112 protein-coding genes, 1 tRNA gene and 2 other annotated features (2 of these 115 running past the window's edge) are annotated in these 115,343 nt (G+C 39.0%); of the genes, 24 read left to right on the forward strand and 89 right to left on the reverse strand.

Annotated elements, in window-relative coordinates; translation table 11 throughout:
- The 19 genes from P5G49_RS06595 to P5G49_RS06690 all read right to left on the reverse strand — a co-directional run.
- A protein-coding gene (locus P5G49_RS06595) for a valine--tRNA ligase (protein WP_301242697.1) crosses the window boundary here: on the reverse strand, nt 1-2,489 show its 5' portion. 157 nt of this gene lie to the left of the window's left edge; the window shows 2,489 of its 2,646 coding nt (coding positions 1-2,489); it begins with the start codon at nt 2,487-2,489; its stop codon lies beyond the left edge, outside the window.
- Nucleotides 2,490-2,561: 72 nt separating this feature from the next.
- Nucleotides 2,562-2,781 (reverse strand) — a binding site (T-box leader).
- A gap of 235 nt (nt 2,782-3,016) precedes the next feature.
- Nucleotides 3,017-3,757, reverse strand: a complete 741-nt coding sequence (locus tag P5G49_RS06605) for a hypothetical protein (protein WP_301242699.1) — start codon at nt 3,755-3,757, stop codon at nt 3,017-3,019.
- A gap of 254 nt (nt 3,758-4,011) precedes the next feature.
- Nucleotides 4,012-5,304: a glutamate-1-semialdehyde 2,1-aminomutase gene (hemL, locus tag P5G49_RS06610; protein WP_301242700.1), complete on the reverse strand. Its 1,293-nt coding sequence runs from the start codon at nt 5,302-5,304 to the stop codon at nt 4,012-4,014.
- Complete coding sequence (hemB, locus tag P5G49_RS06615) at nt 5,305-6,285, reverse strand: porphobilinogen synthase (RefSeq protein WP_301242701.1); 981 nt, start codon at nt 6,283-6,285, stop codon at nt 5,305-5,307.
- A complete protein-coding gene (locus tag P5G49_RS06620; RefSeq protein ID WP_301242702.1) occupies nt 6,282-7,043 on the reverse strand; it encodes a uroporphyrinogen-III synthase in 762 nt (253 codons plus the stop codon). Before P5G49_RS06620 ends, hemB begins: the two co-directional genes overlap by 4 nt.
- Nucleotides 7,036-7,965 (reverse strand): hydroxymethylbilane synthase, encoded by a 930-nt coding sequence (hemC, locus tag P5G49_RS06625; protein ID WP_301242703.1) that lies wholly within the window; start codon nt 7,963-7,965, stop codon nt 7,036-7,038. The genes P5G49_RS06620 and hemC overlap by 8 nt, the downstream gene beginning before the upstream one ends.
- A gap of 36 nt (nt 7,966-8,001) precedes the next feature.
- A complete protein-coding gene (locus tag P5G49_RS06630) occupies nt 8,002-8,832 on the reverse strand; it encodes a cytochrome C assembly family protein (protein WP_301242704.1) in 831 nt (276 codons plus the stop codon).
- 3 nt (nt 8,833-8,835) lie between these two features.
- Nucleotides 8,836-10,188, reverse strand: a complete 1,353-nt coding sequence (gene hemA, locus P5G49_RS06635) for a glutamyl-tRNA reductase (RefSeq protein ID WP_301242705.1) — start codon at nt 10,186-10,188, stop codon at nt 8,836-8,838.
- A 161-nt stretch (nt 10,189-10,349) separates the two neighbouring features.
- The gene (gene yihA, locus P5G49_RS06640) at nt 10,350-10,931 is read right to left on the reverse strand and encodes a ribosome biogenesis GTP-binding protein YihA/YsxC (protein WP_301242706.1); all 582 of its coding nucleotides are present in this window, start codon (nt 10,929-10,931) and stop codon (nt 10,350-10,352) included.
- On the reverse strand, nt 10,928-13,252 hold the full coding sequence (gene lon, locus P5G49_RS06645; protein ID WP_301242707.1) for an endopeptidase La: 2,325 nt from the start codon (nt 13,250-13,252) through the stop codon (nt 10,928-10,930). The genes yihA and lon overlap by 4 nt, the downstream gene beginning before the upstream one ends.
- A 120-nt stretch (nt 13,253-13,372) precedes the next feature.
- Complete coding sequence (clpX, locus tag P5G49_RS06650) at nt 13,373-14,641, reverse strand: ATP-dependent protease ATP-binding subunit ClpX (protein ID WP_301242708.1); 1,269 nt, start codon at nt 14,639-14,641, stop codon at nt 13,373-13,375.
- A gap of 146 nt (nt 14,642-14,787) precedes the next feature.
- Nucleotides 14,788-16,074 carry a trigger factor gene (gene tig / locus P5G49_RS06655; RefSeq protein WP_301242709.1) on the reverse strand — a complete coding sequence of 429 codons (1,287 nt, stop codon included), beginning with the start codon at nt 16,072-16,074 and terminating at the stop codon, nt 14,788-14,790.
- 109 nt (nt 16,075-16,183) lie between these two features.
- On the reverse strand, nt 16,184-17,170 hold the full coding sequence (locus P5G49_RS06660; protein ID WP_301242710.1) for a tetratricopeptide repeat protein: 987 nt from the start codon (nt 17,168-17,170) through the stop codon (nt 16,184-16,186).
- Between the two features lie 436 nt (nt 17,171-17,606).
- Complete coding sequence (locus P5G49_RS06665) at nt 17,607-18,413, reverse strand: CheR family methyltransferase (protein ID WP_435877196.1); 807 nt, start codon at nt 18,411-18,413, stop codon at nt 17,607-17,609.
- Between the two features lie 19 nt (nt 18,414-18,432).
- Nucleotides 18,433-21,660: a response regulator gene (locus tag P5G49_RS06670; protein ID WP_301242712.1), complete on the reverse strand. Its 3,228-nt coding sequence runs from the start codon at nt 21,658-21,660 to the stop codon at nt 18,433-18,435.
- A 46-nt stretch (nt 21,661-21,706) separates the two neighbouring features.
- Complete coding sequence (locus P5G49_RS06675; RefSeq protein WP_301242713.1) at nt 21,707-24,187, reverse strand: EAL domain-containing protein; 2,481 nt, start codon at nt 24,185-24,187, stop codon at nt 21,707-21,709.
- A gap of 717 nt (nt 24,188-24,904) precedes the next feature.
- Entirely contained in the window at nt 24,905-30,202 is a 5,298-nt protein-coding gene (locus P5G49_RS06680; RefSeq protein ID WP_301242714.1) for a DEAD/DEAH box helicase, read from the reverse strand.
- Nucleotides 30,203-30,205: 3 nt separating this feature from the next.
- A complete protein-coding gene (locus P5G49_RS06685) occupies nt 30,206-31,126 on the reverse strand; it encodes a hypothetical protein (protein ID WP_301242715.1) in 921 nt (306 codons plus the stop codon).
- Entirely contained in the window at nt 31,123-32,646 is a 1,524-nt protein-coding gene (locus tag P5G49_RS06690) for a hypothetical protein (RefSeq protein WP_301242716.1), read from the reverse strand. The genes P5G49_RS06685 and P5G49_RS06690 overlap by 4 nt, the downstream gene beginning before the upstream one ends.
- 527 nt (nt 32,647-33,173) lie before the next feature.
- On the opposite strand from P5G49_RS06690, the gene P5G49_RS06695 reads away from it, so the two are divergent.
- From P5G49_RS06695 to P5G49_RS06715, 5 genes are all read left to right on the forward strand, one after another.
- Complete coding sequence (locus P5G49_RS06695; protein WP_301242717.1) at nt 33,174-34,463, forward strand: tyrosine-type recombinase/integrase; 1,290 nt, start codon at nt 33,174-33,176, stop codon at nt 34,461-34,463.
- Nucleotides 34,464-34,477: 14 nt separating this feature from the next.
- The gene (locus P5G49_RS06700; protein WP_301242718.1) at nt 34,478-35,581 is read left to right on the forward strand and encodes a tyrosine-type recombinase/integrase; all 1,104 of its coding nucleotides are present in this window, start codon (nt 34,478-34,480) and stop codon (nt 35,579-35,581) included.
- 1 nt (nt 35,582) lies between these two features.
- A complete protein-coding gene (locus tag P5G49_RS06705; RefSeq protein WP_301242719.1) occupies nt 35,583-36,551 on the forward strand; it encodes a tyrosine-type recombinase/integrase in 969 nt (322 codons plus the stop codon).
- 51 nt (nt 36,552-36,602) lie between these two features.
- The gene (locus tag P5G49_RS06710; protein WP_301242720.1) at nt 36,603-36,812 is read left to right on the forward strand and encodes a hypothetical protein; all 210 of its coding nucleotides are present in this window, start codon (nt 36,603-36,605) and stop codon (nt 36,810-36,812) included.
- Between the two features lie 84 nt (nt 36,813-36,896).
- Nucleotides 36,897-37,418, forward strand: coding sequence for a tyrosine-type recombinase/integrase (locus P5G49_RS06715; protein ID WP_301242721.1), 522 nt, complete (start codon nt 36,897-36,899; stop codon nt 37,416-37,418).
- A gap of 843 nt (nt 37,419-38,261) precedes the next feature.
- On the opposite strand, the gene P5G49_RS06720 is transcribed toward P5G49_RS06715, so the two are convergent.
- From P5G49_RS06720 to P5G49_RS06730, 3 genes are all read right to left on the reverse strand, one after another.
- Nucleotides 38,262-38,513 (reverse strand): hypothetical protein, encoded by a 252-nt coding sequence (locus P5G49_RS06720; protein ID WP_301242722.1) that lies wholly within the window; start codon nt 38,511-38,513, stop codon nt 38,262-38,264.
- A gap of 19 nt (nt 38,514-38,532) precedes the next feature.
- On the reverse strand, nt 38,533-38,961 hold the full coding sequence (locus P5G49_RS06725; RefSeq protein ID WP_301242723.1) for a hypothetical protein: 429 nt from the start codon (nt 38,959-38,961) through the stop codon (nt 38,533-38,535).
- A gap of 158 nt (nt 38,962-39,119) precedes the next feature.
- Nucleotides 39,120-42,200 (reverse strand): anti-phage protein, encoded by a 3,081-nt coding sequence (locus P5G49_RS06730; RefSeq protein ID WP_301242724.1) that lies wholly within the window; start codon nt 42,198-42,200, stop codon nt 39,120-39,122.
- A gap of 1,040 nt (nt 42,201-43,240) precedes the next feature.
- On the opposite strand from P5G49_RS06730, the gene P5G49_RS06735 reads away from it, so the two are divergent.
- The 5 genes from P5G49_RS06735 to P5G49_RS06755 all read left to right on the forward strand — a co-directional run bounded on the left by P5G49_RS06735 (nt 43,241) and on the right by P5G49_RS06755 (nt 46,372).
- Entirely contained in the window at nt 43,241-43,405 is a 165-nt protein-coding gene (locus P5G49_RS06735) for a hypothetical protein (protein WP_301242725.1), read from the forward strand.
- A 60-nt stretch (nt 43,406-43,465) separates the two neighbouring features.
- A complete protein-coding gene (locus P5G49_RS06740) occupies nt 43,466-43,789 on the forward strand; it encodes a DUF771 domain-containing protein (RefSeq protein WP_301242726.1) in 324 nt (107 codons plus the stop codon).
- Between the two features lie 88 nt (nt 43,790-43,877).
- A complete protein-coding gene (locus tag P5G49_RS06745) occupies nt 43,878-44,993 on the forward strand; it encodes a site-specific integrase (RefSeq protein ID WP_301242727.1) in 1,116 nt (371 codons plus the stop codon).
- A 229-nt stretch (nt 44,994-45,222) separates the two neighbouring features.
- Nucleotides 45,223-45,498: a helix-turn-helix domain-containing protein gene (locus P5G49_RS06750; RefSeq protein ID WP_363322168.1), complete on the forward strand. Its 276-nt coding sequence runs from the start codon at nt 45,223-45,225 to the stop codon at nt 45,496-45,498.
- Complete coding sequence (locus P5G49_RS06755; protein WP_301242729.1) at nt 45,491-46,372, forward strand: BglI family type II restriction endonuclease; 882 nt, start codon at nt 45,491-45,493, stop codon at nt 46,370-46,372. Before P5G49_RS06750 ends, P5G49_RS06755 begins: the two co-directional genes overlap by 8 nt.
- A 27-nt stretch (nt 46,373-46,399) precedes the next feature.
- Here P5G49_RS06755 and P5G49_RS06760 read toward each other — a convergent pair whose 3' ends face one another.
- The 13 genes from P5G49_RS06760 to P5G49_RS06820 form a co-directional block, all read right to left on the reverse strand.
- Entirely contained in the window at nt 46,400-47,368 is a 969-nt protein-coding gene (locus tag P5G49_RS06760; RefSeq protein ID WP_301242730.1) for a DNA-methyltransferase, read from the reverse strand.
- A gap of 399 nt (nt 47,369-47,767) precedes the next feature.
- Nucleotides 47,768-48,037 carry a hypothetical protein gene (locus P5G49_RS06765; RefSeq protein ID WP_301242731.1) on the reverse strand — a complete coding sequence of 90 codons (270 nt, stop codon included), beginning with the start codon at nt 48,035-48,037 and terminating at the stop codon, nt 47,768-47,770.
- A gap of 1,462 nt (nt 48,038-49,499) precedes the next feature.
- Nucleotides 49,500-49,573, reverse strand: a tRNA-Arg gene (locus P5G49_RS06770).
- 70 nt (nt 49,574-49,643) lie between these two features.
- On the reverse strand, nt 49,644-50,150 hold the full coding sequence (locus P5G49_RS06775) for a metallophosphoesterase (RefSeq protein ID WP_301242732.1): 507 nt from the start codon (nt 50,148-50,150) through the stop codon (nt 49,644-49,646).
- Nucleotides 50,147-50,761: an XTP/dITP diphosphatase gene (locus P5G49_RS06780; RefSeq protein WP_301242733.1), complete on the reverse strand. Its 615-nt coding sequence runs from the start codon at nt 50,759-50,761 to the stop codon at nt 50,147-50,149. Before P5G49_RS06780 ends, P5G49_RS06775 begins: the two co-directional genes overlap by 4 nt.
- Nucleotides 50,762-50,765: 4 nt before the next feature.
- The gene (rph, locus tag P5G49_RS06785) at nt 50,766-51,518 is read right to left on the reverse strand and encodes a ribonuclease PH (protein WP_301242734.1); all 753 of its coding nucleotides are present in this window, start codon (nt 51,516-51,518) and stop codon (nt 50,766-50,768) included.
- A 79-nt stretch (nt 51,519-51,597) separates the two neighbouring features.
- Nucleotides 51,598-52,419, reverse strand: a complete 822-nt coding sequence (gene racE, locus P5G49_RS06790; RefSeq protein ID WP_301242735.1) for a glutamate racemase — start codon at nt 52,417-52,419, stop codon at nt 51,598-51,600.
- The gene (locus P5G49_RS06795) at nt 52,416-52,823 is read right to left on the reverse strand and encodes a MarR family winged helix-turn-helix transcriptional regulator (RefSeq protein WP_301242849.1); all 408 of its coding nucleotides are present in this window, start codon (nt 52,821-52,823) and stop codon (nt 52,416-52,418) included. The genes racE and P5G49_RS06795 overlap by 4 nt, the downstream gene beginning before the upstream one ends.
- Nucleotides 52,824-53,054: 231 nt before the next feature.
- Complete coding sequence (locus tag P5G49_RS06800) at nt 53,055-53,267, reverse strand: helix-turn-helix domain-containing protein (RefSeq protein WP_251627222.1); 213 nt, start codon at nt 53,265-53,267, stop codon at nt 53,055-53,057.
- A gap of 88 nt (nt 53,268-53,355) precedes the next feature.
- On the reverse strand, nt 53,356-53,799 hold the full coding sequence (locus tag P5G49_RS06805) for an acyl-CoA thioesterase (protein ID WP_301242736.1): 444 nt from the start codon (nt 53,797-53,799) through the stop codon (nt 53,356-53,358).
- A 188-nt stretch (nt 53,800-53,987) separates the two neighbouring features.
- A complete protein-coding gene (sdhB, locus tag P5G49_RS06810) occupies nt 53,988-54,785 on the reverse strand; it encodes a succinate dehydrogenase iron-sulfur subunit (protein WP_301242737.1) in 798 nt (265 codons plus the stop codon).
- A 5-nt stretch (nt 54,786-54,790) separates the two neighbouring features.
- Nucleotides 54,791-56,545, reverse strand: a complete 1,755-nt coding sequence (gene sdhA, locus P5G49_RS06815; RefSeq protein ID WP_301242738.1) for a succinate dehydrogenase flavoprotein subunit — start codon at nt 56,543-56,545, stop codon at nt 54,791-54,793.
- Between the two features lie 58 nt (nt 56,546-56,603).
- Entirely contained in the window at nt 56,604-57,215 is a 612-nt protein-coding gene (locus tag P5G49_RS06820; protein ID WP_301242739.1) for a succinate dehydrogenase cytochrome b558 subunit, read from the reverse strand.
- Nucleotides 57,216-57,427: 212 nt separating this feature from the next.
- Here P5G49_RS06820 and P5G49_RS06825 point away from each other — a divergent pair, with 212 nt between their 5' ends.
- Complete coding sequence (locus tag P5G49_RS06825) at nt 57,428-57,844, forward strand: YslB family protein (RefSeq protein WP_301242740.1); 417 nt, start codon at nt 57,428-57,430, stop codon at nt 57,842-57,844.
- A gap of 36 nt (nt 57,845-57,880) precedes the next feature.
- On the opposite strand, the gene uvrC is transcribed toward P5G49_RS06825, so the two are convergent.
- Both uvrC and trxA read right to left on the reverse strand, forming a co-directional pair.
- Entirely contained in the window at nt 57,881-59,659 is a 1,779-nt protein-coding gene (uvrC, locus tag P5G49_RS06830) for an excinuclease ABC subunit UvrC (protein WP_301242741.1), read from the reverse strand.
- A 58-nt stretch (nt 59,660-59,717) separates the two neighbouring features.
- On the reverse strand, nt 59,718-60,032 hold the full coding sequence (gene trxA, locus P5G49_RS06835; RefSeq protein ID WP_301242742.1) for a thioredoxin: 315 nt from the start codon (nt 60,030-60,032) through the stop codon (nt 59,718-59,720).
- 485 nt (nt 60,033-60,517) lie between these two features.
- Between trxA and P5G49_RS06840 the strand changes: the two genes are divergently transcribed.
- Entirely contained in the window at nt 60,518-60,700 is a 183-nt protein-coding gene (locus P5G49_RS06840) for a hypothetical protein (RefSeq protein WP_301242743.1), read from the forward strand.
- 31 nt (nt 60,701-60,731) lie between these two features.
- On the opposite strand, the gene P5G49_RS06845 is transcribed toward P5G49_RS06840, so the two are convergent.
- From P5G49_RS06845 to zapA, 24 genes are all read right to left on the reverse strand, one after another.
- The gene (locus tag P5G49_RS06845; protein WP_301242744.1) at nt 60,732-61,142 is read right to left on the reverse strand and encodes a hypothetical protein; all 411 of its coding nucleotides are present in this window, start codon (nt 61,140-61,142) and stop codon (nt 60,732-60,734) included.
- Nucleotides 61,143-61,282: 140 nt separating this feature from the next.
- Nucleotides 61,283-61,720 (reverse strand): hypothetical protein, encoded by a 438-nt coding sequence (locus P5G49_RS06850; RefSeq protein ID WP_301242745.1) that lies wholly within the window; start codon nt 61,718-61,720, stop codon nt 61,283-61,285.
- Between the two features lie 214 nt (nt 61,721-61,934).
- A complete protein-coding gene (locus P5G49_RS06855; protein ID WP_301242746.1) occupies nt 61,935-62,126 on the reverse strand; it encodes a hypothetical protein in 192 nt (63 codons plus the stop codon).
- 797 nt (nt 62,127-62,923) lie between these two features.
- Entirely contained in the window at nt 62,924-63,463 is a 540-nt protein-coding gene (locus P5G49_RS06860; protein ID WP_301242747.1) for a GNAT family N-acetyltransferase, read from the reverse strand.
- Between the two features lie 768 nt (nt 63,464-64,231).
- Nucleotides 64,232-64,462, reverse strand: a complete 231-nt coding sequence (locus P5G49_RS06865) for a hypothetical protein (protein WP_301242748.1) — start codon at nt 64,460-64,462, stop codon at nt 64,232-64,234.
- A gap of 129 nt (nt 64,463-64,591) precedes the next feature.
- Nucleotides 64,592-64,873, reverse strand: coding sequence for a hypothetical protein (locus tag P5G49_RS06870; protein ID WP_301242749.1), 282 nt, complete (start codon nt 64,871-64,873; stop codon nt 64,592-64,594).
- 313 nt (nt 64,874-65,186) lie between these two features.
- Nucleotides 65,187-65,375, reverse strand: a complete 189-nt coding sequence (locus tag P5G49_RS06875; protein ID WP_301242750.1) for a hypothetical protein — start codon at nt 65,373-65,375, stop codon at nt 65,187-65,189.
- Between the two features lie 79 nt (nt 65,376-65,454).
- Nucleotides 65,455-65,874, reverse strand: a complete 420-nt coding sequence (locus P5G49_RS06880) for a hypothetical protein (protein ID WP_301242751.1) — start codon at nt 65,872-65,874, stop codon at nt 65,455-65,457.
- A gap of 307 nt (nt 65,875-66,181) precedes the next feature.
- Nucleotides 66,182-66,934 carry a hypothetical protein gene (locus P5G49_RS06885; protein WP_301242752.1) on the reverse strand — a complete coding sequence of 251 codons (753 nt, stop codon included), beginning with the start codon at nt 66,932-66,934 and terminating at the stop codon, nt 66,182-66,184.
- The gene (locus P5G49_RS06890) at nt 66,924-67,424 is read right to left on the reverse strand and encodes an RNA polymerase sigma factor (protein WP_301242753.1); all 501 of its coding nucleotides are present in this window, start codon (nt 67,422-67,424) and stop codon (nt 66,924-66,926) included. The genes P5G49_RS06885 and P5G49_RS06890 overlap by 11 nt, the downstream gene beginning before the upstream one ends.
- Before the next feature lie 241 nt (nt 67,425-67,665).
- A complete protein-coding gene (locus P5G49_RS06895; RefSeq protein WP_301242754.1) occupies nt 67,666-68,961 on the reverse strand; it encodes a S41 family peptidase in 1,296 nt (431 codons plus the stop codon).
- A 28-nt stretch (nt 68,962-68,989) separates the two neighbouring features.
- A complete protein-coding gene (locus P5G49_RS06900) occupies nt 68,990-69,271 on the reverse strand; it encodes a hypothetical protein (protein WP_301242755.1) in 282 nt (93 codons plus the stop codon).
- Nucleotides 69,272-69,313: 42 nt separating this feature from the next.
- The gene (locus P5G49_RS06905; protein WP_301242756.1) at nt 69,314-69,724 is read right to left on the reverse strand and encodes a hypothetical protein; all 411 of its coding nucleotides are present in this window, start codon (nt 69,722-69,724) and stop codon (nt 69,314-69,316) included.
- A 74-nt stretch (nt 69,725-69,798) separates the two neighbouring features.
- Complete coding sequence (locus P5G49_RS06910) at nt 69,799-70,830, reverse strand: hypothetical protein (protein ID WP_301242757.1); 1,032 nt, start codon at nt 70,828-70,830, stop codon at nt 69,799-69,801.
- A gap of 938 nt (nt 70,831-71,768) precedes the next feature.
- The gene (locus P5G49_RS06915; protein WP_301242758.1) at nt 71,769-72,746 is read right to left on the reverse strand and encodes an electron transfer flavoprotein subunit alpha/FixB family protein; all 978 of its coding nucleotides are present in this window, start codon (nt 72,744-72,746) and stop codon (nt 71,769-71,771) included.
- A gap of 33 nt (nt 72,747-72,779) precedes the next feature.
- Complete coding sequence (locus tag P5G49_RS06920) at nt 72,780-73,553, reverse strand: electron transfer flavoprotein subunit beta/FixA family protein (RefSeq protein WP_301242759.1); 774 nt, start codon at nt 73,551-73,553, stop codon at nt 72,780-72,782.
- Nucleotides 73,554-73,575: 22 nt separating this feature from the next.
- Complete coding sequence (locus tag P5G49_RS06925; RefSeq protein WP_301242760.1) at nt 73,576-74,349, reverse strand: enoyl-CoA hydratase; 774 nt, start codon at nt 74,347-74,349, stop codon at nt 73,576-73,578.
- Nucleotides 74,350-74,398: 49 nt separating this feature from the next.
- Nucleotides 74,399-74,980 carry a fatty acid metabolism transcriptional regulator FadR gene (fadR, locus tag P5G49_RS06930; RefSeq protein WP_301242761.1) on the reverse strand — a complete coding sequence of 194 codons (582 nt, stop codon included), beginning with the start codon at nt 74,978-74,980 and terminating at the stop codon, nt 74,399-74,401.
- Between the two features lie 91 nt (nt 74,981-75,071).
- Nucleotides 75,072-76,769: an AMP-binding protein gene (locus P5G49_RS06935; protein WP_301242762.1), complete on the reverse strand. Its 1,698-nt coding sequence runs from the start codon at nt 76,767-76,769 to the stop codon at nt 75,072-75,074.
- A gap of 227 nt (nt 76,770-76,996) precedes the next feature.
- Entirely contained in the window at nt 76,997-77,410 is a 414-nt protein-coding gene (locus tag P5G49_RS06940) for a DUF350 domain-containing protein (protein ID WP_301242763.1), read from the reverse strand.
- Between the two features lie 82 nt (nt 77,411-77,492).
- Nucleotides 77,493-79,847 (reverse strand): endonuclease MutS2, encoded by a 2,355-nt coding sequence (locus tag P5G49_RS06945; protein ID WP_301242764.1) that lies wholly within the window; start codon nt 79,845-79,847, stop codon nt 77,493-77,495.
- 16 nt (nt 79,848-79,863) lie between these two features.
- Nucleotides 79,864-81,570, reverse strand: a complete 1,707-nt coding sequence (gene polX, locus P5G49_RS06950; RefSeq protein ID WP_301242765.1) for a DNA polymerase/3'-5' exonuclease PolX — start codon at nt 81,568-81,570, stop codon at nt 79,864-79,866.
- 75 nt (nt 81,571-81,645) lie between these two features.
- Complete coding sequence (locus tag P5G49_RS06955; protein ID WP_301242766.1) at nt 81,646-82,185, reverse strand: CvpA family protein; 540 nt, start codon at nt 82,183-82,185, stop codon at nt 81,646-81,648.
- Nucleotides 82,186-82,194: 9 nt separating this feature from the next.
- A complete protein-coding gene (gene zapA / locus P5G49_RS06960; RefSeq protein WP_301242767.1) occupies nt 82,195-82,455 on the reverse strand; it encodes a cell division protein ZapA in 261 nt (86 codons plus the stop codon).
- A 311-nt stretch (nt 82,456-82,766) separates the two neighbouring features.
- On the opposite strand from zapA, the gene rnhC reads away from it, so the two are divergent.
- A complete protein-coding gene (gene rnhC / locus P5G49_RS06965) occupies nt 82,767-83,702 on the forward strand; it encodes a ribonuclease HIII (protein WP_301242768.1) in 936 nt (311 codons plus the stop codon).
- A 224-nt stretch (nt 83,703-83,926) separates the two neighbouring features.
- On the opposite strand, the gene P5G49_RS06970 is transcribed toward rnhC, so the two are convergent.
- The 9 genes from P5G49_RS06970 to P5G49_RS07010 form a co-directional block, all read right to left on the reverse strand.
- Nucleotides 83,927-84,274 (reverse strand): phenylalanine--tRNA ligase subunit beta-related protein, encoded by a 348-nt coding sequence (locus P5G49_RS06970; RefSeq protein WP_435877194.1) that lies wholly within the window; start codon nt 84,272-84,274, stop codon nt 83,927-83,929.
- Nucleotides 84,243-84,881 (reverse strand): hypothetical protein, encoded by a 639-nt coding sequence (locus P5G49_RS06975; RefSeq protein ID WP_301242769.1) that lies wholly within the window; start codon nt 84,879-84,881, stop codon nt 84,243-84,245. Before P5G49_RS06975 ends, P5G49_RS06970 begins: the two co-directional genes overlap by 32 nt.
- A 37-nt stretch (nt 84,882-84,918) precedes the next feature.
- Nucleotides 84,919-85,455 (reverse strand): hypothetical protein, encoded by a 537-nt coding sequence (locus P5G49_RS06980; RefSeq protein WP_301242770.1) that lies wholly within the window; start codon nt 85,453-85,455, stop codon nt 84,919-84,921.
- Between the two features lie 210 nt (nt 85,456-85,665).
- Nucleotides 85,666-86,118 carry a hypothetical protein gene (locus tag P5G49_RS06985; protein WP_301242771.1) on the reverse strand — a complete coding sequence of 151 codons (453 nt, stop codon included), beginning with the start codon at nt 86,116-86,118 and terminating at the stop codon, nt 85,666-85,668.
- On the reverse strand, nt 86,118-86,312 hold the full coding sequence (locus P5G49_RS06990; protein ID WP_301242772.1) for a hypothetical protein: 195 nt from the start codon (nt 86,310-86,312) through the stop codon (nt 86,118-86,120). The genes P5G49_RS06985 and P5G49_RS06990 overlap by 1 nt, the downstream gene beginning before the upstream one ends.
- Before the next feature lie 55 nt (nt 86,313-86,367).
- A complete protein-coding gene (locus P5G49_RS06995) occupies nt 86,368-86,787 on the reverse strand; it encodes a hypothetical protein (RefSeq protein WP_301242773.1) in 420 nt (139 codons plus the stop codon).
- A 337-nt stretch (nt 86,788-87,124) separates the two neighbouring features.
- Nucleotides 87,125-89,536 (reverse strand): phenylalanine--tRNA ligase subunit beta, encoded by a 2,412-nt coding sequence (pheT, locus tag P5G49_RS07000; protein ID WP_301242774.1) that lies wholly within the window; start codon nt 89,534-89,536, stop codon nt 87,125-87,127.
- Between the two features lie 12 nt (nt 89,537-89,548).
- On the reverse strand, nt 89,549-90,586 hold the full coding sequence (gene pheS, locus P5G49_RS07005; protein WP_301242775.1) for a phenylalanine--tRNA ligase subunit alpha: 1,038 nt from the start codon (nt 90,584-90,586) through the stop codon (nt 89,549-89,551).
- Between the two features lie 50 nt (nt 90,587-90,636).
- Nucleotides 90,637-90,868: a binding site (T-box leader), on the reverse strand.
- 56 nt (nt 90,869-90,924) lie between these two features.
- Nucleotides 90,925-91,689, reverse strand: a complete 765-nt coding sequence (locus P5G49_RS07010; RefSeq protein ID WP_301242776.1) for a TrmH family RNA methyltransferase — start codon at nt 91,687-91,689, stop codon at nt 90,925-90,927.
- A 92-nt stretch (nt 91,690-91,781) separates the two neighbouring features.
- Between P5G49_RS07010 and sspI the strand changes: the two genes are divergently transcribed.
- Nucleotides 91,782-91,994 (forward strand): small acid-soluble spore protein SspI, encoded by a 213-nt coding sequence (gene sspI / locus P5G49_RS07015; protein WP_301242777.1) that lies wholly within the window; start codon nt 91,782-91,784, stop codon nt 91,992-91,994.
- Between the two features lie 157 nt (nt 91,995-92,151).
- Here sspI and argF read toward each other — a convergent pair whose 3' ends face one another.
- The 3 genes from argF to P5G49_RS07030 all read right to left on the reverse strand — a co-directional run bounded on the left by argF (nt 92,152) and on the right by P5G49_RS07030 (nt 95,454).
- Nucleotides 92,152-93,117, reverse strand: a complete 966-nt coding sequence (argF, locus tag P5G49_RS07020) for an ornithine carbamoyltransferase (RefSeq protein WP_301242850.1) — start codon at nt 93,115-93,117, stop codon at nt 92,152-92,154.
- 183 nt (nt 93,118-93,300) lie between these two features.
- On the reverse strand, nt 93,301-94,389 hold the full coding sequence (locus tag P5G49_RS07025; protein WP_301242778.1) for a M42 family metallopeptidase: 1,089 nt from the start codon (nt 94,387-94,389) through the stop codon (nt 93,301-93,303).
- An 81-nt stretch (nt 94,390-94,470) separates the two neighbouring features.
- Nucleotides 94,471-95,454, reverse strand: a complete 984-nt coding sequence (locus tag P5G49_RS07030; RefSeq protein ID WP_301242779.1) for a diaminopimelate dehydrogenase — start codon at nt 95,452-95,454, stop codon at nt 94,471-94,473.
- 157 nt (nt 95,455-95,611) lie between these two features.
- Between P5G49_RS07030 and P5G49_RS07035 the strand changes: the two genes are divergently transcribed.
- A complete protein-coding gene (locus tag P5G49_RS07035; RefSeq protein ID WP_301242780.1) occupies nt 95,612-96,775 on the forward strand; it encodes an MFS transporter in 1,164 nt (387 codons plus the stop codon).
- A 51-nt stretch (nt 96,776-96,826) separates the two neighbouring features.
- On the opposite strand, the gene recQ is transcribed toward P5G49_RS07035, so the two are convergent.
- The 11 genes from recQ to P5G49_RS07090 all read right to left on the reverse strand — a co-directional run bounded on the left by recQ (nt 96,827) and on the right by P5G49_RS07090 (nt 104,317).
- Complete coding sequence (gene recQ, locus P5G49_RS07040; protein WP_301242781.1) at nt 96,827-98,605, reverse strand: DNA helicase RecQ; 1,779 nt, start codon at nt 98,603-98,605, stop codon at nt 96,827-96,829.
- A 290-nt stretch (nt 98,606-98,895) separates the two neighbouring features.
- Nucleotides 98,896-99,270, reverse strand: coding sequence for a hypothetical protein (locus tag P5G49_RS07045; protein WP_301242782.1), 375 nt, complete (start codon nt 99,268-99,270; stop codon nt 98,896-98,898).
- Nucleotides 99,271-99,391: 121 nt separating this feature from the next.
- Nucleotides 99,392-99,871, reverse strand: coding sequence for a hypothetical protein (locus P5G49_RS07050; protein WP_301242783.1), 480 nt, complete (start codon nt 99,869-99,871; stop codon nt 99,392-99,394).
- 167 nt (nt 99,872-100,038) lie between these two features.
- Nucleotides 100,039-100,662 (reverse strand): kinase, encoded by a 624-nt coding sequence (locus P5G49_RS07055; RefSeq protein WP_301242784.1) that lies wholly within the window; start codon nt 100,660-100,662, stop codon nt 100,039-100,041.
- A 290-nt stretch (nt 100,663-100,952) separates the two neighbouring features.
- A complete protein-coding gene (locus P5G49_RS07060; RefSeq protein WP_301242785.1) occupies nt 100,953-101,144 on the reverse strand; it encodes a DUF6366 family protein in 192 nt (63 codons plus the stop codon).
- Nucleotides 101,145-101,241: 97 nt separating this feature from the next.
- Nucleotides 101,242-101,775 carry a hypothetical protein gene (locus P5G49_RS07065; protein WP_301242786.1) on the reverse strand — a complete coding sequence of 178 codons (534 nt, stop codon included), beginning with the start codon at nt 101,773-101,775 and terminating at the stop codon, nt 101,242-101,244.
- A gap of 380 nt (nt 101,776-102,155) precedes the next feature.
- Nucleotides 102,156-102,653, reverse strand: coding sequence for a helicase (locus tag P5G49_RS07070; protein WP_301242851.1), 498 nt, complete (start codon nt 102,651-102,653; stop codon nt 102,156-102,158).
- 53 nt (nt 102,654-102,706) lie between these two features.
- A complete protein-coding gene (locus tag P5G49_RS07075; protein ID WP_301242787.1) occupies nt 102,707-102,913 on the reverse strand; it encodes an NUDIX hydrolase in 207 nt (68 codons plus the stop codon).
- A gap of 29 nt (nt 102,914-102,942) precedes the next feature.
- Nucleotides 102,943-103,230, reverse strand: coding sequence for a hypothetical protein (locus P5G49_RS07080; RefSeq protein ID WP_301242788.1), 288 nt, complete (start codon nt 103,228-103,230; stop codon nt 102,943-102,945).
- Nucleotides 103,231-103,281: 51 nt separating this feature from the next.
- Nucleotides 103,282-103,581, reverse strand: coding sequence for a hypothetical protein (locus P5G49_RS07085; RefSeq protein WP_301242852.1), 300 nt, complete (start codon nt 103,579-103,581; stop codon nt 103,282-103,284).
- Nucleotides 103,582-103,969: 388 nt separating this feature from the next.
- Entirely contained in the window at nt 103,970-104,317 is a 348-nt protein-coding gene (locus P5G49_RS07090; RefSeq protein WP_301242789.1) for a YciI family protein, read from the reverse strand.
- 144 nt (nt 104,318-104,461) lie between these two features.
- Here P5G49_RS07090 and P5G49_RS07095 point away from each other — a divergent pair, with 144 nt between their 5' ends.
- Nucleotides 104,462-104,881 (forward strand): hypothetical protein, encoded by a 420-nt coding sequence (locus tag P5G49_RS07095; RefSeq protein ID WP_301242790.1) that lies wholly within the window; start codon nt 104,462-104,464, stop codon nt 104,879-104,881.
- Between the two features lie 64 nt (nt 104,882-104,945).
- On the opposite strand, the gene P5G49_RS07100 is transcribed toward P5G49_RS07095, so the two are convergent.
- The 3 genes from P5G49_RS07100 to pssA form a co-directional block, all read right to left on the reverse strand.
- Nucleotides 104,946-106,151, reverse strand: coding sequence for a DUF2812 domain-containing protein (locus P5G49_RS07100; protein WP_301242791.1), 1,206 nt, complete (start codon nt 106,149-106,151; stop codon nt 104,946-104,948).
- Nucleotides 106,144-106,467 (reverse strand): PadR family transcriptional regulator, encoded by a 324-nt coding sequence (locus P5G49_RS07105; RefSeq protein ID WP_301242792.1) that lies wholly within the window; start codon nt 106,465-106,467, stop codon nt 106,144-106,146. The genes P5G49_RS07100 and P5G49_RS07105 overlap by 8 nt, the downstream gene beginning before the upstream one ends.
- A gap of 176 nt (nt 106,468-106,643) precedes the next feature.
- Nucleotides 106,644-107,177, reverse strand: coding sequence for a CDP-diacylglycerol--serine O-phosphatidyltransferase (gene pssA, locus P5G49_RS07110; RefSeq protein ID WP_301242793.1), 534 nt, complete (start codon nt 107,175-107,177; stop codon nt 106,644-106,646).
- A gap of 55 nt (nt 107,178-107,232) precedes the next feature.
- Here pssA and P5G49_RS07115 point away from each other — a divergent pair, with 55 nt between their 5' ends.
- The 4 genes from P5G49_RS07115 (at nt 107,233) to P5G49_RS07130 (ending at nt 110,740) form a co-directional block, all read left to right on the forward strand.
- The gene (locus P5G49_RS07115; protein ID WP_301242794.1) at nt 107,233-108,024 is read left to right on the forward strand and encodes a phosphatidylserine decarboxylase; all 792 of its coding nucleotides are present in this window, start codon (nt 107,233-107,235) and stop codon (nt 108,022-108,024) included.
- Nucleotides 108,025-108,063: 39 nt separating this feature from the next.
- Nucleotides 108,064-108,552 carry a DedA family protein gene (locus tag P5G49_RS07120; RefSeq protein WP_301242795.1) on the forward strand — a complete coding sequence of 163 codons (489 nt, stop codon included), beginning with the start codon at nt 108,064-108,066 and terminating at the stop codon, nt 108,550-108,552.
- Nucleotides 108,553-108,763: 211 nt separating this feature from the next.
- Nucleotides 108,764-110,254, forward strand: a complete 1,491-nt coding sequence (locus P5G49_RS07125; protein WP_301242796.1) for a catalase — start codon at nt 108,764-108,766, stop codon at nt 110,252-110,254.
- Nucleotides 110,255-110,401: 147 nt separating this feature from the next.
- On the forward strand, nt 110,402-110,740 hold the full coding sequence (locus tag P5G49_RS07130; RefSeq protein ID WP_301242797.1) for a DUF5658 family protein: 339 nt from the start codon (nt 110,402-110,404) through the stop codon (nt 110,738-110,740).
- Here P5G49_RS07130 and P5G49_RS07135 read toward each other — a convergent pair.
- On the reverse strand, nt 110,733-111,551 hold the full coding sequence (locus P5G49_RS07135; protein WP_363322162.1) for a DUF368 domain-containing protein: 819 nt from the start codon (nt 111,549-111,551) through the stop codon (nt 110,733-110,735). The two genes, P5G49_RS07130 and P5G49_RS07135, sit on opposite strands and share 8 nt — an antisense overlap.
- A 181-nt stretch (nt 111,552-111,732) precedes the next feature.
- On the opposite strand from P5G49_RS07135, the gene P5G49_RS07140 reads away from it, so the two are divergent.
- The 3 genes from P5G49_RS07140 to P5G49_RS07150 are packed head-to-tail and all read left to right on the forward strand — an operon-like array spanning nt 111,733 to nt 112,883.
- Nucleotides 111,733-111,933 (forward strand): helix-turn-helix transcriptional regulator, encoded by a 201-nt coding sequence (locus P5G49_RS07140; protein ID WP_301242798.1) that lies wholly within the window; start codon nt 111,733-111,735, stop codon nt 111,931-111,933.
- A 3-nt stretch (nt 111,934-111,936) separates the two neighbouring features.
- Complete coding sequence (locus tag P5G49_RS07145; RefSeq protein WP_301242799.1) at nt 111,937-112,419, forward strand: hypothetical protein; 483 nt, start codon at nt 111,937-111,939, stop codon at nt 112,417-112,419.
- Between the two features lie 14 nt (nt 112,420-112,433).
- On the forward strand, nt 112,434-112,883 hold the full coding sequence (locus P5G49_RS07150; protein WP_301242800.1) for a hypothetical protein: 450 nt from the start codon (nt 112,434-112,436) through the stop codon (nt 112,881-112,883).
- Between the two features lie 34 nt (nt 112,884-112,917).
- Here P5G49_RS07150 and trhO read toward each other — a convergent pair whose 3' ends face one another.
- Nucleotides 112,918-113,895, reverse strand: coding sequence for an oxygen-dependent tRNA uridine(34) hydroxylase TrhO (gene trhO, locus P5G49_RS07155; protein WP_301242801.1), 978 nt, complete (start codon nt 113,893-113,895; stop codon nt 112,918-112,920).
- A gap of 348 nt (nt 113,896-114,243) precedes the next feature.
- Between trhO and P5G49_RS07160 the strand changes: the two genes are divergently transcribed.
- A protein-coding gene (locus tag P5G49_RS07160; protein WP_301242802.1) for a polysaccharide deacetylase family protein crosses the window boundary here: on the forward strand, nt 114,244-115,343 show its 5' portion. The gene runs 412 nt beyond the window's last position; the window shows 1,100 of its 1,512 coding nt (coding positions 1-1,100); the start codon lies at nt 114,244-114,246; its stop codon lies off the right edge, out of view.

The following is a 115,343-nucleotide window of genomic DNA, read 5'->3' on the forward strand; positions in this document are numbered from 1 at the left end:
TCCCACTTCGCCAATTCCTTCTTCAAACGCTCAACCTCTTCATCGATATTCAACAAGCCTTCAAGCGGCAAGAACAATTCTGCACCAGTGATGACAGCTGACATTGATTTGCCTGGGGTCGAAATACCAACTCCAATTTCAAGAGTTTCCGGGTTACAGAAACGCTCAATATAGTTGCGGTTTGACTCTAAAACGGAAACTGTCGCTTCATCTTTCGCAGCGATGTATAAAGGAACCTTTTTGCTCATTGGCGTGTTCACTTCTGCACGGATGTTACGTACCGCGTGAATTAGGTCAACAAGTAGCTTCATATCAGATGCCTTAGCGGAATCCGTTAATGTCGCGTCCGCAACCGGCCAAGCTGCCACTGTGATCGACTCCCCTTCATGAGGAAGGTTCTGCCAGATTTCCTCTGTGATAAACGGCATTAATGGATGTAATAAACGCATTGTATTGTCTAAGACATAGGCAAGAACCGATCTTGTCGTTTTCTTTGCCGCTTCGTCATCCCCGTACAACGGTAGCTTCGCCATTTCAATGTACCAGTCACAGAAATCATCCCAAATGAAGTTGTATAATGCACGGCCAACCTCACCGAACTCGTACTTCTCGGAGAGCTTTGTCACTTGTTCGATCGTTTCATTCAAGCGAGTTAAAATCCATGCATCAGCTACGGATTTCTCACCAGTTAGATCGATTTCATCATACGTCATGCCATCCATATTCATTAACGCAAATCGGGAAGCATTCCAGATTTTATTCGCGAAGTTCCAAACTGCTTCAACTTTTTCTGTCGAATAGCGAAGATCTTGACCAGGAGAAGAACCTGTAGCCAAGAAGTAGCGCAAAGCATCCGCACCGTATTTATCAATTACTTCCATTGGATCGATACCGTTGCCGAGCGACTTCGACATCTTGCGGCCGTCTTCAGCACGAACGAGACCATGGATTAATACGTCTTTGAACGGACGCTGATCCGTAAATTCAAGAGCTTGGAAAATCATTCGAGAAACCCAGAAGAAGATGATGTCATATCCTGTAACAAGAGCATCCGTCGGGTAATAACGTTTGAATTCTTCGTTGTCAAGATCCGGCCAGCCCATTGTTGAAAACGGCCATAATGCAGATGAGAACCATGTATCGAGAACATCGTTATCCTGTTTCCAGTTTTCTATATCCTCTGGCGCTTCATGTCCAACGTGAATTTCACCCGTTTCATTATGATACCAGGCAGGTATGCGATGTCCCCACCAAAGCTGACGGGAAATGCACCAGTCATGGATATTTTCCATCCAGTTCAAATATGTCTTTTCAAAGCGTTCAGGGACGAAGTTGACCTTCCCTTCACTTTGCTGAAGTTTAATCGCTTCTTCGGCTAACGGTGCCATTTTTACAAACCACTGCGTTGATAAATACGGCTCAACAACAGCCCCGCTACGTTCAGAGTGACCAACCGAATGTAAATGATCTTCGATTTTGAAAAGAACGCCCATATCCTGCAAGTCTTTAACGATTGCTTTCCGGCATTCGAAACGATCCATTCCTTCATACTCGCCTGCAAGTTTATTCATGCTGCCATCTTCATTCATAACGAGGACACGTGGCAGATCATGACGGTTTCCGATTTCAAAATCATTTGGATCGTGGGCAGGTGTAATCTTAACCGCACCGCTTCCGAAATCCATATCGACATAATCATCTGCGATAATTGGAATTTCACGGTTAGTAATTGGTAATTTAACTGTTTTGCCGATCAAATGCTTATAGCGGTCGTCTTCCGGATGTACTGCAACCGCAGTATCCCCCAACATCGTTTCAGGACGTGTTGTCGCAATTTCGATGCTGTCCGTTCCGTCGGCAAGTGGATAGCGCATATGATAGAATGCACCCTGAACATCTTTATGGATAACCTCTATATCCGATAATGCAGTTTTCGTCGCTGGATCCCAGTTAATAATATATTCGCCACGGTAGATAAGCTTTTTCTCATAAAGTTTTACGAATACCTCGCGAACCGCCTTGGATAATCCTTCATCCAATGTGAAACGCTCTCTGGAATAATCAAGCGCGAGTCCTAACTTAGCCCATTGTGCACGGATATGGCCAGCATATTCATCTTTCCATTTCCATGTTTCCTCAACGAATTTTTCACGGCCCAAATCATATCGGGACTTTCCTTCTTCCCGAAGTTTTTCCTCAACCCTTGCTTGTGTTGCAATTCCCGCATGGTCCATTCCTGGCAGCCATAGTGCATCATAGCCCTGCATCCTCTTCATACGGATTAGGATATCCTGCAACGTTGTATCCCACGCGTGCCCAAGGTGGAGCTTTCCAGTAACATTCGGTGGTGGAATAACAATCGTATAGGGTTCTTTCCCACTCTTCGGTTGAGCTTCAAAATAGCTTCCTTTCAGCCACCATTCGTAACGACCCGCTTCAATCGATTGCGGTTCATATTTCGTAGGCATTGATAGGTTTTCTGTTGACATATGAACTCCTCCTTTTTTGCTTGCAAAACCTGTTTTTGAATAAAAGCAGAAAACAAAAAAACTCCGTTCGCCAAAAAGGACGAAGGAGTTATTCGTGGTACCACCTTTATTCGCATATACAAATTGCGTATATGCCTCAATAACAAATAACGGTTTCAAACCGGCTTCCGCTACTAGATTTCACGGAAACTGCTCCCGGGTGACTTTCTGCAACTCATTTATAGGCCCTCTCAGCAATGGCGCCCTCTCTTGGATAAATGAAATTACGTACTCTCCCGTTCAATGCATCATTATATAGTTATGAACATTGTATGCTACTCAAGGAGATTTCGTCAAGTATATTACGAAAGGAAGGTAGTATGAGAAAAGGATATAACCCATATTTATTGCCGCCATGGTTACGAAAAACCAGGTTTTACTGCAAGCACATCATCATCCCAATCACTGTTTTTCAGCTGATCAGACTTTTAATCGTCCCTACGACAGGTGATTTCCTTCTATTTTGCTTGCTTTGCGGAATAGCTTTCCTACTCTACAAAAACATCATTTGAGCGAAAATTTGTTGTCGACCATCCATCCGGCAACTCCGCAATGTATGACAGTATATCATCATGGCCATTCCATGAGCTGCTGTCATATGTTGCAGTCACTTCTTGGACTTGCTTCGCAGCGGTTTGTTTTGAGACTGTTGTTTCTTGTCGGGATTCGTCAGCTATCTGAGCTTTTTCCAGTGCAGCCTGTGTGGTTGTTGCCGTTGCTGTTGCTGTTGTTTTTTCTGTTGCTGTTGCTGCTTCTTTTTTCTCTTCAACAACAACCTTGTCTGCCTGTTGACTTACAGGTTTTTGGGTTTCAGTATTTTCAATCACAGACTGCTGAGGCGTATGCGTGCAATTAACTTCCCAAGCTACGGTCAATGCACCTTGTTCATCAAAGTGCGCTTTGACATTGGATGCTTCAACATGCAATGGATGCTCTACTTCAGGGGGCAAATCGATATAGAGTGGAACCGCATATTCGAAATAGCCCACTTGACCGTCCATTTCCACATCATCAACATAAACCACTTCCTGAGGAATCATTTCAGCCCGCTCACCTTCTGCAAATTCGACCTTGGCAGCTATATGATAGATGCCCGATAGCCGCACTGCATCTTCTGAACGTTTCTCTGTAAACCCTGCTTTCACTTTTACAAGGCGCGCAGAACTTGGCACCCCCACGTCCGTAGGGAAATAGAATACCTCTTTCATATCCCATTGTAATTTTGTCATCCCTTATTCCCTCCCTCAATTCTCTTGGCATTATATGCAACAAGCCTAAAAGGTAGAAGAAAGAAAACAAAAGCGCAGGGCGCCTGCATAGAGGCGACAGGCATAAGGTGAAGATGCGGCGTGGCGCTTTTTGCCACATAGCGGCTTCGCCTTATGACCCGAGCCTCTGGCGCCCGGAGTCTAGACGAAAACATAGTTTCCTAAATAAAAAACCATCCATTGTCGGCTTAATGACAATGGATGGTTTAATAAATTTATCGCGCAAGTTGGGCGAAGACTTTGTGGAATGCTTCCACTGTACGTGCAATATGTTCCTCCGTATGCGCAGCAGAAAGGAACATACCCTCGAATTGTGAAGGTGGAAGGAAGATTCCCTCTTCTGCCATTAATCGGAAATATTCTGCGAACAATTGAAGATCTGAAGACTTTGCTATATCATAGTTGATCACTTTTTCATTCGTGAAGAAGAAACCGATCATCGATCCAGCACGGTTAACAGTGTGAGGGATATTGTATTTCTCCGCCGCCTCACGGAATCCAGCCTCCAACTGATCACCTAACTTCTTGAAATGATCATATGAAGCAGGTGTCAGCTTTTTCAATGTTGAGATACCGGCAGTCATCGCCATTGGATTCCCAGATAGCGTTCCTGCCTGATAAACAGTTCCCGCAGGTGCAATGTGTTCCATAATTTCACGCTTTCCACCATAAGCACCTACCGGTAGTCCGCCCCCGATGACTTTACCAAGACAAGTCAAATCCGGTGTGACTCCAAAATAACCTTGAGCACACTTATAATCCACACGGAAACCGGTCATCACTTCGTCAAAGATGAGCAATGTACCGTTTTTCTCCGTCAATTCACGCAAGCCCTCAAGGAACTTAGGCTCTGGCGGAACAACACCCATATTGCCGGCAACAGGTTCAACGATTACACCCGCAAGGTCATCACCGAATTGTTCAAAAGCGACTTTCACGCTCTCCAAATCGTTATAAGGCACTGTAATCGTGTTTTTTGCAATACCTTCAGGAACACCTGGACTATCAGGCAAACCAAGCGTAGCAACCCCTGAGCCCGCTTTAATGAGCAATGAATCGCCGTGTCCGTGGTAGCATCCTTCGAACTTCAAAATCTTGTTTCGTCCTGTATAGCCACGAGCCAAACGCAATGCGCTCATTGTTGCTTCAGTACCTGAAGAAACCATCCTGACAACCTCGATGGACGGTACACGGTCAATGACGATTTTCGCCAATTCATTTTCTAACAGTGTAGGTGCCCCAAAGCTTGTACCTGTTTCAGCTACGTTTTTAATTGCTTCAACAACATCCGGATCGGCATGTCCCAAAATCAGCGGTCCCCACGACAGTACATAGTCAATATAATCATTTCCATCAATATCTGTAATGATCGGACCCTTCCCGCTCTTCATGAAAATCGGATCCATATTGACCGATTTAAATGCCCTGACAGGAGAGTTCACACCTCCTGGCATTAAATTGACAGCTTCCGCAAATGCTTGCTTCGATTTCTCATAATTTCTTCCCATTCATTTTCCCTCCAGCCAACGCGCAGCATCTTTTGCATGGTATGTCATGATGAGGTCTGCACCAGCGCGTTTCATACTTGTCAAAGTTTCCAAAACGATTTCCCTTTCATTGATCCAGCCATTTTGTGCGGCGGCCTTAACCATTGAATATTCACCGCTTACGTTATAGGCAACAACAGGAAGTAGCACATTGTTTTTCACATCACGCATAATGTCGAGATACGAGAGTGCCGGTTTGACGATCAGGAAATCCGCACCTTCCATTACATCTGACTCCGCTTCACGAAGGGCTTCCATACGGTTAGCCGGATCCATCTGGTACGTCTTCCGATCTCCGAACTGTGGTGCTGATTCTGCCGCATCCCGGAATGGACCGTAGTAGGCAGACGCATATTTCACCGCGTAAGACATGATCGGTATATCTTCAAAACCTGCTTTATCCAACGCTTGGCGGATTGCAATAACGAAGCCATCCATCATATTCGAAGGCGCAATGATATCCGCACCAGCTTCTGCTTGGCTTACAGCTGTTTTTGCAAGTAGATCCAGTGAAGGATCGTTTAACACTTTCTCTCCATGGACAACACCGCAATGTCCATGATCTGTATATTCACATAGACATGTGTCTGCAATGACAATAAGTTCAGGATGCTTTTCTTTTATCAATCTTGTCGCCTGCTGAACAATCCCTTGTTCTGCATACGCTCCAGTTCCTGTTGCGTCTTTCTCAGCAGGAATACCGAAAAGGAGAACCGATGGGATTCCGAGTGCAACAACCTCATCCACCTCATCTATTAATCGATCAAGCGACAACTGATGAATGCCTGGCATCGAACTGATTTCATTTTTCACATTCTCCCCTTCGATCACAAAAATGGGATAAATGAAATCTTCCTTCTTCAGAATAGTTTCCCTTACCATCGAACGTAAAGCAGTAGAATTACGCAAACGACGATTACGTCGGAATTGTAATTGAGTCATCGGAATTCATCCTTTCTATTAGACAACGTTTCAACGAGTTCCTTAAGTGTATAAATTTCAGGCTTAACATCCACAGTAGCCCCTGCTTCAAGCAGTGCCCTTTCGGTGACGTGCCCGATTGCACCAATCGTATAACCACTCCAACCAACTGAAGGTACAGCATCTTCGCTAAAAACACGAACAGCGGAAGGACTTGCGAACAGAACGCTGCAATCCCTCCTACTTTTTAATAAATCAACTAGGGAGTTGATTGAATCACGTTTTGCCCCGGTTTCGTACACCGTCCATTCGACTACTTGAAAGGGCAATTCTTCACGAATTATACTGCCTGCAAGTGAGCCTTTCAGGAAAAGCACATTCAATTCCCCGTCAGTTGGCTTGAATTGCTTCACAAATACATCCGCACTGAATACGGTAGGGATGAATTCAACAGTAAAACCGATTTTCTCAAGCGCTGCCGCAGTACGAGTGCCGACTGCTGCAATCTTACACGGAATTTCATTAACAGATATAGCAAAGCGTTCCATTTTCGACTGGAAAGCTTTTACTGCATTTTGACTTGTAAATATTAGCCAATCAAAGTCAGAACACGTTTTCATTCTCTTTTCATCGGTCGGCTCCTCAACTTCATTCACTTGGATAAGCGGAATTGAAACAGGAACGCCTCCATATTGCCTGACAAGGTCGAAAACCTCAAGTGATTTGAGCGTTCCGGTGAATATAACCGTTTCCCCATGAAGCGGGCCATATTCAGGCATCCATTTCCGCCTTCACTTTCTCAATCACTTCAGAAGCGCCTTCTGCCCGCAATACAGATGCCACTTCTTTTCCTACCGCAATCGCATCTTTCCCGCGTACCGTCTTTTTAAACACTTGTTTGGCATCAGGAGAAGCAATGAATCCCGTAAATTCAATTTCGTCGCCAATAGATTGTGCAAACCCGGCAATCGGAACTTGGCATGAACCATCCATTTCGGAAAGGAACGTCCGCTCCGCATCAACTTCCTTCCATGTCTGAGCGTCTGATACTTTTGCAAGTTCAGCCAATAGTTCTTCATCATCGCTTCTGCATTCAATAGAAAGCGCCCCTTGACCAACTGCAGGGATACAGTCTTCGATTGACATATATTCAGTAACGACATCTTCGCTCCAGCCCATTCGCTTCAATCCTGCCGCGGCTAAAAGAATTGCATCATATTCTCCATCTTGCATTTTTTTCAGTCTTGTGTCGATATTACCGCGGATCCACTTGATTTCAAGATCAGGACGCAATAGAAGTAGCTGAGAGCTTCTGCGCAAACTTGATGTACCTACTACAGCACCGACTGGCAGATCCATGAATTTGACATGATCCTTTGATATGAAGGCATCACGGGCATCAACGCGAGCCGGAATACAGCCAATTGTCAATCCGTCTGGAAGAACTGCTGGCATATCCTTCATACTATGAACAGCAAAGTCGATCTCCTTATCGAAAAGGGCTTGCTGGATTTCTTTAACGAACAATCCTTTGCCTCCCACCTTAGAAAGCATGACATCGAGGATTTGGTCCCCTTTTGTAACAATCTCTTTCACTTCAAACTCAAATGGTGCGCCAGCTGCTTTCAATTGGTCGATAAACCAATTCGTCTGCGTCAGTGCAAGTTTACTTCGTCGTGAACCTACGATGATTTTCCTCAATACAATCTTCCTTCCACTGTTAAGTATTCTTTACGTTCAAATCCAAAAATGGAATTGGGATAATCTACTTCCAAGAAAAAAATTAATGATAACAAAAATAAAAGCGAAGACGTTCGCCCACGCAAAATCATTCGCTGTCAGTTTCCCTCTTCTTTGCAAAAACAACACTAAACTATAAAGAATAATAATAAGGAATGACCCGATGATTTTCATATCGGATAACAACCAATCATCCAATACTACAATCGCCCACTGTATTCCTAAGATAAGACTTATAAGCAGTACGGGTATTCCTATATAGATCGATACTTTCATTCCAGTCAAAGTTTGCTGAAGTGAAGGTAAACGACCGAACTGTTTTGTCCATTTCTTTTCCTTAAGTATTTTATAGACAAGCAAATATAGGATAGCAAACACAAGAGACATCGCAAACGCTGCATATGAGAGAATTGCAAATGTTATATGGATGAAAAGCAACTCCGAGATTAATGAGTCACCAACCGGTGATTGTTCAATCTGCATAGGTGCAAATGTATAAATCGACATAAAAATAAAGCCAATGACATTCAAAAAGAAGACTGCAAAACCGACTTTAGAAAATACTTGGAGAATCATCGACAGTGAGATGAGTAGCCAAGCATAGAAATAAATCCCTTCGTAAAGAGAAAGGATTGGAAATTGTTTTGTTTCTAATACCCTAATAATAAGGAAGCCGGTTTGCATGATATAGACAATGGATAAAATCCAAAATCCGCCACGATGGGCAAATCTATTCGTATTTAAGTAATCGATAAAGTAAAATACGAGACTGACCGCATACAGGATTATGATGATTTCGTGAAACATTGTCATAGTCATTTCAGCCATCTTTTAAAATGATAAATCAGGCTGGGCAGTCTTTTTTGCAATCTTTTTAGACTGTAACTGTTCTCTCACCGCGTCTGATTCTTTCTCCTCATCAGCAGCAAGGCCAAAGATTTGTTTGAACAAGGCCAATTTTTCTGGGGCATTGTCGTCCATTGCCAGTTCCTTCGCTTGAAGGATTGGTTCTTTTAGTAATTGATTGATGATTGACTTGGTATGTTTGTTCAGTACTTTCTTTTCACGTTCTGTTAGATTAGGTATTTTGTTTTCGATACTCACCATAGTTTCGGATTGGATGCGGTTTGCTTTTTCCCGTAATTGAGTAATAAGCGGAACTACGCCAAGAGTTGCTATCCATTCCTTAAAGGAAACGATTTCCCCTTCAATCATCAAACCGATTTCTTCAGCTGCACGCTTGCGTTCGGCAAGGTTTGCTTCAACGATTCCTTGCAGATCATCGATATCGTACAGGAATACGTTCGGTAAATCACCGATCCGCGGATCTAAGTCTCGTGGCACTGCAATGTCTACCATGAAAAGCGGCTTTCCTTTGCGAAGTTTTTCTACGTACTGCATCAATTCAAAATCGATGACAAAATCAGTTGCCCCGGTGGAACTGATTAAAATATCAGCTTCCAATAAGGTACATTGCAATTCCTTCATTGATTTGGCAATACCACCGAATTGTTCTGCCATTTCTTCCGCTTTAGACAAAGTCCGATTTATGACTGTGACTTTCCCTGCACCGCTTCCATGAAGATTCTTAATCGCTAATTCGCCCATCTTACCTGCTCCAAGGATTGCGATATGTTTGTCATTCAGCGAACCGAATATTTTTTTCCCAAGTTCGACTGCAGCGTAGGAAACAGAGACTGCGTTATCGGCGATCGCTGTTTCGGAATGAGCGCGCTTCGCAAGCGTAACCGCCTGTTTGAATAATTCATTGAAGACAGTTCCCGTCGTACCGATTTCTTGAGCTTTTAAGAAACTATCCCGGACTTGTCCTAAGATCTGTGTTTCACCAAGAACCATTGAATCGATTCCTGCTGTCACTCTCATCAAGTGTTCTATTGCCGCATCATTTTCGTATATAAGTAAGTGAGGAGATAGTTCCTCTATATCCATATTGAACCAATTGGCCAAAAACCGTTTAACATAATAGCGTCCCGTGTGAAGTTGGTCGGCTACTGCATAAATCTCGGTTCGATTACACGTAGATATAATCGTGTTCTCCAATATGCTTTTTTCCTTTTGAAGGGCTTGCATCGCTTTAGGCAATTCCGCCTCGACAAAAGATAATTTTTCCCTTATTTCAACAGGGGCTGTTCGGTAGTTTACACCGACCACGATAGTATTCATAAGGTGTCCACACCTCTCCCGTTCATTTTTACATAATCAATTATAACATAATCCATTATTTTAATCGGTCAATAATGTGACTAAACATTGAAGAATCAACAGCTACAACACGGCTTCATAGTGAAAAAATCCGGATGAAGGGTACGTCATCCGGATTTGTATTACATTCTTTTTTCTATTTCACGCCAAGCTTCGTCCATCCCGATCCCTTTTTCAGATGAGAATACAATTAAAGGATCACCGGCACGCATAAACAATTCATCTTTGATGATTTTCTTATGCTTTTCCCATTTCCCCTTCGGTATTTTATCCGCTTTTGTCGCAATGATAATTACAGGGATGTCATAATGGCCTAAAAAGTCGTACATGAGGCAATCGTCTTTACTTGGTGGATGACGAAGATCTACGATTTGCACAACAGCACGCAACTGTTCCCTACCTGTCAAATAGCGCTCAATCATACCACCCCATGCTTCGCGTTCAGACTTCGATACCTTAGCATAGCCATAGCCGGGTACGTCAACGAAAAATAACTTTTCCTCGATTTTATAAAAATTCAAGGTCTGTGTCTTTCCGGGTTTGGAAGAAGTTCTCGCTAAACTTTTCCGACCAATCATTTTATTGATAAACGATGACTTTCCTACATTGGATCGTCCCGCTAAAGCAAATTCCGGAAATCCGTCATCAGGATATTGTTCTGGTTTTACAGCACTCATAATCATTTCAACTTGGTTAACTTTCATTCGGATGCCTCCTCTAATGCAATTGCTAATACTTCTTCAGCATCCGAAACAAGCTTGAATGTCAGCTCACTACGTACACTTTCAGGTATATCTTCAATATCACGTTCATTTGCTTCCGGCAAAATAATCGTTGTCAAACCTGCCCTATGAGCGCTCAACGATTTCTCCTTCACTCCGCCAATCGGCAACACCCTGCCGCGAAGTGTGATTTCACCGGTCATACCAACTTCCCGACGGATCGGTCGCCTCGTCAAAGACGAAACTAAAGCTGTTGCAATCGTCACACCTGCTGAAGGTCCGTCTTTTGGAACCGCTCCTTCTGGTACATGGATGTGAATATCGCTTTTTTCATGGAAGTCAGAGTCGATATTGAACTCCGCCGCTTTTGATCGAACATAGGAAAGTGCCGTTTGGGCGGATTCTTTCATGACATCACCTAATTTTCCAGTCAATATCAATTTCCCTTTACCTGGAGATAGCGACACTTCTATTTGCAACGTGTCCCCGCCGACAGTCGTGTAAGCAAGCCCAGTCGCAACACCGATTTGATTTTTCTTTTCAGCTTGCCCGTAACTATGTTTTCTCTTACCTAAAAGGGTTTCGAGGGTTTTCGCACTAACCGTCACACTTTTCTTTTCTCCCATTACGATTTGCTTTGCAGCTCTTCGGCATATCCGGGCAATTTCACGTTCCAACCCGCGGACTCCAGCCTCTCGTGTATAATAACGGACAATATTCATTATCGCCTCGTCATTAATGCGCACTTGAGACTTTGTTAAACCATGTTCTTTTAACTGTTTTGGAATCAGATGGTTTTTAGCAATTGCACGTTTTTCAATTTCCGTATAACCCGGAATTGATATTACTTCCATCCGATCTCTTAACGGGCCAGGTATTGAACCTAAATCATTTGATGTGGCGATGAATAGCACATTCGATAAATCATATGGCTCTTCAATATAATGATCGCTGAAAGTCGAATTCTGTTCAGGATCCAAGACCTCAAGCATTGCCGCGGACGGGTCTCCCCTGAAGTCATTTGACATTTTGTCAATTTCATCAAGCAAAAAGACCGGATTTATCTTACCTGCCTTTTTCATACCTTGTATGATACGACCAGGCATTGCCCCCACGTACGTACGACGATGCCCTCTTATTTCCGATTCATCCCTCACACCACCGAGTGAGATTCTAACAAAATTCCTGCCTAATGATTCCGCGATCGAACGAGCAAGAGAAGTCTTTCCTACACCTGGGGGACCGTCGAGACAAAGGATTGGACCACGCAATGAGTTGGTCATTTGACGGACGGCCAAATACTCCAAAATCCGTTCTTTAACTGATTCCAATCCTTCATGGTCACGGTTTAAAATCATTTCAGAGCGTTTAATGTCCAATTGATCTTCAGAAGCTTTAGACCACGGCAAAGAGATCAGCCAATCGATGTAATTCCGGATTACACCGCTTTCAGCGGATGCCGAGTGGACTTTTTCATAACGATCAAGTTCTCTAAGTGCCGCTTCCTTTACATGGTCAGGCATTCCGACATCTTCAATTTTTTGGGTTAACTCGACAACCTCGATGCTTTTTCCGTCTTTGTCTCCAAGTTCCTTTTGAATTGCTTTCATCTGTTCGCGCAGATAGAATTCTTTTTGGGTCCGTTCCATCGCTTCTTTTACACGGCTATTGATTTTCTTTTCCAATTCAAGGATTTCCTGTTCATTATGCAGCTTGTTTATAAGGAATTCCAGTCTCTCTTTAACATCAATAATTTCAAGAATTTCCTGTTTCGCGGAAACCTTCAATGGTAAATGTGAAGCAATCATATCCGCAAGCCTTCCGGGTTCTTCGATGGTAGAAATTGAGTCGAACGTTTCCTGTGAAATCTTCGCTGAGTAATTTGCAAAGTTCTTAAAATACGGAATTAATGTACGCATGAGAGCAATACTTTCAGCATCAACTTCCGTATCTTCCGGAATCCTTTCTATATCAACGACTGGATATAAATCAGCTTCCTCATAATTCGTCCATTTTGCACGCTCAATACCTTCGATAAACAACCGGTATGTTCCATTATTCAGTTCAGTCAATGATTTGACGTGAGCCAATAGACCAATTTTATATAGGTCATCCGCGTCCGGGCTTTCAACGCTTGTATCTTTTTGTGAAGCAAGCATGATTAAATTACCATTTGCAATTGCATGCTCCACTGCAAATACGGAGCGCTCTCTCCCGACGTCAATATGTAAAACCATCGTCGGGTAAACCAACATCCCGCGCAAAGGCAACAAAGGCACATTTAGCTTTTTTCTTTTTGGCATGCGGAAGTCACCTCCATAAGATATGTATATCCAATTTAGCCAGTCATATAAGGTGGAAAAAGCCGACAACCGAAGAGCGAAAAGATCGCATCGCCGGAGTCAGCTTTATTCCTCCAAATATCATGCCGTATTTTTCTCTTGATCGAGATCGAATTGCGTACCATCTTCTCGATATAGAATCGGGCTTGACTTCTTTAGGACGGATTCTTTCGTAATGATACATTGTGTAACTTCATCAAGCGACGGAAGTTCATACATGATATCCAACATGATGTTTTCAATGATTGAACGCAAACCCCGAGCACCTGTTTTCCGTACAATCGCTTCTTTTGCAATTTCAAGAAGTGCATCGTCTTCAAACTTAAGTTCAACCCCATCAAGTTCAACCATTTTTTGATATTGCTTTACAATCGCATTCTTTGGAACTGTAAGGATTTGGTAAAGCATCTGCTCATCTAACTGTTCAAGTGTAGCAATTACAGGTAAACGGCCGATGAATTCGGGAATAAGGCCAAAACGCTGTAAATCTTCAGGAATCAGCTTCGATAGCAAAGAAGTTTCTTCCGCGGAAGCTTCTTCAGTGTTCGTGCCAAATCCAATCACTTTTTGTCCAGTACGACGTTTGATGATTTCTTCCATACCATCAAATGCTCCACCAACGATAAACAAGATATTCGTCGTGTCGATTTGAAGGAATTCCTGATGCGGATGCTTACGCCCTCCTTGAGGTGGAACACTTGCAACCGTACCTTCAAGAATTTTCAATAGTGCCTGTTGAACTCCCTCACCTGAGACATCACGAGTGATGGATGCATTTTCAGACTTTCGCGCAACCTTATCAATTTCATCGATATAAATAATACCTTTTTCAGCCCGCTCAATATCAAAATCTGCAGCTTGAATAAGTTTCAACAGAATATTTTCAACATCCTCGCCGACATATCCGGCTTCAGTAAGTGAAGTTGCATCCGCAATTGCAAATGGTACATCCAATATACGTGCCAATGTTTGTGCCAACAAAGTTTTACCGCTACCAGTTGGACCAATCAAAACGATATTCGATTTGGCGATCTCAACATCATCAACCTTGCTATTCGTATTGATGCGTTTGTAGTGGTTATATACAGCAACGGCCAATGATTTTTTTGCCCGATCCTGACCAATAATATATTCATCTAAAATGCCTTGGATTTCACGTGGTTTCGGAACGTCTTTCAGCTCGAAATGTTCATCAAGGCCAACTTCCTCCTCAACGATTTCCGCGCATAGTTCGACGCATTCATCACAAATATAGACACCCTGACCTGCAACTAATTTCCTTACTTGGTCTTGGGTTTTACCACAAAAAGAACAGCTTAGATTATCTTTTTCGTCATTAAATTTGAACATCAAGCTCACCCCTATTCAAGTGACAATCTTACAAGATTCCCCCGTTTTAAGCAACTAATTCGAACTTACCATTATTACCAAAAGGGATAATTCTTCCTATGAAAAACAAGGTACGGAAAACCGCACCTTGTCTTATTCATCTACAATTATTCAGCGATTTTAGCGTTTTCCACTAAGAATTCAACTGCTTTATTGAATCTCAAATCATTTTCAAGAACTTTAGTTCCGCCTAAAGTTTGTTTAATTTGGTCAATTTCCATATTAAACTGATCAGCCATTTTTTGAAGCTCAGCGTTGATTTCCTCTTCGGTCACTTCAAGGTTTTCAGCCTTTCCGATTGCTTCAAGAGTCAATGAAACACGAACACGGTTTAGTGCATCGTCTCTCATTTGGCTACGTAAAGCTGCTTCGTCTTGACCTGAGAATTGGAAGTAAAGTTCAAGGTTCATGCCTTGCATTTGAAGGCGTTGGCCGAACTCATCCATCATACGATCGACTTCTGAATCGATCATTACTTCTGGAATATCGATTTCAGCGTTTCTTGCAGCGGCTTCGACAAGATCGTCACGCAATGCTGTTTCGGATGCACGTTTCTTCTCTTCAGCAGACTGGTCTTTCATTTTCGTACGAAGAGCTTCAAGGCTTTCAACTTCCTCGTCGATTTCTTTTGCAAGCTCATCATCAAGTGCAGGGATTTCTTTTGATTTGATTTCATGAATTTTCACTTTGAATACAGCCGGCTTACCAGCTAATTCAGCAGCGTGATATTCTTCTGGGAAAGAAACTTCAACGTCTTTTTCTTCACCTTGTTTCAAACCAACAAGTTGCTCCTCGAATCCAGGGATGAATGAACCAGAACCGATTTCAAGGTCATATCCTTCTGCTTTTCCGCCTTCGAACGCTTCGCCATCAACGAACCCTTCAAAGTCAAGGTTAACTGTGTCGCCGTTTTCTACAGCGCCGTCTTCTTTAACGACCATTTCAGCGAATTTTTGTTGACGATCTTTTAATTGCTCTTCAATTTCTTCGTCAGTAACTTCTGTTTCTTGACGTTTCACTTCAAGACCTTTATATTCACCAAGTTTAACTTCTGGCTTCAATGTAACATGTGCTTTGAAGATAAGCGTTTTGCCTTTTTCCATTTCATCGATTTCGATTTCAGGTTGTGCAATCGGCTCTACACCAGATTCGTCAAGTGCGTTTGTATATGCTTCAGGAAGGATGATGTCAAGTGCATCATTGTAAAGTGCTTCAACACCGTACATTCTCTCGAACATTTTACGTGGCATTTTCCCTTTACGGAATCCTGGTGCTTGAACTGTTTTTACAACTTTCTTGAATGCTTCATCAATTGCTGCGTCCACTTTTTCAGCAGGAACTTCAACAGTTAAAGTACCTTTATTACCTTCTTCTTTTTCCCATTTAACAGACATTTAAAAAACCTCCGAATCATTATGACCAATATATTTTCGTTATTGAATACGCCATTTTCAACCCTTACAGTATATCATAGTCTTTCGATCTTTCAACAGATTTAATACGTTATCTGTCTGTCTGCTCATCGATTTTTTTTATCAATGAATTCAATTCCGTATCTAACATCGGTTCCCCTTGAAACATGCTTTCTATGTATTGAGTATAAGCTGTCGCAACTTCCGCTGTTGAATACCCATCCCAGTTAAACGGATAGGCGATTATACTGTATCGCTTAGCCGCATCGAGCGCCATTTGCATTCGTGATGGATCCTTCTCGGCTATTTCACAAATGAGATTGACAACCTCTTTGTAACGATCATGGTATCCAGGAGGGTCCATATCATAAGGGATGACTGTTTTAGTGTTACCGAATTTCGTGATGGTCACTTCCTGTTTATATCCGGATTCAAAAAGAAGGACAAGAATATACGTAATGACAATCGGATGTAAGCCTTCCTTTTCAACAATATCGTGAAAAAGTTCCATTACTGATTTATCCGATTTTCTGTATGCCAATGCTGCAATCATTTCTTGTTGCTCAGTAATTGATTTGTCTAAGAATTCTTCTACAGTGAAGATTTCATTTGCGACTTTTGGTTCGTCATGTTCACTAACGTATCTATGGGAAAGTCTTTTGTTTAGGTCCCGCAGATAGTTGAACTTCTTCTCCATTTCAGGTGGAACAATTTCTTCATCAAGAAGTGCTTCAATCGTCATTTCAACTTCTTCATAGTGTTGTAATTGAATGCTGATTGCCAAGTACAATTCCATAGCGTCAAGGTATTCGGTGGTGCCGCTATAAAGTAATTTGCTGGCTATTTCCTTTGCTTCTTCGAAATTCTTTGTTTCATATAAAGCTACTGCATATGGTGCCAAGAATCGGGGGTTATCGGGATCGAAACGATACACTTGTTCAAAAGCTTCCACAGCTTCAGGGTAGTTGGTGTCTTCTACGGCATCCAATCCTTTTTCGATAAGCGATTCCAGGGCACCAGGGAACATGACGACGTTTTCCTTTTTCAATAGCCTTCCATATCTATTTCTTTTTCTCACGGGTCTCACCTTCTTTCGTCCCTCCAATATATCATATAGCTTTTTCTAACTGGGAATTAAATATTCGTTAGGCAAACGTAATTTTCAATTTCATATTAATGAATTTCTTTTTCATTAGATTTCCCTTATGAGTGAGATATAAACTGTAAAGGGAAAAGAAAGTGGAAACCATCTTGGGTGGGTCTAAAGTAATAAAACGACGATAACGCCTGGGATTTGACCGATAACTTCCCGAAAGTGACCGATAACTTGTGCAGAATGACCGATAATTCGCTAAAAGTGACCGATAACTCTCTGGAATTGACTGATATCTTGCTAACGGTTAACTTTCCATATAAAAACCGCTCCCGTCACCCTTGACTGAAGCGGTTTCATTTATATGGCGGTTGAATAACTTAAGGATCAACGCTATATCTGGCATCCCTTTGTATTGCCGCTAGTGTTTTTGGTATATTTTTTGAGCACTACTAATTGCCTGATAGTATTCTTTACTCATTATTGATTCTTTGTCACCTAGACATAGGAAACCGAAAGGGGTTAGGCTTTCGTGGAAAAGTTGGTATACCTTTTCCTTCAACGTCTTGTTAAAGTAAATCATTACATTACGGCAAAGAATTAAATGAAACTCGTTGAATGATTGATCTGTTACTAAATTATGTTCGGCGAAAATTATATTTTTGCTCAAAGATGAGTCAAATTTCGCCACATTACCACTAACAGAATAGTACTCCGAAAAAGCGTGTGCTCCACCTGCTTTTAAATAGTTGTTAGTATACTTTTTCATAACTTCTAAAGGATATTGACCTCTTCTTGCAATTCCAAGGGCCTTCTCATTGATATCTGTTGCATAGATTTTCGCCTTGTCGTACAGGCCTTCTTCTTGTAATAAAATAGCCATTGAGTAGACTTCCTCACCCGTCGCACAGCCAGCATGCCATATTCTTAGGGAAGGATATGTGCGCAGATGTGGGATTATTTTCTCCCTTATCGCCAAGAAGAACGATGGGTCTCGGAACATTTCAGTTACATTGATCGAAAAATCCAGCAAGAGTCTTTTTAAGCATTCCGAATCCCGTAGAGTCTTTTCCATCAAGCCTAAAATACTGTTTAACCTTTCTTCATAGACACGATGCCATATTCGGCGCCTAATTGAATTATAAGCATAGTCCCGAAAGTCGTAGCCATACCATTCGTAAATACCTTGAAGGAACAGTTGGATTTCCAACTGTTCTAATTCATCCATCTCTGTTTGAAGTTCATTATTATTCACGTGTTGTAATCCCCTTCTCTTTAAACAGCCAAACTTTTAGAAGGGACATGAGTTGTTTTGAATCCACAGGCTTCATAATATAATCAGAAGCACCTACTTTTAATATCTTTTCACGGTCCTCTTTCATTGCTTTTGCAGTCAAAGAAATAATTGGCACATCGTGAAACTTAGGATTTCTCCGTAATTCATGGATTGTTTGATAGCCATCCATCTCAGGCATCATGATATCCATAATAATAATGTCAACAGAAGGATCTTCCTTCAATAAATTTAAACATTCAATTCCATTTTCCGCAAAACGGATATCCATACCGTAATGCTCTAACGTGCTGGAAATTGCAAAAACATTACGCACATCGTCATCTACAAGAAGAACTTTTTTCCCCTCGAGTCCTGTCATATCAATGTGATCTTTCTCCACATATCCCTCATTCTTGACAAGTATGCTTGTTTCATTTAAATACAAGCTCAATTCTTCCTTCAGCCGCTGTGGTGAATGCTCGTCCTTTATGATGATGGCATGAGCATGCTGATTTAAAAGAAGCTCTTCTTTCGACGATAAATCCTTTCCTGTATACACAAATATCTTGAGAGATTTATCTATTCCGAGAATATCCTCGATTAATTTAAATCCTGAGATGTCCGTTAAACCTAAATCTACTATTACACAGTCAAACTGCCTTCTTTTTAATTCGACTAAGGCTTCCGCGCCAGTTGATACAGCCTTCAAGATGAAATCCATATCACTGATGAGTTCCATCAAGCTATTTCGTTGATTTAAATCATCGTCTACAATTAATAATTTTTTAATTTGATCATCAACCAATGGAGCAGGAAGAATTTCTGTTTCCACTTTTTCGTTACTTATCTGAACATCTTCTCTTTCAATATGCACTTCTCTCGGACTATCAAATGATTCTTCATCCTTATAGTTTCCTACTTGGAATGAGAATGTGCTGCCTTTCCCCTCCAGGCTATATAGAAAAATTTTCCCGTTCAGCAAATTTGCTATTTCTTTGCTGATTGATAATCCGAGACCAGTCCCCCCAAACCTTCTACTTGTAGTGCCGTCAACTTGTTGGAATGCCTCGAAGATTAAGGCTTGATTCTCTTCGGCGATTCCTATTCCTGTATCTGAGACAGAAAAAACAACGGATGGCTGAGTTGAAGAATAGTCAACCCCAACAGAAAGTCTAACTTCACCTGAATTCGTAAATTTAAATGCATTCGAAAGAAGGTTTTTTAGTACTTGATTGATCTTCACTTCATCGGAATAGATGAATTCTGGCAGGCCGTCTTGAAGTTCTATTTTAAAACCAAGGTTCTTGTCACTCGCCATAATCCGGAAATTACTTTCTATATACTCAGCTATGTCTTTTATAAACACCTTACTCAAGTTGAGGTTCATTTTTCCTGACTCGATTTTAGATAAATCCAATATATCATTGATCAGCGACAAAAGTTCTTTCCCTGAAGCATGTATCGTTTTTGCAAACTTCACTTGCTTTGGTGATAGTGTCTCTTCTTTATTTTCAGAGAGTAAATTAGATAAAATCAGCAAGCTATTTAACGGTGTGCGTAATTCATGGGATATATTTGCCAAAAACTCCGACTTGTATTTTGAGCTAAGGTTCAGCTGCCTCGCTTGCTCTTCGAGTTCAACCCTAACCTTTTCTAATTCAACATTTTTCATTTCAAATTTTTGGTTTTGTTTTTCAAGGAGGTGCGCTTTTTCTTCGAGTTCCACGTTAGTTTGCTCAAGTTCCTCTTGCTGCAATTGTAATTTTTCTTCAGATTGTCGAAGTGTTGTAGTTTGTTGTTCTAACTCTTCATTCGTTGCTTTTAACTCATCCTGTTGAGTCTGCAACTCTTCCGATTGAGCTTGGATTTCCTCCATTAAGATCTGTGTTTCTTCCAATAGTTTCGCCTGCTTGATTCTTCCAATTACGCTCTCCAAAATCATACCTAAATCATTGATGAGTTCCTCAAGCAATGTCTTTTCTTTTTCAATGATCGGCTCGAACGAAGCTATCTCAACGACACCATTAACCTCGCCTTCGAATAGGATTGGCAAGAGATACAATGTTAAAGGGGCCGCTTCTCCAAGACCTGATTTTACGGTTATATAGTCAGAAGGAACTTTCGACAAGGTGATTGGTTTCTTTTCCAAAGCACATTGTCCGATCAACCCTTCACCAGAACGGAAAGTGGTTGTCATATGTTTACGCTCCCTGAAAGCATACGAAGCACGTAGTTTAAAGATTGCTTCTATCTCTTCCACTTCATCTTCAACTACATAAAAAACAGCATGACTTCCACCGATAAGAGGAACAATCTTAGACAAAAACGTATCTGTTAGTGATTCTACAGTTCTTGCTCCGCTCATACTCATTGTAATTTCGGCTATATTGGAATTTATCCAAGACAGATCTTGTTGTCTCATCATCTGTTCTTCAAGCGAGGAAGTCATCTGGTTGAAGGAATCGGCTACTTCATCGAATTCATCTCTACCCTTCACATCAACTTTTGTAGTCAAGTCTAAACGGCCGTTCGCAATACCACCCATTACGTTTGCCATCTTGTTTAATCTAGTTGAGAAGGACCAAATACTTCTGAATAGCAAAACGATGATACCAATTGTTATTACAATTGACACTATGGATTCCACAAGAACAATCTTAGTAAAACCTTGTTTCTCAGTCTCAAGGGAGGCATACATATTCGTTTCGAGTGCAAGAGTCAAATCTGAGATTAAGTCTTGGAATTCTTTTTGAATCACTGCCGAGTTTTCCTTCATTAAAACAAATGCGTCATTCCTCTTTCCCGTAACTATAAATTCGATTAACCGGGCCTTGTAGAGGTTAAATACAGAATACTGATTGTTTATCTCGCCAATAATCCGGATAGGTTCATCAGTTGATGCAAGAGCTCTAAGCCGAGCAATATTCTCGGAGACCTGTTCACTATGTTCTTCTAACATTGAAATCTCTCTTTGAATCAGATCTTCATCTTCGTATATAAAAAGGTTTCGCAGACTTATAGCTTCATCCTTTATATCCCGTTGAATCGATGTGGCTAATACGGATAAGTTGTAATTAGTTTCCAACGTATTACTGATATCATTATATTTGGCCATTTGAAACCTTCCAAAACCGATCAGAATAAGTAGGAGAATCAAAAGCGGGCTTAACGCCAGCAACAATTTGGTTCTTATCTTCAATTCATATCGTCCCTTCTGACAATCGACTTTCTATTTTGGAAAGTCATTAAATGCCAATAACTCTATCTGGTTTGGTAACACAATGTTGGTACACCATCGCCATTGCCTGCGCTCGATCCGTTACACTCATTTTTCTAAAAATGCGAGAGATGTGATTTTTCACTGTATGTTCACTAATATATAGGTATTGAGATATTTCTTTATTGTTTAATCCAGCCAATAGTAAGTCAAATACTTCGAATTCCCTTGCTGTAATTGAATACTCCTTCTTAATTAGTTCTAATGCCACTGGAATGGGATTGTCCAATTGTTCATGATTGACTTCTTTGTATTCCTGCTGTAGCTTGACGTCGAAAACCATCCCGTTGCCTTGTAACATCATTTCTTCAAATCGTTGTTGCGGAACAGGCTTGCAAAATAGATATCCTTGGACCTCATCGCATCCATGCAGACCCAAAAACTCAAGCTGTTGCTTAGTTTCTACTCCTTCAGCTATTACTGATAATCTCAAGGATTTTGCCAACGAGATAACTGCAGTAGTAATGGACCTGTTTTCACTCGACTTATCCATTATTCCTTGAACAAATGATCTGTCGATTTTGAGTATATTAATGGGTAATCGGCTTAGATACTGAAGTGAAGAGTAGCCTGTCCCAAAGTCATCAATGCTGATCATAATGCCAATTTCTCTTAATCTATGTAATGCATTTATGACGAAATCTTCATTTTCCAATAAAGCCGATTCGGTTAACTCTATCTCTAGTAAGTGTGCAGCTACACCGGTCTCCTCTAAAATCCTCTCTATATTAGATAAAAAATCCTTTTGCATAAATTGCCGTGCGGAAAAGTTTATTGCTATCCTTACTAAATTGTAATCATTTTCTTGCCAACGCTTCACTTGTTGGCAGACAGTCCTTAGCACCCAGTCCCCAATTTTTACAATCAGACCGGTTTGTTCTGCGATTGGTATAAACTCGTTTGGTGACACAGATCCCCAGCTTGGATGATGCCAACGGAGCAAGACTTCTGCACTTTCCACTTTCCCAGTGACAACATTGACTCGAGGTTGGTAAACGAGTTCAAACTCATTTCTCTCGATTGCTTTTCTCAAGTCATTTTGCATAATAAAAGATCGGTAGGATTGCATATTCATTCCTGTATGGAATACTTGATATTTATTTTTTCCCTGCTCCTTTGCCTGAAACAAAGCAACATCTGCCCTTTTAATTAGTTCATTATAATCCTCCCCGTCATATGGGAAGATGCATAGTCCAATACTTGCTGTAATATACAACTCATAATCATTAACCAACAACGGTTGTTGAAGGGCTGCTAAAATATGATCTGCAATTTCCAAAGCGCTTTCCCTATCAGTGTTTGGCAAGATGACGTTAAATTCATCCCCGCCAACTCTCGCTAAGAAATCTTGGTCTCTAACACAACTGCCAAGTCTAACCGAAACCTCTTGAAGAACACGATCCCCAATAGAGTGACCAAGTGAATCATTTATGTATTTAAAACGATCCATATCCAAGAACATAACCCCTACTGGTTGATTGGACTCTCTTGCATTCTTCAAATGATTAATTAATGTCTCATTAAAGGAGCGCCTGTTCGCTAAACCTGTTAGAAAGTCATGATACGCCATATGTTTAATTAATGCTTCACTTTTTTTCTGCTCTGTAATATCCCGTATCGTGCATGCAATGATAGTTTGATCCTGAATAAATTTCCAACCGATTTGTATCTCGGACAAAAAGGTCGAACCATCCTTTCTCGTTATATAAATCTCTTCGTGGCTATCATAACCTCGTATACTTTCATAGCGCTGAATGGACATAAGTATACTATCCAAATAATACCTCGATTCCTTAAAGGTAAATAAAATCCTGATATTTTCCCCTTCGAGTTCGCCGTCATGGTATTTAAGATTCTTTTCACCTGATGGATTCACCTTTAGTATTTCTCCATCTTTATTTAGAATTATCATCGAATCTCTTGATGTTTCGTTTATAACGTTTGAAAGTGCTTCTGACACTATTAGTTTAGAAGTTGTTTCAAGAAGGTTTTCATTAGCACGTTTTAATTCTTTTGTTTTAGCGGTTAACATTGAGGTTTGTTGAACTAGCTGAAACTCCATTTTGTAAATATCGACGAATCGTTCTACCTTTGCCTTTAAAATAAGGGGATCAACAGGTTTAAGTATGTAGTCAATAGCTCCCACGGAATAGCCCATGAAAATATGTTCTGATTCCATATTATTTGCAGTAATGAATAATATGGGGATATTTTTTGTCTTTTCACGTGCTTTAATAATTTTCGCCGTAGTAAAACCATCCATTTTAGGCATTTGAACATCCAACAATATCAATGCGAAAGGCATTTTTAAAAGACACTTTAAAGCCTCTTCTCCGGAAGACGCTTTGACTATGTTATATTCGTCTTTCTCGATGACTGCCTCTATGGCCATAAGATTTTCCGGTCGGTCGTCAACTAAAAGTATATTTATCTTTTCATTCAAATGCATCACGCTTCCCTTCTCAAGTATAAGTTCCAAATATTTTCCATTTGCAAAAATCAGAAAATTAAAGATAGATTACTTTCATAGTAATTAAACATTAAATAAAATACAAATTTCATAATCCCATCCGCAATGGTTATTGTCCAAATGGATGCATCTTTTATTATACATCAATAGGGCTATTTAGTATCGGAAAATTTAAACGGATAACTTGATACTAAATACCCGATTTACTCATTAGTGTTCAGAGAGATTAGAGGTTAATTAGGAATATTGATTTGACCCAAATTAAAAAGCGCCCTATCCGACAAGGACAGGGCGCACTTACAGTCATCTTGCTTATTTAAATAACATATACCCAACTTGGCCAGTTACAAACCACACAGGCATAAGAGTTATTGCTCAAAACACTCATAAAATCATCTAAACACGCATAAACCTCACTAAACAAGCATAACTCTCTCCAAACCCGCATAAACATCCGCAGAAACTCATAAATCATCTAAATCACGCATAAATGCCGATATTGAAATCCTACTATAAAATAAAAAACGCCCAAAACCTAATTTTCAAGGTTCAGGCGTTTCAGTACGTCCCAGGAGGGATTCAGTGATCCGTTTTAAACCTCGGTACTGCAATCTTTTGACTTAAATTGTGTAGAAAATGTGTAGAATGAAGTAACTATAATTTCAAATAAAAATTTTGGGTGGTACAGTACCCAAATCACTGTTCAATTTCTTCATACACATTTGGCAAATCAAAATTAATTTCATATGGTGAATAAAATTGAATATCACCCACAGTATATTTCTTTTCAATGTTATTTTTCAATCCAATCACTTTCCCATTTACTAATTCAAGAAATTCATGGTTATTTACTGATTTAAATTTCGCATAACCTTGTCCATGATGTAAATCATATGTTGCCTTTAATTTTTTCAAAACACCTATTTCTTGTTCGGATGTGTAGACTTTTAAGTGACCAGAAACTAAATAAGTCAATAATTCCAAGCCAAGCATTCGATTCAATTGGCCATGTTTCATCTGATTTTGATAGTTTCGTAAGCATTTGTAACAAGATGAATCACAGTTATTCGCACACTCATTTAATACATCAAATGTTTTTTCAATAATTTCAGTTATTCGGTTACCCGCTTCATATGAATATCCTGCTCCTCCTGATAATGTGTCAAATAAGTACAAATCAACGAACCCAATACCCTGCTCCTCCTGTAAAATCCGATATCCTACCGTTAGTTCTTGTGCATCAATATCTAATATACGACTCGAAGCGAGAACAAGACCTTCACCTAAAGTATTTAAGGCATCGTGCAACCATTTTTTACTTGCATAGAAATCTAATTTTTCATCCATAGTTAGACGAATTAAAAACAAATCTGTTCTAAATGAGTTACCTAAATAAATTTGATGTAACGATCCAGAACATTTCCTTTCAACCATTCCAGACTGTTGAAATGGTTTATCATGTCCTTTTGACAAATCTTCATTCCCCAATACAGGCTTAATAAAGCCACAATCTTCACACATCCAAAAACCACTTTCATTATCTGCACCCCTGTTTACAATAATCAGCTCTTCATTTTCTCTGTGCATATATTTTATTAAACCCAATTTATTGTATGGAGAAGGTTTGAAGTCTTCTTTATCTATAATTAACTGTGGTGTACTAGTATAGCTATATTCCTGTGATAAATCACCTTTTTGTAGTTCTCTACCTTTTTCGGGTGAAAAGCCTGTAGGACGAACATAAGGTCTAATTAAAATATTCTCCTTACAGTTCGGACAGACTTCATGAAGTTTATTGTCTTCTAACTTTTTTGTGAAGTTGCACTTCAGACAAAACGCAACACGCTTTTCATAAATATTAATATCTTGTGCTGGTGCATCAGGGTTTTTAGAGAAAGGATTATAAATACCTCCAATACGATAAGTTTTCTTATTTACAACCACTTGTCTACCTGGCGCATATTCACTCAATGCACGATTTAATTCTAATTGTGGCCGCTGTTCTAAAATAACTTTATTTTTGTTGTTCCGTCCTTGAATATAAAAGTTTGACAAGTTTCTGGGGAATGCATAGGTTGGTAGAAACCCATGGTTGAATAAAAAGTTTAAGAGTAATTCATCTGGATGTTTTTCAGATTGAATATCATCTTCACCTTCTAGAATTTCGAAATATTTATTTATGCTTTCTTCTACTTCATCAAAAGCATCCACTAAATCTTGATCTAAATTTTCGGCAGCTTCCTTAATAAGTCCCCATTTCTCACTTTCATTTTTAACTGCTTCTTCTGGAATAATTGCAAAAACCTCTGGATAATTTACAAATTTTAATTTCAGTTGTTTTTGAACCCAATCATAAAATGCATCAATTGAAAAAGTTGACTTTCCTTTAAAAAAGTCCAATGTAGAACCTAAAGCTTCTGAAATACTACTTGATATTGTTTCATCATCAGCATAGTTATGAAAATATGTCTGAATAAGGAGCGCGTGGATATGTCGTTTAATAATTTTTTTATTCGTAATGTAAATAAGGGCCTCTCGATTTTCACCACTAATAATATACTCTGGATGATTAAAATAATGATGATCGTGTGGCCCATCTTGGGCATATGTAATAACAGTTGAGAGGGATGATCCACGACGGCCAGCTCGACCTGCACGCTGTTGATAGTTTTCACGTTGCGGAGGAATGTTGCGCATACCAACGGCAGTTAATGAACCAATATCAATACCTACTTCCATTGTTGTAGTACAACTTAAAATATCAACAATACCCAAGTCTTCATCTAATACAATATCTTGAAATGCCATCTCATATTGTTCAGTTGTTGCAAAAGCAACACTTGGATCTTTCTGAGATAATTGAGCTGTATGTTCTTCAACAGAGATATTTGTAATTTTCTCACCTGCTAAAACTTGAGCAATCGGTGTACGCCAATAGCCTTTTTCTGCACGAAGAATATCACTGTTCGGTAGTAGTTCTTCAATTGAATTATCATTACAACTCGGACAGTTATCCTGTATTTTCACAGCGTGAATTTGTTTACAAGATGTACATTTGTACCATGTGTGATGGATACCATCTTTAATTGTTAATTTATTTAAATCTAAAAAGTATTTATCGTTTTTAGTACGACAAAGTTTTTTAAAAAGCAACTGAATCAGTGTTTCCGTATTTTCTTCGCCTACACATTTACTAATATTAATTTTCAATTGTTTTGAAATGGAGTGGAAGTTACGCCCCCATTCTGATTCATCACGATACAAACCTAATAAGTCTCTTCTTTCATATGGTTCCAAATCAATATCCACGGCTATATTGTCTAGTAACTCTTTGATGAACAAGATAGATATATTTTCGAAATCCTTCTGAACAATAAGATTGCGTAAATCTTTACTATAAACTCGTTTTATTGGTACAACAATTCCAGTTGTTGTGTCATAGATGGAATAGCCTGGTGATCCAATTACTTCCAACATACGAAGTTTAAACTCTTTACGTAAGGACATATCCAAATCGTCATCCGCTTCGTTAAATATTTCGATTAAGTCAGGTCCATATTCTTCATAGAATTCCCTTACATAATAATCTTTATCTTGTACTAAATCTTTTCTCTTTTCTTGTGAAAATAAATGCAACTGATTTGTATGCAAGTAATGTAATACTGCGGGATATAATTCTTTTCCGATTTTGGCACGAATACCCTCTTTCTCTAAGTCAAAAGCTGCTTTTAAAATCAATTGACGAATTGAGTCCTTTTCAACTTCTTCAGGTATATCGCGTGCCAAACGTGCCGCTTTTTGACGACCATCTGAGAAAATCAGTACTTTACGTCCTTCATTAATATTATTATTCCCTTCAACTGGCGGCTGAATCCTAAATTGCTCGCGAATAAGATTGGCAAAGGGTTGCTCCCCTTTAATACGTAAATCCCGAATGTTGAATTTTGCACTTTTTAAGCAACATGGACATCTTTCAAAAGAAATTGCATTGGAATAATAGTTTTTATGTTTTCGTCTTGATACTTTTTCAACAGATTTATATACTTGGATAAATCCAGCTGTGGAAGGTGGAGTATCTTGTAAATATCCTGTCTCAATATGTAACCATAATGGTGTAATCCCATTTCCCTTTATAGCTTCTTCATGTGGTTTTTCAACTAATAAATGAATTTCTTTTAGTTTTTCATCAACTACACCATGTCCACCCTCATTCCACAAATACGCTTGTCCCACACCTTTTTCTTTAATATATCCCTTAATAAAAGCGGAACCACAATAACGATGGGTCATGACCTCATATACACGTGCACCACAATCACAAGTTACTCGAAAATCTTCAAATAACTTACCTAAAAGTCCATCTTCATTACATCCTGTACACATTGGATTTATACAGGAATAAATCCCAGATAGCCCTCTGAAGAAAATATGTACTCTAGCTGGTAATAGAACACGCCCATTTTTTTTTGCTGCATTAGCTAAAAGCAAGAGATTACTTATTGCCTTTTCAGCTTCTTTTCTGTTAGCCGATGGATAAAGTGAAGAAACGATTGCTTTTAGTGTTGTAGCACTGCCACTAATTTGTTTGACAACCTTTTCCAAAGGTTCCCAACCATTTAGTTGTTCATATAAATATTGTGGAAACTTTTCGCGTTCCTCAGGTGGACTTGGCCACATTAACTTGCTAAAAAAGGGATTTAATTTTTTTAAATTTGAAGGATAATCCTTTGCAATAGAAATAAACGCATCACTATCCATAGAAGATAAATTACCTAAATCCTGCTCTGACGAAGCCTTTGAGATAATTCTACTTTCCTCTACGCCCCTGATTAGCTTAAATTCACGGCAGCTTGGAGTTCCTGTCAATTGTTTAGCAAACTCAATCGGTCCAACATCATCATTTTCTTTCCCTAAACTAGCCGAGGTTAGAATACATTTTAAACGATTCCGGTCAATACCTAACCGAGATTGTAAACGTCTAATTAATAAAGCTACCTCAGCACCACCCGTTCCACGATACATATGTGCTTCATCTAAAACCAGAACGAAATAATTGTCTTCATTAGACTCTAACCACTCTTTTGTTTGTTCCCAAATAGAGCGTTCTATAGGTCGCATTAGCATATATTCAAGCATCGAATAGTTAGTTACAAGGATATCCGGTGGCGTATCTTGCATTTCATGACGGGTAAACAACTCAGCATCAGTCTTTATCCCCCTGTAAAGGTCCCTCTTCGTTTCCTTAGAGTTTTTAAAGGCCGTCAAATCTTTCGCAGGCCATTTCCCCCGCTCTTTCATTTGTTTTACTTCAGCCGGTTTATTTTTTTCTAAACTTGAATAATACTTTAAAATGTCATCAAGCTGGTAGCGATCCTTAGTTGCTGAATGTGCACCCGCGTATGGTGTACGTGATGTATACATTCCAAATTGAGTATTTCTACCACCTGCATCTTGAAATATCTTTTTCACCCTGTCGTCCCCAAATAAACGGCGTAAACGTGTCATTTGGTCGCTTACTAATGCATTCATTGGATACAATACTAATGCACGTACAGCTCTTTTTTTAAATTGCTCGGGGCGCTTTTTCGCTTCTTGGTACAATGTATTAAGGACTGGATGCAAGAAAGACTCTGTTTTTCCAGAACCAGTACCCGTTGAAACTATAATATCCTTATTTTGTTGCAGAAAAGCTTGCATGGCCATTTCTTGATGCAAATAAGGTTTCGGGAAAACTCCAACTGATGGAACAAAGTTAGCTAGTTCCACCATTAGATTTTGTGCAACTTCTGGAATATCCATATTCCTATAATTACTTCCTACTTCATAAACAGGAGTAGCCTCAATATAAGGTTCAGTTGATAGGACACCTGGTTTATTCAATAATTCCGTACGTTTAATCTGAAAAGATTTTTCACTAATCGGATATTGCGTTTCGATATATTCAGCTAATTTCTGATGAAGGCGTTCTGCTACATAGTTAATAGAGTAATCCATTACTTAAAGTTCCTCTCTTATTAAATTGCAACACGATAAAATTTTTTCAATACTCCGCAATTGGACAATGGAAAATACATAGCGTCTTGGCCATTTATTATGCTCCGGAGTGGCAATTAATCTTAATAATCGATGTTCTTCTTCCGGGAGTATAACTTTAAATTTTAATTCCAGACAATCCTTATTTAGATAGTTTATCTTGTATGTATAAACTTGTTTACTAATAGAGCCCAAAGCTAAGCGAAGACGGAGATAGTGGGAAGTGCTTTTAATTTCAGCCACAAACCATTCATTATTTTGCCATCTAGCAAAGTATCTTTCTAACTTTGTAGAATGCCTAAAAGAACGTTCAAAAAATAAAATATAAAATACTCCTTCACGCATATTGATAATTCTTTTTGTTTTAACAATGCCAGTAGAATTAAAATATATCATTTCTGTTGGCACTATATCTGGATTTTTAGACAACCTATTACTATATATATTTAGGATTTCATCTGAAGTAGGTCTATGTAAAAATTGTTGATATGACAACGTAATCTCGGGCAGCTTTTCTGGTAATAGTCCAATACCAAAGGACGTATTTACCGAAGGTTTTAATGAGCTAACCACTATGAAACGTCCATCCGGCATCTGTACAGCTCTTTCTGGAGGTAATGTATAATAACCCTCTCCAACATGAATAATCTCACCCAATTGTGTAACATATCGGATTAACTGCATCTCTATTCCTATCTTTTCATAATTAAAGAACCTTATAAAAGACTCGTTTTCATTAACCAGCAAACGTACTAAAACAGGTGTTATGCGCCGAATGTGTACCCTGTCAGTTTGAAACTCTGTGCATAAACTATAGATTAAATTTTTAATATAACAACTGTAATAATTTATTTTTTTTTGTATTTCCATATAATGATTAATCAATGTACTTTCACTCCCGTATTCCCCGAAAGCCCAAGTGATTGTTTAAACACCTTATAGCTCCATTCGAATAACTGTTCTTCACTATCTATAAAACTACTAAATTGATGAAGCCATGCCATAACATATTTTGAAATTTCAACTTCCTCGTCTTTTTCATTTTCAATCCATTCCCTAAACTTTCTACGTATCCCTAACGAAGAATCTTCTGTGACTGAATTTGATATAGGTGATAAATTCATTTGTCCGTCTATTATCGACTTTAAACTTTGCAGATTAATAGATTTCTTCATATAATCAGCTGCATCAATTAAAGGACTATAGGGTATTTTTTCAACAAAAGCTGTTGCCTCTTCAATCGAATCCATTGTAATAATAGTTAAATTAGGAACTAACCCGTCAACATTCCATTTTTGTTCTTTTAGATAAGTAGGCAAACTATATAAAGCTGAAGTTGTATGGGGATTGTGGATAATTAATGTCTTAATTACATCCATTGATTTAAAATATTCATTTTGGCTTTGTAAATTTGCTAATGTGAACGTCTCTAATTCCGGAATTATAGTTAGCATTTGCGTACATGAAATAGTTCTGGCAAGACACTTTGATAACTCTAAGCTATATTCACCATGAATTAGAATTGGTTCTCCTAATATTATTGCTGTGATAATTGTTGCTACTAGGTATCCTTCTTTATCATTTCCTTTAAAAACAGATAAATTACTATTTAGTAAGTATGCAAATTCATTTATGTCTGTTAATATTAAAATACACAGCTTCTTATTATCGCGCAAGAAGGCATCCCGTATATAAATCTCATTACTTTTATCTAATGCTCCTTCTAAATTAATTAAATCTACCGAGTTTAAATTAGCATGATTTTCAAGGTGAATCTCTATTGTAAAAAACTTCTCCCGGATATCGACTCGGGTATTAAGATATTTATTTTCTCCTGTTTGGAATTCATTTTCTATTCGAACACCAAAAATGTTCCTTTTCTTTTTCGGTTCATTTTTCAATTCAAACAATGTTTCTTCAATTAAATGATATAAATTTCTAACTTTTATTTTCGGTGTATTATACTCAGAAAAATCATTTATCATTTGGTACTTTGTACACTGATACGCGAGATATCTAAATGGCAAATCCAAGATGATGGCTAAGTTATTTAACATTTCTAAGGAAGTATTCCTTTGTGCCATAACGATGCTATCTTTATTCAATTCCATATTATCTTGGATGAAATAGCCGATTGCACTTTTACCAAAACCGGACATAACTTCTAAGTCTCTATTGGTCAGCTTAAAAATCCCCTTCATTGCCCTACATCTTAGTCCCACTGAAATTTTGGATAAAAATTCATTAAGCATATGTTGATTGTCATTAACAATATAGTTGAGTTCACTTAAATGACCATTTTTACTTAGATCTCTTCTTCTGAAGTATTGTGGGTAATCAATTTCATCCATATTAAATTTCAAAATTAATTCTATGTGGTTCAGATCGAAACCTTTTTGTGTCATCTAATCACCTAATTAGAAGATACCGATTTCGATTTGAAATATATCCGTTGACCAAGATATTGGCCAAGATATTATGCTGCTTCGATTAAGACTACAATTGAAATAGCAGCAAATCATGGTTTAGATACCAATTCGGTTGCCATTTCTGTTTGATAAACCGGTGATTTTTCATTTAAGTCCCCCCTTAAAACTTGCCGGGAACTTAAATTCCCGGCAAGTATTTGTATAAATTCTCAAAAACTCGGAAATAAATAGGATGAAGAAACTGTACGAAATCTTATTCGTACTTTCAGTCCAATTATTTTCCCTTAAACACGAAAAAACACTCTTGATAAATGGACATACGAACCCCTTCCCAGTTCGTTTGAACACTTACCAAAAGTGCTTTTAAAAAATCGCCTCTGCCGCATGGTTGAGGCCAACAAAAACATAAATATATGTTTACTATATAATACTCACACTATTGATGCAAATAGAAATTTAGACAAATCAATTGATACATACAAATAAGGAGCGTGCGTTTTTAAATGGAACAGAAGAACCAGCAACATTATTCATCTTCATACTTCTATGATCCCCCTATCCGCAAGGTATTCGAAGATTTTATATCGAACCTTAAACCACCGCAATGCGATATTACAGAACAATTTTTGGATGTCCTATATCGGGAATGTAAAAAAGAAAAAGCTTTAATTTCTAAAACCGGGAATTTGCAGTTAAACAACTTACGCTTAAATCATTTCTTAAAAGTACAATTGGAAGTAGAGCGCTTAACTTCAAATGGGTCTATCAAGAATTTTGATGCACCAGCCTTTTACTCTTTACTAAGTCAGTTTTCTACTTATCTTACCAAGAAAGAAATTGTAAAAATTTATTATCGATCTCCAAATAATAATCAACGGAGTTATAACGTAAGCCGGAATAACTTTCCGATACTAACCGATTTTGATGATTTCATGCGTATTAGAAATTACTCAAATGCTACAATCAATTATTACCGAATTAGCATCAAACATTTCTTAGTCTACTCTGCGTATGGGACTGAAAAGCAATATAGCAGTAACTGTTGGCGCGAAAGTATCAATAAATTCGAGGAATATTTAAGGAAAAGAGCCATTACTGAAAAAATCACATTTAATACTGCTTATGCATATTTAAAGGCAGTAAAGCTTTTCATGAGATTTTTGTATGGAAAGGGAGAAATTACATTCCACTATAATGTCCCAAAACGTTTTTGCCAAAAGGGAAAAAGGAGCAATGAATACATCAATATTCATGAAGTACTGTCAGTTGGTGATTCGATTTTCAATTTTTCAAAAGACATTTTAAGGGACATTTCAATACTCCTTATACTTTTAGAAACCGGTTGCAGACCAATTGAAGTTGTCAACTTAAACCTTGATGACGTTTATGTTAATGAAAAACAAATCGTATTAAAAAGTATAAAATCAGATCAAAGAACTTTGTCCCTTACAGAATCTACATTCCTATTTATTAAAGACTATTTAACAATCCGGAAAAATTATTTGCCACAGGAAAATACACATGCATTATTCCTATATCCATCCGGGAAACGTATGGCTAGCTATTACATTTCCTACTTAATTAGAAAATACAACTTAAAAACTTTCAAAGAAGTACGATTTACTGCTAAAACCCTGAGACACACCTTTATAACAAACGCCTTAAATAATCATAATAATCTTGATCAAGTAAGGGATATTGTCGGCCATAAGCATTCAGTTTCAACTTATTATTATTTTTATAGGGATATTAATAGATTAAAAAATATATTCAATGGAAAAAAAATATATTAACGGAGGCTATCAATATGGTAATTGAGAAATCAATCAATCTTTCCATTGAAGAAATATGTAGTCAATTAGGCATTTCAGAGAAATCACTAATAAATTTCCTTGAATCGAATGGTAATGAATCTGAAACACAAAACGTGCCTGTCGTGAATGTCCAAACGGCTATTTTTGTCATTGATAAGTACCTTGAGCACTTAGAGAAGATGGTTAAGGTAAATCAGCGTTCTAAAGAAACATGGACAACTTATAATAACTTCCTCAAGCGTGTAAAGTCATACTTATACATCAACAATCCATCTTTGAAAATAAACGAACTTAACGAAATAATTTTGAATGATATAATTATACACGAAAGTAATAATAACGCGGGATATTCGATACAAACAATAAATAAGTATAATGCGATTATTAAGAGTCTTCTAAAATTCGCTTTTGAAATGGACTATACAAATAAATCTTTGGGATATAAGTTCACAATACAAAAGGCAACTATACTCCCCCGTTATATACATGATGATCACATCCCAAAAATATTTGAAACAATAAAAGACTTTTCAAAACCCTCACGTTGCAGGGCCATGATAATGTTTTTATTATTGACTGGTTGTCGGGTAAGCGAGATTTCCAAAATAAGAGTAAAGGATTTTGATATAGAGAATGATTTAATCTTCATTTACGACAGCAAATGGAGAAAGGATCGAATTATCCCTATCTACCCGAAACTGAAAGATGAGATATTATTATATTTACAAAAAAGCGGAATGAAAGAATGGAGTCCTACATGTGAAGGTTTTTTGTTTGCAAGGGATGAAGGCATTGAACGTAAAAGGAATTTTCCTACAAGAACGATTCGATATCTGATTGAAAGAATTCGTAAATGTGTCCCTGAGCTTTCATATATGACGACTCATTCATTTCGGCATACATTTGCAGTTAAATGTATTAAAGTGGGAATTGAGGGACATTTGCTGGCTGACATGTTAGGGCACGAAGACCCACAAACAACAAAAGTTTATACAAAATTACACGGTGAGGATTTAAGGGATGAGATCATTAATAAATTTCCGTTTCCATTTGAGCGTCTATTAAACGCACTTAATGACGATAAGGATGAGGATTAGAATGAAATCCGCAACGGAACTGTTAGATATTTACAAAAAAAATGTCCGATTAGCGGAATCAACAATTGTAAGATATATTTTTTATATCAAAAAATTCATTTCTTTTTTGGCTATTCAAATGGATACTGATCAACATAAAATTTATTTCGATAAAATATATTTATTAAAGGACTCAACAGGAAAACCACTTAAGCATTTACCAATAGATGGTGAACTGATTGACAGTTATTTTCAATTTCTCTTGGCGAATAGTAAAAGTTATAATGTACTTAATGACAATTATAAATCATTAATGAGCTTTTTTAAATTCCTCGAAAAAAACTTCGCCCTTTCAAATCCTTTGATGACTATGGAATTTCGGATAAAAGATTTCTTATCGGAAAAAAAGTTTCCGAAAGCTTTAACTAGAGGTAATATAATTAAATTATTGAATTCAATTATTACCCATTCCGAAGATACCATAACAGAAGTGCTGTTGTTTACAGTCTTAATCTCAACAGGTTGTCGAATTTCTGAAATTCTTAACCTAAGATGTATGGATTTTGATTCCAAAAACAATACTTTTCATTTAATTAAAACTAAAAATAGGCATCCCAGGCTGGTATATTTAAAACCAGATATGGGAATTGAGATACAGAAATATATTAAAAAAAGAAAAAAGGGTGCCTCAGATTATTTGTTTGTAAAGGATAACGGAAGTAGATTTACTACGTGGGATGTAAATAATTTATTAAAAGAATATTTACTTTTGGCAAAATTACCTGATATGACTGCTCATGGAACAAGACACACTTTTGCAAACTTAATGGCGGATCAAGGAACATCTATAGATATTATCGGACAATTATTAGGACAAGAAAGCATAGCTGCAACTATGATATATATAGATCCTCACTATGTAAGAAATAAAAATTTTAATATGCCTGAATATGAAATAATCAGGCAATACCTAAAAAACAAAATAAAGTAATAACAATATAATTACGTTGATCCAAATATCATTAAGAAAGAGGGGACCCCAATGACGACTAATTCGAACAATAAAATAAATAGAACCCTGCAAATTAGAGACGGCTATGAAGAATTACTAAAAGAAATTGATGACTATTTCAAAGGCAAACAAGGATGGAGCATCGATCACTCTATCCTTTCTTTAAAAGAAATTAGAGCAAAAATCGAAATGTTGGAGAAGGACATTGACTCAAAGCAAAAAACCAATCGGAACTGTTAATTGAAAATATTTTAACACAAGTATAAAGAAAAGTGAAATCTCCAACACTATTTATAAATAATAAATAGGTTGGAGGAAATCGAAATGAGATTCGGAAAAACTGGTAATTATTTTTCTTTGGAAGCTATTATCGATGATGCAAGAGTTTGGTTGCACTTTGTCTTAATTAATTTATTATATAAAACTGCAGCTAAAGTAAACAAAATTATTAATTTGGAAGTTAAGGATTTAAATTTAAAACGGAATAATTGTGTTATTAAAAATAAGAGTTTGAAGACTAACAGAATAATTAATTTGTCTACTTCGACTACAGAATTAGTTGAACAATATATACTTCAAAATTCTTTAAAGGAAAATCAAAAGCTTTTCTATCAAGGATATAATATAACACAAGCCGAAATCTGTAGGCACCTTCGTATGTATATTAAAAGAGCAAGAATAAAAGAACCTAATTTAATTCCTGATTATGATTCTGTTTGTGGCTTTAGAATAAGCAGAGCTATCCACTTATACCAATCTGGTTATAGCATCGAATCTTTAACATATTTATTTGGCCATAGTGACGATTATTTTACTAACAAGTATATTAGGGTGGTTAATATGTAATTGGATTTACAAAGGAAAGTGAAATTTCCTGAAGGTGATAAGTCAATCCCTGGCAGATTACCAAAGGTAATATGAAAAAAACTTCATTTGGACCAACCGATAAAGGATACAATCTTAGCTGAGGCATAAAATGCTCAGATTCTTATGGTAAGAAATGAAACATGGGGAAAGAGTGAACCCCAAAATCATAGCAATGTACCGAACAATATCCATTACATTGGACACTTTTCAGACCGGCAGCCCTGCCGGTCTTTTTTTACGTAAATATACTGGTTTCTAATATCCAACAGCTGACTTACTTGAAAATAGAAATACTATCATTTTTTTTCATGAATGGAGTAGCTAAAATCAATACATCATTGCACTTTTTATATCGCACTTTATTCACAAGTACTTTACGCATAGAATCACCCTCAGCTTCTTGATTAGGTCATAAAAAATACGGATATTATTAATATTAGGTATCTCCCCTATAAATTTCGATTCTACTAATAAAATAAACAAAAACGCTTAAATACAAATATGCAGGGCGTTACAGTACTTATTTAGCGGATAACGAGGAATCCATCTTTTACATTTCCCATGGTCATTCCCCCCCTCATTAGATAAATACCGAACAATAGACCCAAAATTTCCTTTGATACCACAGTATCATCATAGGGTACTTTTACGCATTTAGTGCCCTCAACATTTCTGTTTTGTTGCTGAATGATTATTGCGGATCAATTGAGCCGCTTATGCGTAGTCTTGAAGTGCATAAAATAGGGCCACCATTGCGGAATAGGGAGCCCCATTAATTAAGGTCCTTCGATAATAACCTGGGAAGGCCCTCAATCAATGAACTCACAACTTTACTTCGTGTGGCTGGCATGATAGCCGTGGCGAGAAAAGCCGGCGCTCCGGGTGCGTTTCAAATTGCGCCCGTAGCATTTCATTCACGGTTTTTGGCTGGATTTCATCACTTAAAAACTTCTGTTTGATCGTTTCCTCGACCGTCGCCAATTCCCGTTCCATTTCAAGTTCAAGACGCGCCTTTTTCTGGATTCTTTCCTCCAACTCTTGCAATTCATCGAATGTAAAAGAGTGCCTTGTCATTTCAAAACCCCCTCCCGTTTTAAGTTTTCCAATGTTTTCGGACGTCTGAAAAGAGAAGATTGATCGAACGCGGCACGGTCGCCCCTTTATGGCGATATTTCGCTTTTGGCGTGAAATCAACGGACGGAACAAATTTTTTTAACTCGTCAATCTCATTTTCCAGCGATTCAACGGCGGCGGCTTGTTTATGCGCCCGTTGCTCCAATTCCTCAAAATCATAAAATCGTTCGCGGATTTCGATGATTATATCGTCCTTTACATCGGCCAATGCCTCCAGCCGTTCCTTATTCTCATGAAAAGCGGAGGCGGCCAATTCTTGCATTTTGGGATCATCGCGTAAAATGCCATCTAAACCACCAGCGGCATCGATTGTCGTCAATCGTCGTTCGAACATACCAAGATAGGTTTCGAACACACCAAGATAGGTATAAAAAAAGACAGAGTGCATAAATTGCTACGCCCCCTGCCCATATGTTTTATAGTAAGTTATTCCTAAACGTATCTCTTAGGAATAGGAATACTCTCAAGAACCAATTTAGACCTTTTAAGACAGCCGGTGTCTAAAAACAAATATAATAGATAGGACAGCTTTATGGGAAAATACTGTTAATTAAGTCTTTTTGTACTTGATAAACTTATTTTTTGTCTTGTAGTGTCGCTCAATTCCAAAATACCTATTAATTTATCTCTATCCTTAAAATCTACATAAAACATATACATATGTTCCACAGCCAACATTCTTAAAATGTGTAATGCCAGATAATTCGTTTCAGGTAAATCTTTTACGAATCTTTCGATGTCCCTAAATGGTATGGCATGTCCGTGATCTAATTTAATTGAAAGGTCAATCAACTTGAACGAGACTAAATCGTTCTGTTCAAGTATTTTAAAAAATGTATCCTCTAAATTGAGTGTCCCCACTGAAATTGAAACCTTTTTGATAAAATAATGAGAAATGGCTGTCATTAGATTAAATACAAATTTCCTTGAGATATTACTTACTTTTTCATCATCATCATCATCTATGTTTTTTTCCATAATAACTCTTTCTATTTCCTTTAGAAGATTCTCCTTATTATCCGAAAAGGTTTTTAGAAAAGTATTTAATGCTCTCATACTTAACAGGAAAATTTCTTCCCCGAGAAGTAACTTATCTTTAGCTGGGGTGGAACCATAATAACTTTTTAAAATTTGCCCCATTATTTCAATATTTTTCGTTGCCCAATTAATCTTAGAAATAATATCAAATTGCTCATAATGATCCTCTTCCTCTATCCTCATTATTCCTTCAGTAGAAGAGGATGATTCAATATGTGCTCTTTCCATTTCATCAATAGCACTCTGGCGTACTTGTCTGTTTTCCAAGGTATCTTTATGATCGATAACCATTCGGGGTATAGTTGTGATAAGTTCATTAAATGATTGTATATCATTTTCAAGCTTGGTATGTTCAAATTCGTTTAGTATATATCGTGAACTTTCTAACACACCATTAAGAATGATTGGGTTTTTGGAAAGGTGCGATAAAAACATTATAATATTGGAATATTCCTCTATATATAATTTATTGCACATACTTTTTATTATATCTTTTATTTCTTCATCACCAATCATCATACGAATAGATAGATATTTTGCGACAAAATAATAAAATATATACTTATATTTGAACAGGTAATTTTCTCCAACCTTTATAATTATTGAGGCTTCTATTAGTTTCTTTTCGTACTCAGAAAACTCAATTGTCAAATCGTATTTCAGACAATAATCTTGATGGAATACCAACAACTCTCTTCTTGATTTCTCAAAGACTTTGTCTTTAAAATAACTATATGAGAGATGGGATATATAATTGTTAAATGCATCAATATCCTCATTCTTTAGCTTTATATTCATTAATGATTGGCTTATTAGATATTCATAATAATAACCGTAAGCGCTTTCTCGAAGATTTGATTGGTTGGATTCTTCAGTTTGTAGAATAACGAGAATAAAAAAGGGTACTGAAGGTATGAAGTTATTACCAATCACAGCTGACACGGTTTTTTCATTCTTATCTATGTTCTTAATTAACTCTGATTCATCCCTTGTTTGTAATGAACCTATCCTATTCCATTTTTCTATTAATTCCCCTCTTAATCTATGGCCAAAAGCCAGCATTTCTAATTTAATAAAGCCTTCAAAATGGTTATGATCAACATCGCTAATCAAATCCGGAAATTTTGTTAATTCACTTGCGGTGATTACAAGGTTTGTATAAACTCTGTTTATATTAGAGATTAACAAGTTTCTATGGGTAACATTCAAAGCTGACTTGTCGATATCATCGATTATTACTGTTACCTGATCTTTATCCATCTGTTCAAACTGTCCCGGGCTTTCTTCATCATATTGGACCATAAATTGCTTACTTAATGTTTTCATGAAATCTTTTAAATTACTACTTCTTAGCATTCTGCCTGAAATATAAATGGGTATATGTCCTTTTTTGTATGAGGCCTCAAAAACTTTTTTACAAAACGAGGTTTTCCCATAGTTTTCCTGTCCTGCGATGAAGATTTTTTTGTGTTCATCCAATTTAACAAATTTAGATAAACTTACATCTTTATCCTTATTTTCTTTTTGTTCATCAAACCTTATATATTTTGCATTAGGAAATACGTATAAATCATTTAAAATAGCATTTTCTTCAAGTCTTGGGTGTTTGATTGATATCCCTAAGTCATTTAGCCATAATAAAAAATTATTTTTTATTTTATTTCTTTTAAACGTTTTACTAATATCTATCTCTTTATCTTTAATAACTTCTTCCTTATAATAATAGTTATCCTTCCAATGAAAATCATTTTTTGACAGTAATTTTGTTTTCATGTCTATTTTAAATATAGAAAATATACTTTCCTCAGAATCATTTGTCTGTAATGCACTTCCTTCCAAGTAAATGGTCCTGTTATCATTAAAGTCCAAATTAATCGAATTCGTTATTGTGTGTTCATGTCCAGTAACGACCATATCACTATTTGATTTCAATAACTCATCCACCTGTCTTTTCCGGTTTGGGTGAAGCCAGTGACTCGGATGATGCATTAGAGAAATGGATAAATCCGCACTGTTTTCTAAGTAATTTTTATACTTGTCCAAGGGAAAAATCATCTTTCCGGGCAATTCTTTTCTTAGTGAGACCCACGGAGTATTTAAACAATTAAATTGTATACTATACCCATCTATTTCAAATCTGAGTTGTTTAAACAGTCTATCTTTGAAAACTATGTTTTCATCATTTTGAAATATAGCCTCAAATTCATAATAAGAATCTAATGGCTTACAGATCTCATTCACTATTTCCTCTTCTAAATTCGATGAATCGAGAATATCAAGAAGATTATTTCTCACAACCAAATTTCCACTAAAATCACAGTCATGGTTCCCTGGAATAATGATTACATTTAACATCAACTTTGTCTTTTCTTCTAATATAGCAATTAATTCGCTTAATATATCAAATCCAACTTCAAATTCTTTGTGATTGCCAGAATACGCTATATCCCCTGAAACAATTAAGAATATCCTTTCCAAACCATACAAATCTGACAAAACAGCATCTTGCAATTTACCAAGTTTTTTATTTATATAGTTCCCTGTCTCCCTCAAGTGAATATCACTTAAGTGTATAAACCCTATTTCCAATTCAGTATTCCCCCTTTTTTCCAAGCTTTTCAATTTATTATACATTAAATTAAAAATTATTTGAGTAATCATGAGATGAAAGTCATTTTCAAGTTGGGAAATTATTAGGTTTGCTAATGCAATAACCATTATTGAACTGAAATATCTAAACCAAATGTGCTCTTTTATCACGCATGACAATTAGCCATCAATGACAATTTTTCGGTGGCTCCTTTAGTGTTAAGTACTTGTGGCTATTACACTACAATTGCATATATGCAAAATAGAAGATGCTTGACTTAATTTTTGAAGTGAGTGCGAAAGTACAAGTATTTTGTATTTTAGGACCATTTTTTCTTATAACAAAGGAATTCAATGTAACCAAGATGTTCTGGTTTGACAACGAGCCGTCTCGACCGCCTCCCTGTGTAAGATTATGAGTTAATTATTAGTGGCCCAGTCAAAACGATTATCCCCTTAATAAATAGCTCTGTGGCGCAGGGTTTCCTTCTTTTCGGCATCTTCACTTCTACCATCCAAAATAATAGAGTTCGATCTATCTCCTTGCTGGTTTCGTCTTTTTAAAATACATTGTACGAATCAAGTTATGAATTTCGCTAGTTCCCTTTTTCTTCAGTAAAGTAAATATATCTTCTGCCAAATAACTTCTTCTCCTTATTGCGAACTATAATTACAAAATTCCGCATTAAAATTGTATCCTTTATTTTTGTTCCTTTCAAAAATAGGCAGGGGAGCCCAAGTTTTTCTCTATGGTCGATGTGTAAAAAAGAAAAGTTTAATACCAGCTGCATCTATGCTGAAACCCTACATGAAGTATGCCTCCTTCCCCGATGGTGCAGCATTCCATTAAAATTAAATATCTAGTCTATTCGAAACGAATATCAATACAAAACAAAGGTATTCCCTGCAATCAATAGCTTGCTATACTATCGAGCATAAACAATTTAATTAATCCTTGACCAATAATTTGGTCAAACGTAAAAAAGAATAAAAAAAAGAAATCCTTTCTAAAACAATAATTTTTTAGGAGGATTTTTTATATGTATAACAATGATTACAAACATTTGCTAAAGCAACGTAGGAATGCACTAGAAATATTAAAACAATGGGATATAGAACTAAATACACAAAACGAGTTAGAACTTGAGACTAATCCTTCTACAGTAAAACCAACTTATGACGAGTCTATTGTTAATAAGCAATAAGCAATAAGCAATATATACTAATATCATTTTTAAGAACAATCCCAGAAAGGTGAAAAAATATTGAATCAAAAACTTAATGTCGAGTTAATAATTACAATTCCTGAATCGCAAGTCATAATTGAAAAGCTTGAATTTGAGGCATTAAAAAAAGCTGATCTTCTGGGTGTATATTGGTCAATGGTTGATTTAGAAAAACGAATTGGGCGGAAAAAAGATTGGATTAAACAAAATATATTATATAATCCCCGTTTCAAATCTAAATTGGATTGCAGCACTGGAGGCTTTGTTTTTTATCCTAAAAAAAAAGGTGAGCCTTGGAGCATGCATGCATTACTAATGGCAAATTTTTTAGATGAAAACTTCAATGATATATTCAGAAGTTAGAATTTAAATAAGGAATATTTCCACATTATAAACTGTTACAATATCGGAAATGCTTATTCGTATATCAATGTAAAAGGAGCGTCAAGCTGTGGCAAGCATTACAAAACGTGGATCAACCTGGCAATATTGTGTAAGTAGAATTGTGGATGGCCGCTATAAACCAATACGTAAAGGAGGATTTCGCACAAAAAAAGAGGCTTCTGTTGCAGCTGCACAAATTGAAGCAGATATAGCGCAAGGATTAATATACATTAAAAAGGATATATCCTTTGCTCGGTACTTTTTAGAGTGGTTTAGAACGTATAAGATGGATGTTGGTACTATTACATTAAATTCTTATCAAGCCACTTACAACAAAATTCTTAGCTATTTTAATGAAACACCTATTCAAAAAGTCACTAAGCGGGACTACCAAATTTTTCTTAATGGGCTAGGAGAAATAAATGCAAAGGATACTAATCGGAAACTAAATGGCTATATTCGTACTTGTATAAAAGAAGCTATTGAAGAAGGATTAATAAAAAATGATTTCACACGAAATGTCACTATCTCAGGTACCTCAGGTAAAAAGAGTTCTAACAAATATCTGGATTATACAAGTAGCCAATTGCTACTACAAGATTTACACAAAAATATTGAGCGAGGCATTGAAAATATTATGCTGATTTTAGCCTTGTCTACAGGGCTACGATATGGAGAGTTAATTGGCTTATGTATTAATGATTTAGATTTTAAAAACAATCGGATTAGGGTACTTCGACAATGGAAGTACAAAGAAGGCGGTGGTTTCGGCTCATTAAAAACTGAAAAATCAGAACGGACTGTTAGTATCGATAAAATGACAATGTTAGCATTGAAAAAACATCTAATTACCGTAAAAGATAATCCCGCTAATGTGCATAACTTAGTTTTTTTTGAACCAGCCTCAGATATATCTGTAATATCAAATGACAGGCTTAATAATGCCCTTCGCTCCATTTTAAAGCGTTTAAATATTAAACCGCTCATTACTGTCCACGGACTAAGACATACACATTCAAGTATTTTACTTTACAAAGGAGTTTCAATTTTATATGTATCAGAACGCCTTGGGCACTCAAACATCGATATTACTACATCTACCTATGCTCACGTTTTAAAAGAATTGCGTGAACGTGATTCGAAACAAGCAAACGATATCTTCGAACACCTACTAATTGTGTGAAAATATTTTATATTCATTCCATCTTTTATACTTTCAACTACTTGTAGGTTCCAGTGGAAGGATCAGCGCAAATATGGAAAGTTAACCACTCTTTGGATACCACTTAAAAACTAAAAATTCAGATTCAAATACACATTAATAATAAAACTCACCTTTATTCTCTGTCTAAAGTAAAGCTAATCCGAAAGATGACTATTGTCCGTCGACTGTCCATTCCGATTCCATGAAAATGCTTTATAGGGGGGGGATTTGTTTGGACTTAAACTCAGCTTTCGGCGAAGCAATTAAAAGAAAAAGAAATAGTTTAGGGTATAGTCAAGAAACTTTAGCATTGCTATGTAATCTGGATAGAACCTATATTGGATTGTTAGAAAGAGGTAAAAGAAACCCATCTTTAAAATCAATATTCACACTATCACATCACCTAAACACAACTCCCTCCATACTTATTAAGGAGGTCGAAGTTATCCTCTCTAAAAGTAGAGGAAACAAAGGTAATGTATAATCTAAACCGTTCTATACGTTTTAAGTTGTATCATCAGGCCAGATCACATTATATAACAAACTTTCAAGAATTAATTAATTTGGAAAAGTTCGTAACGAATAAGACCGTTGAAATAATCAAAAACAACCTGCAGGAATTCGTAACGGACTATAACGAGGCAAGCTTCCTTCATCCATATTGGGCTCTATATCCTCCGGAAGACAGGGGCCGTAAACCAAAAGGGGATCAAATACCATGGATTGAAGTCGGTGAACATGCTATCGGGCGAAAGCTTTCACGTTTAATTGGAAACAGGTTTACAATAAGGGAAGTAGGATTACCAGCCGGACCAGATGATAGATTTTTATTAATCTCCAGTGAACTGAAGAACTTTACAAACTTTACAGATTGTGTAATGTTTTTTTCGGATATTAAATCAGTCGGCCCTAGAGATGATGCAGAAAATATTGTCCTCTCGCCTTATCAGGTTTCAGGAGACGGATTATGGAATGCACCAAATCACTCAGTATATAATAATGTAATGCACGCCGTTGGTTCAAGAGCTTCTCATGACTTTTGGCCAGCCATTCCTCCATTGTATATATTAAGTGACAATACAGTTGCACCGGTTCTCCATATATATCTGAAGCCAATATATAAAATGCTGTCTATTGAATCTAAAGGTACTGGACAACCTTTAGAAAAAATTCGTGTAATTTGTGTTCCCAATGGCCTTCTGTTAACTGAAAATCCGAATTATTTGTCACAGTATCCTAAACTCTTTTTTCCAGGGAAAGACGACAAAAGCAAAGCCTCACGAAAGCTAAGGTGTCGAGTATCGTTTGATATTTTAAAAACGATTCATCCATGGAGAGTACAAGATATAATAATTTAAAAAACAGTCTACCATAAGACTGTTTTTTTAGAAGAAAGAAATTTGCTCTACTTCTATTTCATTAAGAACTCTATTTATATTTTTCCGGGATAGACTTACGTACTTCAGTTCTTTTTCAATACCTATATACTTTCTATTTTCTTTAATTGCAGCAACAGCTGTTGTTCCACTTCCCATAAAACAATCTAAAACCAAATCTTCCTCATTGGTTAGTAATTTAATTACCCTTCTCGGTAACTCTTCAGGGAACTTTGCTACATGGTCATCATTTCTCCTAACGGATGGGATTTCCCATATCCCCCTGCTTCCCCACGTTACCCACTCTTCTTTTGTCAACTTACTCCTGTCAATTTGTGTTTCCCCCGGTTTCCAAAAGAAGTACAAGTATTCAAATTCCTGAACTGACCTGTATGAACTTGAGTGCCACTGCGAGGTTTGCCATGCGGGGTCTTTAGACCAAATTCTTCTATCATATAAATATAATCCTGCCTCATATGCAAACTCTTCAATTAAACCACCTACTAATTTAACTCTCGTTTGATCTGCATACTTTCCTCCTCTTATGTTATTTCCATTTAGTCGTCTATCAATAGTTTGTTCACTACAACCAAAAATTGCTGCCAATTGATGTTTTGTAAGACTTGGTTCTTGCTCAAGCTTACTTAAGATGTCTTCTTTTGTAACACCAACCCTTAATTTAGCAGTATTGGCCGCTTGAAATTTTGGAATGGTTGGATCTTTGAAGGCCAATATATCATCAATATTTATAACAAGAAAACTTCCTGGTTTTAGTATTTCAAAATGAAGTCTAATTACAGTTGACATCATACTTTTCCACTCATCATAGGTTTGATCTTTTTCATATTCTTTCCCTACATGATATGGTGGCGACCATATGCTTAAATTAATTGAATTAGGTGTGATCATTTTAAGTAATTCTGTCGAATCTCCATGATGAATATTATTTATTTCAAGAAATTGATTTTTATTTTTCACATTTATTCTCCTATCCATTTATCAATCTGAACAAAAGCTTTGCACGATTTTTTAACCTTTGTTTTTATTATAACAGGATAGATTTATACGACAACCGATCCTAACATAAGGGAAAATTCAAAAGAAAAATCATAATGAAGAATCTCCGATTTAAATAAATCTAAAGCCACCTCGTGTGGTGAGTGAATGTGTATTTTTCGGGAAAAATGAGATTATTTAAACTTGGATTTAGAATAAGTGGTAAAAGCAATAAGGGACCTAAGTTTGACGAAAGAATAACAAGTGATTATTAATATCCTCCTGGATTTCGGGTTATAGCATATATCGCTGATATCTTGATTTGTATCTTAAATCGTTAATATATTCACTCTAATCAAAATAAAATAGCAAAACACCGATTCAACCGGTGTTTTTTATATCGAATATGATTTCATAAATCCTGCAAACATCTTCAATTGTAACGGCTTGTTCAAATAAATTGTATTCTTCATTTCGTAAGACAATTTTTTGAGAAATCGGACCATCCGCAATCCAATATTCACTTGTGAAGATTAATTCCCTGTTATTTTGATTATGGTTGATTTCTTTTACGGTAATCGCTTTATCCATTAAAGCCATTGCTTTAAGCATTTCAATCTTCAATTGAAATTTCGTATCTATAAACTTCATTTCGAGTTCCCCTTTGCAAACGATATGGAATCCGATTCTTATACTCGAAGGGACTTCCGATAACACTCCAAAACAAACGGACAATGACTGCAATAACTAGAAGGAGTCGATGGAAATATACTCTCCATCTCATAATCCAACAAATCAAAGGTATCATACTTAGAAGTTACTTCGTTTGCCGCTGCTAAAGCCCATTGTCGAGACTTTTACATATCAGCCTGTTTGAAAACAAATTTACTGATCTATCTAATTCTAAGGAAGTATAAATTGCCTTCTACTGATTCTTGATTCTTATTTTAGCTAATAGCCCATGCATAGAGTCCGACTTGGTTGTCACGATCGTATTTTCTTCTGTTCGTCTCCCAGTCCACTATCCGACTACCATCTGTTGAAACTACATCAATTTATCCTTGTATCATTGTGGTCGATCTCTCTTCAACATTAGAAGCTTGAAATGATGCTCAGTTTAAGCATGTCACAAGTTCATGCTGTTTTCGTCTGGTAGATGATTATGAAATAAGTATTCCACAACATGCTTCTCCCCCTCACCGGTGATCATAAGGCCCTCCTAACCCCCCCATGACGCTTACGTATTGAAACACCTCCATCTATGAGCATATGATAGGAGTTTTGGATAATACAGTATAGGACTGTTCAGGGATTGTTTCATTTCCTAGTTTCATATGCCATCCGCCTGGTCCCATATTAGAACATCGGATAGTCAAAGCCACTTTATAGCTGGGCTTGGTAATCTCAGATAGTGCTTCTGCTTCACCAGTCGTTAAATCGTGCAGTAGCTTTTCATCCAGTAAAAGGAAGTCAACATTCGTCTGTTTTTTGTTCCGATAGCTACCATCCTCAGCTAATCACTCCAGAGAAAATTCATCAGGTAACTCTGGATAGCGAATGTATTTCACCGTATGGGATCACAGGCAGACGGATATGTGCCGAATGCACTAACCAAGTAGGATTTTCCGTAACCTGTAGGTCCTTTCGAGATGATATAGTGACTTAGTTACAAACACCGCTCTCGATTTTAGGATCAAGCTCTTTGCTTTGCGGTCATCCTGTTAAAACCGTTAAAACCGCTCTCTCCCCATCGGCATGCAGTACTGGAGCTACAATGTTCGCGTTGATTGGTAAATACCTTGCAGGGGCTTGCCGATCAAAGATAATAAGAGATCACTCTTCGGAAAATTGTGTTGGTGTTATATTTACCCAATAGCTACACTTCTCATTTTTTAAATAATGTTTTTTAAAAAAATAATTTAACACTTAATTGAATTTAGATGCTGTTCTCCGTTAAAGATACTTCAACATGTGTAGAATTTGTGTAGAAACTTTTCACTTTCTATCCTTTTCTTACGCTATCACAAAAACAGAAAAACACTTCAAACCCTGTATATTTAAGGATTTGAAGTGCATTTCATAAAATCAAACTTATTCTTTCCTAACCTTGTTACGTCCCAGGAGGGATTCGAACCCCCGACCCACAGCTTAGAAGGCTGTTGCTCTATCCTGCTGAGCTACTGAGACATGCAGTTAACAACCAACGATTGCCAACGACAAATCTTATTATAGGCAGGCTCGCAAAAAAAGTCAACGCTTATTTTAGATATTTTTTTATTTCCACCGAATTAACGATTTCAAAATCCATATTTTTGAACGAAACCTTATAGCTGTCTACATCATCCCATTCAATTTCTGCAAATGTGGGCTCCTTGCCAGCCCTCGGAAGCAAAGTGCTTCCTGGATTGACAAATAGGACCCCGTCTTGCAGTTCTGCACCATACAAATGGGAGTGACCGAAAAGTACAATGTCAGCCTCTTGTTCCTTTGCAGAATAAAACAATGGCAACAATGTCCGTTTGCAGTCATGCTCGTGCCCATGGACGATTAACATCCTTTTGTTCCCCACTTCAATAAAAAGTGAATCCGGAAACCGGGAGTCCCTATCGCAATTCCCTTTTACTATATGTATGTCTCCTACTAACGGATCATTCGCTGATAGTTCACTATCTCCGCAATGAACTATAGCATCCGCAGGCAATGCGGAAACGGCTGCAACCGTTTCCTTATCACCATGCGAATCACTCATGACAACGATTTTCATTGCTGGTCACCAATTGAGCCTAATAACTGTGGCAAATGCTCCTCCAATTGTCTCAGAGCTGCACCCCGATGTGATATGCTGCCTTTTTCCTCCGGCGATAATTCTGCCATCGTCCGGTCCATTTCAGGGTTAAAGAAGATCGGGTCATAGCCAAAGCCATTTGTACCTCTTCTCTCTTCCAAAATAACCCCTTCACAGCTACCGGAAAATGTTACGGTTTCCCGACCCGGGCCCGCCACTGCAAGAACACATCGGAAGCGCGCCGTACGTTCCTCTTCAGGCACTCCCTGAAGCTCCAAAAGGACTTTATCGATATTTGCCTCGTCACTCTTCACCTTGCCTGCATAACGGGCAGAATAGACGCCTGGAGCCCCGTGTAACTTATCGATTTCAAGACCACTGTCATCCGCAATGACTGAGATCCCCAAAAGACTAGAAACAGTCTCCGCTTTCAGAATTGCATTCTCTTCAAACGTGACACCAGTCTCTTCTACATCGATGTCCTGCTCCAAGTCATTTAACGTAAGTACCTCTATATTATAAGGATTGAAAAGCGCTTCGAAATCCTTTGCTTTTCCTTTGTTGTTTGTCGCAATCAAGATCTTCTTCATCGATTTATTCACCTTCCTTTCGGCCTATACGCGATCCTATTTCACCCAAAACTTCCATTTGAATTTTAATTAGGCGCTGGATACCTGACTCCGCTAGTTCCACAAGGTCATTCATTTCCTGTCTTGTGAATGTTGCTTCCTCACCCGTACCTTGTAATTCCACAAATTCACCTGCACCAGTCATAACAACATTCATATCGACAGCGGCAGCGGAATCTTCAGGGTAATCGAGATCCAGAATAAGGACACCTTCCTCTGTTTTTCCAACGCTGATTGCTGCCAAATAGTCCCGGATCGGGAACTTCTTCAATTCTTTTTCCACCACTAATTTAGAAACAGCTATAGACATGGCGACAAATGCCCCTGTAATTGACGCTGTACGCGTACCGCCGTCTGCTTGAATGACGTCGCAATCTATCCAAACTGTCCGCTCGCCAAGGGCTTCTAAATCCACCACAGCACGCATTGCACGCCCAATAAGGCGTTGGATTTCCATTGTTCTTCCGCCCACTTTACCTCTTGAGGATTCCCTTTGAGTCCTTTGACCAGTTGCTCTTGGAAGCATGGAATATTCCGCCGTGACCCACCCTTGTCCACTTCCTCTTAGAAATGGGGGGACCCTTTCCTCTATGGTAGCCGTACAAATCACCTTCGTATTCCCGACTGAAATCAATACCGATCCCTCAGGATGGATCAAGTAATCCGCCTCAATCGTTACCGGCCTTCCCATATCTGCAGTTCTTCCATCATGTCTCATTTGGATAACCTCCACTAGTTGAATTCAGCATCCATCTTATCATAGACAATTTCATCAAAGCAAAAACCCGGTCGCCTTTTCAGGCTTCCGGGTTTCCTAGTATTAAATGTCTAACATCGGGATTTTCAATTTCAAGCCAATCGGAAGTAATTGCGATGAAGTCTTCCAATCTTCCGGTCGTATAGAAGATCGGTGTTTTATGTTCAACAAGGTTGTTTGCAATACCATGTTCAGATAGCGTTCTTTCGACATCTTTAACTGTTTCATTTGCCGAAGATACAATCGTAACTCCACATGGTAATTGCTCTTGAATGTGATTATGCAGAAGAGGATAATGCGTGCATCCCAAAATCGCCGTATCAAAATCCAAATGGGCAAGTGGCTCCAAGGATTTCTTCATGATCGGACGAATATCCATTTGTTTATATTGACCACTTTCAACGAGAGGAACAAATTCCGGACAAGCAAGGGGATAAATTACTGATTCTGCCGAAATAGCAGAAATTGCATTTTCATATGCTCTGCTTTTAATTGTTCCAACCGTTCCTAATACAACAATTCTCCGGGTTGACGAAACAAGCGAAGCAGCCCTTGCCCCCGGCTCTATAACACCTAATACGGGAAAAGGGAACCGATTCCGCAAGTCGTCCAGCGCCACCGCAGTAGCAGTGTTGCAAGCAACAACAAGCATCTTAATACCCATTTCAGAAAGTGCCAAAGCCATTTCCATTGTGAATCTTTTCACTTCTTCTACTGAACGTGGCCCGTATGGACACCGCGCATCATCGCCAATATAAATTATTTTTTCCTGAGGTAAAAAACTCATCATTTCCTTAACGACGGTTAAACCACCGACACCGGAATCGATAACCCCGATTGGAGCATTGTTCGAGATATTCAATCTTTGATCATCTCTTTATGCAATTTAGTTAACAATCGGGAGAATTCATTGATTTCTACTTCGGAAAAGTCTTCTAACACGCTATTCAAGTATTGTCTACGTTTGTCAATTACTTCCTCAATTACACGCTCACCTTCAACCAATAAATGGATGCGCACGACGCGTCGATCCTGTTCATCACGAACCCGTTTTACGAGGTTATTGTTTTCCATTCGATCGACCAAGTCTGTAGTTGTACTGAACGCAAGATACATCTTATTGGATAAGTCTCCAATGGTCATATCGCCATGCTCAAATAACCATTGTAAGGCGATGAACTGAGGAGTGGTAATTGTATAATTGCTTAAGATTTTACGACCTTGTTGTTTAATGATCCCTGATATATATCGAAGTTCTTTTTCCATCCGGGCAATGTTATCGGCACCGTCAAAACTAATACCATTGTTTTCTGCCACGTATACCAGCTCCCTGAAAACGAATACTATCTACTTATTGTCACCTTTTTCTACATAGAACGCAACTATTTTTAAGTGTTTTAGCAGTTTTGTCTCAAATTTCCAGGGGATTTCAACCTTGTTGGTATACTTTTGACTTTAACTTGGCGCTCATTTTAGATTGAACGGCAAGACAATGGCTTAATTCAGTTTAAGCTCCCCTAATCGCAACAATTCGACAATCGCTTGTGCCCTTCCGGATACCCCTAATTTCTGAATTGTGTTAGAAATATGGTTCCGGACGGTTTTTTCGCTAATGCCGAGCCGTCCCGCGATTTCCTTCGTCGTATGATCATCTACTAATAGATTAAAGATTTCTCGCTCCCTTGCTGTAAGCAATGAACGGTTTTTCATTTCTCCTGTCAAGACGCGCCCCCTCCTATCCACGTTCACTTTACAATATGTGAAGAAGGTTTAGGCTGTGCCGGCTTGTGTATCAAAACTATAAGGAAAATGCGGTTTTTTGATCAGTTTTCCAAGGAACCGATTTACCCGTTTTCCGATCAATTTGTACAATTGTTCCTCTACCCGTAAAAACAATATCCCCATTACCATTTTTCGCCATATAATGTATATCAACTGAACTATTTCCAACAGAAGCTGCTTTGACAAAAATCGACAATTTTTCATCAAAAAAGACTTGTTTCATATAATCACATTGTAAATCTGCAACTACAGGTATTGTCGTTCCTTTCGGATCAAGCCAATCTGCCATATGACCAATTTCCTTTAAAAATTCAATTCGGGCATATTCGAAATAAGCGAATGTTACTGTATTATTTAAATGCCCATACATATCAGTTTCTGAAAAACGAACAGATACAGATACTGAGAATGTGAATTCCTCTACCCATTTTTCCATATCTTCAATATATGTAATCCTCATCTTTACTGCTCCCCCTTTTAATGAATGAACATTCATTCTTTTATTATATCAAATAGTCGGTAAATATCCAATAGAATCCAAAATTTTCGATTAGGCGGTATTCTATGGACGCGAGCCCATCGTATAAAAAAGAACTGCCGCAGAGAGTCGTTGTTCGACTTTCTGGACAGTTCTTTTAAAGATGATAATCAGTCAACCATATGGTCGCTTCCGAAGAAGTTTTTAAACATTTGAACAGTCGTTGCACGGTTCATCGCAGCAATTGATGTCGTCAATGGAATACCTTTTGGACATGCAACTACACAGTTCTGTGAGTTGCCACATTCAGTGATACCGCCGTCCGACATGATTGTCGCAAGTCTTTCGTCCTTATTCATAGCACCAGTTGGATGGGAGTTGAACAGACGAACTTGGGAAATCAAAGCCGGTCCGATGAAGTTGGATTTGTCATTTACGTTAGGACATGCCTCCAAACAAACACCACAAGTCATACATTTTGACAACTCATATGCCCATTGACGTTTACGTTCAGGCATACGTGGACCTTCACCCAAATCATACGTTCCGTCAATTGGAACCCATGCTTTAATCCGTTTTAATGAGTCGAACATGAATTCACGATCGACAACAAGGTCGCGGACAACAGGGAATGTTCTCATCGGCTCTAGTTTAATCGGCTGTGTCAAATGGTCAACCAAAGCTGTACAAGATTGACGCGGACGGCCGTTAATTACCATTGAACAAGCACCACATACTTCTTCAAGACAGTTCATGTCCCAGTTTACAGGAGTCGTCTTTTCCCCTTTTGCATTGACAGGGTTACGTCGTATTTCCATTAGTGCTGAAATAACGTTCATATTCGGTCTATATGGAATTTCAAAACTTTCCCAATATGGTTTTGAATCAGGTGTATCTTGACGTTGAATTTCAAACTTTACTGTTTTACTTGCAACTTGCTGATCTAAGACAGCTGTTTGCTCACTCATTGGTGTCAATCCTCCTTCTTCGCAGAATAGTCACGTTTACGAGGTGGAATCAAGGATACATCAACTTCTTCATAAGAAAGGATCGGAGCAGATTTCCCGTCGAACTCTGCAATTGTCGTTTTCAAGAAGTTTTCATCATCACGCTCAGGGAAGTCCGGCTTGTAATGGGCTCCACGGCTTTCATTACGGTTAAGCGCTCCAAGAGTGATAACCCGTGCCAAGTACAGCATGTTTTTCAATTGGCGTGTGAATGTCGCACCTTGGTTCGACCATTGTTGTGTATCTGTGACACTGATGTTTTCATAACGCTCAAGAAGCTCTTGAATTTTATTATCAGTTTCTTGTAGCTTATCATTATAACGAACAACTGTAACGTTATCAGTCATGATTTCACCAAGTTCTCTATGAAGTATATAAGCATTCTCGGTTCCATCCATCTTCAATGTTGCATCCCACTTCTGTTGCTCGTCCTTTATAGCAGTTTCGAAAACTGTAGATGGCAATTCGTCAGCAGTACGTTTTACGCCGCGCATATACTTAACTGCTTCCGGTCCAGCGACCATTCCACCGTAAATAGCGGAAAGTAGTGAGTTAGCACCAAGACGGTTCGCACCATGTTGTGAATAGTCACATTCACCTGCTGCAAATAATCCAGGAATGTTCGTCTGCTGTTCATAGTCAACCCATAATCCACCCATTGAATAGTGGACAGCCGGGAAGATTTTCATTGGTAATTTGCGTGGGTCATCGCCTGTGAACTTCTCATAAATCTCGATAATTCCGCCAAGCTTAATATCTAACTCGCGTGGATCTTTATGTGAAAGATCCAAGTACACCATATTTTCACCGTTTACGCCCAATTTTTGGTTAACGCAGACATCAAATATTTCACGTGTTGCAATATCACGTGGTACTAAGTTACCGTAATCAGGATATTTCTCTTCAAGGAAGTACCAAGGTTTACCGTCTTTGTATGTCCAAATTCGTCCACCTTCACCACGTGCAGATTCACTCATCAAACGAAGTTTATCGTCTCCTGGAATTGCTGTCGGGTGAATTTGGATGAATTCACCATTCGCATATTTTGCACCTTGTTGATAAACGATGGAAGCTGCCGAACCAGTGTTGATAACTGAGTTCGTTGACTTACCAAAGATAATTCCAGGTCCGCCAGTAGCCATGATAACCGCATCCCCAGGGAATGCTTTGATTTCCATTGTTTTCAAGTTCTGTGCTTTGATTCCACGACAAATTCCTTCATCATCCATAATAACTCCGAGGAATTCCCAGTGTTCGTATTTCTGAACAAGTCCTGCCACTTCGTGACGGCGAACTTGCTCATCCAATGCGTATAAAAGCTGTTGGCCAGTCGTTGCGCCTGCGAAAGCCGTGCGGTGATGTAACGTCCCACCAAAACGGCGGAAATCCAATAATCCTTCAGGTGTACGGTTGAACATAACACCCATCCGGTCCATCAAGTGGATGATCCCAGGTGCTGCTTCAGCCATCGCTTTTACAGGAGGTTGGTTCGCAAGGAAGTCCCCGCCGTAAACAGTGTCGTCAAAGTGGATAGCCGGTGAGTCACCTTCACCTTTTGTATTCACTGCGCCGTTAATGCCGCCCTGTGCACAAACGGAGTGGGAGCGTTTAACTGGAACGAGTGAGAATAAGTCAACCCCGACTCCTTCTTCCGCAGCTTTGATAGTTGCCATCAAGCCCGCAAGTCCGCCGCCGACGACAATCAATCTGCCTTTTGCCATTATATTTCACTCCTCAAATTTTACATGTTCTAAAAATTATCGTATACTATTCTCTTATTCACACAACGAATGCTAATAAAGCTTGTACGCCAATTACAGAAAGAACTAAAAATGCCACGATTGTTATGTATGTAACAATCGTTTGAGAGCGTGGTGATTGTGCGATTCCCCAAGTTACAGCGAAAGACCAAAGTCCATTTGCCAAGTGGAATGTTGCTGCCAAGACACCTGCAATGTAGAACGCAAGCATGAACGGATTAGATAGGATCTCTTCCATCATGTTGAAGTTCACTTCAGCTCCAAGTGCTTTTTGAATTCTCGTTTCATAAACATGCCATGCGATGAATATAACCAAGAAAACACCTGTAACACGTTGCAATAGGAACATCCAGTTTCGGAAAGTCCCGTAGCGCTGAACATTGTTTTTCGCAGTGAAAGCTATGTACACCCCATAAAAACCATGGAACATTAACGGAAGATAGATAATGATCCACTCCAGGAACAGGACAAATGGCAAGTTCCCCATGAAGTTGGATGCGGTATTGAATGCCTCTTCACCGCGCGTTGCAAAATGGTTGATCACCAAGTGTTGAGCTACGAATAACCCAACCGGAATAACTCCGAGCAAAGAATGCAGTCGGCGCAAGTAAAAATCTGATTCTCTCGACAAGTCTTTTACCCTCCCTTTTGAATGAGATAGGCCGAAAAAGTCTTCACTTTTTGTACAAATGAGGAACGGTTACGGCATGTCTCTTCATGGTACAATATGATAACATGTTCATTGTACTCCTCGGTTTTGAGGAGGTCAAGGCGATGTGAACTTTTATCGACATCTTCAAAATTTCATTAAATATTTGGACTTCCCCGAAAGGACTGCATGTTTTGGATAATCATACATTTGGTACCCCCACCCAACTTGGATACGAAATTTTACGAGATCATGTCCTTCCTATGATCTTAGGAAAGCATGAAGAAGACATCCTCTACTGGGCAGGTAAAGACATTGCAAGGAAATTCCCGATCTTTTCGGTTGATGAATTGCCAGATTTCTTTGTGGAAGCTGGATGGGGACCACTTACTCCTTTTGCTGGTAAAACATCTAAAGACGAGGCTATTTTCTTTTTGAGCCAAGAAGATCGAACTTTACTGGAAAAAAGATCCTATCAACTTGAAGCCGGGTTCATTGCCGAACAGTTCCAAAAGCTAAATGGCTTCCTCACTGAATGCTATGGTGAAAAAGTTCCGAAAGAAAATCATGTTAGATTTCAAGTGAAATGGGATACTAAAACGAAATTGTAAAACAAGAAGGAGCTCATCTTATAGATGAAGCTCCTTTTATTCATCTTTCTTAAAGTATTGATTAACAGTTTCAGCGATTTTCAAGGGAAGGCCTGCTTCATTTAACTCGCTCACCGAGGCTTCACGGATTTTTTTCATTGAACCAAAATGCTTTAATAGCAGTTTCTTCCGTTTTGGACCAACACCTTGCAATCCATCCAAAGCGGAAGTCAATGCATTCGAATCTCTTCGTTGCCTGTGGAACGTAATTACGAACCGGTGCACTTCGTCCTGAATCCGTTGAAGTAGATAAAAGGCTTCACTTGTTCTCTTCAACGGGACTACCTCAACAGGATTTCCATACAACAACTGCGCTGTCTGATGCTTATCATCTTTCGCAAGCCCTGCTATCGGGATCGATAGGCCCAGTTCATCCTCAATTACTTCCCGCGCAATCTCCATCTGACCTTTTCCTCCATCTATGATGATCAAATCCGGTAGTGGAAGATTATCCTTCAACACTCTAATATATCGTCTCCTGATCACTTCACGCATCGCCCCATAATCATCGTGGGCTGCGGCAGTTTTCGTTTTGTATTTCCGATAATCTTTGCGATTCGGTCTCCCATCTATAAAGGAAACCATTGCAGATACCGGGTCAACGCCACCTGTATGGGAGTTATCAAATGCCTCAATCCGTAATGGAGTTGAGATATTCATAGCTTCCCCAAGGTCCTCACATGCCCCGACAGTCCTTTGCTCTTGACGTTCAATCAGCTGGAATTTTTCACGTAATGAAATTTCAGCATTTTTTATAGACAACTTCACAAGGTCTTTTTTCTTGCCCCGTTGAGGTGTGAAAACATGAACATTCAGTAGTTGTTGGACAATCTCCCTGTCAATACCTTCCGGCAATAAAATCTCCTTTGGCTTCAAGTGACCTGATTTTCCGTAAAACTGTCCAATAAAGGTCAGCATTTCCTCCTCGGGTTCTTGATAGAGTGGGAATATTGATACATCCCTTTCAATCAGTTTCCCTTGACGGACAAAAAACACTTGGACGCACATCCAACCTTTTTCAACTGCATAACCGAAGACATCCCGGTCGGTGAAGTCATTCATCGTCATAGTCTGTTTTTCCATAACAGCCTCGATATTCGCAATCTGATCCCTAAATTCCTTAGCGCGCTCAAACTCAAGATTCTCTGCGGCGGCAGACATTTTTTCCGTCAGTTCGTTTTTCACATTTTTATATCCGCCATTTAGGAATTTGCTAATATCATCAACCATCACCTTATACGTTTCCTCAGATATTTCGTTGACACACGGGGCGAGGCATTGTCCCAAATGGTAATATAAACAAACACGGTCAGGTAATTGATGGCACTTTCGATAAGGATACAGCCGATCTAACAGTTTTTTTGTTTCGTGGGCTGCGGTTGCATTCGGGTAAGGACCAAAATATTTCCCTTTATCCTTTTTCAATTGTCTCGTTACAATCAGTTTCGGATGACGCTCCGCGGTAATTTTCAAATACGGATACGTTTTATCATCTTTCAGCATGATGTTGTATTTCGGGTCATATTGCTTGATGAGATTTAACTCCAATATGAGTGCCTCTATATTGGATCCCGTGACGATATATTCAAAATCCACGATTTCCCCAACAAGCCTTTGTGTCTTGGCATCATGTGTCCCGGTGAAATAGCTACGGACCCGATTTTTCAAGATTTTCGCTTTCCCCACATAAATGATTGTGCCTTGGCGGTCCTTCATTAAATAACAGCCAGGTAAATCGGGCAATAAGGACAATTTATGCTCAATAATTTCATTCATCGTTTTCACCTACTAAAAAACCGGGTTCCTGTAAAGGTTCCCGGTTTTAGATAAAGTCTTACGCGTGTTTTTCGATCAATTCTGCAAGTTGCTCTTTAGGTTGGAAACCTACAACTTTATCGACGATTTCTCCGTCCTTGAATAGAACAAGAGTTGGAATCGACATGATTCCGTATTCGCCTGCAGTAGCTTGGTTTTCGTCAACGTCAACTTTAACGATTGTTGCTTTACCGTTAAGGTCGCCGTCAAGCTCTTCCAATACTGGAGCAATCATTTTACAAGGTCCGCACCATGTTGCCCAGAAGTCAACAAGTACAAGTCCTTCTTTAGTTTGGTCTTTAAAGTCTGCGTCAGTCGCGTGAACTATAGCCATAATTTTATTCCTCCTTTAGAAAATCCACCTATGACTGCATTATAGCATGATGATTTAATACGGGCGAAATATCTGCTTCTACTATTATAAGACTGTTCCCATGGAAGTGCCTCGACTTCCCATAGAACGCGGTGGACCTCCCGTAGAAGTGGCTTGACTTCCCATAGAACACGGCGGACTTCCCGTAGAAGCGGCTTGACTTCCCATTGAACGCGGCGGACTTCCCGTAGAAGCGGCTTGACTTCACATTGAACGCGGTGAACCAACCTTTCGCTTTAATCAATGTAACGGTAAGTGCAACTAACCCGAAATGGGGAATTAAAACTCTTTTCCATAATTGTTAAACGGATTGCACTGGCCAAATAAAAAAAGATGGCAATCGCCACCATCCCTTTAAATGTTTTGTACCACAATCGCGCCAGATTCTTGCACAGTGCAGAACCGTTGATTTTCGTACCAGACGGACGCGTTCCGGAGGGCGTGCGGTGAATGAGATATCATCAAATAATAACTATTTTCTTTTTTTCAAAAGTACAGCACCTGAAACTATTGGAACTACGGAAACCAAAGATGCTGTCCAAATACTTATAGGAGTTAGAAAGCCGAAAATTAATATAGCAATCCCCAATATAATAAGCCCGATACCCAATGAACTTCCTCGCTTATAAAATGGTCCGATTATTTAAAAAGACTTGGTTATTATTGCAATACATTTTTCAATTCATTAGTCTGGTTTTCATTAAGACTAAAATACATATCAAGAAATCCATCGGGACCACTAACGCCCTCACTACATAAAATTGAACTTCCGTCGTCTTGGTAGTATACATAACGTCGGATTTCAGAAATACCCTCTTTGGGTCTATCAAGGGAAAAAAAGATTTCCGGTTCTTTCCCTAATTCTTTTGGTTTGTCTATTTCATCAGCATTTTTAACAATTTCTCGTAAAGCCTTAATGGATTTCGATTCTGTAATCTCGTAGTGAAAGTTTATTCCTTCTACTCCGTCATCGTTAAAAGGAGTTCCTACTCTAATTACTTCCTTCTTGGTACATCCCGCAAATATTACCGCTATACTTAAAATTAATACTGACCAAATATATTTTTTCATTTCAATAGCCTTCTCTCATATAACTTTCGTTTTACTAGCTGTTTTCGACACTACCAAGCTATATGGCTCCCTATTGTTGAAAGGACACAAATCTGTATGCCAGAATTGTGCCAATTCTGTTGAATTACAATTAAGAAGAGCTATTTACTATCTAATTCTTCATGGTGAATCTCTTCAATAATCTTCTCCGTACCATCTGTTTTAACCATTTTTACTTTCACGCCTTTAATTGGACTAACAGCAAACCAAAATCTTTTTTCATCTTCAACGTCAATTATTGTTGCTTGTTTATCACCAGCATATATTTCAACAATTGAATTATCATTTATTGCACCAGAGTAAATAAAGGGTTCATTATTCATGGAAGCCCATTTAATAGGTGAATTCCATTCGGCTCCTCTTGTTTGCTTCCATTCCCATTGATTATCTTCTTTCTCGAAGTATGCTATAAATATCTTTTCCTCTTGATCCTTTTGCTCTTTAAACACCGCGATTGCATCGTCATCATGTACGACATTGAATTGTTTATCAACAAGTGAATACGTATAATTTACTTCACCTAAATGCATTGCTTTCATTTTTTATTGAAAAAAATCTTCGAATGTTTGTTCACGTGAGCATGCGACTAAAAAAAACACGAAGATTAAAAGGCCTACAAAGATAGTTCTATTCAGTTGTACCTCCCCCTATTAGTTAAATTTCTTCAATCTCTCCCGAAATCCTTATTGAACTAAGCGGCCCGATTGCGATAAAGGAGCAATCACCTATAAAGTGAACGCTCCGATTCCGATGTTAGCCAATAAAAAAGACGTATAAAAATGGAATTACAAAAGCTATGCCAAGACAGATAAGAGCTGCTAATTTTGATTGTTTTGTAATTCTCTCATCGCCTTTATGCAGATTTTCGAAAAACGAAAGGGTAAAGAAAAAACTAATAAAAATCAATAAGGCTGATATAAATATTATTCCAAACCATCCTGCCACTCCTTAAAAACCCCCTGATTCTATTAGTATAAATTTGCAGGCCTACGATATAAATCTTGAGTAATTACGACCTTTTTTGTTATACAGATTTTAAAGCCATTTGATTCACAATCTGGCTTCGTTAATTGTATTGAATAAAAAAATCGCTACATAAATAGGATTAAAATCGTAGTTATAATCAAGGACTGTGCAAAAGAAATAACCATGTCATTTTTCCAATTTGTTTTGGAAAAGCGGCTAAAAATCCTGCCTATCACAAAGCTACAAATCCATATACTAAGGAACAATAGGGCTAAACCCAAAGTACATCCCCCCAACACAATCAATAACAATCTGGCCCGTTTGCGGTATAGACTCGCTGAAACCAGTAATTAGTTTATTTTACCACAAATTCTCTCTCACCCTTCGAAATTGTCAATTTATTTTATCTGAATGCCTTTGACGATCCACGAAATGGCACGAAGAAAAGATTATTTCATTTCGCTATATCGGAAGTATATAAGATAATAAAAATAAGAATACTGTTTGCAGTGGGCCTTCTGCTGCGGATATCGTCACTCCACGATATGCTTGCCGATTATCCACATCGCAGATATCATCCGATTGGAACAACTGTCCATTCACATTCTGGGGTAAGCGGGATAGGGCATACTTTGTCTATTCATGCGGTTCTCAAAAATAATAGATGGGAATTTCGGAAAGTACATACTTTCCACTAAAATTCTACTAACCTGACTATGCGAGATGCGACAAAACGTGGTCTTATACTTTACGATGCACTATTCAAATTGTTAGCATTATAATCCGAGTCTGGCACCTACTTCTGCATACTCTATATCTTTTCTTTCTGCATTCCAATTACCCCCTGTTTGTCCGTCCCATATCGCTCCTGTTTCAACGAAACCGACAGACGCATACAACTTCCGGGCGGCTTCGTTTACCATCCAATATGATGTAGAAACTGCATCGGCTTTCCCTTGTGGAAAAGTCTTTATGTAATCAATAACTTTCATCATTCCTTGTTTGCCAAATCCTTTGCCTTGATGCTTTTTATCAATCATAAAGCGATTAAGTCCATAAGTAGATTTATCTCCATATTTTTCATGTAAAATTGAACTTTGTGCCAGTTTGTAAAATCCAATATCGACATATCCTATGACTTCATCATTGTTGCATATAGCGAAGATCATAGGAGGTTTTTCGTCGTTGAGTATCCTCACATAGGCTCTAGCCAAACAATATATGCTGGAATCCACATTTCCTTTCTGCTCGTCTGTTATGCTTAACTTCAACACTGCCTCAAAATTATCGTGGGTAATTTTTCTTAATTCAATCATTTTTCTTCCCTACTTCCGAAAATATAAATTCGCTGCATCTGCCCGTAACGCCGTTCCCGTCCCCAAGGGCAAGGGCAAAGCGCCCCTATACTTCAATTAAAAGCAGCAGGTATTAACGCAATAGTCCATACAATTAAAATGAATGAAGTAGTCAACCAAAATGTATTAGCTTTGGTAGACTCATCTCTCTTAACCTTCTTGATAATCCCTACAAGATTTAAACAAAAAACTATCGATAGTATAGGCATTAAATATACACCTATAAATAAAAGCACATTCAAAAAATCATCCCCTTTTCTCCTATTTATACTCTTCAAGAAGATGGCCCATTTGATTTACAGACATGCAGAAGCTACTACTAGTTTATTTTACCACAAAACCTCTCGAACCCTTCTAAATTATCAATTTATTTCCCTTGAATATTTTTTACTCTGCAAATTGTTCCGATGTCCTAAAGAACGCATAATATCGTATCTAACCCGACTATCCTCCTTTCTGAAAAACGCCCAAAGTCCTTGAAACTCAAGGGTTTGAGGCGTTTTTTATTTACCGATGTTAGAGAGGAAAGTGCAACTAACCTAAAATAGTGGAAGGAAGCCCCTATCCCGTGCTCGCTTTACAATAAGGAGCGCACTAACCAAATAAAAAAGATGGCAATCGCCACCCCTTAAATTATTTTTATGCCATAATAGCACTCGTTGGGAAAGTTCATTAGCATACGTCTTATAAAACTAACGCACCTGTTATCTCGATATCATTTAAATTGTTTCATTGTCTTTTCTTCTGGAATGCCACAATAACAATAACAACCCCAATCAAGAAAAATATTACTGTAAATAGGTTATCTGTTAACGGCATTGGTTGCGGAGTAGTGGCCCATGTTCCTGTCTTTATTTGAGCTGACCAATAAACATAAGCAGTTAAACGTTCTATTGTAAAAATTAGACCACTCATCAAAATGAATAACGAACCTAGGATCAATCCAACTCTCTTATCCAATACTGTCACCTCCAATAATTTAAGATATGTCTCAAACTGGCCAAGACTAGGCACAGTATTTATTCCGCAACCGCGCCCGATAATGGCACTGCCCAACTTCAACAATTGCACTCACTTTGAAATATGAACTCAACTGTCTTTCCCCTTCTTCAAATCATCTACATATTGCATGCCTTCCAGCATTGTTAGGCCCAATGTTTTTCGTGCTATTTTTTCCGCCTTGATTGCCTCTCCTTGGCTGATTAATTTCCTTAATTCATCATTTATCGGGTTTTCCGGGACACCGTTTTGTTTAGACAACTGATTAAGCGTGTATTTTATCCCTTTAACACTGCGATTCATTTTCGAAACGATAACTATTAACCAAAGAATAGCAATGAAAAATAGTATTTCCATCACGTTAATTTCCATTTCATATCCTCTTTTCCCATCTATTCATCGAAAAATCTATGCCAAATCCTTTCTGTCCACATGCAGCTATCTCCAATTAAAGCAACCGTTACCTAAATAACGGATAAAGTTTTATTTTTTTAAATCCCCAACTACACAGCCCAAAAATTAGTCCTGATGTTAGAAAAAAAGAGTGAAACAACATTGCTTCTGGGGAAAATGGATTCATGCTTCCAAAAAATAATGTTACAAATAATGTCAGTATAAAAAATACAAGAATACATCCAATAGGATAGAGTAATCCTTTTATTTTTTTGCACTTTTTATCAATAAATTAGATAATCCCTAAATAAATTGGAGTTGCAATTAAAAAGAATGCAATGCCAACCCAAAGTAAAACGGCTTTCATGTCACCACCACTCATTGATTGGTCCCAAACAATTTTTAATGCCAAGATATAAGCGAAAAAACCTCCAATAAAAGACAATAATGAGGTTACGACATATAAATATAAATTCACCATTCTCCCCTCCAATAAATGCTCTGTGAATATAACTTCAAATATTAGTTGATTAACAGTTGATTAACCTTATTAATGAAAATCATTTTTCTACTATTAGTAAATTAGTTTCGATTGTTATTTCCTTATTCTCCAATTTTTGAACATCAATATAAACTTTATCTCCTATATCTAAGCTTTCAAGGGAAAGAATGTTACCTTCTGTATCAGTAATCTTTAAGTCTTCTGTTATCTTTACATGTAATAGCGCATGCACTGAAAGTAATTCTGCTCCTTGTTCTTCGGCCTCTTTTTCACGATATTCTGTAATATCTAATGTGATTTTATCGTCATATATAATGCCAGCATAATAGCCTAATAAAGGATTCTCTAATTGTTCAATGCTGTTTTTCTTATTTTCATTTTGACTACTATCTTCCATACTAATATTATTACCACCACATGCACTTATAAAAAATAATGATGCCAATATAATTAAATAACGAAAAACTTTATGATTCATTAATATACCTCCTATAATTATTAGAAGGACACCACTTCTTCAACACTTTGTACCTGTTCTATTTTCACATTGGTTGGCAATCATATCTCACTACCTACTCTATTCCACAAATCAACAGAGACTCCTTCTTCTTCATGCATGAAAAAGAAGCGCCCAATAGGACGCTTCTAATTCAACCTTTTCATTTACTGCCCGACATAGTGGAGAGTGGGATTTTTTTCATGCCACAAATGCGTCCAATAGTTGAAAATTGGCCACCATATAGCTTTTTCTACTTAGAACTCGTGGGACCATCATCTTGGCAATGTTATTTAAGCTTTAACGAAATTGAATTTACTTCTATACTATCCTCTTCTTGCGTTACAAGTATATCCTGTTGTTCAGAGCTGCCGTCTGTATATTTTACATGTACGTTGATAATTACGTCATTTGCTATTACATTATTGCCATCGTGAGGAATAGCAAGTGTATATTTATAGTTTTCCTGTTCATTATAAGACACTGTGTAGGTATTCCCGACTTCCTTTATACCCTCATATACATCTGATCCAGGATCACGACCCATCATGTAAATTTTTTCTGATAATAACCATTCTTTGTCTATAAACTTTTCGTATGAAAATATAACATCTTCTATAAATTTGCCATCGCTCAACGTATAAGTAATTGAATCAATCTGTTCTCCAACTATTTTGAGCATAACATCTGTGAAAATCAAATCAGCCCTACCACCACTCATACCCACAATACCTAATCTTAGGCCTGTTCCTAATTCAATAGTGGCTTTTTCTGATGTAATAGGTGTATTCAACTGAGCCTCATCACTTAATGCATAAGCCGTGATTGTAAAATTTGCGACTTGGAGCTCTCCATTTTTATTGAAATATGGAATGCCAATCATAATTGCCAATAGGATTGCAAATGCACTTGCTATCGGAATCCACCTTTTAAAAAGTACTTGTCCCGATTTTCTCTTTCTTATTTTCTCTTTCACACGATCTTCCATAGCCTTTGACATTTCAATAGAAGTAACCGCATCTTTGATCTTCTCAAAGTCCATATTCATTCTCCTTTCGATATCTTTCTCGAAGTAGCTCTCTTCCACGTTGTAATCGCTTTTTCACAGCTGACGTAGTGATGGTAAGGATTTTTGCTATTTCATCGACTTTATAGCCCTCCACATAATGAAGTAATAATACGATCTTTTGTTTAGTTGGCAATCTCATTAGATGGTCGAGTAAACCATGGTTCTTATCATTCTTAGAATATAGCTGCAAATCATTGATATCTATATGCTTACGAATAATATTGTACCTTCTCATATTCTTGCAGCGATTCGTGGCAATCGTTATTAACCATGCTTTCTCATGTTCTGAATCGTTAAAAGATGGAGATTTCGTTAGATAAGTAATAAAAGTGTCTTGTACGGCATCCTCTGCATCTTTCTCATTGCATAAAATAACAAGACAAATACTAAATAGCATATTGCCATATGTATCAACAATTCTCTCTACATCTAGTTCATCCGACCAAACTACTTGTTGCAACATTCTTCAACTCCTTTCACTACTAACACACCTGTAGATACCAAATGGTGACATTTATTTTAGAAAAAACAAATAATAATTAAGTAACAATAACTTTAACGTAAAGAAGTGCTTAGTTCATTGGAAAACTAAGCACTTCTTTATTATTTTGGTATTTAAGTATTCAACAACTGCGCCCGTTTGTGGAGTTTACTCACCTGTAATCAATAAACCCGCGCCCAATCCTCTCAGAAACGCCCGCAAATCATCCTTCCGCAATCTTGCTTTCTCTCAACATGTCCATCGCATACAAAAGATCCAAATCTTCTTCTATATGCTTAGGTGTCCAAGGGATATAATGATCAGGTCGGATCCCTTTTCCGTGCAACGGATCGTTCGGCGTCTTGTGGACGCGGCGGGACATCGGGTAGTAGAGTGCGTACGCACCGTCCCATTCTTTGATGAGCAAATCGCTGTAGTCATTGACGCCCATTGTGGCGCGTCCAATTACAGTGGTTTTGGATGACTCCATGCAGATTTCCACAAAGTATTCGGCGGCACTTGCGCAATAGACATCCGCCATCACGATCACATTCTTAGGGGAATCGGTACCTTTAAATTTTAAGACTTCCGCCTCCAATTCATCCGAAAAGTCCATTGTCACAAAACCTTGACCACGATATTTTTCACATTCTTTTTCAATCGAGTCAAAGAATTTCAGTGTCTCTTCATCAGTGATGTTTTTTCTAAGCTGCTGGCAGAGCTGGATGAATAGCTCTGAGTTTCGATCAGTATAATTGAACTCCTTCAACTCACCGTCCGTGCTTGGGTGTTCATCTGGTGGGAAAATGTACCGCAATAAGTTCGAAAAAGATGTTCCGTTTCCTCCACCATTCTTTCGTACGTCGATGATCAGATTTGTACATGCCTTCAGTTTTTCCTCAAGGTTCTTCACGAATTCCATAGTCTCATCAACGTTGACGAAGCTTGGGAAAGTGATCCGTAACGTCTCCTGATCAACTTCCTCCATCGAGGGTGTTAGCTTTTTGGAGACGGGTTCGTAATCCTTCAAATCGAACGTTAACAGTTCTCCGTTCTCATCCTCTATTTCAATGGATGATGATTTATTGAGAAGATGTGTCCAATCCTCGCGTTCTGCACTTGTCTCCCGCAAGAAGCTTCGATCCGAAGCGATGACCGTTTCGATTTCCTGTTGATCAAGCGAAACAATCTTGGAACCGGCTGAAAACCTGCCCTCCTCGCAAGTCTCCACGACATAAAGCGCATCCTCATATCTTCTTGTCCGGAAACCGCGAGTGCTCGCTTTTACGTCATCCGACCCTTTCAGATTGAAATACATATGCTGATCTTGAAAAGCCATGAGATATTCGCTGACGAGATCCGTAAAAACTTGCGGGGTGATTTGCTGGCCGGCTATCAATCTCTCAATCTCTTCAAGATAATGGGCAGGGTCATCCCAGCCTCGTTTTTCATCATATCCTGCGTAGTCATGGTGTACGATATCGACAACTTCTTTAAATATTTCCAAATAGCGAATCATTGACGCTCACCTTTTCCTTTCTATGAACTCAACTATTTTTTGGCTTCTTCAAATCATCTACATATTGCATGCCTTCCAGCATGGAAAGCCCTAAAGTTTTTCGTGCTATTTTTTCCGCCTTGATATCCTCACCATGGCTAATTAATTTCCTTAATTCATCATTTATAGGGTTTTCCGGGACACCGTTTTGTTTAGATAACTGATTAAGCGTGTATTTTATCCCTTTTACACGGCGATTAATTTTCGAAACGATGACCATTATCCAAAGAATAGCGATGAAAAATAGTATCTCCATCACGTTAATCTCCATTTCATATCCCCTCCCATCTTTTCTATTAAAACAACCGCTATTTTAAATAACGGATATAGCTTTAATTCTTTTAAATCGCCAACTACACAGCCCAAAAATCAGTCCTGATGTCAGGAAAAAAGAATGAAATAACATTGCTTCCGGGGAAAATGGATTCATGCTTCCAAGAGATAATGTTACAAATAATGTTGGTATAAAAAATACAAGAATACACCCAATAGGATAGAGTAATCCTCCTATTTTTTTGCACCTTCTATCAATAAAATAGGTGATTCCTAAATAAATCGGAGTTGCAAGTAAAAAGAATGCAATGCCACCCCAAAGTAAAACGGCTATCATGTCACCAGCACTCATTGATTGGTCCCATATAATTTTTAATGTCAAGATATAGGCGAAAAAACCTCCAATAAATGACAATAATGGGGTGACTACATATAAGTAGAACTTCACCATTCGACCCTCCCTTTAAATGCACTGTGTTTATACAACTTCAATACTTACTTTAAATTTCCCTTTAACACGGTCCTTCAATAAAAAGACCACATCTCGTCTTTTCGTTCTTTCAATTCTTTGAGTACAAATGCTCGATATTCAATCAGTTCTGGAAACTGATAAAAAAAGTTAACCTTTTCTTCTGGAATCGTTTGAGGCCTGTCATTGTAAGGTGTTAATATAAAGTAAGAAAAAGACTCCGCAATATCTTCAAAAAGATTAACTGTGGCATAAGTTGTAACAAATGAATCCTTATGGTTTTCATAAAAAGCTATCCGCTTTTCCACAGTCGGATTCCCATCATATAACCATTGTTCCTCATACTCTTTCAATAATGCTTGATAATAGAGATTCATATAACTGTCAGTGCTATAGCACATTTCGTATGGCTTTAAATATAATTGATCCGCTGGACAGGTATCCGAACTGACAAAATCCGCTTCGTTATATGTCAGCATATGGCCATACTCGTGAATCAGTGTTTTAACCATGTCTATTTGGAACCACTTTGCTATTTCATCAGAAGGCAGCATCAATTTTCCCTGATAAATATCAACATGCGGGTAAACATTCTCTCGGAAATCAATGATTTGAAAATTAACCTTATTACGATCGTACAACGCATGCACAATATCAACAACACCTTTGAAAATGCTTGCTTCTTCACCTCTTGTCAAAACAAGTTCATCTTCTATTATTTCATAGCGAGCTATAATTAGTTCTTCGTCATCCCAGTCCAAATCATTAAAGTCATATATGTCAACTTCCGTGCCCACATTCAAATACCACATCTCGTTTGTTCTTTCGAGTCCTTTTCTAAAATCAGCAAAATGCTCGCTTCCATATGTATCCCCTAAATCACGGCATTCCCCTAAGGTTTTACAAAGTTCCGAATCAATCGGCTGCGACCAATAATCATCGACTACAGTTTCCTCTACTTGATGGAACTTTTCAACAATCTCCGTGTCCTCCAAGTCAGCAACCGCCTTCTCATCCTTCTCACATCCTGACAGTAAAACCAGAATTGCAGCAAATCCCCCTATGATAATCCCCTTTATCATTCCCATATGCATGCCCCCTCGATTTGCTAAAAGTATCTTTCTCTTTCACGCTTTTCTACTAGTACGGATAATAGAGAGAATAGTTCCATAAAAAGGCCCGAATATTGTACAGACTCGTCGAAAGCCCTTAGTTAATGGGGAACAGACTATCAGTTTTTGAATGAAGTTACTTCGACTTGGAAATAATGGTAGTAAAATGGAGGAGTTGATACTGTTGATTAGTAGATATACTGAAGATAAAAAGACTTTTTGCTATAGCTGTCGTAAAATCACATTTTTTACTCGTAGGGATATAAATAAAAATATTGGAGTAGAAAGCCATTGTAGCGAATGTAAAGGAATTTGGTTTGAATGGCAAAATAGGGCCGTCCAAAGGGAAATGGAAAAGTGGATTGAATATAATAGCGTTAATTTCTCTCCCGAGCGGTTTACTATTTTACAAAAATAAATTCTTCGGAACAGGAAAAACCCTTGTGGAAGATAAAGAACTTTTGATAGAACCAACCCACCACTCAACGTTGCACGTTTGTAGTAGGGGCATTTCGACTTATCGTTGACTCTATAGGCAACGAAAATTTACCGAGTTAACCCTCCTGAATCAAGGTTTTTCTATTTTGGACAAACCTTTGATCAGCTTGAGCGCGGGGCGGGATTCTTGAGCACGGCGCGGGATTCTTGAGCGCGGATGGTGGGATCTTGAGCGCGGAAGGCGGAATCTTGAGCGCGGCGCGGAATTCTTGAGCGCGGCGCGGAATTCTTGAGCGCGGGAGGCGGATTCTTGAGCGCGACGTGGAATTCTTGAGCGCGGTGCGGGATTCAGGTTTGATACTTTGTCATAATATTCATTTATAGCTTTATCTATATTAAAAACTGTAGGCAAACACCAAAATTCAGGATGTTTGTCTACAGTCTGAGGCCCTTATACATATAGGAGCCTTTATAAATTAGTTAGTTTTGATTTTCTTGATTTCTTCGATCATCATTGGGATGACTTCGAATAAGTCTCCAACGATTCCGTAGTCTGCTACTTTGAAAATGTTCGCTTCTGGGTCTTTATTGATGGCAACGATTACTTTGGAGTTGGACATTCCAGCCATATGTTGGATTGCTCCTGAGATTCCCGCTGCGATGTATAGGTCAGGCGTTACAACTTTACCTGTTTGACCGATTTGTAATGAATAGTCGCAGTAATCAGCGTCACATGCTCCACGGGATGCTCCTACAGCTCCGCCAAGTAATTTCGCCAATTCTTCAAGTGGAGCAAATCCTTCCGCACTCTTCACACCGCGGCCTCCCGCAACTACAACTTTTGCCTCTGATAAATCGACGCCCTCCGTTGACTTACGGACAACTTCGCTAATGACAGAGCGAAGATTCGTGATGTCGACGGAAACTGAAGATACATCTCCTGAGCGGCTCTCGTCTTTAGCCAATGGTGCGATATTGTTCGGACGGATTGAAATGAAAAGAAGTCCTTCTTTGTTTTTCACTTTTTCGAACGCTTTACCGGAATAGATTGGACGGATGAAAATTGCATCGTCTCCTTCGCCTTCGATCGCAGTAACATCAGAGATTAATCCTGATGCAAGCTTACTAGCAATCTTGGGGGATAGGTCTTTTCCTTGAGACGTATGGCCGAAAACGATTGCATCCGGCTTTTCCTGCTCATAAACGGCCATGAAAGCCTGGCCGAATCCATCTGATGTATAGTGTTTCAAATGAGGGTGTTCAACCGTGAGGACACGATCTGCACCGTATGTGATCATTTCTGAGCCTAATGATTGTACTGCATCCCCGAATAACACGCCAACGACTTCCCCGCCGCCTGATACCGTTTTTGCTGCAGCAATCGCCTCAAAGGAAACGTTACGCAATGCTCCTTCTCGAGCTTCACCAAGTACCAATACTTTTTTAGTATACATATAGAGTCCCTCCCATTACTGTATGAATTTCAATCAAAGCACTTTTGCTTCTTTATTTAAAAGTTCAACAAGCTCTTTCACTTGATCAGCTATGTCGCCTTCAAGTACACGTCCTGCAGCTTTTTGCGGTGGAAGATAGATTTCGATTGTTTCCGTTTTCGCTTCAACATCATCTTCATCGATATCCAGATCATCCAACTCAAGCTCTTCAAGTGGCTTTTTCTTCGCCTTCATGATGCCTGGGAGGGAAGGATAGCGTGGCTCGTTCAACCCCTGTTGTGCAGTGACTAATAGTGGCAGTGACGTTTCGATTGTTTCAGAATCTCCTTCGACATCACGCACGATTTTTACAGACGTACCATCGATTTCAAGGTTTGTAATCGTTGTTACATAATTGATGCCTAAAAGTTCAGCCACACGAGGACCTACTTGCCCGGATCCACCATCAATGGCAACGTTTCCAGCAAGGATCAAGTCTGCATCTTTATCCTTTAAGTATTCTGCAATAATCTTAGCCACAGTAAATTCATCCATCTCATCAAGGTCATCTTCAGTATTGATAAGAACTGCTTTATCCGCACCCATCGCCAAAGCTGTGCGAAGCTGCTTTTCAGCCTCTTCATCCCCAATTGTAATAACAGTTACTTCTCCACCGTTTGCATCGCGAACCTGTATCGCTTCTTCGATTGCGTATTCATCGTATGGGTTAATGATGAATTCAGCGCCATCATCCACGATCTTGCCGTTAGAAACTGCGATTTTTTCCTCTGTGTCAAATGTACGTTTAACCAATGCATAAATGTTCATATTGCATACCTCCTCAGCTTATTTAGTTCCCTTTGAAATGCGGTTCTCTCTTTTCAATGAATGCCTGGATCCCTTCTTTTGCATCTTCTGAAACGAATACCTCTCCAAATGAGTCGGCTTCCGCTTTGACACCTTCATGGAAAGAATCTGTCTTCGTATATTGGAGCATCCTTAAAGCTGCCTTCATGGCAATCGGGCTTTTCTTGGCAATTTTCTTTGCCATTTCCATCGTTTTCGGAAGTAATTCTTCATCTGAAAAAGCATGGTTTGCAAGACCGAAGCGGACAGCTTCTTCACCCGTAATCGGATCGCTCGTCAAAAGCATCTCCGCAGCTTTTGCCACGCCGACGAATCGCGGAAGACGCTGTGTTCCAGCAAATCCAGGTATTAGTCCAAGTTGTAGCTCAGGTAATCCTAACTTGGCTTTTTCCGTAACAATACGGAAATGACAGCCCATTGCAAGCTCCAAACCGCCACCTAAGGCGGCCCCATGAATTGCCGCTATAACGGGCTTTCCGAAGCTTTCAAGCCTTTCAAACACGTCTTGTCCTGCGGCTGAAAGTTTCGAGAATTCTTCCCCTGATGAAACGGTCGTAAATTCTTTAATATCTGCACCTGCCGAAAAGAACCTTCCCTCTCCATATAGAACGATAACCCTTATTGAATCATCATTTTCCACTGAGTCAAGCATTCTATCGATTTCCTGGATAAGGCCACTTGATAATGCATTAGCAGGCGGCCTATTAATTGATACAGTTGCCACGCCTTCTTCAATGGCAATTTTCAAGAACTCCATTTTCCCCCGTCCTTTCCCAAACCAAGACTTTGTATCGCCTTCTATTCAATCAAGATTTCATGCCATTTAATATAAGGCGATGCACTTCCGGTGCTAATTTCAACAAATCATACTTTTGATCATTCATTACCCAAGATGTGATTGTTTCATCTATCGTGCCAAAAACCATTTGCCGTGCCAGTCTTATATCAATCTGTCCGTCAAATTCACCTTTTTCAATTCCTTCTTTTAAAATGGAATCGAGCAAGACCAAGTATTCCTTGAGCACCTCATTGATTTTGTAACGTAGGTCTTTGTTGGACTGCCGCAATTCCAATTGGGTTACAATTGCAAGATGGCGATCGCTATGAAGCCAACGGAAATGGCCTTCAATCATTTCATAAAGCTTTTCCGTAGCAGTGATGTCTTTCTTTATTGCGTTTTTAACGATTTCAACGAAGTCGCCCATCTTTTCCCGAAAAACCGAGATTAGGATTTCCTCCTTATTCTTAAAGTAAAGATAGATCGTCCCGTCAGCGACACCTGCTTCTTTCGCGATTTTCGACACTTGAGCTTGGTGATAGCCGTTTTCGGCAATTGCGATGACAGCCGCATCCACTATTTGCTTATATTTGGGTTTATCGCGTTTCAATTGTTCTCACCACCAAAAAGAAGAAAATATGAATGACTGTTCATTCATATTTTCATATTAATCGTTTATTCGGTTATCGTCAAGTCTTTCGTCACGAAGTTTTTAATTCAAGTTCCATCTTCTTTTTCTCTTCATCGATTAATGTACGGCGTAATATTTTACCAACCGCCGTTTTTGGAAGCTCTTTTCTGAATTCATATTTCCTTGGGACTTTATACGATGCCAATTGTTCTCTGCAATATTTATCTAATTCTTCTTCGGTAACAGTTTCTCCTTCTTTTAGGACAATATAAGCTTTCACCGTTTCGCCCCGGTAAGGATCAGGCACACCTGCCACGACACATTCAACTATTGATGGATGTTCGTATAGAACCTCTTCAATTTCACGCGGGTAAATATTGAAACCGCTTGCAATAATCATATCTTTCTTTCTATCAACTACATAGAAATGGCCCTCGTCATCCATATAGCCTAAATCACCAGTCAATAGCCAGTCACCACGGAATGTCTCGGCCGTATCTTCCGGTTTATTCCAATATCCCTTCATCACTTGAGGACCTTTCACCGCAATTTCCCCGATTTCACCATTTTGTAATGGCTCCAAGGATTCCGGACCAAGTATACAAGCATCCGTGTCTGGCCACGGTACACCAATAGAACCTTTAACACGCCTCTTTTCCCAGACAAAATTCGCGATTGCGACAGGCGAGGTTTCCGTCAAGCCATATCCTTCCACCAACTTCCCGCCGGTTACCCTTTCAAACTTTTCCTGAAGTTCTACAGGCAATGCTGCGGATCCACTGATGCACGCCTTGATGGATGAAAGGTCATACTTCGATAATTGAGGATGATTCAATAATCCGATATAGAGCGTCGGAGCACCTGGGAACAAGGTTGGCTTTTGCTTATCAATCAACTTTAAAGCCATGTCATAATCTGGTTTAGGCATTAAGAGCATTTTATTGCCATGCATGACAGAGAGGATAAGAACTGTAGTCATTCCGTAAACGTGGAAGAATGGCAGTATTCCTAATACAGTTTCTTCGCCCGCTTCGGATTTATACAACCATGCGCCGCACATTTGCGCGTTACTAATGAGATTGGCGTGCGTCAACATAACCCCTTTTGGCGGCCCCGTCGTTCCTCCCGTATATTGAAGCAATGCTATATCTTCATCAAAATCAAAGTCATATGAAACTAAGTCAGGTTTCGCTATTTTCATAATTTCTGTGAAAAGGTGGTTCATCCCACGATGTTCGACTTTGACAATTATCCCGTGTTCTTTCTTTTGGATGAATGGGTAAACAAGATTTTTCGGGAATGGCAAGTAATCTTTAATGCCTGTAATGATGACATGTTCTAATTTTGTTTCTTTGACGACTTTTGATATCCTGCCGAATAAAATATCGAGCGAGATGATCACTTTCGCGCCGGAGTCGGTCATTTGATAAGCCAACTCCCTTTCCGTGTACAACGGATTCGTCTGAACAACAATAGCCCCAATATAGAGAATACCGTAATAGGCAATTGCACCTTGCGGACAATTCGGTAGCATGATGGCTACACGGTCGCCTTTTTCAACACCAAGGGACTTCAAATAGTTGGCGAATTTCAAAGCTGACTCATGGAATTCCCTATAACTGATATTCTTGCCCAAGAAATGCATTGCAGTTTTTTCAGGAAACTTATTCCTGGACCTCGTTAGGAATTCCTGCAACGGAATCCGCTCATACTCGATCGTCTTCGGTATTTCGGCCGGATACAGATCCAACCAAGGTTTTGCCGTCATTATATTACCCCCTTTTCATTATCCAATTCTTAGAAAATTCCTTCTTCGTATATTATATCGATAAATGAATCCGCTTTCAAATAGAATATTAATTTCACTATGAAAAAATGCCTTGACTGATATTTTTCAGTCAAGGCGTATTTGTAAACATCCAATATACTCCAACGAGAATAAAGAGGACGCAAACGACAAGTAGTATCTTAGATAATTTCTCCATATAATGTCTCCTATGAAATACTTGCTCCTATGACAAATGAAAGTCCTACTGAAATCGTTAAGGAGATAAATCCAACCGAACGATTATCTGCTTCTATTTCTTTATCAATATTGAACTTCGGAGTAAGAAATTCAAAAAGTATATAGGCGATGACGAGCAGGATGAATCCGAATAGACCCCATCCGATCATCTGCGGAAGCGTGTTATGCTGTTCGATGGAGTACCGAAAGATATTCGCGACTCCGAATATCTTTCCTCCAGTTGCCATTGCAACTGCCACATTCCCCTTTCTGATTTCTTCCCAGTTTTTATATTTGGTCACCAGTTCGAATAAAACCATCGAAAAGATAAGGCAAAGGACTACTACGCTGAAGTAGCCTGTTGTTTCGACGAGGGGATGGCTCCAAAATCCTGTTTCTGTCATTTTATAAATGGCTCCTTTTTGTCATTCGTTTAATCTACCGTATACGAATGAGAACGAGAAAGGTTTCAATTTCTATACTTGTTTATTTCAATTCAACCACAGTTACCCCATGCCCGCCTTCCCCAGCTTCACCGTAGCGGTAGCTTTTTACGCGAGGGTGGTTTTTCAAATATGTCTGTACACCTTGACGCAACGCGCCTGTGCCTTTGCCGTGGATGATTGAGACTTGGTGGTAATTGGATAACAGTGCATCGTCCAAGTATTTTTCTGTTCGTTGTAATGCATCTTCGTATCGTTCGCCACGTAGGTCGAGTTCCAGTTTGACGTAGGAATCCCTTCCTCGGACGGATGCTGATACTCTTAGGTCCTTTTCCTTTTCTGGTTTTGTATATTCGAGAACGGATTCGTCTAACTTTATCTTTAGGATACCGATTTGGACAATCCATTCTTTTTCGGAAACTTTATCGATGAGAGTGCCTTTTTGACCGTATGAAATGACTTTGACCTCATCACCGACTTCCAATGGACGTGGAGCCGCTTTTGCTTTGATTTTTTTCTTTTTATCTTCAGGAGCGGCACCCTCTAATCGTTTCCGTGCTTCGATCAATTCATGCTCTTTGACGTTTGCACCCGCATTTAAACGTAATGCTCTTAGGTCCGAGATGACCGCTTCCGATTCAACTCGAGCATCTTCAACGATTTTCTTCGCTTTTTCCTTTGCATTGTCAACAAGCTTTTCTTTCATTTCATCAAATTCCGCAAGCTTTGTTTCCAATTCACGCTTCAAGTTTTCCGTTTCGATGAGTAATGCATGCGTCTTTTCCGCATCCTTTTCAGATTGAACACGGCTTGACTCCAAGGATGCTATCATCGAGTCGACTTCACCACGGTCTGTTCCTGTAAATTTCTTTGCCCGATTGATGATATGGTCATGAAGGCCAAGTCTTTTTGATATTTCAAAGGCATTACTTCGACCTGGTACCCCGATCAATAATCGGTATGTTGGGCTCAATGTATCGATATCGAATTCGACACTTGCATTTGCTACACCGGGACGGTTGTAACCATACGCCTTCAGCTCCGGGTAATGTGTTGTCGCCATGACTCTTGCACCTGTACCATGGACCTCATCCAAGATGGATATTGCCAAGGCAGCACCTTCTTGAGGATCGGTACCTGAACCTAATTCATCGAAAATAAGCAGTGAACGTGAGTCGAATTTTTTCAGGATATCGACGATGTTCACCATATGAGAGGAAAACGTACTCAAGCTTTGTTCGATGGATTGCTCATCGCCAATATCAGCATAGACAGAGTCGAATACAGCGACTTCTGATCCATCCAACGCAGGAATGGGAAGTCCAGCTTGAGCCATCAATGTACATAAGCCGACTGTTTTCAATGTAACTGTTTTTCCACCTGTATTCGGTCCAGTAATGACAATTGTTGTAATATCCTTGCCGAATTCAATCGTATTCGCAACAGCCTGTTCAATCGGCAACAAAGGATGACGCGCTTTCGCCAAACGAATATACCCTTCATTGTTCACTTCCGGCTTCGTACATTTATGAGCCGTTCCATATTTCGCTTTTGCAAGGATAATATCAATTTCAGACAATACATCAACAAGCACAAACAATTCATGTGCCACTGCTTGGACTTTTATCGATAACTCCTGCAGAATCTTTTCAATTTCTTCTTTTTCTTTCATCTTCAAGTTACGGATTTCATTATTCGCTTGTACAACCTCATCCGGCTCGATGAATAATGTCTGCCCCGAAGAGGACATGTCATGGATGACTCCCCCAAAATGGGATCTATACTCAGACTTTACAGGAATGACATACCGATCGTTCCGGATAGTCACGATTGAATCAGACAGCATCTTCGAGGCATTTCGGCCGCGTGTATATCCTTCCAATTTCTCACGCACTCTGCCTTCTTGGATGCGCAGACTTTGACGGATCGAACGGAGCGTGCCTGAAGCACTGTCAACGACATGCCCATTATCATCTATCGCTGCATTGATCTCATGCTCCAGACCAGTTAGAATCGGCAATGATTCTTTCTTGGCTAGAAAATGAGGAATTTCAACATCCTCATCTGCATCTATCGATTCGATAAACTGCCTTAAAATCCGGCTTGCACGAATTGTATTTGCGGTCTCCATCAATTCATATGCACTGAGCACCCCGCCGATTTGAGCTCGTTTTGCATGCGGTCGTATATCACTGATACCGCCCATTGGAACGTTGCCACGAACCCGAAGTATGGCAAGGCCTTCATCCGTCTCTTCAAGTAAACGGACGACTTCATTGAAATCACTGACAGGCACTAATTTTTCCATATATGTGCGTCCGGCGTACGAGGTACAGTACGTTGCAACGATGTCCCGGACTTTATCAAATTCAAGTGTTTTCAAGACACGGTTCTCCAATGTCTTACACTTCCTTTCACTTCCGAATAATTTCTTGGATGAAACGTTCAAGCGGCCATGTATTTACGACTGTATCTTTTTTCAACCAAGCCTTCTGAGCATATTTCACACCTATTTCCATATGCTCCAATTGATCAATTGCGTGCGCGTCGGTGTTGATCGCAATCTTTACGTTAGCTTCCTGCGCTTCCTCTAAATACTCTTTCGCCAAATCGAACCGATGCGGATTGCCGTTCAGCTCAAGAATTTTATCGTATTTTTCCGCCCATTCAATCAGCTGATGGACATCCGGATTATAACCTTCCCTTTGACCGATGATTCGTCCTGTAGGATGTGCAATCATATTAACATACGGATTGCTGATGGCTGAATGTAATCTTTCCATGATTTGCTTTTGAGATTGGTTAAAATTCGAATGGATTGATGCAATAACGAAATCCAGCTCTTGCAATAAATCATTATCGAAGTCAAGTCGACCATCGGGCAAAATATCCATTTCAGTACCACAGAAAATCTCGATATCATCGTATTCTTCATTCAACTTACGAATTTCTCCAATTTGTTCCCGAAGCCTTTCAGGTGTAAGACCGTTCGCCACTCTTAAATAGTGGGTGTGGTCTGTGATGACAATATGGGAATAGCCTTTTTTCCGGCATGCCTCGACCATCTCACGGATGGAGTAGCCCCCGTCAGACCAAGTTGTGTGCATATGGAGATCGCTACGGATATCTTCAAATGTAACGAGTTCCGAGATTTTCTCGGCACGTTCGATTTCACTCCCGTCCATTCTCAAGGAAGGAGGGATGAAAGGCAAATCGAAAAACGCGAAGAATTCCGCTTCGGATTCGAAGGTTTTTATCGTTCCATCTTCCAGTTCAACACCGTACTCACTAATTTTCATTCCTTTTGCTTTAGCAAGTTGACGCATCTTCACGTTATGGTCCTTTGATCCGGTGAAGTGATGCAATGCAGTCGCAAACTGAGCATCTGTCACGAAGCGGAAATCCGCATCTACAAGATCAGCCATATCAAGAACGATGGATAGTTTGGCATCCCCTGCTGCAACAGTTTCTTCTATCGGCAGTACTTCCAACAGCTTTTCCCGAACAATTGCTGGTTCATCCGTTACGATGATGAAATCGACATCACTACTTTCCTCTTCTGCGCGGCGGAAACTACCGGCGACTGAAAAACGGGTGATTTCCGGTATATCACGCAATACCGCCTCAATCGCTAAGACTACGGACTCGATTTGCCACACTGGAAGTTTGCCTTTTCGTGTCCCTAAAACTTCAAGTTCATGTAATATTTTTTCTTCCGACTTCTTTCCAAATCCCGGAACCTTGCTCACTTCATTTGACTCGCACGCATTCCGAAGCGATTCGACCGAGTCAATGCCGAGAGCTTCCCTTAGTTTTGCGATTTTCTTTCCGCCTAACCCAGGCACCCTTAGCAACGGAATGAGTCCACTTGGAACTTCATTTTCAAGTTCCTTTAGTAAATCGGATTCACCTTTTTCCATTAGGTCAATGATGACAGCGCCTGTCCCTTTTCCAATCCCCTTTAAAGATAGAATATCATCCATCTCGGATAGACTGCGCGGATCGAGTTCCAACACACCTGCAGCCTTCCGGAAGGCACCTACTTTAAAAGGATTCTCCCCCAATAGTTCCATATATAAAGCAATTTTTTCGAACGTACGAATGATTGATTTTTTGTTCACAAGAACCACTCCATTCATTCAAATCTTAGTCTGTGAAAAAGGCTTCCCTCCATCCAAGGGGGAAGCCGTGATACGTTATTTGGTGTAAATGTACCACCAGTTTTTCACCATCTCAGAAACTAATGGTGTGTGTTCAAACATTGCATTAGCTAATATCGACTTACCAATAATCCCTTGGATGAACTCTAACGGCAACATAACTAACAGATAGAGTAGTAGGAATATGATTATATAAAACTCAATAAATCCTAATGCAGCACCGCCAAAACGCGCAACAAATCCTAAGACTGGTAGGTACTTAAGGAAATCGAACATTGATGCAATTAACTGCAATACGAATTTGACAACGATGAAAATAAGTACAAACGCCAATAACCTATAAAAAGTCTGATCCAAGTCTAATTGTTCTACCGTCCAACTTAATTTTGAACTTGCCGTGACGCCCGGGTATGGTATCCATAAAACAAACTTATCCGCTAATGGTTTGTAGTATATGTAAGCGATAATAAGTGCGATAATAAAGCCCGTCATATGGATAAGTTGTACGATGAGCCCCCGTCTAAATCCAGTGATCAACCCTCCAAGCAGGAGGAAAACTATTAGTAAATCAAGCATAGAAATCCGTCAACCCTTCAGCTTATTCAATTCTTCTTCCAATTGCTCAATGCGCTCTTTTAATTTCAAATAATCGTGTACGGTGTTCACTGCGGCTAGGACAGCGATTTTGGCGCTATCGAGATAAGGGTTGCGTGCGCTGATTTCCCTCATCTTTTCGTCAACCATCGATGCGACAAGCCGAACATGACTGCTTGTTTCACTGCCGACAATTGTATATGTCTGTCCATAAATGTCAACCGTAAGGCGCGTCTTCTGTTGGTCTGCCACTGCCTTAACCTCCAATGTAAAAACTATGTAACCAATCATACCATGAAACCGTTTTAGTTGAAAAGAGAAGGGGTGGATTAAAACCGTTGATTTCCGTTTCGGGCGGACGCTTTCCGGGGGCACGACTTCAGCCTCCTCACTTCGCTTCGCTACGTTGCGGGGTCTTCAGTTCGTGCTGATCCCCCAGGAGTCGCCGCCCTACACTTCAATCAACTAAGAGTCACTTTTAATTATATAGCTTATTCATACAAGCAACTTATCTTTAGATTATTGTACAATGTGGAAAGAAGGTTTAGGAGAGGGAGAAGGTTATGGGTCAAAGTGTTCTTACATTGGATAAAAAGAAATTGAATGAGCTGGTGGCGCATTATACAACCTTTAAAGTGATTCGAAATGCTCCTGGTGTTGTTTTTGCTGCGAAGTTGTCGGATGTTGCGATTACTGCTTATAAGTCAGGGAAGGTGCTTTTTCAAGGTGGAGGGGCGATTCGGGAGGCTGCTTTATGGGGAGGCGCTGATGGGCAGGCGACGGTTGTGAAATCTGCAGCTAAGGGTGAGATTTTGCCGGAGCGTTTTTCGGAGTTGTCGGTGATTGGGTCGGATGAGACGGGTACTGGGGATTTTTTTGGTCCTGTTACGGTTGCGGCCTGTTTCGTTAGGGCTAATCAAATTGAGTTGGTTCGGGAGTTGGGTGTGAAGGATTCTAAACAGTTGAATGATGATTATATGCGGCAGATTGCGTCTGATTTGCAGGCTGCACTTATCCACAGTGTGCTTACGTTAACGAATGATAAGTATAATGAGGTGCAGGCAAAGGGATGGTCGCAGGGTAAGATCAAGGCGTTGCTTCACAATCAGGCGTTGAAACATGTATTGCGGAAGATGAATGGTGAGAAGCCGGATTATATTCTTATTGACCAGTTTGCGGAACGTGGGATTTATTATAATCATATTAAAAATGAGTCGGATATTGTTCGGGAAAATGTATTGTTTTCAACGAAGGCTGAAGGGTTGCATGTCGCTGTTGCAGCTGCTTCAATTATTGCGAGGGTTGCGTTTTTGGAGGAGATGGATCGGTTGAGCGGGATTGCTGGCGTCCAACTTCCTAAAGGTGCCGGGAAAATCGTGGATGAAGCGGCTGCGAAGATTTTACTCCGAGGCGGTGAGGATACTTTAAAATCGATGACGAAGTGGCATTTTGCAAATGCTGAAAAAGCGAAAAAGATTGCTTCGTTGAAGAGAAAGTGATATTATTGGCGATTTTTCGGGCGCGCGAGTAGTTCTAAGGTCATGATCCGGTGATATAATTGTGGATTCAATAGATATATGTCGCAATTCGATCGATATATTGCCGGATTCGATCGATATATCAATGGATTCAATAGATATCGGCTCAGATACAACGAATTTCATAAATAAGACCGCCATGGAGTCAAGTTCTCTCCACAAGCGGTCTTATTTATTTTTATTGATTAACCGCGAAGTTGTGCGTTTGCTTCCACAGTTAACGCTTTTAAAACTTTATCATGCACTTTGACGACTTCTTCGTCTGTTAACGTGTGTTCAGGATCGAAATACGTCAACGAGAATGCATGTGATTTCTTGCCTTTCTTGACGTTATCGCCTTCGTATAGGTCGAAGAGTTTTACGTCTTTCAACAACTTGCCGCCTGCCTGACGGATGATTGTTTCAAGAATGCCCGCAGAAGTTTCACGCTCAACCACAAAGGCAATATCACGTGAAATGGATGGGTAACGTGGTACAGGTGAATAGAGAAGCTCCTTTGTATCAATTAAGTTGAAACTTCTTAAATAAGTCAACACGAAATTCTTCTTTTTGTACGTTTGCAGGGTGTGGTTGTGTATGATTCAAAACAGGCATTTCTTCTGAAACATTTAATTCATGTTTGCCTAATTCCAATCCGACAATTCCATACAATTCATCATATCCTGCTTCCTCTTGTAGGACTAAAAGGTATTCCTTTTCTTTTTCCAAATCCTCATAGCCATCAATTGTAAACTTAACTAATCCAGTTCCTCTAACATCCACAACATACGTTGGTTCTGCCACTTTGATAATATCTCCAACTTTATATTTACGTCCTGACTTATCAGTAAAAACATTTGTCAGTTCGACTTCAGTTAAAGTAAAATGATCAATTAATATTCCTTCACTATCTTTAGTGACAACATTTTCACTTTTAATTGGTTTTCCTAATATAACTAAACTCCCTGTAGATAATAGATGCTCTGGATCTTTATAAGGGACAGGAAAGACTTCTCTGGCAATTACTTTAACAATTTTCCCCTCATCATACTCTATCGCCATTACTTCAAGGTTATTTTTCCCTCCCAAAGACAGATAGACTCCGGAGGCTATACCAATTAGTAAACATAATGCTAAAAATACCTTTGTTAATTTTCCCATTTAATTACCTCCTGTCCCCATTCAATATTTCTTCTCGTTAATTTATAGGTATGTAATTGTCTCGAATATTAGTGAAGAAATTTATTAAATTCTGATCTAAATTATTGTTTTTTGATAAAACAAATTCGACAAGGGACATTTGAGCAACTGTACCTTGTTTTAAAAGGGATTGAACATATGTGCCTTCAATCATTTGAAGGTACTGAATAAATTCTTGTTCATTAGAATTTGGCATTACCATAGCGGCAGTTATTAAAGCATTTTCAACTTTTTCAAATTCCGCACCTAAAACGTTATCTTCGCTTAATTGATTATAAAGTGCAGCACCATAATTGAAACATAACTGGGAGGATAGATTTGCAAAAACAAACCAGTATTGGTTAGGGGTAGGTCTTTCACCACTATTAATAAAATCATAAAAAAAAGAAGCTGTTTGAGATAATAAATACTTCAAATTAGACTCTGCTACACTCCAATTAGGTGTGTCAATCATATAATTCTTTACATTTCTGTTCATTTCATATTGGAGATCTTCTAAATTAATAACCCCATTGGTAAACGTAATTGACGACATTTGTATTCTCTCCTTTTAAATTATAGATTAATATAATGAGATAATCCTTAACGAAAAAACAGGTAGTAATATACGTGTCCACTTTCTTTTCCTTCCGGGAAACCAATTATTTCCTTAATGCCATTTTACTATACAGATAAAAAAACTCAATTAATAAAAGCGCTCTATCCTTAATTGGACGGAGCGCTTTTATTCATCTAACTGTTGAAATCAATTAAGTTTATACTTCTTAAATAAGTCAACACGAAATTCTTCTTTTTGTACCTGTGCAGGGTGTGGTTGTGTATGATTCAAGGCAGACATTTCTTCTGAAATATTTAATTCATGTTTGCCTAATTCCAATCCGACAATTCCATACGTTTGATCTTCTCCTACTACTATTTCCTTTTCTAAAACTAAAAGGTACTCCTTTTCCTTTTCCATGCCCTCATAGTCATTAATTGTATACTTAACTAATCCAGTCCCTATAACATCCATAACATAAGTCGGTTCTCCTACTATGATAATATCTCCAACTTTATATTTATGTCCTGACTTATCAGTAAAAACATTTGTTAGTTCGACTTCAGTTAAAGTAAAACGTTGTTCAAATATTCCTGTCTCACTATCAAAAACGACAACATTTTCACTTTTAATTGGTTTTCCTAATATAACTAAACTCACTATAGATAATAGATGTTCTGGATCTTTATAAGGGACAGGAAAGACTTCTCTGCAATTACTTTAACAATTTTCCCCTCATCATACTCTATCGCCATTACTTCAAGGTTATTTTTCCCTCCCAAAGACAGATAGACACCGGAGGCTATACCAATTAGTAAACATAATGCTAAAAATACCTTTGTTAATTTTCCCATTTAATTACCTCCTGTCTCCGTTCAATATCCCTTAACGATATACCAAGACTCCGCACTAATAATCAAATTGCTTCTCTAAAAGCTTTACTATCATTAGCGATTCTTCATATGATAATTGAATACTCTCACCTTGATATTCTAATCGGTGTTTGAAAACAGCAATAGGTGGTCCAGGAGAATATCCAATATTACTAATGTAAATTAAATAAAGTGGCTTTTCATTATTAATAATAGTAATTACATCAACTGTATCTAATTTCAATAATATGGAGGTAATCTGTTCAATGTCGGTATCCGAAAGCCATGCGCTTTCGTTTGCATGAATGTCATACACCTCAACAGTAGAAATATTCTTAGAATCCATATCTATTTGTGAAAAAATAGTTTTTCGTTCATTCTCATTCGAGAAAACAAAAAACAATGTAGCAGTTAATACAATCGCAATAATAAATATGTTGAACTTCCGATTTTTCAATTTAGCACCCCTATTAAAATTAATGACAACTCTAATCTAAGAGTAAAGGAAAGATAGGAATTTCGCAACATGAATTCAGAATATTCATTCTCCTATTTTATTTAACGATTAATGAAATACTAAATACCTGTTTTTTTCTTTATTACAACTACTTTGCGAGTTAAATCAAAAAGAGTATAAGAAATTTGTCGCCCCGACTCCCTTTGTATTTAAACGATTCTTTATTCACTATATGTAATATGCCAGTGAATTTAATATATTTCGCTATTGTGTCAATGGAAAAGACCGCCATGGAGTCAAGTTCTCTCCAAAAGCGGTCTTATTTATTTTTATTCGATTAACCACGAAGCTGTGCGTCTGCTTCCACAGTTAAAGCTTTTAAAACTTTCTCATGCGCTTTAACCACTTCTTCGTCTGTCAATGTCCGTTCAGGATCGAAATAAGTCAACGAGAATGCAAGAGATTTCTTGCCATTTTCGACATTTTCACCTTCGTAAAGGTCGAAGAGTTTCACGTCTTTCAATAACTTCCCGCCTGCTTGACGGATGATTGTTTCAAGAATACCCGCAGAAGTTTCGCTTTCAACAACAAGTGCAATATCACGTGAAATTGATGGGAAACGTGGAACAGGTGAATATAAAAGCTCTTCTGTATCAACAGAAAGGATATGCTCAAGATTCAATTCCATCACATACGTTTCTTTCAAATCACGTTTCTTCTGTTCAGTCGGATGTATTTGACCAATTAGACCAATACGCTCGCCTTTTAGAAGAATGTTTGCTGTACGCCCAGGATGCATTCCGGTGATTGAAGCTTTTTCAAATGATAGGCCTTCAGCAAGTCCGAGGCGTTCCATCATTCCTTCAACGATACCCTTCGCGACAAAGAAATCTACTTTTTTCGTTTCACCTTGCCATGCATGATCGACCCATTTCCCAGTCAATACTGCAGCGACATGTTCTACTTCACGCGGCAATCCATCCTCTTCTTCGCCTAAGAAAACAGAACCTGTTTCATACAAAGCCACCGAATCGATTCGACGTGCGACATTATAGGTCGTAGCTTCCAATAGATGTGGAATGAGGCTTTGGCGAAGAGTGCTGCGGTCTTCGCTCATCGGCATAAGCAATTGTGTAACCGGTGCCGTTTCCAAAGCATATTCTTGTGCATGTTCTTTGGAAGTCAATGAATATGTGATTGCCTGATAAAGACCCGCTCCTTCAAGGTACTGACGAACGATCCGTCGTTTAGCTTGGTATGGTGTGAGTCCACCCGGAGTAGATTCAGATACAGGAAGTGTTTTCGGAATTTCATCGTATCCATACATACGAGCGATTTCTTCGATGATATCTTCCTTGATCTTCAAGTCCTGTCTGCGTGTAGGCGCATCGATGACAAGTTGACCGTTTACTGCTTCCGTCGGAATACGAAGACGTTCCAAAATCGCAAGCATATCATCCATAGATATTTTCATGCCAAGTCGGTTATTGATGTAATCCGGTGAGATTGTAATGCGTTCAGCCGTCTTATCAAGTTCATCAAATGTAACCGAACCTGAAAGGACTTCCCCGCCTGCAAGTTCTGCCATCAGTTGCGCAGCGCGTTCAGCAGCTTCTTGCACTCGATTCGGGTCAACGCCTTTTTCAAAGCGTGTACTTGCGTCGCTTCGTAGTCCAACTTCTTTTGATGTCCTTCTCACAGAGGATGGTGCGAAATAAGCTGATTCGATTACAACTGTTGTTGTACCGTCATGTACTTCTGAATTTGCTCCACCCATGACTCCAGCAATTGCTACTGGTTCGCTTCCATTCGTGATGACCAAGTTATGCTGATTCAGCTTACGTTCAACGTCGTCCAGTGTCGTGATCATTTCCCCTTCTTCGGCGTGACGGACGACGATTTCGCCAGTTTCAAGGCGGTCATAGTCGAATGCATGAAGAGGTTGGCCGTATTCCATCAAAACGTAGTTCGTAATATCGACAACATTATTATGAGGACGGACACCTGCAGCCATCAAGTAATTTTGAAGCCAAAGTGGAGACTCGGCAACTTTAATGTTTTTTACGACTTTTGCTACATACATCGGATTGTCAGTAGTCGCGTCAACACGGAGCTTCAAAACATCTTCCGCTTTTTCCTCAGACTCTTTATACTCGATCTTCGGCAGTGCGATCCCTTGTGATAAAATTGCACCTACCTCATAAGCTACACCTAACATGCTCAAAGCGTCTGAACGGTTAGGTGTCAAATCGAATTCAAGCACAGTATCGTCAAGTCCAAGCAATGGAAGTGCATTTTCACCAGGAATCGTATCTTGTGGCAATACATAGATGCCTTCAGCGTATGCTTTTGCTACAAGCTTTCCTTCTATTCCTAACTCCTGTAAAGAACAAATCATTCCATTCGATTCTTCACCACGGAGTTTTGCTTTTTTAATTTTCATTCCACCAGGTAGAACAGCACCCGGGCGTGCAACGATTACTTTTTGGCCTTGCGCGACGTTCGGTGCACCACAAATGATTTGTGTTGTTTCCTCACCAACGTCAACTTGGCAAATGTTCAACTTATCAGCTTCAGGATGTTTTACACATTCTTTCACATAACCGACGACAACATTCGTCATTCCGTGCGACCGGTCGATGATGGAATCGACTTCAATTCCCGAACGTGTAATTCTTTCTGCAAGATCTTCCGGCTTTATGCCTTTTATATTTACATACTCATTCAACCATTTTGTAGATACTAACATGTCTTTTCCTCCTTACGCTTCTGACCGATGGAATTGTGATATGAAACGAATATCATTCGTATAGAAATGACGGATGTCTTCTACGCCGTATTTCAACATCGCAATCCGCTCTGGCCCCATTCCGAATGCGAATCCAGTAACGGCTGATGGATCATATCCAGCCATACGCAACACATTGGGATGTACCATTCCAGCACCTAAAATCTCGATCCAGCCAGTTTTTTTACATACATTACATCCATCTCCGCCACATTTGAAGCAGGAAATATCCATTTCGACAGATGGTTCAGTGAATGGGAAGAAGCTTGGGCGCAAACGGATTTCACGTTCTGCACCGAACATCTTTTTCGCAAAAAGGTCCAGCGTCCCTTTTAAATCACTCATTTTAATATTTTCGCCTACGACAAGTCCTTCAATTTGCGTGAATTGGTGGGAATGCGTCGCATCGTCGTTATCTCTACGATACACTTTTCCCGGGCAGATGATTTTGATTGCTTCGCCGCCTTTAGCTTCCATCGTCCGTGCCTGGACTGGTGATGTGTGAGTACGAAGTAGTACTTCTTCGGAAATGTAGAAGGAATCCTGCATATCGCGTGCAGGGTGCCCTTTTGGCAAGTTAAGCGCTTCGAAGTTATAGTAATCTTTCTCAACTTCAGGACCTTCTGCAATTTCATAGCCCATGCTGATGAAGAAGTCTTCGATTTCCTCGACGACTCTTGTTAAAGGGTGGTGATTGCCAGTTTGAATCGGGCGGCCTGGTAATGTGACGTCAATTGCTTCTTTTTCCAATTGCACATTGATTGCCTCTTCTTCGAGCAATGTCATGCGTGTTTCGAGTGATTCAGTTACTGCTTCACGGACGACGTTTACTAAAGCACCCATTTTAGGACGTTCTTCAGCAGGAAGCTTCCCCATCCCTTTTAGCAGGTCGGTGATAGGTCCTTTTTTTCCAAGATAAGCGACACGGACGTCGTTTAGTTCCTTGACTGTTGAAGCGTCTTGGATTTTTTTCAACGCTTCTTCTTTCAATAGCTGTAATTGTTGTTCCATTTTCTTTCTCCTTTCGAAATAAAACATAAAATAAAAAATCCCCGCCCCTAAAAAGGGACGAGGACGAGTTCGCGGTACCACCCTGATTATTATGCAAAGTATATGCATAATCACTTCATTTGGATTAACGGCCCTCTACCGGCACGCCTTTACAGTTAATACTGGTCCAAGCGGCAGCTCTCGGGGTGAACTTCAACAACATTCGCCTATCTGCACTCTCAGTCTCGGTGCAAATTTCCTGTAGGTTGCAAACTGTCTACTTTTCCCGGTCACAGCTTTTGAATTTTATTTACAGCATTACTATACCTGATTTTCTTCAATACTTCAACTTGGCGAAATCATTGTTTGCCATAAGCATATAGCAGGATTCCTGTAGCGATGGCAACATTCAAAGATTCTGCTTTGCCGTATATTGGGATTTTAACGATCTCGTCAGATTTTGACAAATACTCGGCAGCGACTCCGCTTCCTTCATTTCCGACGATAAGCGCAAATTCATTCAATGGTCCTACACTATAATGGTCGACAGCATTTTGCAAACCAGTCCCGATAAGTTTAATATTGGCTGATTTCACTTTTTCTATCCAATCATTGAGCTCTCCTTTAATGATCGGAAGATGGAAATGGGATCCTTGGGCGGATCGAACGGTTTTCGGATTGAATGGATCCGCACAACCTTTCCCTAAAATTACTGCATCAATTCCCGCTGCATCAGCAGTCCTTATCATTGTGCCTATGTTGCCGGGATCCTGGACGGCATCGATGAACAAGTATTTTTTCCATGAATCTGTTGGAGCTTCCGCATAGTCGGGCTGACGGCAATGGGCAAAGACTCCTTGCGATTGTTCTGTTTCGACTAATTCTTTTGCGACTGCCTTCGTAACTTCAATCATTTGAAGGTTATCAGTGTTCCAATTGGCTGGAAGTTCAATATCGTCCCTAACGATCAAATGAAGAACCGTCCCTTCGGATTTTAAAGCTTCTTCAACAAGGTGAAATCCTTCCACGATGAATTCTTCCGATTTGTCGCGATCCTTTCTTGAGGTAACAAGTTTTTTCCAATGCTTAACAAGTGCATTTTGAGTCGATTCTATTCTTTTCATTTATTTCAATACATCCTTTTTCTTTTCAGTGTAACAAATGTCCGTATAGTTGGCGATCATTGTGTACAAAATGAATGCAGGAGGATGATATCATGAATTTTCAAATACGCGACGCGATTACTGCAAACATGACGAATAACTCAGCGACAGATATACGCAACGTCGTGGAAGATGCACTACAGCGTGGAGAAGAGCATTTGCTGCCAGGCCTCGGAGTGTTTTTTGAGAAGTTGTGGGTCAATGCGGATGAGCAGGAGAAGACCAAGATTACTGGCGAACTCGCACAGGCATTTTCAAGGGCATGACTTGTAAGGATAAAGGGCGGAAATCATTTCGATTTCCACCCTTTTTTAATTTGGTTTCAAAATTGTGGGTAGGGTCCATTGTTTCGCGGTCAAGGTCCATTGTTTTCGACAAGGGTCCATTCTTGCGCTCACGAGGTCCATTCTTTCGAAAATGGCATTACAAAACAGTAGCTAATACGGCTTTCTGTGCATGCAATCGGTTCCCGGCTTGTTGAAAAACATAAGAATTCGGACCATCGATGACAGAAGTGGCAACTTCCTCTTCACGATGAGCGGGAAGGCAATGCAAAAACATATAATCCTTTTTGGCATGACTAACTAATTTGTCGTTAATCTGAAAATCCTTAAATACTTCAAGTCGGTGCGCCGCTTCTTCTTCCTGCCCCATGCTGGTCCAAACGTCTGTATAGACAACATCTGAATTTTCGACAGCCTCTACCGGATCATAAGTTTGAATGACCGAACCACCATTTGCAGCCGCAATTTTTTGCACCATTGTGAAAAGCTTTTGATTGAACTCAAATCCTTCAGGCGTTGCAACCGCAATATGCATCCCCATGTTCGCAGCGCCAATGACCAATGAATGCGCCACATTATTGCCGTCTCCAATGTAAGCGAGTCTTTTCCCGACAATGGAGCCTTTCACTTCAATCATTGTCAATAAATCCGCAAGAGCCTGGCAAGGATGGAAAAGATCCGTCAATCCATTGATAATCGGAATTGATGAATGCTTCGCCAGTTCCTCCACCGTTTCATGTGAGTTCGCACGAATCATAACCCCATCCAAGTACTCAGATAATACTTTTCCCGTATCATGGATCGACTCCCCACGGCCAATTTGTAAATCTCTCGCATTCATATACATTGCATGCCCGCCAAGCTGTACCATGCCGACTTCAAACGAGATCCTTGTTCTTGTGGAGTGTTTTTCAAAAATCATGCCGAGAGTTTTCCCCGGCAAAATGGGGGGCATTTTCCCTGAAAGTGTATCCTTTTTCATGACTAACGCCTTGTGCAATAAATAAGTGATCTCTTCACTTGTATAGTCCAACAACGTCAACATGTCGCGTCCTTTTAGCTGATCTTCTATATTGTGCCCGATATTCACTGCCGACAAATGCATCTTCACCAAATCGATCATCCCCATTCCTCATATATTTGATGTTAGAAATAGTATATTCATGCATAAATATAAAGTCAAATGAATTATTATAAGCAATTTAGCTCATTTATGAATTTATTATTCCCCGTTGGAATATAAAAAACCGCACCTTTGGCATCAAAGGTACGGTCTTTAACTAATCGATTATTCAAATGTAATACGGTGTACTGTATCCTTATCAAGCTTTTTAATGACTTCAACAATCAGTTTCACTGCGTTTTCGTAATCGTCTCGATGCAACATAGCTGCATGCGAGTGAATATAACGAGTTGCGATACAGATTGCAAGGGATGGAACTCCATTTCCGCTCACGTGAATCGAGCCAGCGTCTGTTCCACCGCCAGGGATTACGTCGAATTGATAAGGGATGCCGTGCTCTTCAGCCGTGTCAACGACGAGATCACGTAGTCCTTTATGGGAAACCATTGATGCATCAAAAAGAAGAATTTGAGGACCATCGCCCATTTTACTTGATGCTTCCTTGGCAGTCACTCCTGGTGTATCACCAGCTATGCCAACGTCAACTGCAAACGCAATGTCCGGCTTCACTTTTGCAGCAGCTGTTTTCGCGCCGCGCAAGCCGATTTCCTCTTGAACTGCACCAACACCGAATACGACATTTGGGTGATTCTCGTTTTTCAACGCTTTCATGACGTCAATTGCAATTGCACATCCGATTCGGTTATCCCATGCTTTCGCAAGTAAATATTTGTCATTGTTCATAACTGTGAATTCAAAGTAAGGAACGACCATGTCACCAGGCATTACTCCCCATTCCATAGCTTCCTCTCTCGAAGTGGCACCGATATCGATGAACATGTCCTTGATATCAACCGGTTTTTTCCTTGCTTCCGGAGAAAGGATATGAGGCGGCTTAGAACCGATTACACCAGTCACTGTATCCCCTTTACGCGTTACGATTGTTACGCGCTGCGCAAGCATGACTTGAGACCACCATCCACCAACGGTTTGGAAGGAAAGGAATCCTTTGTCGTCAATCTTGGAAATCATAAAACCGACTTCATCCAAATGGCCTGTTACCATCACTTTAGGGCCTTCAGCAACACCTGTTTTTTTAGCAATTAAAGAACCAAGTCCATCGTAATCGATTTCATCCGCAAATGGCTCGATATATTTCTTCATGACTTCGCGAGGTTCGCGTTCATTCCCAGGAATTCCTTTTGCGTCTGTTAAGTCTTTTAGCATCAATAATGTTTCATCAAGTTTCCCCATTCATTTCGCCCTCCTAAATAAAAAACCACATTTTCAGTATAAATGAAATAATAGATATTTGAAAGAAGTTTAAAAAGAAGTTTAAAGTAACTCTTTCCGAAGTTCATGCGCACTTTTCGGCGAGAGTAGCCCTGGTGCAACATCATATACTGTTTTAGCTCCGAATTCTCCATTTTTGTTCATTTTATAAGCCGCACGTGCATACGCGACAAGGACACTCGAAGTGAATTCAGGATTACTATCCAACGTAAGTGAGAATTCCATTACTTGATTATTCGACTCACCTGTCTTTCCGCTACGGATGACAAAACCGCCATGCGGCATCGCGTCGTGTTCTTCTTTTAATTGCGCCTCGCTTATGAAATTCACTGTTGTATCATAATCCGCGAAATAATCGGGCATCGTCACAATCGCCTGTTCAACTTGAGCAGCATCCGCCCCATCTTCAAGAACGACAAAGCATTCCCTTGTATGTTTTTCACGAGTTGTGAGTTCCGGTAGAGACCCACTTCTCACCTTTTCCACTGCTGCTTCAACAGGAATCGTGTACTGTACAGCCCCTTTAACGCCTTCAATCCTTCTGACTGCATCTGAATGACCTTGGCTCAGGCCTTTGCCCCAGAATGTGTAGGTTGCACCTAACGGAAGAATTGATTCGCCATAAAGACGATTGATGGAAAATAAACCTGGATCCCAACCAACAGAAATGATTGCCGTTTTCCCGCTTGGCTTGGCTGAAGCGTCGACTGCTTCAAAATACTCAGGAATTTTCGCATGCGTGTCGAAGCTATCAACGGTATTGAATAATTTAGAAAGCGCTGGACCTTGTTCTGGCAAATCATTTTTAGAACCACCGCATAGAATTAAAACATCGATGTCATTTACATAGTTTTCAATGTCATCCAATGGGAGAACTGGAGCTCCACTATTCACTTTCAATTCGGCAGGATTTCTTCTTGTAAATACAGCTGTGAGCTTCATATCACTGTTTTGGGAAATCGCCGATTCTACTCCCTTTCCCAAATTGCCGTATCCAACGATTCCGACCCTTGTTTTCGAATCCATTATTAACAACATCCCTTTCGCAAAAGTATTCTTACATTTTAACGTTCCTATCGTTTTTTTGCTAATTTTTCTTATGTCAAAATCTATCCTTTTAACTATTTGAAGTTAAATGGTACAGTTATAGGGTAGATATATTTAAATGAAATGAGGATATCACATGCGTGTGTTTGTTTATTTAATCGTCTTCTTCTCATTTTTCGATTTGTTTTCACAGCTCCCGATTATGAGTCCATTCGCATTTTCTTTAGGCGCTTCATCATTCATGACCGGCTTAGCAGTGGGCATTTATTCATTTTCTAACACAATCGGAAATGTCATTTCAGGTTTTCTGACTGATAAAAGAGGACCATTCGTCATTCTTTTAATCGGACTTTTTGCGTCAGGGGTATCGCTACTCCTTTATACTCTTGCCATCGGACCGACATCGCTTTTGGCTATCCGATTTGTACACGGATTTATGGAAGGATTGATTGTTCCAGCCGCTTTTACATTCCTTGCTAATCGTGCAGAAGTGTCTAAAAGAGGCAGAAGTGTTGCTATCTCAGGTGCATTCGTTGGATTGGCGGCGATTGTTGGACCTGCTTATAGTGGAATAGTTGCCACGAAAACAAGTGCGCCTTTCATCATGTCAGTGAATGGTGTTATTATGTTCATCCTTGCCATTGCAGCTTTTTTCGTATTACGTTCATTCACATATAAGAAAAAACAACAGTCAAAATCGACAAAGCATTTCAGGGTGCGGTATTTATTCAAACATCCAGGAATGGTAAGGGCATTTACAGGAGCCTTCTTTCTAATGTTTTCGCAAGGGGTATTGGCATTGGTCCTTCCTCTGAAAGTCGAAGCCCTTGGGTTTGACACTAAAACGACCGGCATGCTACTAAGCACTTTTGGTTTCGTTGCGATACTGATTTTCCTATTGCCAATTAACCGTATTTTCGACAAAGTTCGCCCAATGATCACATTGGCTTTCGGAATTTCGATGATGGGGCTGAGTATGCTATTCCTTAGTCAGGTTACGGAACTTTCACTTCACTTTGTAGCAATGATGCTATACGGAATCGGTTTTTCTTTCCTTTTCCCATCCATCAATTCTTTGCTCATTGACTCTTCAACTCCTGAGTTCCGCGGAAAAGCTTATGGTTATTTTTATGCCTTCTTTTCAATCGGTGTGGTTGCAGGCTCAAGTTTAATCGGTTACTTGGATTTAACATTCCAAGGTGGATTTATGCTTACCGGGATTATCCTATTGGCCGTTGCGCTATATACAATTTTAGGCATGAAACGAAGCCTTCAGTTAACAGAGGAAGCTAAAGCTTAACAATTAATAAAAACAGGTGCAGGAATTTCTTCCTACACCTGTTTTCTTTTGTTAAACCATTTGTGCTGAATATGATTTGATCTCTTCTATGAAAACTTTCCCGTATCTTTCTAATTTAGCGGCCCCTACCCCATTGACCTCTAGGAACGCTTCTTCCGTGACGGGCATTTTTGCAGCCATATCACGTAACGACTTATCGGAAAAGACAACAAAAGGAGGTACACCGGCTTCCTGAGCAAGCTTCATTCGGAGTGCACGCAGCTGGTTAAATAACGGATCGTCCGTTGTAATCTGTTTTGTTTCAACAGATCCTTTTCGATACACCTTCACCTTGCCAGTCAATACATCCTTACCTTGCTCGGTGACATAGATAATCGGAAACTGACCGTTCTCCACACCTAAGTAATTTTCGGAGATGATGAATTCGATAAAATCGGAAACATCCTTCGCATTCCGTTCTTTCATCAACCCATAAGTTGTCAATTTGTCAAACCCGAATTCCAACACTTTCTTATTGCGGGATCCCGTTAAAACTTGTGCAATCATCGTCTTTCCGAAGCGTTGTCCCATTCGAATGACACATGATAATACTTTCTGAACATCCACAGTTACTTCGAAGCTTTCCCGTGTATCCGTGCAGTTTGCGCAGCGGCCACAATCTTCAATTTCACTTTCACCAAAGTAAGAGATGATGAATTTTTGTAGACATGATTCTGTATGGCAATAATCGATCATCGACTGTAACTTTTCAAGTTCAGCAGGAATTCTTTGGTTATCCTGCGATTGGTCAATCAGAAAGCGCTGGGTAATGACGTCCTGGGAAGAAAATAAAAGTGTGCATTCACTGTCTAACCCATCCCTTCCAGCACGCCCCGCCTCCTGGTAGTAACTTTCCATGTTCTTCGGCATTTGGTAATGAATTACATATCTTATATTGCTTTTGTCAATTCCCATTCCAAATGCATTTGTCGCTACCATGACAGTTGCTTCGTCCATCAAGAATCGGTCCTGTTCCGATTGCCTGAAACTGTCCGATAGACCTGCGTGATACTTGGCCACATTTACCCCACTCCGTTCAAGCGTCGAACAGACCTGGTCAACGGCTTTACGTGTGGCGGCATAAATAATACCCGCTTCCCCTTCATTTTTCTTCACATAGTCCTTAACAAACTTCTCGCGATCCTGTCCTTTAATCACAGAAAAGGTTAGATTGCTCCGTTCAAATCCGGTCATTACCGTATGTTCGCTTGCGATATGCAGCTGTTCACAAATATCTTCACGTACAGTAGGAGTCGCAGTGGCAGTGAGTGCCAACACAACAGGTCTTTTTTCAAATGAATTAATAACCCGATTCATCATCCGATAACTCGGCCTGAAGTCATGACCCCATTGGGAAATACAGTGTGCTTCATCAATAGCGATCATAGGAATATCCATGTGGTTAATTTGCTGTACAAAGGATTGGGATTCGAAACGTTCAGGGGCGACATATAGTAAACGGTATCCACCATCCGCGGCAATCTCCATCGTGCCAAAATATTCTTCCGTTGATAATGTGCTATTGATATATGCAGCTGGAATTCCGATTTGATGAAGCGCATCGACCTGATCCTTCATCAATGAAATTAAAGGGGATACGACTAAAACGGTTCCCTCCATGACTAAAGCGGGAACTTGGTAGCATACGGATTTTCCACCACCGGTCGGCATGACACAAAGTGTATCTTTTCCTTCCAAAACATTATTAATTGCATTTTCCTGGCCTGTTCGAAAGGAAGTATATCCAAAATAAGAAGATAAGACGGACAATGCTTTATCGATTGGGATCACCTCTTTCCATTAATCAAAGAAAAAAGCACCTTTGTTGGCGCTTTACATTTTTTACTCAAGCAACAGTCGTTCCTCATCGCGGCTATGTATTTCATTGACAACTAATAATGCATAGAATTTGTGATGAATCAGACATGTTCATCACCCTTTAAAACTAGTTGCTTTTCCTATAGAATAACAGACATTTGCCAAAGTCACCAAGGGAAGTGTTTTTTTGAGGTACCTGCGCATGAAACATTCACGTTTATTCCTACAATTTGAACAATTGTTCACCGTACAGGTATCCTTCACTATTCACTTTGTACTGTAGATAGGGATATAAGAACTGGGCCAGCGAAATCGGTCGCCTCTTCCCCTTTCGGATTATGCAGGCGGAATAAAAAAGCATCCCCCGATTCCGTTTTCCACACAATATAATCATCAATGCCTCCCTCACCCGATGTTTGAAAGTAGAGAACCGCGAAACCAAGGGGGTGTTCGACCAACTCGCCGCTATAATTGAACACATCACCGATTTGACTTAACTCCTCCTTACCTGCTTCTTCAAGTTGAGCTAAATCATAATCGGATGGTAATGGTTCAATGTCAACGTAATATCCTGGATTTTCACTTAATGATAGGCGACCACTAATTGCATCAAATGTAAATTTCTCAAAGACATACAAAGAAAATCCTTCCCCTTGATGCAGTCTTGAGCGCGAATCGGGATTCTTGGGCGCATATGCTGCTTTCTTGAGCGCGGAAACTGCTTCTACAAGCGATACACACACTATTACTTCAGACGAGTCATTCGTATTTCGTTAGAAGAATAACGTTATCCCCTTTTACAACTTCAAAAATCAAATCATCTTCGACACTAAGTACAGAAGCAGGGGCGGAGGAGACTCTACTTTCGTTGCTGTTAAAGAAAATTCCATAACCATTATTTGCTGGATAGCCATATACATAACAAACCACTTTGCTATCTTTCATAAAAACTAATTGATTCATGCCACCGTTAACCGTTTCACTGATTGAATCCCACTTATAGCCAACGGTTTGAAAGATTATTTCTTTAGGTGTGTATGGTTCAAAAGAATACACTAAATCCCACTCAAATGGTGTGATATCGGATAAATTCACTAACTCGACGGAATTACCAATATTCACTACCTCTTGTTTCAATCGCTCTTCATTAACATCCCATATGTCTTTTTTTAATACTTTCATTACAAAAATAGATAACATAATCGCGACTACTACTATAATAATTTTTCTTCTTGTCATTTGGTTATCCCCTCCCATTTTCAAAGCGGTGGAATTTTACATTAATTAAAACGAATTCCATTTGAGAAGGTTACAAAAGTGATTTGACTAAATGGCTCTTATTAAAAAGAAAGACACTTTTCTTCAGAAGCGAAGCCCTTTGCCGATGAATGATTCATACCCGGTGCTTATTCAATGCTTATTACTAAATCTGCAATTCTGTCAGGTCTTATTGTGTCAAGGTAGTGCTTTTCCGCAGGCCAATATCTTTCCGTATATTTTTTCATTCTGTCATGATAATCACCAATGTAGGAATCACGACCTAATACCCTCTCTTTCCTTAACTCAAAGGGGCAATTTAAGAAAATGACATAATCAAAAATACTCTTCCATTCCTTCCTTTGCAGAAATATACCCTCAATAAGAACGATGCTATTCGTAAATAATTCAACCTGTCTATAGGAAATTGAATCTGTAGATTTATCATAGAACGGTAATTGTAAATTCTCACTGTTACGCAAGGGGACTAAGAAACTGTTTAATAAACCACTGATATCCCACTGTAAATAATAATACTCGTACCATTCCTCAAATCCAGTATGATAGCGCTTACTTGTTTCAACAATGTGCTCATCAAGATGATATATCCTGACCTCGCAGTTACAGTCTTTTAATTCTTGCTCAACCTCTTTGACGAAGGTAGTTTTTCCAGCCCCCCCTAATCCGTCTATACCGACAATCAAAGGCCGATTTTTATTGGAACGATAAAGGAATTGGTTGTATAAAGTTTCTGCCGTTTCTATAACAAACATCTAATCCTTTACTCCCTTTTCATAATAAGTCGTTGAATTCAAAATAAAGTTTCATTAATGATAAAACAGGCTACCTTTCGACAAGAGCTTGAAACAAAACGATCACCATGTGGAGCAAGCAATCAAGGAAAAACGGGGGAATGGTATCAGCTATGCCAACAGCCAAACTACGCAGTTACAGAGCGGAACTGTGGGAAATATGTATCTTGTTACGGGACAACAAAACAACACCCCCTCCGCAACCCACAATTAGTTAGGCTGACAACACTACTCCTTGGAGAAAGCACCCGTTAACGGAAAAATATAGAATATAGCACAAAGCCAATTATTAAAAAAAGAATCATTATCCCAGTACCCTTCCAACTTAGACCACCAACAAGATCAGATAGATTACTTCCACGAATACTACTGGAAGGATGCCTTAATTCTTTTTGCCTCAGCCTCTCTCTTCTATCTTCAGAAGTTTCTTTATCACTATCCATTTCCGTCCCTCCCAAATGCACTAAACAGCCAATACCACCAACGCGTCATTGATAGCATCCATTTCTATCGCCAAGCATTTTCCGCATAAGCGCTCATTCAATACCAACCATTCTTTTCTGTTCCATCCTTATAATAGACTTTTACTTCGGGATCATAATTAATTGGAAGCTCCGAAAAGCAATACCATATACGCCCCTTACTTGTTTCAATGATTGTAGCTTCGGTGAAATCTTTGTCTTTATATTTTATCTCAAGCGACTCAATCAATGGATCATTAATTACCCCGAATGTCAGGGATATTAGTTCTATATCCGAAGATTGATTGGTAGACTCTATGTTACTAAACATGCGTGTCAACATCCTATCCTCTTCATTGAATTGCTTACTTCCTGCCCCAAAAACCCAATGAAAGCCGAGAAGGGTCTTTTCTATTAATGCTACCGATAAAATATCACCATCGCCATAAAAAATAATCTGGTGATCTTTAAAGTCAATCGTGTGGAAAACCTCATCAACTTGAACATTCGATTCTCTGATAGCTTCATCAAAATTTTTATAGTTCACCTTATAATAAATGAAAATAATAAAAATCAGTAATAACGAAATCAAAACAGCTAATTTCGCTTTCATATCCCATCTCCTTATTATTAAAAAATTGCCTTATTATTAAAAAATTGCCTTATTATAGAAATGACACTTGCTAAATAACTGCAATTCCAATATAGACTATCAACTTGGATATCTAAAATTGTCCGTTATAATCTCCTTGTACGATTGTTCTACTTGATTCGAACGTAAAGCATGGGTTTGTATGCTATGAAAATGGCCCGATTTTAGATTAAGATTTCGAATTAATGAACATTGAAAAGCTGAGTAACTTTTTCATTATTCTGCCTCCTTGATGCATTAGACTATGTATTCGCAGTTAAGTTACAAGAAGTTTTAGCAAACGCTTTCAAAAATGTTCCGTATGTTTTCATACCTCCCCCTACTCAAATGCTTACGTGGCCTTATTGCTTAACAAATATAAAATGATCATCAGGTTCCCAAATGTGCGTGTCATCGCAAACATATCCTCTAAGCCAAAGTACGCCATCTATTCTTCTAAGGTAAAAGCCTTTTGGTAAATCATGATTCTCGGTTAGTATTTGAGAAGCTACTGTAATAGACCCATAAGGAGCCTTGTGTTGTTGATGCCCGTTCAAATTAGCTTCAGGCTGATCCAGATAAGCAAGCCTCAAATAAGGACCAAGCTCCAAAGGACATAATTTCAAACCAAGCTGATTTGCCTTTTCAAAGATTTGAGTGATGGTTCCCCCCTCTAAAAAACCAAGATCTTGTACGGCTATTTCTACTGTTTCTACTATGTATTTTCTATCTGAAGTAGTAAATCTGTCGTCATCTAACAGTGTTTCACCAAGCTCATTCATCAAGATAGATTCCTTTTTTAATTTATGAATAAGCTGTGATTTGGTGAAACCGCCCACCTCAACCGTCCTTCTGATCATACGACAGTTAGGGTATATCTCCCGTATTTTGACATCCACACATAGCCCCCCTTTTATGCGATTGTTTCGGATAGCGACTTCCAATCGGCCTCGGCAATACTTCCATCAGGATCATTAATCCCGCAACATTCCTCTGGACTTTCGCCAACTTCAATACCACCAGAAGGCACTGCCCATTTCTCTGTCCCCACACTTCTAACCATTAACATTTCCTTTTGTTCATTGATACAAATACCTGCTGATCCTGACCAACTTTTCATTCTTTATACTCCCCTTACCATTACAGCCATTATTTCTTACCTTTTCGCTCTAAAAGCATAGGTGCTATATTTAGTACAATGGAAGCAATTGTCAAAAACCATAATGCCCTTTCCATACCAGGTATAACATCCATTAAAGCTGCCCAATCTTCCGCTTCAACCCACACCGATATGAGACTGTATTCTGCACAAAGTGTTAATGCTGTAAAAGATAATCCAATCGCCATAGCAAGTTTATAATCCTTTCCTGCTTTAAACATATAAAGATTTATAAGTGTTGCTACTATTGCTATAATCCCAAATATCATAAATAACATTATTAACCTCCATATATTTTTATTTTTATCGCGTAATAATACAAATGTGCATTATGGTGCAAACGGGATCTTACCAGTAAACAATAGAATAATAATGATAATCCAAAATAAAAAGAAAGATGAAGAAAGAATCAATGAAATAATCGGTATGGTATTTTTCTCCGTTTTTTTCACCAGGCCCACAATTGACAAGATAACACCCGCAGCTGTGAGGAAGATTGATATATAATCGCCAGTTAAATATCCTACATTTGCAATTCTCGTAGGTTCCACGAAAACAATAAAGAAACAAACAACACCTATAAGTAGAGAAATGTAGCTAACCATACTGTGTTTCTTAGGCATATTCATTTCCACTGTCAAAAAAATACCCCTCTCAATAATTTTCCAACTATTAGTAATACGTTTCATTTCAAAAAATGTTGCATGCATTATTCTAAGAACTCTATCAAATGCATAAATAAGCACAGTGTTGCCAAAGAAATGTGCCTATGGGCTAAATCAAGCAAGAAGGGTCATGTTACTTTTTCAATGAACTTTACGAAACAGAGGCGCAATCCACTTTAAGGATTGCGCCTTTAGGCTTTCATTCTACATTCCCATATTTCGGTATTTTTTTAACAAGGAATCTTCACGTCAGAAATTCTGCTGCGGGAATGAGTAATAAAAGGACAAATAGATAGAAGATGACGTCTGGTATGAAACTGCCGTAAATCCACCGACCCCATACATCTACCTATCACTCAAAAATTTGCCGCAGCTCAATTTGCCCTTCGCCATTCCCTTGTGGATCTGGCATCCGCATAGCCCACTTGATTGCTTCTTCCCTTGATTCCACGTCAATTAAAATGAACCCGGCAACTAAATCATCCGAAAACGGGCCTTCCGTGACTACAGGCGTTCCCCCTTCCTTCGGATATGAAAAGCGAATTCCATTCGAACTCGGATGAAGTCCTTTCGCCATAATTCGCACGCCTGCATTCACTAATTCCTCATTGTACTTTGTCATGGCTTCCCGGAGCTTAAGGCTCGGAAGATTTCCTGCCTCCGAATTTTTTGAGGCTTTGACAATAATCATAAAGAGCATGAATACATCCTCCTTCTTGTGTTAAAATCGCATAAGCAATTTCTCGGTTTGGTACACGTAAATTAGTTGAGTTCTATCCAGTTGATTCATAAAAGGATAACCCCCGTCATTTAGGGAATTATATCTCAAAAGGTGGTGTTCTTAATGAATAAAACTATGCTTTCCGCAATATTTTTTGCATTTCTTCTATTCAGTTTCAGTGGGATTACAAAAGCAAATGCAGATACTGAAATAATTCCCCAAGATCAATCTCCAAGTTTACTGGAAAAGGCGTTTCTGAGAAGTCTTGGTTGGACAATCCTTGATATTATGGAAAGTCACGGTGATAATCAGTTATTCGAAAACGAAAGAATCGAAAAAATATCTGCAGATAATGGCAAATACGATGTCACATTACGGGTTATCGGTTTCGAAGGGGCACATGGTCCGCCCTATAAGTTAATACGCATGACGATTCGCTTCCCTGGTAGCGGTGGTAATACCAATTATAGCGTTATTTCTTATTCCCATCGGATAATCTCGGACAAGGAATTTGAGGAGTTAACGAAATATGCTGCGCCTTGAAGTAAATAATCCATAGGCGCAGATTCTTATTCAAGAATCGCGTCTTTTTATTAATCACCAAATACTATTCAATACCAGCAATTAGCTTCATTTTCTTTTCGATTTCGTCCACGATCGTATTCGTTTCCGCATCTCCATAATAACGGACGAAAATGACTCCTTTTCCTTTAGAAGCAAAAATTTTCTTCGTATCCGCTCCTTCATAGACAACTAAGCGGTCAAGATCTGGATGGTTCACTTCCACGTAATCCTCTTTATTTTCATCATACTGATGCCACTTCACCAAGTCAGCAATGAGACTGTCTGCCATCGCTGGCAGCGTTAACTGATAGACTTTTGTATGAACGCTTGGTGAATATTGTCCGCTGCCATCGCTCCATTCTTTTCCTAAAACAACTCCACCTTCATCTGTATCATATTGAACTGGAGCAAATGGACTCCACTTAACGGAATATCGATTGCCCCAGTCGACTCCATCATTCATGTATTCCGGCTCTTCACGAATTAAATGTGGATTTCGTTCAATGTCCGCCAACCTGACAATGGGCAAGTCAACATTCTCTCTGGGCAATGTTATAGTCTTATTTTTAACGAGTTGAACGACGGGAATCGCCGCACTTAATCCGATAAAAATTGTAAAAACCACAACGAAAGCAGATCGTAGGCGATCGCGCTTTGTCCAAGTTGCATGACGGTTAACCGGCTTTTCTTCCATTAAATTCTTCCGTAATGCACGAATGGACAAAGTCGCCCGCAGCGAAGTGTAAGCTGTATATCCGATGAAAGCTGCTAAAATGGTTTGTTGAATTGCCCAGCCTTCTATAAGAACATAAATCGGTGTTCCTTCCAGAAACCAAATCGCACTCAGCATTCCAATCATAAGGATTGTTGCCACAACCGTAAAAATGGCATTGCCCATTAATTTTTGGTCCAGTTTTTCTATCGTAAATGATTGTTCTGCAGAATCTGTATGCAGTTCAGGTGCGTTTACCTCTACCGGTGAAGAAAAAACGTAAAAAAGTTTATCCCGCGTTACATACTGCCATCCACTTTCGGCATACATGTCCAACTGATCCTTTGAAATTTTCCGGTCGATTGAAATGTCGATTCGATACTTCATTTGTTTCGGTTCACCTTTTTCGAATGTAGCGAACATCTTTCCTAACTTTTTTAAATGAAGACCTTTTGCAGCCATTTCTTCAAACCAGTTTTCATGCTCTCCGATCCGCCAATAATCATTCGGTCGAACTTTGTAAACCAACTTACCCATTTTCAATCTCACCTTCTTCTACCATTTTACCGTCAACGATTTGAGCCTTCAGACGATTGTATTCCGTCCGTAACGCAACTTTTCCCTCTCGTGTAATCTCATATGTTTTTCTTCGTCCATCCGCTTCTGCCAAAGAAATAAGACCGTCTTTTTGCATGCGAGAAAGCACTCCATACAGTGTTCCTGGTCCCATTTTTATTCTTCCGTTAGAAACGTCACTAATTGAATGCATTAGTTGATAACCATGGTTAGGATTCAATAATGCAAGAAGTACATAGTACATCGCTTCCGTCATTGGTCCACCCGTATACGTCACATCTTGCCCTCCTCTCAGAAGTTAGTATGTATCACGATATATCGCATGACATAATAGTATATGGGTTAATTGTTTTTGTAAAGGGAATATTTTTAATTGTGCATGCGTAAAAAAATAATAAAAAAAGTAGAAAGTCAGTTTTGTTTTTAACCGACTTTCTACTTTTAAATCTCTGTTTAAACCTTAGCAATACGGATATTGCTGATCATCGCAAATCCAAGGATGACCATGATGATTACAAAAAACTGAGGTCCGATATAAGGACTCAGGAAGTAGCATAAAGTTAAGAGTACACCCGCCGCCGTAATCGGCACGCCATAAAATGCACCATCGAATTCTTTGACGTTATAACGAGCTAATCGTATTGCGCCTGCTACAATATAAAATACAGTAGCCGCAATTCCGACCCATAGCATATCAGATAGATCAGTCATATAAATCAGAAGCGCCGGGGCTACACCAAAGGAAACTAAATCACTTAACGAATCCAACTCTTTTCCGAACAGAGACTCTGAATGGAAATGGCGTGCGACCATTCCATCAAAACGATCAAAAAGAGCGGCAAGGAAAATGAACACTAAACTCATATGGCTAAGCTCACGTGAAATAAGGATAATCGCAATAATACCAAAGCTGAGATTTATAACAGTAATTGCATTGGCCAATTGGCCTTTAATTTTAGTATAATCTAAGTATCTCGATAAAAACATAATGATTCCTCCATCATATTATGGTTTATTTATCAAAGCATTGGAGACTGATAGAATGAAAAAAGCACTATTCAAATACTTTGTCGAACTAACTGGGCATCCAGTTTCTTCATCGCTGTTAAAGTCCGTTACAAGCTCTCGCCTTAGTCAAAAGCTGATTAAACCTTTCGCACGAACATATCATATCAATGAGAGCGAAGCTGAGTTTCCCATTGACCGGTATGAAAGCCTTCAAGCCTATTTTACGCGAAATTTGAAACAAGGTGCACGTCCAATCGACACTCAACATGAAACATTAATATCTCCGGTTGATGGGTTTCTAAGTGCGTCAGGTACAATCGAGACAGATCAAACATTCATTATCAAAGATTATCTATATAGTATAGAACAAATTTTGGGAGATGAAAAGATAGCAAATGCCTATGAAGGCGGATTCTTTTACGTATTTTACCTTTCACCAAGCCATTACCATCATTTTCACTATCCTTTCGATGGAAAACTGATTTCTCGCTATGCTCTTGGCGCAACTTCATTTCCAGTAAATGATTTAGGACTTCGGCTTGGTAATCAGCCTTTTGCTACCAATTATCGGCTCATCTCTGAACTATCTACTTCACACGGCAAGGTTGCAATCGTTAAGGTGGGCGCCCTTAATGTCAACAGCATTCATATCAATGACTCTTCTAAAGAATGTCGAAAAGGCGAAGACTTCGGATATTTTTCATTCGGATCTACAGTCATTCTTTTACTTGAGAAAAACCATACGTTTCAACCAACAATCCCTACTGATACTGAGGTGAGGATGGGACAGTCGGTTGGGAAATGGAATCCACTTCCCCGCACCTAACGAACACGGAAATCTTCATGAGAAGAGCGAGGGAATGACATGCTACAGTTCAATGATTTTATACTTCATTATGGTTATTTTGCTGTTTATTTCTTTTTGGCTTTAGGTATATTCGGATTGCCATTGCCCGACGAATTCGTTGTTGCTTTCATTGGACATCTTGCGTCAATCGGAACCTTAAACTATCCTATTGCATTGGTCATTACAATCTTAGGCGTTATGTCAGGAACTATTTTCACCTATGCATTGGGTCGAAATATAGGAAAGCCGATGTTGATAAAATATGGGAGATGGGTTCGACTGTCCCCTAAACGACTTCAGCGTGTGGATAGATGGTTTGAAAAATATGGCCCTTGGGCGGTAACGTTGGGGTATTTTGTACCTGGCATGAGACATATCATCTGTTATCTATCTGGAAGCGTTGGAATGGGAATGCGGCGATATTTAATTTTCGCCTCAATCGGCACTGGTGTTTCTACAGTAATTTGCTTAACGATTGGTTATTTAATCAAATTTCCATTCTTGTAAGTAAAAACAATGTTTACATGAAGGTCCCTTTAAAAAGGGACCTTCATTTTTTTAAAGCGAATCGATTTGATAACTTGGAACGTTTCTATTCTTCAGATATAAATATAGATTCTTTATCAATAATTATTATAAATAACTATAGTATTCCAATACTGCATATGATAAAGTTGTTAGGGAAGGTACAAGACTATTAATCAAGGAGGCATTATCAATGACAAATAATGATAATCATACTCAAAAAAGGTTGACTACTGCAGCTGGGGCACCAGTAGTTGACAACCAAAACTCTATGACGGCAGGTCCACGTGGTCCAGTCCTTTTACAGGATGTCTGGTTGATTGAAAAGCTTGCACATTTTGATCGGGAAGTCATTCCTGAACGCCGTATGCACGCAAAGGGTTCAGGGGCATATGGAACATTTACTGTAACAAATGATATTACTAAATATACAAGGGCCAAGCTCTTCTCCGAGGTGGGTAAACAAACTGAAATGTTCGCACGTTTCTCCACCGTTGCCGGTGAACGTGGCGCGGCTGATGCCGAACGTGATATCCGCGGGTTTGCTCTTAAGTTCTACACAGAAGAAGGAAACTGGGATTTAGTTGGAAACAACACTCCTGTCTTTTTCTTTAGGGACCCACTTCAATTCCCCGACTTGAACCATGCAGTTAAACGGGATCCACGGACAAATATGAGAAGCGCAACAAACAACTGGGATTTTTGGACTTCCTTGCCAGAGGCTTTGCACCAAGTAACAATCGTTATGAGTGACCGCGGAATTCCAAAAACATACCGACATATGCACGGCTTCGGAAGCCACACATATAGCATGATCAATGCAGACAATGAGCGTGTATGGGTCAAGTTCCATTTCCGTTCACAGCAAGGGATTGAAAATCTGACGGATGAACAAGCAACTGAATTGATCGGTACGGATCGTGAGACACACCAACGCGACCTATTGGATAGCATCGATAATGGGAACTTCCCGAAATGGAAGATGTATATTCAAGTTATGACAGAGGAACAAGCTCTGAATATGCCTTATAATCCATTCGACTTAACAAAAGTATGGTATAAAGGCGACTTCCCTCTTATCGAAGTTGGTGAATTCGAATTGAATCGCAATCCTGACAACTACTTTGCGGAAGTTGAACAAGCAGCTTTCACTCCTGCAGCAATCGTGCCTGGGATTGGTTTTTCACCAGATAAAATGTTGCAAGCAAGGTTGTTCTCATATGGTGACGCACAGAGATACCGTCTTGGTGTTAATCACCATCAAATTCCTGTAAATGCACCAAAGTGCCCGTTCCACAGTTTCCACCGCGATGGAGCAATGCGTGTTGACGGTAACCACGGAAGTAGAACTTCTTACGAGCCAAACAGCTTTGGTGAATGGAAAGAACAACCGGACTTCAGAGAGCCGCCACTTAAAGTATATGGAGATGCTGCACATTGGGATTTCCGTGAAGACGATGATGATTACTTCACACAACCTGGTAAATTGTTCAACTTGATGGACGATGATCAGAAAGAAAGACTGTTCGGAAATACTGCACGCAATTTAGGTGATGCACCGATAGAAATTAAATGCAGACATATTCGACACTGCTATCTTGCTGATCCCGCTTATGGAGAAGGAGTTGCCAATGCACTTGGTATTCCAATGAGTGATGTTTTGGAAACAGAACCTGTAAAATAATAGAAAAACGCCAACGGTAGGTCCCCCTATCATTGGCGTTTTTCTTTCATTTGTGCATCTGAATAATTGAGCAACTTGGAATAAAATCACCCACCACTCCATATCCTAACAGTTATAGAGCTTTTTCAACAAGGAGAGGTGATGAAGATGGAAACAACAAAAACTCTTCCACAATCCAAGGATCGATTATTGAATACATGTTTTCTTCTTTTTTGTTTATGCTTGATGGACGCACTCTTCACTGATCTTGGATTGCGCAAGGGACATATCCAAGAATCGAATCCATTCATAAGATACATATATGATTTGAGCATCATTCTTTTTTATTTTATGAAGATAAGTCTGCCATTTTTCTTGTTTACATTAATGCGCTTCGTAAAACCATCAACATATTTGAAAAACTTGATCGTCATTGCGATTATCGTCTATGTTGTGGTAATTAGTATTCACATTTCTTGGATTGTGATTATTACTACTTTCATTTAGACGAAGGACTTGCAGCGTTAAATATATTGGCAACAATTAACCCTGTGATGAGTGCAATAACGCTCATCACGAACGGGGTTCCGCTTTCAGGTATACCTGGATAAATAACGAAGACAGAACCAATGATCAAACCGATTATACATGCAAATGTTGCATTCGTGTAATTGACCAATAGAAATTTAATTACCTTACTGCTGACGATAAAGCCTACTATAACACCAGATCCAATCACCATGATAATTGGTATGTTTAGCGTTGATAATGCATTAATCGCGGTCGCATAAACACCAAGAAGAAGCAATATAAAGGAACCACTCACCCCTGGTAGAAGCATTGCCATGCTACCAAGCCAACCTGCAAAGAAAAGTCCGAACACATTCTTCATTGTCAAGGAAGTAATAACGGTTGAATCTGCCGGACTTAAAAATGCAGATGAAGCTAACGCCGCCCCGACAACAAGCAATAGAATAAAATGACCCAATTTAAAGTTCTTTTTCATGCCCGCTTGTTTCGAAATGAACGGTATAACACCGATAATCAATCCAAGAAAGAAAAATTGAGTTGGTTGATGATAATTTTTTAATAAGAAGTCGATTACCCGACTAAACAGTAAAAGTGTTAAACCGATTCCAACAGCAAGTGGCACTAAAAATCCAATATGCTTTTTCCAGTCTCGGCTGAAAAACCCGCTGATCGCTGTTAATAACCGATCATAAATACCAAGAATGAACGCAATCGTTCCCCCGCTCACACCCGGAATCAAGTCGCAGATCCCCATTAAGAACCCACGATAAATATTTTTCCATTCCATAAATCCATTTCCTCCAGTATTGTTTCACTCCTAAGAGTATATCATTTTCCCATCGTCGACCGCCATTTTAAATGGAGTGCGACTATTTTTATTTTTCCCTAATATGTATAGTTGACTTTACATATTGTATAGTATACTATACAAACAAGTACCAATTGACTTGGGCAAGGAGGAAGTCGGTTTGATTAAAAACCGCGTAAAAGAGCTACGTGCACGATTTGACTATACGCAAGGTGAGTTAGCGGATTTGGTAGGTGTGACTAGACAAACGATCGTCGCGTTGGAAAAAGGGAGCTATACCCCTTCCCTACTTTTAGCTATGAATCTTGCTGAAGTTTTCAAGCTGCCGATCGAGGAAGTATTTTCGAAGGAGGAGAGTTAATAAATGAAAATGAATATTGCTGTTTTTTTAAGGATCCTGTTGTTCATTTCACTATCACTAATGGTTTACGATTATTTGAAGTTAGAGCAAAGTTTCATTCAAATGGAAAGAGGGTTTATTGATGGATTTAGCTTGTACATCTCTCCGTGGCCAGGTTATTTTTTCGTAATAACCACCATACTTTTTCTATTCGCGAACATTGTTATCTTTATTATCGTTTGGAGAAATAAGAATGCCGACAAACGTTCATTTCTGACCTTCGAATATGATGTTTCTGACGAAAGGGCTGTCGGAAATACAAGGAAAGCAGTTAGTCATGCATTTTCAATTCTACTTGTCTATTCACTATTAATGATTGGATCATATATGTACATCCCAAATTATTTCGTCGATCATATTTGGTACCCCCTCTTTACAACTGCATCAATCCCTATTGTCGGGTTGATTTCGTATCTTATTGTTTATAAAGTCCTGCAATACAAGTGAAAGGAGAGGATTATATGAAAGACTTGACGATTGCCATTGCACTGCGAATCATGTTAATAGTTTCATTCTGCCTACTTATGTTCAGTGTTCTTTATAATACAGGAGCAAACCAGAATAGTTCGCATCTTTACTATCAAGCATTTATGCTACTTTCTTTTTTACTAATTTATTTCCATCAAAGGAAACATATCAAGAAAAACGGCGGAAGAATCGCTTTCCACGGCCATATCATCCCCGAGTTCAATCCGCAAGACGAACGGGAACATCAAATTAGCGGGGAAGCATATAAAATCGCCTTTTCTACAATTCTCGTTATCTCTTTTCTTGTCATCGGGGGTGTGGCATTCTTTCAACTATTTGACAGTATATTGCAGCCACTCTTACTATCTTTAAGTATCGGCTTTATTCCGATATCAGGCTTACTGGCGTACTTCTTCGCGTATCGCCATTATTATAAAAAATAAAACGCCAGCGTAGGCTACTACGTTGGCGTTTTTGTTAATTCGCAACTTTTTCTTCGTTACGACGCTTCTTAATTTCTTCCATTCGTGCATCAAATTCCTCGACCGTCATGTTCATTTCAACAAAATAACGGTTGCGCGGGTGTACTCGGCACTCGTCTGAACAGCTGCGCATAAATAGACGCTCATTCTCTTCAGAGCAAAGAATCTTTTTATTACATTCAGGATTCGCACAGTTCACATAACGTTCGCAAGGCGTACCGTCAAAATGATCACGACCAACGACAACATGCTCAACCTGATTTACAGGAACAGCAATCCTTTCATCGAATACATAACATTGACCGTCCCATAGCTGGCCTTTCGCAACCGGGTCTTTACCGTACGTTACGATTCCGCCTTCCAAGTGTGCAACGTCTTCAAATCCTTCACGTTTCATCCAACCTGTGAACTTCTCACATCTAATTCCACCTGTGCAATACGCAAGGACTTTTTTACCCTCGAATAATTCTCTATTTTCACGGACCCATTCGGGAAGATCGCGGAAGTTTTCAACATCCGGACGAATCGCTCCTCTGAAGTGCCCAAGATCGTATTCATAATCATTTCTTGTATCAAATACAACTGTGTTTTCGTCTTGCATCGCTTTTAAGAATTCTTCAGGTTTCAAATATTGGCCTGTCAATTCCAAAGGATTGATATCCTCTTCAAGGCTTAAGTTTACGATTTCTTTTCTGTGACGCACGTGCATTTTTTTGAATGCATGTCCATCCGTCTCGTCGATTTTGAACCAAAGATCCTTGAAGCGTTCGTCGCTATGCATCTTTGCCATATACGCATCGGTTTGTTCAATCGTTCCTGAACATGTTCCATTAATACCTTCCGCTCCGACAAGAATACGACCTTTTAATCCAAGTTCCTTACACAATGCCAAATGTTCGGCAGCAAATGTTTCTGGGTCTTCGATTTGTACGTATTTATAGTACAACAATACCCGATATGCTCCTTTTTCCATTTCTTCGACCACCTTCTGTTTGTTTTCTTTGCAGTAGAATTAACAGCTTGATCGGTTTTACAACTATTCAATTGTAAACACATAACAGCTAACCCGCATTTGCAAGATCCGGGCCTCAGACATTATACCACAAACCCTAAAAATGAGTAAGCACTTTATTTGTACATCAAATAATAAAAACATAATATTTTTCTATTAAAATAGCAAGGATGGTGTATACTATGGGTATCGAAGATTCGACATTATTTTTGAGAATCCGAAACTATCTATAGAAGCCTCACGTCTAACAAAATAGAAGGCCTAATACAGCAGGTTCTTTGGAAATAATGATAAAGGGAGTCCCGCACTATGAAAAAACCACGCCACAAAACACGGTCCATTTGGATCGACATTATCTTTTCCTCAACTATCATTCTATTGACAGTTGCCGCGATTCTTTTAATCTTATCACCTAATAAAAATTATACTGCTTCAGCTCCCAATGTTCAGGAAAAGGAACATAACGTCTCCTCTTCAATAGAAACAGAAGTGATAGATTCTAATTATCCAGGCATTAAAATAGTAACAAAAACATCAAATGACAAAAAGGCTCCCTTTGCTATCCAATATCCTCAAAGTGCAAATAGTTCCTTTAACGAAAAAGTTATAGATTATATAACAGCTGTCCAAGAAGAATACATGGAAACAATGAACAATAAAGTTCAAATTGACGTAAATACAAAGGGAGAATTAAATATATCCTACGAAACACTTTCTCATTCTTCCGGCTATTATTCTTTTGTAGTAGTAAACAATAGCAATTACAGTGATTCTCCAAGGGGAAAAACGGAAATCCGTACCTTCCATTTGAACCCAGAAACAGGGGTCAGCTATACGATTGTTGATTTGTTTGAAGCAGACGTAAGTCGATTAACTACATTGTCAGCATTGATTCAATCTGAGATTAATAATGATGTAACTTTAAATGGACATCTTTTATCAACAGCACTCGAACATTATACAAAACCAGCTTGGGAAAACTTCCGGAACTACGCCATTATCGATGATTCACTGATCTTTTACTTCGATGAAAATACGATAGCGGATGACTCCGTAGGTCCTCTTGTAGTCTCTTTATTTATGGATAAAATAGGAAAACTTTTAGTCGATGCATTTAAACCTCTAATTGAAGAAGATGAAATACCAAAAAATGAATCACCTACAATTGCTGAAGAAGAAAAAATTGAGGAATCGACTGATGCTGAATCGGAAGACCCTATTGACAACGAAGAGTCCGAAGAATCCACTGAAATTGTAACCACCGGTAAAAAAGTAGCTTTAACGTTTGATGACGGTCCTGATCCTAAGGTGACTATACAGATTTTAGACATACTTGAAAAGCACAATGCAAAAGCAACCTTCTTCATGTTGGGTAGCAGAGTTGAATACTATCCGGAGATTACAAAAAA

Source organism: Sporosarcina highlanderae (assembly GCF_030433715.1).
Lineage (GTDB): Bacteria > Bacillota > Bacilli > Bacillales_A > Planococcaceae > Sporosarcina > Sporosarcina highlanderae.

Excerpts from the sequence above, each read along its gene's own strand:
- P5G49_RS06975 (WP_301242769.1), bottom strand. The coding sequence starts at position 84,881 with ATGGGAAAATTAACAAAGGTATTTTTAGCATTATGTTTACTAATTGGT.
- uvrC (WP_301242741.1), bottom strand. The coding sequence starts at position 59,659 with ATGAATGAAATTATTGAGCATAAATTGTCCTTATTGCCCGATTTACCT.
- P5G49_RS07145 (WP_301242799.1), top strand. The coding sequence starts at position 111,937 with ATGAAAATGAATATTGCTGTTTTTTTAAGGATCCTGTTGTTCATTTCA.
- P5G49_RS06690 (WP_301242716.1), bottom strand. The coding sequence starts at position 32,646 with ATGACACAAAAAGGTTTCGATCTGAACCACATAGAATTAATTTTGAAA.
- lon (WP_301242707.1), bottom strand. The coding sequence starts at position 13,252 with ATGCCAAAAAGAAAAAAGCTAAATGTGCCTTTGTTGCCTTTGCGCGGG.
- P5G49_RS06620 (WP_301242702.1), bottom strand. The coding sequence starts at position 7,043 with ATGCCTGAATATGGCCCGCTTCATGGGGAAACGGTTATATTCACCGGA.
- P5G49_RS06735 (WP_301242725.1), top strand. The coding sequence starts at position 43,241 with ATGTATAACAATGATTACAAACATTTGCTAAAGCAACGTAGGAATGCA.
- P5G49_RS06845 (WP_301242744.1), bottom strand. The coding sequence starts at position 61,142 with ATGAAAAAATATATTTGGTCAGTATTAATTTTAAGTATAGCGGTAATA.
- P5G49_RS06850 (WP_301242745.1), bottom strand. The coding sequence starts at position 61,720 with ATGAAAGCAATGCATTTAGGTGAAGTAAATTATACGTATTCACTTGTT.
- P5G49_RS06725 (WP_301242723.1), bottom strand. The coding sequence starts at position 38,961 with ATGCACTCTGTCTTTTTTTATACCTATCTTGGTGTGTTCGAAACCTAT.
- P5G49_RS06870 (WP_301242749.1), bottom strand. The coding sequence starts at position 64,873 with ATGGAAATTAACGTGATGGAAATACTATTTTTCATTGCTATTCTTTGG.
- sspI (WP_301242777.1), top strand. The coding sequence starts at position 91,782 with ATGAATTTTCAAATACGCGACGCGATTACTGCAAACATGACGAATAAC.
- P5G49_RS06765 (WP_301242731.1), bottom strand. The coding sequence starts at position 48,037 with ATGAAGTTTATAGATACGAAATTTCAATTGAAGATTGAAATGCTTAAA.
- P5G49_RS07135 (WP_363322162.1), bottom strand. The coding sequence starts at position 111,551 with ATGGAATGGAAAAATATTTATCGTGGGTTCTTAATGGGGATCTGCGAC.
- P5G49_RS06750 (WP_363322168.1), top strand. The coding sequence starts at position 45,223 with ATGCTTTATAGGGGGGGGATTTGTTTGGACTTAAACTCAGCTTTCGGC.
- trxA (WP_301242742.1), bottom strand. The coding sequence starts at position 60,032 with ATGGCTATAGTTCACGCGACTGACGCAGACTTTAAAGACCAAACTAAA.
- P5G49_RS07065 (WP_301242786.1), bottom strand. The coding sequence starts at position 101,775 with ATGAAAGCGAAATTAGCTGTTTTGATTTCGTTATTACTGATTTTTATT.
- P5G49_RS06715 (WP_301242721.1), top strand. The coding sequence starts at position 36,897 with ATGAGATTCGGAAAAACTGGTAATTATTTTTCTTTGGAAGCTATTATC.
- P5G49_RS06910 (WP_301242757.1), bottom strand. The coding sequence starts at position 70,830 with ATGGGAATGATAAAGGGGATTATCATAGGGGGATTTGCTGCAATTCTG.
- P5G49_RS06680 (WP_301242714.1), bottom strand. The coding sequence starts at position 30,202 with ATGGATTACTCTATTAACTATGTAGCAGAACGCCTTCATCAGAAATTA.
- P5G49_RS06860 (WP_301242747.1), bottom strand. The coding sequence starts at position 63,463 with ATGATTGAATTAAGAAAAATTACCCACGATAATTTTGAGGCAGTGTTG.
- argF (WP_301242850.1), bottom strand. The coding sequence starts at position 93,117 with ATGCATTTGTCGGCAGTGAATATCGGGCACAATATAGAAGATCAGCTA.
- P5G49_RS07100 (WP_301242791.1), bottom strand. The coding sequence starts at position 106,151 with ATGGGTAAGTTGGTTTACAAAGTTCGACCGAATGATTATTGGCGGATC.
- P5G49_RS06980 (WP_301242770.1), bottom strand. The coding sequence starts at position 85,455 with ATGTCGTCAATTACGTTTACCAATGGGGTTATTAATTTAGAAGATCTC.
- P5G49_RS06900 (WP_301242755.1), bottom strand. The coding sequence starts at position 69,271 with ATGGAGATTAACGTGATGGAGATACTATTTTTCATCGCTATTCTTTGG.
- P5G49_RS07150 (WP_301242800.1), top strand. The coding sequence starts at position 112,434 with ATGAAAGACTTGACGATTGCCATTGCACTGCGAATCATGTTAATAGTT.
- hemB (WP_301242701.1), bottom strand. The coding sequence starts at position 6,285 with ATGACTCAATTACAATTCCGACGTAATCGTCGTTTGCGTAATTCTACT.
- P5G49_RS06795 (WP_301242849.1), bottom strand. The coding sequence starts at position 52,823 with ATGGAAAAAGAACTTCGATATATATCAGGGATCATTAAACAACAAGGT.
- P5G49_RS07120 (WP_301242795.1), top strand. The coding sequence starts at position 108,064 with ATGCTACAGTTCAATGATTTTATACTTCATTATGGTTATTTTGCTGTT.
- P5G49_RS07070 (WP_301242851.1), bottom strand. The coding sequence starts at position 102,653 with ATGATCAGAAGGACGGTTGAGGTGGGCGGTTTCACCAAATCACAGCTT.
- P5G49_RS07115 (WP_301242794.1), top strand. The coding sequence starts at position 107,233 with ATGAAAAAAGCACTATTCAAATACTTTGTCGAACTAACTGGGCATCCA.
- P5G49_RS06800 (WP_251627222.1), bottom strand. The coding sequence starts at position 53,267 with ATGAAAAACCGTTCATTGCTTACAGCAAGGGAGCGAGAAATCTTTAAT.
- sdhA (WP_301242738.1), bottom strand. The coding sequence starts at position 56,545 with ATGGCAAAAGGCAGATTGATTGTCGTCGGCGGCGGACTTGCGGGCTTG.
- P5G49_RS06880 (WP_301242751.1), bottom strand. The coding sequence starts at position 65,874 with ATGAATCATAAAGTTTTTCGTTATTTAATTATATTGGCATCATTATTT.
- P5G49_RS07030 (WP_301242779.1), bottom strand. The coding sequence starts at position 95,454 with ATGGATTCGAAAACAAGGGTCGGAATCGTTGGATACGGCAATTTGGGA.
- P5G49_RS06775 (WP_301242732.1), bottom strand. The coding sequence starts at position 50,150 with ATGAAAATCGTTGTCATGAGTGATTCGCATGGTGATAAGGAAACGGTT.
- pheT (WP_301242774.1), bottom strand. The coding sequence starts at position 89,536 with ATGTTAGTATCTACAAAATGGTTGAATGAGTATGTAAATATAAAAGGC.
- P5G49_RS06755 (WP_301242729.1), top strand. The coding sequence starts at position 45,491 with ATGTATAATCTAAACCGTTCTATACGTTTTAAGTTGTATCATCAGGCC.
- P5G49_RS06705 (WP_301242719.1), top strand. The coding sequence starts at position 35,583 with ATGAAATCCGCAACGGAACTGTTAGATATTTACAAAAAAAATGTCCGA.
- P5G49_RS06955 (WP_301242766.1), bottom strand. The coding sequence starts at position 82,185 with ATGCTTGATTTACTAATAGTTTTCCTCCTGCTTGGAGGGTTGATCACT.
- P5G49_RS06890 (WP_301242753.1), bottom strand. The coding sequence starts at position 67,424 with ATGTTGCAACAAGTAGTTTGGTCGGATGAACTAGATGTAGAGAGAATT.
- P5G49_RS06905 (WP_301242756.1), bottom strand. The coding sequence starts at position 69,724 with ATGGTGAAGTTCTACTTATATGTAGTCACCCCATTATTGTCATTTATT.
- clpX (WP_301242708.1), bottom strand. The coding sequence starts at position 14,641 with ATGTTCAAATTTAATGACGAAAAAGATAATCTAAGCTGTTCTTTTTGT.
- hemA (WP_301242705.1), bottom strand. The coding sequence starts at position 10,188 with ATGAATACTATCGTGGTCGGTGTAAACTACCGAACAGCCCCTGTTGAA.
- pssA (WP_301242793.1), bottom strand. The coding sequence starts at position 107,177 with ATGTTTTTATCGAGATACTTAGATTATACTAAAATTAAAGGCCAATTG.
- P5G49_RS06935 (WP_301242762.1), bottom strand. The coding sequence starts at position 76,769 with ATGACGGCAAAACCTTGGTTGGATCTGTATCCGGCCGAAATACCGAAG.
- P5G49_RS06700 (WP_301242718.1), top strand. The coding sequence starts at position 34,478 with ATGGTAATTGAGAAATCAATCAATCTTTCCATTGAAGAAATATGTAGT.
- hemL (WP_301242700.1), bottom strand. The coding sequence starts at position 5,304 with ATGGGAAGAAATTATGAGAAATCGAAGCAAGCATTTGCGGAAGCTGTC.
- P5G49_RS06915 (WP_301242758.1), bottom strand. The coding sequence starts at position 72,746 with ATGTATACTAAAAAAGTATTGGTACTTGGTGAAGCTCGAGAAGGAGCA.
- P5G49_RS07055 (WP_301242784.1), bottom strand. The coding sequence starts at position 100,662 with ATGTTTGTTATAGAAACGGCAGAAACTTTATACAACCAATTCCTTTAT.
- trhO (WP_301242801.1), bottom strand. The coding sequence starts at position 113,895 with ATGGAAAAAGGAGCATATCGGGTATTGTTGTACTATAAATACGTACAA.
- rph (WP_301242734.1), bottom strand. The coding sequence starts at position 51,518 with ATGAGACATGATGGAAGAACTGCAGATATGGGAAGGCCGGTAACGATT.
- P5G49_RS06675 (WP_301242713.1), bottom strand. The coding sequence starts at position 24,187 with ATGCATTTGAATGAAAAGATAAATATACTTTTAGTTGACGACCGACCG.
- P5G49_RS06605 (WP_301242699.1), bottom strand. The coding sequence starts at position 3,757 with ATGACAAAATTACAATGGGATATGAAAGAGGTATTCTATTTCCCTACG.
- P5G49_RS06695 (WP_301242717.1), top strand. The coding sequence starts at position 33,174 with ATGGAACAGAAGAACCAGCAACATTATTCATCTTCATACTTCTATGAT.
- P5G49_RS07050 (WP_301242783.1), bottom strand. The coding sequence starts at position 99,871 with ATGACAAGAAGAAAAATTATTATAGTAGTAGTCGCGATTATGTTATCT.
- P5G49_RS07095 (WP_301242790.1), top strand. The coding sequence starts at position 104,462 with ATGAATAAAACTATGCTTTCCGCAATATTTTTTGCATTTCTTCTATTC.
- P5G49_RS07085 (WP_301242852.1), bottom strand. The coding sequence starts at position 103,581 with ATGAATATGCCTAAGAAACACAGTATGGTTAGCTACATTTCTCTACTT.
- P5G49_RS06885 (WP_301242752.1), bottom strand. The coding sequence starts at position 66,934 with ATGGACTTTGAGAAGATCAAAGATGCGGTTACTTCTATTGAAATGTCA.
- P5G49_RS07080 (WP_301242788.1), bottom strand. The coding sequence starts at position 103,230 with ATGTTATTTATGATATTTGGGATTATAGCAATAGTAGCAACACTTATA.
- P5G49_RS07075 (WP_301242787.1), bottom strand. The coding sequence starts at position 102,913 with ATGAAAAGTTGGTCAGGATCAGCAGGTATTTGTATCAATGAACAAAAG.
- P5G49_RS06940 (WP_301242763.1), bottom strand. The coding sequence starts at position 77,410 with ATGACAGAAACAGGATTTTGGAGCCATCCCCTCGTCGAAACAACAGGC.
- P5G49_RS07090 (WP_301242789.1), bottom strand. The coding sequence starts at position 104,317 with ATGCTCTTTATGATTATTGTCAAAGCCTCAAAAAATTCGGAGGCAGGA.
- P5G49_RS06990 (WP_301242772.1), bottom strand. The coding sequence starts at position 86,312 with ATGGGAAAATTAACAAAGGTATTTTTAGCATTATGTTTACTAATTGGT.
- P5G49_RS07010 (WP_301242776.1), bottom strand. The coding sequence starts at position 91,689 with ATGAAAAGAATAGAATCGACTCAAAATGCACTTGTTAAGCATTGGAAA.
- P5G49_RS07125 (WP_301242796.1), top strand. The coding sequence starts at position 108,764 with ATGACAAATAATGATAATCATACTCAAAAAAGGTTGACTACTGCAGCT.
- rnhC (WP_301242768.1), top strand. The coding sequence starts at position 82,767 with ATGGGTCAAAGTGTTCTTACATTGGATAAAAAGAAATTGAATGAGCTG.
- P5G49_RS06925 (WP_301242760.1), bottom strand. The coding sequence starts at position 74,349 with ATGGAGTTCTTGAAAATTGCCATTGAAGAAGGCGTGGCAACTGTATCA.
- P5G49_RS06875 (WP_301242750.1), bottom strand. The coding sequence starts at position 65,375 with ATGGTGAATTTATATTTATATGTCGTAACCTCATTATTGTCTTTTATT.
- P5G49_RS06665 (WP_435877196.1), bottom strand. The coding sequence starts at position 18,413 with ATGGATGAATTAGAACAGTTGGAAATCCAACTGTTCCTTCAAGGTATT.
- P5G49_RS06720 (WP_301242722.1), bottom strand. The coding sequence starts at position 38,513 with ATGACAAGGCACTCTTTTACATTCGATGAATTGCAAGAGTTGGAGGAA.
- pheS (WP_301242775.1), bottom strand. The coding sequence starts at position 90,586 with ATGGAACAACAATTACAGCTATTGAAAGAAGAAGCGTTGAAAAAAATC.
- P5G49_RS07025 (WP_301242778.1), bottom strand. The coding sequence starts at position 94,389 with ATGGGGAAACTTGATGAAACATTATTGATGCTAAAAGACTTAACAGAC.
- P5G49_RS07060 (WP_301242785.1), bottom strand. The coding sequence starts at position 101,144 with ATGGATAGTGATAAAGAAACTTCTGAAGATAGAAGAGAGAGGCTGAGG.
- sdhB (WP_301242737.1), bottom strand. The coding sequence starts at position 54,785 with ATGAGTGAGCAAACAGCTGTCTTAGATCAGCAAGTTGCAAGTAAAACA.
- P5G49_RS06780 (WP_301242733.1), bottom strand. The coding sequence starts at position 50,761 with ATGAAGAAGATCTTGATTGCGACAAACAACAAAGGAAAAGCAAAGGAT.
- P5G49_RS07035 (WP_301242780.1), top strand. The coding sequence starts at position 95,612 with ATGCGTGTGTTTGTTTATTTAATCGTCTTCTTCTCATTTTTCGATTTG.
- tig (WP_301242709.1), bottom strand. The coding sequence starts at position 16,074 with ATGTCTGTTAAATGGGAAAAAGAAGAAGGTAATAAAGGTACTTTAACT.
- yihA (WP_301242706.1), bottom strand. The coding sequence starts at position 10,931 with ATGAAAGTTAACCAAGTTGAAATGATTATGAGTGCTGTAAAACCAGAA.
- P5G49_RS06710 (WP_301242720.1), top strand. The coding sequence starts at position 36,603 with ATGACGACTAATTCGAACAATAAAATAAATAGAACCCTGCAAATTAGA.
- P5G49_RS07130 (WP_301242797.1), top strand. The coding sequence starts at position 110,402 with ATGGAAACAACAAAAACTCTTCCACAATCCAAGGATCGATTATTGAAT.
- P5G49_RS06630 (WP_301242704.1), bottom strand. The coding sequence starts at position 8,832 with ATGGCTGAAATGACTATGACAATGTTTCACGAAATCATCATAATCCTG.
- P5G49_RS06805 (WP_301242736.1), bottom strand. The coding sequence starts at position 53,799 with ATGAGGATTACATATATTGAAGATATGGAAAAATGGGTAGAGGAATTC.
- P5G49_RS06920 (WP_301242759.1), bottom strand. The coding sequence starts at position 73,553 with ATGAACATTTATGCATTGGTTAAACGTACATTTGACACAGAGGAAAAA.
- P5G49_RS06895 (WP_301242754.1), bottom strand. The coding sequence starts at position 68,961 with ATGATTCGCTATTTGGAAATATTTAAAGAAGTTGTCGATATCGTACAC.